Source organism: Leuconostoc sp. XM4 (genome assembly GCF_055698815.1).
In genome coordinates, this window is the sequence record NZ_CP134507.1 from 262,121 (window position 1) to 377,463 (window position 115,343).

Below are 115,343 nucleotides of genomic sequence, written 5' to 3' on the forward strand. Positions count from 1 at the left end.
GATGTAGCATTATTCTTGGCAGGTAATGATTATATTACCGGTCAAACAATCACAGTTGATGGTGGGTTATACATTTAACGCACAATTTATTGATGTGAGGCACTGAGAACATAAAGAAAGGAAATGCGTCCTCGGACATTTGATTTAAATTCATTAGTATAATGTCTTTTTAATCAGTGTCCGTCCACGCTCTTAATATTATGACACGCGTAGTAATTACAGGACTTGGCGCAGTAACGCCATTAGGAAACGATACACAGTCTTTCTTGGACGGTATTTTCAATGAAAAAATTGGTATTAAACCAATTACAAAATTTGATGCATCAGAGACGGGAATCACCGTGGCAGGACAGGTTGATGGTTTTGATCCCGCAGCTCGTGTTGGTAAGCGTGATGCACGCAAGATGGATTTGTTTTCACAGTATGCGGTTGATGCTGCAGATCAGGCTTTGACTAATGCTGGATTAAAGGCAGAAGAAGGTGCTGAAGCACCAACCACTGTTGCTGATCCTACTCGATTCGGTGTAATTTTAGGTAATGGTATTGGTGGCTTGACTACTATACAAGATCAAGTAATCAAGATGCATGATAAAGGACCACAACGTGTTAGCCCATTGTTTGTGCCTGAATCAATTCCCAACATGGTATCAGGAAATGTTTCGTTACGTTTTGGTGCAAAGGGTATTAATTCAACAATTGTTACGGCTTGTGCTTCAGCAACAAATGCGATTGGGGAAGCGTTCTGGCGTATTCAATCTGGTAAAGCCGATGTCATGTTAACTGGTGGTTCAGAAGCAACGGTTAACGAAATTGGTATTGCTGGTTTCGCAGCCTTGACTGCGTTATCAAAGGAAGAAGATCCAACACAAGCTTCAAAGCCTTTTGATAAGAATCGTCATGGATTTGTTTTGGGTGAAGGTTCAGGAATTTTGGTTATTGAAAGTCTAGAACATGCTCAAGCACGTGGTGCTCATATTCTTGCGGAATTAGTTGGTTATGGTGCATCATCTGATGCATATCACATGACGTCACCATCCCCAGATGGTGAAGGTGCTGCACGCGCAATTCGCGATGCATTAAATGACGCTAATTTGGAAGCCAATCAAATTTCATATATCAATGCTCACGGAACAGCAACAGGAGCAAATGATTCGGGTGAAGCACATGCTATTGCCACTGTGTTTGGAGAAAATACAGTACCTGTTTCTTCAACAAAGGGAATGACAGGTCATTTGCTTGGTGCTGCTGGTGCCATAGAAGCTTTGATTTCTGTAGGTTCTTTGACACGTGGTGAATTACCAGTAAACGTCGGTCTTGATGAACAGGACGAGGACACTAAGGTAGTTAATTTAGTTGATCAAGAAAACAAGCATCAAGCACCTGAGTATGTAATGAGTGCTAATTATGGTTTTGGTGGTCACAACGCTGTCATCGTATTTAAGAAATGGCATGAAGGAGTGTAATTGATGAGTTTAAATATTGCGGAAATTCGTGGATTAATTGCTGATTTAGAGAACAGTTCTTTACGCGAATTCAAAGTTGTTGATGGCGAATTCAGTTTGCATTTATCAAAGAACAAAAATGAAGCAGTCGTGAACGCGCCAGTTCAAACTCCAGTTGTTGCTCCTGCCGATGTTACATCAGAGCAAGCTCAAGTAGCTGCAGAACCTGAAACGCTTAAAACAGGAACTGAAATTGTTGCTCCTATGGTTGGAACAGTATATTTGCAACCAAAACCTGATGCACCAATGTTCAAACAAGTTGGTGATAAGGTCTCAGTGGGAGAAACAGTTGCTGTGATTGAAGCGATGAAATTAATGACAGAAATTCATAGTGAAGTCAGTGGAACAGTAGCCGAAATACTAGTTGCTAACGAAGAAGTAGTAGACTACAATAAGCCACTCTATAGAATAACAACAGATTAAATGTAATTTTAAGGTTTGTATCGGTATGAAATATAAATATCATACAAACGTACATAATACATACTACGAAGGAGCCAAAATGTCGATTCTAAACACACAACAAATTCAAGAAATATTACCTCACCGTTATCCAATGCTTATGCTAGATACAGTGGAAGAATTAGTACCAGGTGAGAGAGCAGTAGCAATTAAAAATATCAGTGTCAATGAAGAAATTTTCCAAGGCCATTTCCCTGGGAATCCAACTTTCCCGGGTGCTTTGACTGTCGAGGCATTAGCTCAAACTGGTGCGGTTGCACTGTTATCTATGCCTGAATTTAAGGGTAAAACTGCTTACTTCGGGGGCATTAAAAAGGCTCGTTATCGTAGAATGGTTCGTCCAGGAGATCAACTACGTTTAGAAGTTACTTTGGATCGTTTGCGCGGACCAATTGGTACTGGCAAAGGTATTGTTTGGGTTGGTGACAAAAAAGCGACAACAGCAGAATTGACGTTTATTATTGGAGACTAAAATGTTCAAAAAGGTTCTAGTGGCAAATCGCGGTGAAATCGCGGTGCGTATTATTCGGACATTGAGAGAAATGGGTATTGCATCAGTTGCTGTTTATTCAACAGCTGACAAAGATAGCTTGCACGTTCAAATTGCTGATGAAGCAATCGCAGTTGGTGGTGTTAAGCCAACAGATTCATATTTGAATATGAAAAACATTCTGAGTGCGGCACTATTAACAGGTTCTGAAGCTATTCACCCAGGATACGGCTTTCTGTCAGAAAATGCTCTATTTGCTGAAATGGTTGGCGAAGTAGGAATTAAATGGATTGGCCCACGTCCAGACACAATTGAATTAATGGGTAACAAAGCTAATGCTCGTGAAGAAATGCGTCAAGCAGGTGTTCCGGTTATTCCTGGATCTGACGGTTTCATCCGTGACTTTTCCGAAGCTAAAGTTGTTGCTGATCGTATCGGATATCCTTTGTTGCTAAAAGCTGCTGCTGGTGGTGGTGGAAAAGGCATGCGTTTTGTTTATAGCGAAGATGAATTGAGCGACAAATTTGATGATGCCCAAAATGAAGCGCGCCTGTCTGTTGGTGATGATCAAATGTACATTGAAAAAGTGATGGAACATGTCCGACACATTGAAATGCAGCTTTTGAGAGATGAAAATGGTCATGTTATCTATCTGCCAGAACGTGATTGCTCATTACAGCGTAAAAATCAAAAGGTGTTGGAAGAGTCACCTGCTGTAGGTGTAACGCCTGAGATGCGTGCTTATTTAGGTGGTATTGTAACAAAAGCTGCGCAAGCGATCAGGTATGAGAACACTGGAACAATTGAATTTTTGCAAGACCATGAGGGCAATTTTTACTTCATGGAAATGAATACTCGTATCCAGGTTGAACACCCAGTCACTGAGATGGTAACCAATTTAGATTTAATTAGATTACAAATAGAAGTCGCTGCAGGGCAAGATTTACCTATAACACAGGACGATATTCAAGTTAATGGTCATTCCATCGAAGTACGCTTGACGGCCGAAAGACCTGAAAGTAATTTTGCACCAAGTGCAGGCACAGTTGATCTTGTATTTTTACCTACCGGAGGACCTGGTGTTCGAATTGATTCCGCACTATTTGTGGGCGATAAAGTCCAACCATTTTACGATTCAATGATTGGTAAATTAGTGGCGAAGGCAGATACTCGTGAACAAGCGGTTCAAAAAATTCATCGCATTGTTGATGAAACTGTTGTGCATGGCATTTCTACAAGTTTGAATTTCCAAAAAGCTTTATTGGAAGATCCACACGTGCAGCGTGGCGAATTTGATACACGCTATTTAGAAACTGAATTCTTACCACGGTGGACTGAGAGCTTATCAGAAGATGAATAATACAATGCCGCATGCGTTTGACGTGTGCGGTATTCTAGTAAATGGAGACATTTAATATGGACTTATACAACAATAAAAATAGCGATACATCAAAAATTAAAAGAGATGCTTCGGTTAATGATCGCATTCCTGATGGTCTTTTTCTAGCGTGCCCATACTGTGGTGCACAAATGTACAATAAACAGCTTGGCAAATATCGTGTGTGTGCAAAGTGTAATTATGGTTTTCGTCTCCAAGCATGGGAACGTGTTGAATTATTGACTAAAAACTTTGAAGAAATGGATTCAGATATCCAAATGGATCATCCAGAGTTTCCAGGTTATGCAGAAAAACTAAAGCGGGCACAGTCACAAACTGAGTTGGCAGAATCTGTTTTGACTGGAACGGCTGACATTGAAGGGGAACAGGTGGCTTTAGGAATCATGGATTCCTACTTCATGATGGGGTCTTTGGGTTCAATGACAGGTGAAAAAATTACGCGCTTGTTTGAATACGCAACGGCTCATACGTTACCGGTTGTTTTGTTCACTGCATCAGGTGGCGCACGTATGCAAGAAGGAATTGATTCCTTAATGCAGATGGCCAAGGTTTCAGCAGCTGTTGCAGCCCACCAGGAAGCTAAGTTATTGTACCTAGTTGTGCTAACTGATCCTACAACTGGCGGAGTAACTGCAAGTTTTGCTATGCAAGGGGATGTTACTTTAGCTGAACCACACGCGCTTGTTGGTTTTGCTGGGGCAAGAGTGATTGAATCAACAATACATGAAAAACTACCAAAAGACTTTCAACGGGTAGAGACATTATTGGAAAATGGTTTTGTAGATCAAATTGTACCTCGATCAGAATTAGCTCAACTGATTGCCAAAATTGTTAGATTACATACAGCGGAGGCCGAATAAATGCCTGATATTTTAAGTGGATTGAAATTATTTAAACGTGAATTAACGCCAGCGCAAGTGGTTAAAAAATCCCGTGAAGACCGTTTTATGGCGCGGGAAATCATTGATGGCATTTTTACAGACTTTGTCGAATTGCATGGTGATCGTCTCGGTGGTGACGATATGTCTATCATTGGTGGCATTGCATTTTTAGCAGACCGGCCTGTTACGGTGATTGTTGTTGACAAGGGTACAGATATTCATGACAAGTTGAGCAAACGTAATGGTTCGCCAGAGCCATGGGGCTACCGTAAAGCTCAACGTCTAATGCAACAAGCTAATCGATTTAATCGTCCAATTATCATGTTTGTTAATACACCAGGAGCTTTTCCAGGCAAAGAGGCTGAGGCGCAAGGGCAGGGTGAGGCAATTGCCAAATCAATCCTAGACTCAATGAAGTTAACCGTTCCAATGATTTCTATCATATATGGTGAGGGAGGCTCTGGTGGTGCACTTGCATTGGCTACGGCTGATCAAGTTTGGATGTTCCAAAATGCAACCTATTCGATACTATCACCAGAAGGATTTGCATCCATTCTTTGGAAAGATAGCAAACGTAGTGAAGAAGCAGCGGCTGTTATGGGACTAACTGCTAAAGATCTCTTGGAGAAAAATGTTATTGAGTATATTATTCCAGAGTCTCGTAATCATCCTCGAGTTTTCAACTTAATTCGGAAGCGGTTAAATGACGAGATACATACATTGAATCAATTAACACCAGATGAACTATTAACGAAGCGACGTAACCGCTTTAGAGCATTCTAATCCGATAAATATGTTATAATAAAGTCTCCCAGATAATGGGTAGATTTTAGACGGGTCTGTTTTTGGAATTCGACAGGTCGTTTAGAGCATTGATTGCGTTTCGCCATCCGGGCGCAAAACGGGCAGAAATTTTAACTGCAAAAAACGAAAACTCTTTCGCTATCGCTGCCTAAAAACCAGTGATGCGTAGCTTAATCTTGGTTGCTGGCGTCTGAGGTTAGGCCATAAAAGGCCAGATCGTACTGCTTCTTACATCTGGAAAAGCAGTATTAAATCAATCAGGTTAGTTATATTGAAGAGCCTTGAGCTATGGCAGACAATATAATGAACTACAAATAATAGCCCTATAAACGTAGATATTGGTGTATCGGGCGATTTGGACAGGGGTTCGACTCCCCTCAGATCCATTTAGCATTTCATGGCGTTGCATAAGGTTTCAAAAACCTTGATGTAGCGCCTTTTCTTATGAAAAACGTTGATTGTGAGGAAAAGTAAAATGGAGTCACTCAACTTAATTGAAGGCGTTGTTGCACGTGTGTACCAATGTGACGTAACACGAGTATCAGAAGAATCACAAAATAACGAATATGAAGGGACAACTTTATTTGTTGGTAACAAAAGTCTTCGTACCCGTTTGGCGAAGAAAACACCTACTAAACAAGGATACTTTGTCGTGTTGTGGGAAAAAGACGACAGAGGTCAAAATAAACCATTTGATGCGTACAATAGTCCTGAGTTATTAGTGGTTTGTGTGATAGATAATCAGCAAAAGGGAGTCTTCATTTTTCCTAAAGTGTTACTGGTACAACAGAAAATATTGAGTTCGCAGCAAACCAAAGGAAAAATGGCTTTCAGAGTTTATCCAGATTGGGTAGTTGAATTAAATAAAACTGCTCAGCGAACACAAACCTGGCAGAAAAATTACTTTGTGGATTTGTCAACTGATCAAGTTGATGAAGATAGATTTAAAAGATTGCTTTCTAAATCTAACTGTTGATTAAGATACTATGAAATAAATACCAGTTATGCAGCGTCTTGAATATCTGCTTGACGAACTGTCTAATTTACGGTAACATTAAAATAATCTTAGAGGATTAAGCAAGCGCACGTCTAGAGAGTTGATGTTTAGTGGAAATCAATCGTGTTAATGCCCAAGGTTGCTGAGAATTATAATTAATCATATTAAATAAATAAGCGGTCGTTTAAAAACGACAAATTAGGTGGTACCACGGTAGAAAGATCGTCCTAATCTCTGTAATTTGAGATTAGGACGATCTTTTTTCGTGTTACGACTTAAAAGAAAGGAATTAACTATGCGTGATATTGATATGTCAACAAAGTATGATCCAACTTCTGTTGAAGCTGGTCGTTATGACAACTGGCAAAGTAAAAAGTTATTTGCACCCGAATCAAACAAAGAAATTCAAGGCAATGAGCCAGAACCTTATTCTATTGTCATTCCACCTCCTAACGTTACCGGAAAACTTCATTTAGGGCATGCATGGGATACGACATTACAAGACATGATCATTCGTCAAAAGCGGATGCAAGGATTTGATACCTTGTGGCTGCCCGGAATGGATCACGCTGGTATTGCAACGCAGGCAAAAGTTGAACAAAGATTACGTGGTGAAGGTGTTTCACGTTACGATTTGGGTCGTGAAAAATTTGTTGAACAAGTATGGGACTGGAAAAACGAGTATGCTACTACCATCAAGCAACAATGGGGTAAGATGGGGCTGTCACTTGACTTTGACCGCGAGCGCTTTACGCTTGATGAAGGTTTGAATAAGGCTGTTAACAAGGTATTTATTGATCTATACAATAAAGGATTAATTTACCGTGGGGAATATATCATTAACTGGGACCCACAGGCAAGAACTGCCTTATCTGACATTGAAGTTATTTATCAAGATGATGCTGGCGCATTTTATCACGTTAAGTATCCATTTACAGATGGGACAACATTCGACGGAAAAGATTACATTGAAATTGCAACAACTCGTCCAGAAACAATGTTTGGGGATGTTGCTGTTGCGGTTCATCCTAGCGATGAACGATACAAAGATTTAATTGGTAAAAAGGTTTTGGTGCCATTAGTTGGTCGTGAAATTCCAATTATTGCAGATGAGTATGTAGAAAAAGATTTTGGTACTGGTATGGTGAAAATAACACCAGCCCATGATCCTAATGATTTCCAAGTGGGTAATCGTCACGATTTGGAACGCATTAATACGATGACTGAAGACGGTCATTTAAATGAATTTGCTGGTAAATACAATGGCATGGATCGTTTCGATGCTCGTAAAGCAATTGCTGCTGACCTTGAAGCTGGCGATTACATGCTAAAAGTAGACCCAATTGTTCATTCTGTTGGTCATTCAGAGCGTACAGGTGTTCAGGTTGAATCACGTCTATCAACGCAATGGTTTGTTAAAATGGAACCATTGGCTAAACAAATTTTAGACATGCAAAAGAATGACGATGAAAAGGTTGAATTTGTACCAGCACGTTTTGAAGATACATTTTCACGCTGGATGGAAAATATTCGTGACTGGGTTATTTCACGTCAATTGTGGTGGGGTCATCAAATTCCTGCTTGGTACAAAAATAAAGGAACAGATAAAGAGGAATTATATGTTGGTACTGAAGCACCAGCAGGTGACGGCTGGGAGCGTGATCCGGATGTTTTGGACACATGGTTTTCATCTGCTCTATGGCCATTTTCAACCATGGGTTGGCCAGAAAAGCTAGACGGTGACTTCGCCCGTTATTATCCAACAAATACATTAGTAACTGGCTATGATATTATTTTCTTCTGGGTAGCACGGATGATGTTCCAGGGGAAAGAATTTACTGGACAACGACCTTTTAAAAATGTCTTGATTCATGGTTTAATTCGTGATGGTGAAGGGCGTAAAATGTCAAAATCATTGGGTAATGGCGTTGACCCGATGGATGTTATTGAAAAATATGGTGCTGATGCATTACGCTGGTTCCTAGTAACGGGGTCAACTCCGGGACAAGATTTACGATTTACTTACGAAAAGATGGATTCGGCTTGGAACTTCATTAACAAAATTTGGAATGCGTCACGTTATGTTATTATGAATTTGGATGAAGATACACCATCTACGTTACCAGATATGAGTCAATTAACATTAGCTGATCAATGGATTTTGTCACGTTTGAATACAGTGGTTACGAATGTAACACGTAATTTTGACAAATTCGAGTTTGGTGAAGCAGGACGTGAGTTGTACAACTTCATTTGGTCTGATTTTGCCGATTGGTATATCGAAATGACCAAGGAAACTTTGAATGGTGATCAAGATAAGGCACCAGTTCAGCAAACATTGGCCTACGTATTGGATCAGACATTACGTCTATTACAACCAATCATGCCATTTGTTACTGAAGCTATTTGGCAGGAAATGCCAGCTCAAAATGGCAGCGAAGCCGATTTTGCTATTGTAAAATATCCGGTCGTGCGCGAAGAGTTAAGCAATCCTGACGCAGAACAAGCCTTCAAATCGTTGCAGGATTTGATTGTAGCTGTTCGTAATATCCGAGCAGAAGCAAATGCACCAATGTCTACACCAATTGATTTAATGATTCAAACCACGGATGATAATTTGAAGCACATTTTTGAAGCGAATGCTGATTATATTAATCGTTTTGCTCACCCTAAAACGTTAACAATCAGTGATGATGTGCAAGCTCCTAATTTGGCAATGTCACAAGTAATTTCAGGTGCTGAAATTTATGTTCCACTGGCTGAGCTGATTGACATTGACGAAGAAATAACACGCTTACAAACTGAAGTGAAAAAATTTGCTGGGGAAGTAAAACGAGCTGAAGGAAAACTAGGAAATGATAAGTTCGTTTCTGGGGCCCCTGAAGCGGTTGTTGCTGCGGAAAAAGAAAAATTAGCTGATTGGCAAGCCAAACTTAACGCAACAGAAGAAAGATTACAGACATTAAAGGCAAATCAATAGAAATTATAAAATCACTCTTAACAGGGTGATTTTATTTATTATTTGACAAGGTAATGAGCAATAGTTTTGTATGGTAAAAAAATCAAGTAGTGGACTTTTTTCTTAAATTCGATACAATAGTTAGAGTATAAAATAGCGTGTAATATATGGCAGTATGCAATTTTTTAAGGAGAGTTACAATGTCCGGAAGTAAAATACTCGCAAGTGCACATTATGTACCTAGAGACATCGTGACTAATAATGATTTAGCAAAAATCATAGATACCAGTGACGAGTGGATTCAGGCTCATACTGGTATCAAAACGCGACATATATCATTGCAAGGTGAAAATACGAGTGATTTAGCGACACGTGCCGCGGAGTCAGTATTGAGCCAAACTGATATTAAACCAGAAGATATTGATTTAATTATTGTAACAACATTTACCCCAGATGGATTGGCACCGTCAACGGCAGCATTAGTACAGCGCAATTTACATGCTGAAAATGCTTGGGCCTACGATATTGTAACAGCTTGCTCAGGGTTTGTTTTTGGATTGAGCACAGCTGACAAGTTTATTAAATCTGGTCAATATAAGAATGCATTAGTCATTTCTGCGGAAGTCAACTCCAAAATGATGGATTTCAAGGATCGCACCAGTACTGTCTTTTTTGGAGACGGTGCAGGAGCAGTGCTGATGACAGCTGATGATGCCGGTGTTGTGGAAGCTGAAAAAATGCACACAATCGGGAATGCCGATGTTGTACATTCAGGGCGAATAGCACCACTGACAAGTCTATCTGTGGATAACTATCCAAAAATAGATGCTTTTTCACAACAAGGACGTAATGTATTTGATGAAGTAACAACTATTGTTCCAGATCATATCCGCAATTTTTTGAGCGAACATAATTTATCAACTAGTGATATTGATTACTTTATACCCCATCAAGCAAATTTACGTTTGATCGAGTATATTGCAAATGATCTCGGCGAACCAATGACAAAGTTTTCAACAAACGTTGTTACGAATGGTAATACATCATCTGCTGGGATCGCTATTGGACTAGATGAATTAAATAAGTCAGTTAGCTTAAATGGAAAACGGGTATTGCTAACTGGATTCGGTGCTGGCTTTACTTATGGCAGCATGCTTTTACAATTTTAAAGAAAACCTTAAGAGTTTTAGTTGGATTTAATAATATTGAAATGGTGAAAAATGCAAAATGAAGCGTACTTTTTCACCATTTTTATGTGGAATGAGTTCATTTTTAAATTATTAAAAGGTCTTAAAATGCCTATGTATCAACGTTTATTCGAGTATGACATATTTCAGTAATATTGTTACAATATTGATATAGTCGCACAATACACACGTTACAACAAACGGATATACTAATTAATGTTATTAAGATTTGCTTAACAGTAAATCTAAAATTTAATTATTACGAGTTAATACAATTCATTCAGGAGTTACATAAGAATATGGGTAAATTTTTTAAGAAGACTTTATTGACTACTGCAGCTGGTGCTGCGGCCTTTGTTGGTGGGCATGCAGCAGCTTCTGCTGATACAGTAGAAGTGCAATCAGGCGACACTTTGTCAAAAATTGCAGCAGCAAACAATACTACTGTTGATGCGTTAGCTAAGGCTAATGGAATTAGCAACAAAGATTTGATTTTAGCAGGTTCATCACTAGAAATTAACGCAACACAAGAAGTTTCTGGTTTATCAGAAGATGGCACATCATATACAGTGCAATCAGGTGATACATTATCAAAGATTGCTGAAAAAACTGGTGTGGATGTATCAGTATTGTCTTCATTGAATAGTTTGTCAAATGCTGACCTTGTTTTGACTGGACAAGAATTGTCATTGAAGGCTTCAACTACTCAAGCAACCAGTTCAGCTGCTACTACTGTGACTGCAGCTTCTGCACAATCTTCATCGGTTGACACAAGTAATTTGAAATATATTGCAGCAGCTGATACAGACAGCAATAACTTTATGACGCTTGATGAATATAATACATATGTTGCAAATGGTGGGTCAACATCATCAGCGGCGACAGAATCATCAGCAAGCGCATCATCAGCTGCAGAAGATATCACATATATTGCAGCAGCAGATTCAGATAATGATGGTTACATGACAATGGCCGAGTATAATGCATACAAAGCTAATGGTGGGTCAACATCATCATCAGCGCAGGTCACTACATCAGCGGCTTCGTCTTCAGCAAGCACATCAAGTGCTTCGTCAGCAACTAATGATAACATCACTTATGTTGCTGCGGCTGACACTAATAACGATGGCTACATGACAATGGCTGAGTACAATGCGTACAAGGCTAATGGCGGTTCAACGACTAGCACATCATCAGCTTCTTCGTCAACGACAACTACTAATACTACTACCACTGCCACAACAACTAACGTTTCAACTGGTAGCACAACGGCAGATGCAACAATCAACGCATGGAATGCAAAACGTGCAGAATTAGGATTATCACCTGTTACAATTTCTTCATCATTGACTGCACAAGCTCAAAGTCGCGCGCAATCAATTGGAACATCTTCAAACTGGTTTAGCACACATATGTCTTCCGGTACTGCCGAAGTTGTTGCAGATGGTTTCGGTGCTGGATCTTCTGTTATTAATGCTTGGTATTATGAAACAGGTATGGTCAACGGTGGGCATAAGGAATTTATTGTTAACCCTAACTTCACACAAGCAGGTGTGGGCTATTATAACGGTTGGATTGTTATTAACGCACAATAATATGCAAAATGATTATTTGAAATTAGCATTAGATAACTTAGGAAAAACATTCAACGACTACAATAGTGGTCGTTTTGTTGCTCAACAGCTTATGAAAGCGCAAGTACCATTACCCGAAGGATCACATTGGGATTCTTCACCAGCGCACCTCATTAAACAAATGCATCATTTACTGGGTGTTTTACAAGCAACACCAGGAGATTTGTTATTTTGGGGCACACAGAATGCACCATATGAAGTGGGTATTTATGTCGGTGGGAACCACTTTATCGCTGTAAATAACGGAGATCATGTGGCAAAAATTCAAACGTTATCAAGGAATTGGTATCCATGTATTGCCGGTTCTATATTTTGACACACAATTGTCATTTAGATGTTTTTTTTGTTACAAAAGAAACTCCTTTGATATATTGACAACAAAGTGCAAAGTACAGAAAATATCCATGACACAGCGGATTGCTATACTAGGAATTGTCGAGAAGACGGAAAAGAATTTAAATTAAAATATATTACTGAATATGAGTCCCTATTAGGAGTTTGACTATTATGAAAAAATCTACTATTGCTAAATCTGTCGTTACAGCTGCCGGTGCTTTTGCCGTTGCTGGTGCTGCTCAAGTTTCTGCTAATACTGTATCAGTTAAAGCTGGTGACACACTTTACAAGATTGCATCAGCAAACGGTACAACTGTTGACGCTTTGGTTAAAGCTAACAACATTTCAAATGCTAATTTGATTTTTGTTGGACAGCAACTACAAACTGCATCTTCATCATCAACTACTACACAAAGTTCATCATCAGAGAGCTCAACTACAACAACTTCATCATCTAATGGTTCATACACTGTTAAGTCAGGTGATACATTAAACAAGATTGCAGCAGCAAATGGTACAACGGTAGCAAATTTGGTAGCAGCTAATAACATTTCAAATGCTAACTTGATTACTGTTGGTCAAACATTGAAGTTATCAGCTTCATCAACTTCAAGCTCAACAACAACGCAATCATCAACTACGACAACTCAAACAACATCAAATAACACAGCAACTGCCTCAAATGGTTCATACACTGTTAAGTCAGGTGATACATTAAACAAGATTGCGGCAGCAAACGGTACAACAGTAGCTAACTTAGTAGCTGCTAATAACATTTCAAATGCTAATGTGATTACTGTTGGTCAAACTTTAAAGTTGTCAGCATCATCTGCTTCAACTTCAAGTTCATCAACTGCAACAACATCACAATCATCAAGTTCTACACAATCATCATCAACTTCTAATAATACTGCTTCAACATCAAATACGAGCAATACAAGCAACAGCTCATCAACTTCAACAACAGCTGATGCTACTATTAATGCTTGGAATGCAAAGCGTGCTACTCTTGGTTTGTCACCAATTAAGATTTCAGCTTCATTGACAGCACAAGCTCAAAGCCGTGCACAAGCTCTTGCAACATCATCTAACTGGTTTGGTTTACATGAATCATCATCAACTCCTGAAGTTGTTGCTAATGGTTTTGCTGCAGGTGCAACTGTGATCAACGCTTGGTTTAACGAAACTGGTATGGTTAACGGTGGTCACAGAGAATTTATTATTAATTCTAGCTTGACTGAAGCTGGTGTTGGTTATTATGATGGATGGATCGTCATTGACGCACATTAATAACACCAAAAAGTGGATAGTTGCTATCCACTTTTTTTGTGTTCTCATGTATAGTAGAGTGCAGAGGTATAAAAAATGTTGTACAAATTTACTGAATTAACAAAAGAAGAATATACAGAATTTGAAAAGCAAAGTTCTGTGGGTACCTTTTTACAATCAGGTGAACAAGCTGAATTATTACAAAAACGAGGCTATAAAATATGGTTGTTAGGTATCAAAGCTGACGACAAGGTAGTGGCTGCAGCGTTGGTCATGCGTGAAAAGGTACATATGGGATACATCTTTTCAATTGATCGTGGGCCATTATTGGATTTTGAAAATCATGAATTGTTGGCTTTTTTCATGTCTAATTTCGTAAAGTTTTCACGCGAGAATAAAGGGCTTTATATTGAAGTAAGGCCAAATGTGACTTTGAAAATGACGAATAACCATGGCGATCTTCTAGGTGAAGAGAATACGGTGTTTATCGAAGAGATGAAAAAGCTTGGATTTACTCATTTGCCATTTGTAGATGGTTTCACTACAGCTGGTTCTCCAGAATGGGAGTATATCAAAGATTTGTCAGAATTAACCGATGAGAAATCTGTTCGTGCCTCGTATAATAAGAAGGCTCAGTATTATTTAAAAAAGAATGCTCAGTTCGGTATTCGTTTACGTCAATTAACACGAGATGACTTGCCAGATTTTAAGGAATTAACACAAAAAACTGCCGATAGGTTACATTATAAAGATAAAAACTTGAATTTTTATCAAACAGTATATGATGTGTATGGCGATGATGCAACATTTGTCTTTGCTGAACTAAACTTTGACAACTATATTAAGGAAGAGAATGAAAAAATCTCTGAATTAGATGCCAAACTGGCCAAAATTAATCAGAAGATCGAAAAATATCCTACGAATGATAAATTTAAGCGTCAGTATGCTGAATTTGATGATCAAAAAAATCAACATAGCAAGCGCATATTAAAAGCGGAACAACAGAAAGAAGCTGCTGGTAAATCGACAGTCGTCGTCGCTGGTGCATTATTTATACAGCAACCTCAAGAAATGAATTATCTGTATTCAGGCACTTATGAAGAGTATATGGACTATTACGGCCCTTATCAAATACAAGACGTTATGATCAACAAGGCAGTTCAGGCAGGACTCAAGCGCTATAACTTCTACGGTATTGCTGGAAAGTTCGATGGTAGCGATGGTGTACTAGGATTCAAAACGACTTTTGAGGGACAAGCACGTCAACTGGTAGGAAACTTCATGATGCCTGTTAATCCCTTTAAATATGGCGTCTATCGATTACTCAAAAAAATGATGGGCCGTGCTTAAAATGAGCTTTTTTAGCGAGTAAAACCCGTTTTGTGGTATGGTATATAAGGTAATTATTAAATTGGCGGTACACAATACTTATGAAACACAATCCATATCTAGAAGAGCGAGATAATAAAAATGACGCACGTGCCAACTTACCAACACGTCTGCGAATTTTGTTGTTTATATCGTTTATACTAATGGTTGCCCTAGTTGTACAATTAGGGTTTTTAACGATTAAGCAGGGAGCCAATTATTTGGCTGAAGTCAACCGAAGTGAAGAGACCGTTGAAAAAGGAAATACACCACGAGGTTTAGTTTACGACTCAACCGGCCGTGTTCTAGCTGGAAACAAGGCGCAAACGGCGATTACATTTACGCGTGGTACTAATATTACTTCTAGTACAATGCGAAGCACTGCAATTAAACTTGGAAAATATTTGACAGTTGATACGACCCGCCTCAGTGATCGTTCTAAAGCTGACTTTTATTTGGCTGACGCAACTAACGCGGCTAAGGTGCAGAAACGCGTTGCTAAAGAACATAAGAATGGTAGTAGCCTGACGACATCAGAGATTAATAGTCTGTCGGTAAGTTATGTAGAAGAGCATAACTTGCTTTCAAAAGTTAGTGATAATGATGCAATGATATTTCAGCGGATGAGCGGTGCTTATTCATTGTCAACGACATTTATCAAAGAAGACGATGTGACAGAAACAGAATTAGCGGAGATTGGCGAGCGTTTAAGCCAATTCCCTGGTATTAAGATAGGTACAAGCTGGGCAAGACAATATCCTGAAGGAAACGATTTTAAGGCTTTGATTGGTACAGTAACTAGTGAAGATAATGGGTTGCCAGATGATAAGTTACACACACTCTTAGCCCAAGGATATTCACAAAATGAATCAGTTGGTAGTTCTAATTTGGAATCTAGCTATGAATCCTTATTGAAGGGATCAGCCTCACAGACTGTAGTTACAACTGCTTCTGACGGTACGGTAAAATCATCTTCTGTAAAATACAAAGGGCAGTCTGGAGATAGTCTTAAATTAACCATTAATGCTGACTTTCAGAAAGAAGTTCAGAAAATTTTGGAAGACAATTTACCAACTGGGGATGTTCAAGGTGCTTATGCTACAGTAATGAATCCCTATACTGGCGGTATCTATGCTATGGCAGGCGTAGACAGAGATTACTCAACCGGAACAAAAACAGCTGATCCGTTGGGAAATATTAATCATGCTATTGTCATGGGATCTGTGGTTAAGCCGGCGGTATTAGCTACAGCTTTCCAAAAAGGTGTGATTACTCCCTCAAATTCTACATTGTTGGATCAAGCTATTAAAATTGCGGGAACACCAACAATCACATCATATTGGAATAAAACAGGTACGCCTGTTTCAGTTGATGCACAAACAGCCTTAGAGCGTTCTTCGAACACTTATTTCGTTCAATTGGGTATGAAGATTGGTGGACAGACTTATAGCTCGGGATCGGCATTAGCATTGAATTCTGATGCCTTTCAGACATTACGTAATGGGTTAGGACAATTCGGATTAGGGACAAAAACAGGTATTGATGTCAGCGGAGAAACTGCTGGTTATCGCGGAGATACTACAGGGTCAAATATTGGTAAATATTTGTACGAATCATTTGGTCAATATGACACCTATACAACACTTCAACTTGCACGATACGTTTCTACAATTGCTAATGGTGGGTATTTGATTCAGCCTCATTTGGTAAGCTCAATATTACAAAGTTCAACTAATAGTTCAAAAAAGCGTACAGTGTGGACAGCCACACCGAATATACAAGGGCAAGTTCAGTTGGATTCTGACGAATGGAAAGTAATCCATGAAGGAATGAATCGTGTTGCAAATGGTACGGACACGTACAATACTGGTGGAACAGATATACATAAACTTGAACCACATGTTTATGCTAAAACAGGAACCGCCGAAACAACAACCAATGGACATACGACTTATACAGAATCCATTGTTGCTTATGTACCGGGACAACCGATGGTCATGGCCATGGCTATCCCAGGTATGAATAATTATTTAGATGGTACCAATGGTAAGATTGCGGCAAAAATAATTAATGCTTACTGGAAGTATGTTCAAAATAAACCATAACTTTATAAAAAAGACAGTAATCATGATTACTGTCTTTTTTATTCTTACCTATTTTGCTATATTTCTAAATAGATGTTATAATCTATTTAGAAATATAGCGAAATAGGTAAAGGAAAGAAATAATGAGTTTACAAAATACACTGAAAGCGATTTCGAATCCTGTCAGGCGTGATATTCTTACGCTACTGAAAGAAGGGCCTCAGTCAGCGGGAAGCATTGCGGATCATTTTGAATTGAGTAAAGCAACAATATCATCACATTTAGCCCAATTAAAACAAGCTGATTTGATAAGAGAAGATAAATATAAAAATTTTATTTATTATGAATTAAATTTATCTGTGTTTGAAGAAGCCACATTATGGTTGAAAGGATTTACTAATGAAAAATAAAAAAAGCTTTTTACCACTAATTATTACCTTGTTACCCATTTTTTATGGGCTAATATTGTGGACGAAGCTGCCAGTTGAGCTTCCAATCCATTTTAATATTAACGGAGAAGTGGATAGATATGCTAATAAAGTATGGCTTATCATTATTTGGCCAATAATAGCAACACTCTTGCACCTGCTTCTAATTATTTATCGTACGAAAATAGTTGCTCGTAGTCAAAATAATAAAATGCATACAATTATTAGTTGGTCTATTCCATTAGGCAATAACATTTTATTATCTTATATATTTGCTTATGGATTAGGTAATCACATCAATATAACTAGTATATTGTTGCCGACTATTGGCATTTTATTTATAGCATTAGGTAACTACATGCCCAAAACACAGCGAAATCGCTTTGTTGGGATACGAATACCAACCGCTCTGAATAATGATATAAATTGGTTTAAGACGCAACGTATTGGTGGTTTGATGTTTGTTGTTGGCGGGTTTATGATGATTGGTGGTGGTTTTTTAGGAATGATTTCTGAATTTTGGACTATAGCATTAATGATTCTGTCCTTAGTATTAATTACTGTCGTACCGATTATTTATTCGATTAGATCAAACCATAAAGCTTAACTTGAGTCGGCATAGTAGTGTTTTTCACATTTGATCAAACAGAAGAAATAAATAAGAAACTAAAATATTTAACGGAAAAGATTGAAAAAGAACATGACTATTGTATACTAGATTACAACTAGTCAAAAGTAGTGTACTAATTTAACTATTTTTAAAAGGGTTGCATATTAAACGACATAGTAAATTCAAAAGAGGGAGAAAAAGTATGTCATTTTTAGAATTAAAAGATATTCATAAATCCTATTTTTTAGGAAAAGATGAATTTCCAGTTTTGAAGGGGATCAACTTATCATTTGATAAAGGTGAATTTGTTTCCATTCTTGGTGAATCAGGTGGCGGTAAATCAACACTAATGAATATTATTGGTGGCCTTGATCGAAACTTTTCAGGTGATGTGTTGATCAACGGAAATCGATTAGATCATAAACAAGAAAAGAAGTTAGATGTTTATCGTCGTGAGACGATTGGCTATATTTTCCAAAGCTTTAACCTAATTAATTATCAAACGAACTTGGAAAACGTTGAAACCAGCTTAAACATGACTACTTTATCATCCGCGCAACGTAAACAACGTGCCATGGAATTATTGGAAAAAGTTGGTTTGAGCGAGCATGTTCATAAGTATCCATCACAACTTTCCGGTGGTCAAAAGCAGCGTGTCGCCATTGCGCGTGCGTTAGCAGCAGATCCTGATGTCATGATTGCTGATGAACCAACGGGCGCATTAGATTCTGTGAATACCACTGAAGTACTGGAGCTTCTTGAGCAAATCGCCCAAGAAGGTAAATTGGTTATTGTTGTTACGCATTCACAAGCGGTAGCTAATTACGGAACGCGTATTTTGCACATGGCTGATGGAAAAATTGATGAAGAAAAAAATTTGAAAGACAAGTTTGAGGCACCATCGGCACCTGATCGGTTAACATCGAGACCGTTGTCAACTAGATCAGTTTGGGACATGGCCTTTGATCATTTGAAGTATAAAAAATTACAAAACTTTTTGATTATTCTCGGATCGGCTATTGGTGTTTTCTCGGTAATACTATTCCTCGGATTGGGTAATGGTATTAAAGGGTATATTAATAATCAAGTTAGTTCGTTGGCTAACCCTAACTATCCAACTGTTGTTAAGAACACGTTAGATGATGATGATGCGTCAAGCAATGAACGTGTTCAAGCCAGAGCGCAAGCATCAACAACAAATTACTCGTCGATTGTTTTTTCTGATAATGTAATTAAAAAAGTTAGTAATGTAAAAAATGTTGCCAAGACTTATCAAGGATATGAGTTTAATGGTGCTGTATTCAAGTACGGGAAAGCACAATCACAGGCTGGTACGCAGGTACAAACATGGTCACCAATCTATGCCGACAAAGTCATCAAGGCGGGGCACAAGCCATCTGGTGACAATGAAATTGTGATTGACAAAACATTTGCTCAAAAAGCTAATAAAAATTGGAAATCTTTGATTGGTAAGAATATCACGTATACTTACGTAGCTTATAATCAAAATAATCAAGCAGTTCCTGTGACATCAACAATGAAAATTGTTGGAATCACTGACGGCGGACAAGCTGGTACAGTGTTTGCAACTACATTTGCTGCAATGAAAAAAGACTTAGCAAAGGCTAATGCCATGACCGAAGCTAACTATTTGACATTAAAGGTTAATGATACGGAAAACGTAAAGTCAACAGTGAGTGCGGTTAACAAAATCAAGGATAATGGTAAGCAAGCCGTCGTGGCAGTATCCATTGGTAGTGTGCTAGACACGATTAACACAATTACAAGTTTGGCTTCATATGTATTGGCTGCCATTGCCGGAATTTCATTGATCGTATCAGCGATTATGATTATTGTGACAACTTATATGTCTGTTTCTGAACGTACCAAAGAAATCGGTGTATTGCGCGCACTTGGTGCACGTTCAAAAGATATTCGTGGTTTATTTACAAATGAAGCGCTGTTAATGGGAATCATTTCAGCTGTTCTTGGTATTGTCACAGCTTATCTAGGACAATTTGCTATGAACGCAGCTTTGTATGGCTTAATTAAATTTGATATTGTACAGGTTTCTCTTGGTAATGTTATATTTGCGGTAGTGATTTCTCTTGTTATCGCTCTAGTTGCTTCATTTGTTCCTTCGCGTCGAGCGGCTAATTTGAATACGATTGATGCATTAGCAGCTGATTAATATGTTGAACAAAAAACATTCACTTCTTGTGAGTGTTTTTTTGTTATTGATTAGACATGTTATAAACAAAAATGTCAACAAAAGCTCTAAAATAAATCGGCTAACCTAATTAATATGGCGTTATTATTAACTTAATTGTATTAGCGCCATTCTTGGTTTTAATGGTATAATATTAAATCAGGATATCGCTGGGGGTACAAAACAATGGATAATAACATGAGTCGAATGGCACGTCAAAATCAAGCGCCAAGACCAGACGATAAGCAACCACGAAAACCTAAAAGACGACATAAAAAATGGCGTTGGATTGTTAGTATAATTGTTATTCTGTTGATTATTGGTGGCGTTGTGATATCGATGCTATTGAGTAATATCAAAGAATCGGTTGATACAATGCATCGTAGTGCGAATATTACAAAAGCTCGCGATGTTAACCAAGTCTTAAAAGATGGCAAACCATTTTCAATTTTAGTACTAGGTACAGACACAGGTGCTTTAGCACGTGATCGAACAGGGTTAACCGATTCTATGATGCTAATCACTGTTAATCCAAAATCTAAAACAACGACAATGTTGTCAATCCCTCGTGATATTATGGTTTCAATTGTCGGTCGAGAAGATACTTTTCCACAAAAACTTAATGCTGCATTTCCAATTGCTGGTGTTGGGGCAACGATGTCTACGTTGCAAAACTATTTGAACGTACCAATTGACTTTTACGCTCTGGTTAACATGGGCGGACTTGAAAAAGTTATTGATCAAGTAGGTGGCGTGAAAGTTAAGTCTCCACTAACATTCACTTATCAGCCTGAAAATGACAAGTCTGATGTTTATAAATTTTACACAAATCAAGAAAAATATGAATATGCCTCTGATGGTAAGAATTTTAAAACGTATACGACAATGGATGGCTACGCCGCGTTGTCATTTTCAAGAATGCGTTATGACGATCCAGAGGGAGACTACGGTCGACAAAAGCGTCAACGGCTAGTTTTGAAAGCTTTGGTTAAAAAATCAGCCAGCGCTAAAACTCTACTGAATGCAAAGTTTATGAAATCAATATCTAAAAATGCAGAAACAGACTTAACTTATAATAATGTGACAAAAATTGCTTTATCTTACATGGCAGCCACTAAAAATCAGAAATCTGATCATTTACAGGGCGTTGGTGATATGTATAATGGTGTGAGTTACCAAATGGTGAAAGCATCAGAAAAGCAACGTGTTACAAATCTACTACGCAAATCATTAAACTTGGGCAGTAAAACAACAGGAACACAGTTTGGTAGTTCGGTACCCGTACTATCTTATGGCGTTGCTGAATATAACTTAAATGTTATTGGTGAAACATTAGACGCGCAATAAAAAAATACTTCCCTCATATTTGTTTGAGGGAAGTATTTTTTTATTTGAATTACTCACGTGTTTTTGCTTTGGTAAAGGGAATGCCGTCGCGCCAAAGATAGCCACGATAGTAGCTTTCCATTGATATAATCTGTGTTAACGAGGTGAGTGGTAGTACCCATTTTAGCCAAACAATATCTGTCTTGAAAAATGGGATAGCCATCATGGCAGCAGTCACTAAATAAATTAAAGCCCGCCCCTTTAGTGATAGTTGCCGATCAAAAACAGCTTCGTCAACGTACTTTTGATAATATTTATTGTTGTGTAGCCAACTATCTAGCTTTTTAGAAGATTTAGACCACAAAATTGCGGTTAGAACATAAAATCCTGTTGTTGGCAAGCCGGGAATCCATATCGCGATGGTACCAATAGCAAAACTGAGCGCCCCAAGGGCAATTAATAGTATTTTCATATATATAGTGTACCATCACATGGTACAATTAAACTAATAAAATTGATTAGGATGTCTATATGAGCTATTTAGCAATCGTTGATCTTGGTAGTAATTCTGCCAGAATGGTAGTCGAAGAGCTGCATGATGATGGTACTCATACTGAGTTAATCCGCGAAAAAAGAGACACGCGTATTGCTCAAAATATGGGAGAAGAACTACTATTAAAAGAAACACCAATTTTGCGTACTATTGAGGCGCTAAAATATTTTCAATCTAAATATATCAATTTTCATCCGAAAGTCCGTGCGATTACAACGGCAGCAGTTCGTATGGCTAAAAATCAAACTGAGTTTTTAGATCGTGTCGCACGAGAAACGGGAATTCAGTTTCAAGTTTTGACGGGTGATCAAGAAGCATATTATGATTATTTGGGTGTGATCTCAACCTTAAATGTTACCGAGGGTGTGATTCTAGATACTGGTGGTGCTTCAGTTGAATTGATTGCTGTGGATAATCGACGCAGCAAGGAAGCTGTAAGCTTATCTTTTGGTGCAGTTACTTTATCAGAACAATATCACTTAGCTAATAATATCATGCCGAACAATCTGGCTTCCGCAAGTGATTATATATTAAGTCAGTATAACACGTTGCAGTGGTTGGAAACGCAATACCAAAAGCCAGTTATTTTATTAGGTGGGGCAAATCGTTCGCTCGCGCGTATGGCACGTACACGACTTGGTGAAACCGAAGTAAGTATGATTCATGGATTTGAGATGCCAGTTGACTTAGTTGAGCAGATTTTTGAAGAAATCCGACAGATGACACGAAAAGAACGTGAGAAAATTGCCGGATTAGAAACTTCTCGCGCTGATATTATCGTCAGTGGCTTACTACCATTATTGAATCTTATGAGAAAAATTAATTCACCTAAAGTTATATTTTCAGAAAGCGGGGTTCGCGAAGGTCTAATTGCTGAGACTTTAGCACAGCAGGATGAGTAAAAAATTTTATGAATTAACACCCGATGAGCGTTTACTCGCATTAAATTTAAAAGAAGATATACGATTATCATTTTCAAGTCGTCAAAGCCCAGTTAACGCTCAAATGGTTGAGAATTACATTAGTGATTTTCGCATGCCAATGGGCGTTGTTCATGATATTCTGATTGATGAACAACATTTTAGTGTGCCGATGGCTATTGAAGAGCCAAGTGTGATTGCAGCAGCTAATAATGGTGCCAAAATGTTATCTAATGGGGTTCATGTCATCATTGCGGATACTGCTATGATCGGCCAAATGTTGCTGGTTGATGCTGCTGGTGTGGATGAATTCATTAACTTACATCGCGATGAGATTTTTGCTAAGGCAAAGCAAGCCAAACCATCGATTTATAAACGCGGTGGTGGTTTGCGTGATGTTCGAGTAAGAAACATCTCGAAAACGGAAACGAGTGTTGACTTTATTATCGACACAAAAGACGCAATGGGCGCTAATATTGTTAATACAATTTTAGAAGCAGAATTACCGTTGTTTGAAAAGTTCATACCTTTAGGTGTGATTTTATCTAATTATGCCACAAATCAATTGGTCACAGTGACTGGTGATGTCGATTTTGAGCGCATAGGTGGTCGTGAAGTAGCTCAGAAAATAGTCGCATTAAACCATTTTTCCAAAAACGATCCTTACCGTGCAACTACGGAGAATAAAGGTCTTTTTAACGGCATTAGTGCTGTGGTTTTGGCGACGGGTAATGATTGGCGAGCTGTAGAAGCTAGTGGTCATGCCTATGCAAGTCGTGATGGTCAATACCGTGGTTTAGTAACTTGGACAATTTTAAACGGTAAACTTCATGGTGAGCTGACATTGCCTATATCTGTTGGCACGGTTGGCGGTGCAATTTCGGCTATGCCAGATGCTAAGCAGGCCTTGTCAATCATAGGTGATGTGAATGCTGACACACTTCGTGGTGTGATTTTATCTGTTGGGTTGGCGCAAAATTTAGCAGCCTTAAAATCAATTGCCTCAGGCGGTATTCAACGGGGACACATGCGAATGCAGTATCGCGCGTTAGCGATGCAAGTAGGCGCAAAAACTGATGAAATTGCCGCAGTAGTATCACGGCTAATATCCCTCAGTCATGTGGATGCAAGTGTTGCCAAAAAAATATTAATGGAGATAAGAAATGAACCCAAAAATTAAAGATTTATTGGATAACGTTAATGGTGTCTATCCAGGAACTGTGATGACACGTGTTAATGGAGGAGAGACTGGGGAATTACATATCGACCAAGTTTCACAAGAAATTTTAGGACAACGTTTGCTAATAGAAATTGCTAACAAAACTGAGAGTGATTTCTTGCTTGGTAATGAGTTATTAAAAATGCTATTAACATTAAATGGCATTGCCCCACAAGTATTTTTTGCGCTAACATTCAATGATGGAAAATTAGACGATCAGCTGATACAAATTGCAACGCGCATGCATCGTACAGTTGTTCATGCAATCACCTATCGTGAATTAGCTAAGCAAGGCATTACAACTTCTGCGACGGTAAAGGCTTATTTTTCTGGGCTTAACGCTGAGTTAACGCCTGAAAATGGTGAAGTGGATGATGAAAGTTTATGGCGTTTACTCATGATCTTGGATGCATTAGTATTTGCTAATACGATTTCTGACAGCAGTTTTGTTGCCGAGTTGCAACAAAAATATCCGCTAGCTTACACGGCCGCGAGTTCGCTTATTAAACCTGTAATGGCAGCTGATCTGAAGCAGGCACGTAATATTCGTCATCAAATGGTTTCTTTGTTTGAAGGCATTGACGAAGTATTGACAAGATGGGGCAAACCTACTGTAAACGCTAAAGAATATGTCACATTAACAAGTGTCTTGTCAAAACGTCAATTAGATTTACCAGTTAATCAAGTATTTACAATATATCATTCGGAAATGACCGATTTTCAGACGCAGAAGACAGCTTACGTTGGGCTAAGTAAAAATGATAATCAAAATAGTTTTGTAGTATCGCCACCGGATAATGAAGCTGATAAACCAACCTTTTTCAAAGAACTGTATGCTCTAAAAGTGTCGGAACTATTCCAAAAGTTAGCGCTACCTTACATTGAAAGAGACTAAATTAATTATTATCAGTTAACATTCATAAAGAAAGGATATTCATGTTAGTCACAGCAGAAATTCAAAAGCGCTTTGACAACGCCAAAAATATTGTATTCATGACCGGAGCGGGTGTTTCAACTTTATCAGGAATACCGGATTATCGTTCTAAAGGTGGTATTTATGATGGCATTAGTTTGCAACCTGAATACCTATTGAGTGCAACAGCTTTTCATAATGAGCCCGAAAAACAGTATCAATTTATGATTGATAATATGTACTTTCCCGAGGCTGTTCCAAATGTTATTCACAAAAAAATGGCAGCTTTAACTCGACAAGGTAAGGCCAAAATTATCACGCAAAATGTTGATGATTTGCATGTCAAAGCGGCATCGGATCCAGAAAAATTGATCCGTTTTCATGGCTCATTATATGATGTGTATGCGCCTGTTGATGGCCATAAATCTCCCTATCAGGATTACTTGCATGCAATGAGACGTGCAGACAATGCCTTATTACGTCCGCGAATTACATTTTACGAAGAAATGCCTTTTGACGTTAAAAAATCAGCCTTATGGGTACGAAATGCTGATTTAATTGTTATTGTAGGCACTAGCTTTAAAGTTTATCCTTTTGCTGGATTATTGCAATATGCTAGTCCGGCAGTTCCGGTGATGTCAATCAATTTTGAACGTATTGCTACGCCATTTGATGTGGATCAGATTGTTGGGGATGCAGGCGAATTCTTTTCAGAGTTAAAAGTTTAAATAAATATGAATACCTAAAAAGTAGCAGATTAATCTGCTACTTTTTTAAATATATGAATTATTTTTCAGATAAAGTGTTAAAATAGAATCGAGGTGAAAATATGAAGAAACCAATGGAGCAGTTAAAAATGAAACAAATGCCTTATTTAATAGGTATTTCTTTAAATATGATTTTTGTTTTATCTGAGTTAGTATTTGCTAAATTAGCACATTCAACCGCACTATTTGCTGATGCTTTCCACAACTTAAGTGATGTATTAGCATTAATGATCGCTTGGCTTGCAGTTGTAGTATTTGGTCTACAAGCCACTAAACGGCATACTTATGGATGGCATAATATGTCCATTCTAGCTAGTGTATTTAATACAATTTTGTTAATATTTGCGGTGATAACGATTTTTTACGAGAGTATTCGTAATTTGATTTTGCCAGAAAATACTGTTACTACAGGCTGGTTAGTGATGGTTGTTGCAGCGGTTGGTATCGTGATTAACTTTGCCACTGCTATGCTTTTTAAAGCATCAGGTGTTCCTGATGAACATGGGCATCACCATGAACAAGATTTGAATGCCAAAACAGCTTACATTCATCTTTTAGCTGATGCTGGTGTGTCGGTTGGCGTGATTATTGCTGGACTTTTAATCCAAGTTACTGGCTGGCACGTCATTGATCCTATCGTATCAATGATTATCGGTGTTATTATTGCCGTGACTTCATGGCCAGTTATGAAATCAACATTTAACTTAGCATTAAATGGGGTACCTGATAATGTGAATGAGTCAGACGTTTTGCGATACTTATCAACACATGAAGGTGTGGAACAACTTCACGATTTACACATTTGGCCTCTTTCTACGACTGAAGCTGCCATGACTGTTCATCTATCTGTTAAAAAGAATGTAGATGAACAAGAATTATTAGCAAATATCTCTAGTGACCTACGAGAAAAATATGATATTAGCCATGTCACCATTCAAATTGAAACAAACGAATTTGATCAGTCTTGTAATGTCATTTGATATAAAGATAAAATTATGTCACGTAACTAATTTGTAATATTTTAATAAAATAGCGTTTTACCCCTTTAATACAATGTTTTTCTATCATAAAATTGATAATACACAACTTTATTTTTTGTAAGTAAAAAATTTTTGTTGACGAATTTAGAATTGGGTGTATTATAAAGTATGTATTAGAGCGATTATAGCCGAGTTAGGTAATTTTCATAAGCTTTCAACAGCCAAGTTGAATGAAATTCTTTATGAAATTTATTTAGCACTTGATGTTTTATTTTGGTGTTTATCAATTGTCAAAAAGTGAATATTTCACGATATTTCAGTCAAGTCGAAATTCGTTTATTTAGCTCTGAGGAGAAATCTAAAGGAGAGATAGAATGCAAGATTCTACAAGTGTTAATCCGAAACATCACCTTGTTCAAAAAACTGAGGATGATTTAAGTTTATCGGATGTTAATGGTTCCATAGAAGTACCAGAAAATGGGTCATTTTGGCGTAAATTATTGGCCTTTTCTGGTCCCGGAGCCTTGGTGGCCGTTGGCTATATGGATCCGGGTAACTGGGTTACTTCGGTAGCCGGTGGTGCGCAATACCGTTATACATTGTTGTCTGTTGTTTTAATTTCTAGTTTGATTGCCATGATGCTACAGTACATGGCCGGTAAGTTAGGAATTGTTAAGCAAGAAGACTTAGCGCAAGCAACACGTGATCGTACAAATAAAGTTGGTGGATTCGTACTATGGATCATGACTGAATTAGCATTGATTGCTACAGATATTGCCGAAGTTATTGGAGGGGCTATAGCACTTCACTTATTGTTCGGTTGGTCAATGATTGCATCTGTTCTGACCACAGCTTTTGATGTTATTTTGTTGCTATTGTTGATGAAATTTGGCTTCCGTAAAATCGAAGCTATTGTCATGACATTGATCATTACTATTTTGGTTATTTTTGCTTATCTAGTTATTTTATCAACACCACAATTATCAGCACTGTTTGGCGGTTATTTGCCTCAATTGCAGACTTTAAGCTCACATACGCCAATTGGTGGTGGTGATTCTCAGTTAACATTAACATTGGGAATTATCGGTGCCACTGTTATGCCACATAATCTGTACTTGCATTCATCAATATCTCAGACACGTAAAGTAGATAGAAGTAACAAGTCAGAACTTAAAGAAGCTGTTCGCTTCATGACTTGGGATTCAAATATTCAGTTGTCATTGGCATTCGTTATTAACTCATTATTGTTGATTTTGGGTGCAGCATTATTCTTTGGACATGCTGATAAAGTTGGTACATTTGGTTCAATGTATAACGCTTTGAAGGATAACTCAATTGCTGGTGCTATTGCATCACCAATTCTATCAACATTGTTTGCTGTTGCTTTGCTTGCTTCAGGACAAAACTCAACAATCACTGGAACGCTTACTGGTGAAATTGTCATGGAAGGTTTCTTGCACTTGCGCATTCCAATGTGGCTACGTCGTGTTGTTACTCGTGGTTTGGCATTGATACCTGTTGTTGCCTTCACATTGATTTATGGTGGATCTGAAGGTAAGTTAGATGATTTGATGGTTCAATCACAAGTCTTCCTTTCAATTGCTTTGCCATTTACTATGGCACCATTAATCTATTTCACGTCTTCAAAGAAGATTATGGGAGAAGAATTTGCTAATCCAAAGTGGATTGCAGTCTTAGGATGGATTGCATTTGCTGTTCTGACATATTTAAATGTTCAACTTGTCGTACAACAATTAATGGGATCTTAATCAATATAGATACTAAGCGATACTAAAGGAGAGATAAAATGAGTGAATTAAACTTAAACATCGAACCAACACAATTTAAGAACATCTTAGTTGGTGTTGATGAATCAGAACAAGGTTACTTTGCTTTGGCAAATGCGATTCATCAGGCTAGCGAAGATGGTGCCACATTGACAATAGCAACAATTCTTGAAATGGGGGACCTATCAGCAATCGAAGCGCTACACCTTGACTTTATCAAGGAAAAGCGTGCTGAATTTGAAGCTAACCTTGTTCGTTACAAGGAATATGCGTTGTCAAAAGGGGCTACGAACGTTGAAACAGTTTTCGAAGATGGTTCTAAAGCTGGAGAAGTATTAGTCCAGAAAATTGCGCCACAAGTAGGTGCTGATTTAATTATTGTGGGTGCGCATTCTCGTGAAGGCTTCTGGGGATCATTAGGATCTCAAGCAGCTTACATTGCTCGCCATGCAAAAGTATCTTCAATGGTTGCACGTAAAGAGAATTAAACATCATTAATGAAAAGTCGCTAGATAGCGGCTTTTTTTGTTTTATTTAATACATTACGATATAGAGGCTGTTATAATTAAAATATGAAAAAAGAAGCTATCATAGAACTTGAAAAAATATTTAAACTATTAGGCAATAAACAACGTCTAATTATTTTAGAATTGCTTAGAGAGCGTTCTTACAGTGTTTCAGAGATTATTAATTCTTTAGGTATGGAGCAATCTGCTGTATCACACCAATTGAAACTATTGCGTGAGGCGCAACTTGTTGAAACAGAAAAACGTGGCCGCGAAGTATTGTATGGGTTAAGTGATTCACATATCTTAATTTTATTAGATAATGCGCTTAAACACGTGAGCCACACCATCACAGGGAATGTTAGTGATATAACACGTCAAGTCAAAAAAGAAAAGCCAAAAAAAGGTTGACGAACAAATATTTTACTGGTATTCTAATATAGTTGTTTAATATTTAACGCCGCTGTGGCGGAATTGGCAGACGCGCTGGACTCAAAATCCAGTGGTGGCAACACCGTGTGGGTTCGACTCCCACCGGCGGCATCAACGAAAGTAGTAAACATAAAGCATTACACAATTATTGTGTGGTGCTTTTTTTGATTGTTATTTTTAAAAATGATGTTTTGTATCGTAAATGTAATACATTTTGTGTGCAAATGTTTTTCATTGTGCTAGAATAAAAAAATAGAGTAAATTTATGATGAGAATTTAGCGAGGAAAATATAATGAAAAATTGGCAAAAACTCACACTTGTGGGAGTAGCCCTTGTAGCGGTAGTTGGTGGCACTCGTGCTGCTGGATTGTGGGGAAATAGTGGGAACAGCAATGATAAGACACTTCGCTTTTCATTACCAACACCACTAAACGGGTTAGATTCAGCGACAATTACTGATGAATATTCGATAACAGTTGTTGGTAACGCTGGTGAAGGCTTAATGCGAGCCGATAAAAATGGCAAGCCACAACCAGCATTAGCTAAGTCAGTTAAGTCATCTAGTGACGGTAAGACCTGGACAATCAAGCTGCGTAATGGGCTTAAGTGGTCCGATGGTAGCAAGTTAACTGCTAAAGATGTTGTGTATGCTTGGCAACGTGCCAATGATCAAAAAACGGCTTCGGAGTATGCCTATTTGTATAGCGGTATTAAAAATGCTGATGCTATTCAGGCAGGTAAAGTTGATAAGAAGGACCTCGGAATTAAAGCGAGTGGGAATACATTAACTGTTTCACTAGAAAAGCCAATGCCACAATTTAAGAGCTTGCTAACATTTCCAACATTTTTCCCACAAAAGCAAAGTTTTGTTGAGAAATATGGCAAAAAATATGGCACAACCGCAAGCAAGACATTATATAATGGTCCGTATACTTTTAAAGGATGGAATGGAACCAATAACAAGTTTAAACTTGTGAAAAACAAGTATTATTGGGATGCAAAAAATGTTAAAACACCTGAAATTGATTTGCAAGTTGTTCAAAAGCCAGAAGTGGCTGTACAAATGTATAAGACGGGTAAGTTAGATTCAGCACTGGTTAATACGCCACAATTGTCACAGGCCAATAAAACAAATAAGGGCTACCGAATAACACCACAAGCCACAACGGTATTCTTAGCATACAATCAATCAGGAAATGTTAAAGCTCTAAATAACAAAAAAATTAGACAAGCACTGAATATGGTTACGAATCGTTCTGAGTTGAATTCCCAAGTTCTATCGGGCACTTCAACACCAGCAACATCATTTACACCTAAAGGCTTAAGTACTGTGAATGGTACGGATTTTGCCACATATGCTAAGCAAGATTATACGTATAATAAATCAGAGGCACAGAAACTATTCAAAGAAGGACTAAGTGAACTAGGTGAAGAGTCGATTACGCTTGAAATTGAAGCTGATACAGACCGAGTAGCAAATGCCAAAGATGTAGTCAACTATCTTCAAGGACAATGGAGTAAAAACTTGCCAGGTCTAAAGGTTACCGAAAAATTTGTACCATTTAAGCAGCGTTTGCAAGATGGAACTGACGCTAATTTCCAAGTTATGCTGACACAATGGGGAGCTGATTATGCCGAACCAACAACATTCCTGGATCTGGCTTCAACTGGCAATGCAAACAATTATAATCATAATTCTAATGCCGATTACGATGCTTTATGGAATAAGGCTAAGGGAGCTGATGCGACGAATGATACAAAGCGAGCTGCTGATGAAAAGGGACTTGAGAAGATTATTCATCAAGAAGCAATTTTGAACCCACTATATTATCAGGCACAGCCAGAATTGGTTAACCCCAACATTACTGGTTTCTATCATCATGCGGTCGGTGTACCACTGGACTTTAAGTTAGCTGCTCGTAAATAATGATTAGATAAAAAAGCACGCTAGAAAGCGTGTTTTTTTATTAGGCAATATGGTAAAAAAGAAAATAAAAAACCACGAAGCAGAATCTAAATCAAACTTGCTTCGTGGTTGCTGCAATCGAATCGACCGCTTTTCCTATTAAGCGGCCAAAACGATTGAGCGTTTTCCGTTAGAATTACTCAAAAGTTATGACCCCCTTTCCTAGATTGCTTATATAATAAATCTACTAAGCAGAAAAGTCAAACCTTTTGTTCTGGTATAATTAATTGAATAATATATAGAGGTAAAATAATGACGATTCCACTTATTTTTGATACTGATCCCGGCATTGATGATGCAGCAGCAATCGCAATTTTGTTAACTAATGATGACTTTGAAGTACGTTTGATTACGTCTGTTGCCGGTAATGTTTCGGTTGATAAGACAACAAACAATGTTTTGAAATTAACACACTATTTTAATCGACCAGACGTTAAGGTGGCCCGTGGTGCTGAGAAACCACTAGTCAAACCATTTAAGGATGCATCAAATATTCATGGGAAGAGCGGAATGCCAGGTTATGAATTTGGCGAGCTTTCTACCAGAACTATAAGTAAAAAAGCTGTAGATGCTATTCATGAAACGCTGAATAGCTATGATGATCAAACGACATTAGTAGCCGTTGGTGCATTCACTAATATCGCAAACTTAATTCAAAAGTATCCACAAGATTTACAAAAAATAGAGCGATTAATCGTAATGGGTGGTTCGCTTACCGGTGGGAATTTAACATCGGTGGCAGAGTTTAACGTATTTACAGATCCGGACGCAGCGAAAATTGTTTTTGAAAGTGATTTGGATATCACAATGATTGGGCTTGATGTTACTGAAAAAGCGTTGTTAACCAAAAAATCTATGTCTGAATTACTTCAGATGAATGAGACCGGAAAAATGCTGATGGGACTGTTTGGACACTATCAAGATGGTTCTAATGCTGGTGGTAAACCAATGCACGATGTCAATACACTTTATTACTTACTGCACCCTGAAAAATACAAATTAGAAGATTTATGGGTTGATGTCGTGACAGATGGACCTGCGATTGGTGCCACGGTAGCTGACATTCTTCATAGTACGCATAGCCAAACGAATGTTCATGTTGCTAAGGATATCGATGTACCTGCATTCAATGCTTGGTATTTACTACAAATTTCTGGTATTTCTGATGGAAATATTAATGCTGGAAGGCTTGAAAATTAAGCGTTTTTTAGGTATTCTGGTATTAGCTGAAACTGGCGCTTTTTCGTGCTGAATTAACTGAAATCGGAGCAGAATATTGACAAACGAAGACTTCATCGAAGCATTAAGTAGTGCTGGTATAACTTTAACAACACAGCAGGTTCGGCAATTTGAACGTTATTACGAGTTGCTGGTCGCAACTAATGAACACGTTAACTTAACGGCTATTACTGAAAAAAAAGACGTGTACTTAAAACATTTTTATGATTCTTTAACTGTAGCAATGTATGAACAAAAGTTAAAAAGCTCTGAAAGCACTTTAATTGATATTGGCACAGGCGCAGGTTTTCCGTCATTACCCTTGAAAATAGCCTTTCCAGACTTAAAAATTACAATGGTTGATGCGTTAAAAAAACGAGTTAATTTTTTGCAAGAAGTGGTTGATACGCTCGACTTAACCGGCGTAGAAATCGTTCACGGGCGTGCAGAAGATATAGGACAAAATCCAAAGTACCGGGAAAATTTCGATTATGCAACGGCTCGAGCAGTTGCCCGTACTAGTGTTTTGGCTGAGTATACATTACCTTTTGTTAAGATTGGTGGCAGATTCTTAGTCATGAAGGGATCAGCTGCCCATCAAGAGCTCCTCGATGGTCAAAAAGCATTAGCTATGCTTGGCGGTCAGGTTAACGAAGAGTTTGTATTTACACTACCAAATGGTGATCAGCGTTATATACAGATAGTAGATAAAAAAACAAAAACACCTAAAAAATACCCTAGGCAAGCTGGAACACCAAGCAAAAAGCCAATCTCATAAATAAAGGAGGCACCTAAAATGGCGCAAATAATTGTATTAGCTAATCAAAAAGGTGGTGTGGGTAAAACAACAACCAGTATCAACTTGGGCGCAGCATTGGCACAAGCTGGACAACGTGTGTTACTGGTTGATATTGATGCACAAGGGAATGCTACAAGTGGGTCAGGTGTTGATAAATCTTTGTTAGAGCACGATAGTTATGATGTAATCGTTGAACAAACGCCACTTCACGAAGTAATCGTAGCGACTGATAATTATGACCTAGTCCCAGCTACCATTCAATTGTCCGGTGCTGAGATTGAACTCGCTAAGCAACCGCAACGTGAGTATCGTCTAAAAACGGCACTTGAAACAGTGCGTGATGATTATGACTTCATTTTAATTGATAATCCACCAGCTTTAGGACTAATGACGGTCAATGCATTTACAGCTGCTGATGCCATTCTTATCCCGGTACAGACCGAATTTTATGCTTTAGAAGGTCTAGGACAACTACTAAATACGATTGAACTTGTTCGGCAGCAGTTTAACCCAGATCTTGATGTTGCTGGTATTTTGTTAACAATGTATGATGGACGAACGAACCTCGCCAAGCAAGTGGCCCAAGAAGTGCGTAGTTATTTTGATGATAAGGTTTATGATACAATCATCCCACGTTCGGTACGCCTGAGTGAAGCGCCATCTTATGGACAAGCGATTATTGATTTTGATCCACGGAGCGTGGGTGCACAAATGTACAACAATCTCGCACAGGAGGTTTTGAAACAATATGGTAAGTAAAAAAGGCGGGCTTGGCAAAGGCATGAATTCACTTTTTGGCGCAAATAATGTGTCAAAAGAAGCCGTTGAACATACAAAGGTGGTTACAAAAGAACAAGAAGCAACGGAACAAGTCGTTAAGTTACCATTGAAAGATATCCAACCTAATCCGTTTCAACCGCGGCATCATTTTGATGAAAGCAAGCTAAAGGAATTATCAGCATCTATTACAGAAAATGGTGTTTTGACACCAATTATTGTACGTCAAATTGGTCAAAAATTTGAAATCATTGCTGGTGAACGTCGTGTTCGTGCTTCAAAATTATCTGGTTTGAAATCAATTTCAGCTATTGTACGCCATGTCGATGATGACACGATGGCAGCACTGGCGTTGATCGAAAATTTACAACGTGATGATTTGGACGCTATCGAAGAAGCACAAGCTTTTGACGCACTTATGACACGCTTGCAAATGACACAGGCAGAAGTAGCTGAAAAAGTTGGTAAAGATCGCGCTACCGTTGCTAACTTACTGCGCCTATTGAAATTGCCGGAATCAGTACAAGTACTGATTCAAGATGGTGAGTTATCAATGGGACAGGCGCGAGCATTACTAGGATTAAAAAAGAAGCCGCAAATCGAAAAAGTAGCAGAAACAGTTGTTTTCCGTGGATTGAATGTTCGTCAAGTGGAAAACTTGGTCAGGCAAATGAATGATGGTGTACCCGAACCCAATACGAAAGAAATTTCACCCTTTGCTGTTTCTTTGTCTAACCAATTAGAAGAAAAGTTTGGGACCAAGGTCAAAGTCAACGCGGGCCGTAAGGGAAATGGTAAAATTGAAATTAATTATGTTTCCAATGAGGACTTAAGTCGCATTTTGGCATTGTTAGATATTGAGGTGGACTAATGGCAATAGCACCGGACTATAAACTTCATGATATCGTTGAGATGAAAAAGCCGCACGCTTGTGGCGCCAATTCTTGGGAAATTACACGTGTTGGTGCTGATATTAAGCTGTCATGTACGAATTGCGGTAGAGGCATTATGATGTCGCGTTTTGATTTTAACAAACGAATAAAAAAGATTTTACAAGTAGCAAATCAGAAAGAAGAATAAAATGGCACTAACTGCTGGAATCGTCGGCTTACCAAACGTCGGCAAATCAACACTATTTAATGCAATTACTAAAGCTGGTGCTGAAATGGCAAACTATCCGTTTGCTACGATTGAACCAAATGTTGGCATGGTAGAAGTCCCAGATACTCGCTTGGCGCGTATCCAAGAAGTTGTACCTGCTGATAAAATTATTCCAACCACGTTTGAATTTACCGATATTGCTGGTATTGTCAAAGGCGCTTCTCAGGGAGAAGGTTTAGGGAATAAATTTTTAGAAAACATTCGTCAGGTAAATGCTATTGTGCATGTTGTACGAGCTTTTGATGGGGATGAAATTATTCACGTGAATGGGGTAGTTGACCCGTTAGATGACATTGAAACAATCAATACTGAATTAATTTTGGCTGACTTAGAAGCTGTTGACAAGCGTTATTCTAAAGTTGCACGTGCGGCAAAAGGGAATGATAAAAATGCCAAAGCTGAGTTTGTTGTACTAGAAAAAATCAAACCAGTTCTTGAAGCGGGCAAGTCTGCTCGCACCATTACATTTACTGAAGAAGAGCAAAAAATAGTTAAAGGTTTGTTCTTATTGACAACAAAACCTATTTTATACGTTGCCAATTTGGCTGAAGATGATATGGCAGATCCAATGGGATCAAAGTATTTCAATCAAATTAAAGAGTTTGCTGCCACTGAAGGAGCTGACGTAATTGGCTTGTCTGCTAGCGCAGAAGAAGAAATTGCTCAATTGCCAGAAGAAGAAAAAGCTGAATTCTTAGAAATGGCTGGAGTAGAGGAAGCTGGTTTAAATAAGTTAATTCGAGCAGCCTATCACTTATTAGACTTACGAACGTTTTTCACTGCAGGTGGTAAAGAAACTCGAGCATGGACATTCACTGCGGGATCAAAGGCACCCCAAGCTGCTGGTGTGATACACTCTGACTTTGAAAGAGGATTTATCCGTGCAGAAACAATTGCATTCTCGGATCTTGATGAGTTAGGGTCTGTTAAAGCAGTCAAAGAAGCCGGAAAATTACGTTCAGAAGGTAAGGAATACGTTGTACAGGACGGCGATATTATTGAATTCCGTTTCAACGTGTAAATGGCGCTGATCGCGCTGTACATAATATTTTAGGGAGACATTTTATGTCAGAACAAAAAAGAGAATTGACGAAAAAAAATCAGGATTTTATCTTTCAATTTAAAAAGCTGTTAGCTCAAAACAGTAAATTGACTGGTGAACAAATTGAAGGTATTGTGACTGAGGTTGAAAATAATCTTCTTGAAACCCAAGGGAAAGGGCAGACAGCAGCGCAAATTTATGGTACGCCAACAATGGCTGTTCAGCAGTATCTTGATCCTAAGCGAACGGCCAAGAAACTTTTTGATTATAAATTTAGTACTTTGGCACTCGATACATCTTTAGCCATCTTCATGTTATTTGCTGTGGTATTTGGTTTGACATTGTTCTTTTCCAAAAATGCTAGTAACCAAGGTGCGGGAATCGTTTCCTTGCTTCTTATCGCAGCATTGGGTGGCTCAATCTATACAGGTGTAGTCTTAAAGTTAACACCAAATCCTAAAGCAAAAGACAAACAAGAACCAACGAGTCGTCGATGGGTTTACCTGTTAATGGCTGTTGTGGCTTGGCTTGGAGGATTTTTGATATTAGGTATGTTACCACAGGTAATTAATCCAACCTTACCACCAGTTGTATATATTATTCTTGGTGCCGCAGCATTTGGTGTCTTCCGTTGGAACCGTAAGAAATACGGTTTAACAGGTGGGTTCTTCGCAATCAGTCAATTATCACAGCAAGCACGTTTAGAAGCATCTAAAAAATAGTTACTATTGTTGCAGACATTTAAGAGGATAATATAAATGAAAATTTTAGTAGTTGATGATGACATCGAAATTGCAGAATTACTTGAAATTTACCTAAAAAATGAAGGCTATGAGCCAATTATGGCTGACGATGGTAAAGAAGCACTTTCTAAGTTGAATACAAATCCAGACATTGCTTTAATGATTTTGGATGTTATGATGCCAAACATGAACGGTTTAGATGTTGTAAAAACTGTTCGTAAGGATAGTCGCATTCCTATTTTAATGTTGTCAGCAAAATCTGGTGATATGGACAAAATTCAGGGACTAATTACAGGTGCGGATGACTACGTTACCAAGCCATTTAATCCGCTTGAGGTCATGGCTCGTGTTCGTTCATTATTGCGACGCGCGGAGAATGCTGTTCAAGATCAGACACCAGATGTCTTGGACATTGGCTCGCTAATAATTAATAAAGACAGTCACGAAGTCAAGACTTCTACAGGTGATTTGGTCAACTTAACGGCTTTAGAGTTTGGTATTTTGTATTTATTAGCATCGCATCCTAATCGTGTTTTCTCGGCAGATGATATTTTCGAGCGTGTCTGGCAACAAGAATCTGTTGTTTCTGCAAAAACCGTTATGGTGCACGTTTCACATTTGCGAGATAAAATTGAAGAAGCCACAAATGGCGATCAAGTTATTCAAACAGTTTGGGGCGTTGGTTACAAAATTGAAGTGAATCAATGACAAAAGTAGCATTGATATTAAAGCACAATCGTACTAAAATATATTATTTGGTAGTGACGATATTGTTACTACTTCTTTTTAGTTGGACAATCATGACTGGCTTTGATGCACTAAGACACCGATTTTCCTTTATATCGTTTAATATTTGGAATGTTTTAGAGTTTGTGACTTTTGTTTCAGGAAATATTGGTATTGTGTTTTGGCAGTACTTGAAGTGGCGCCGTGATGAAAGTTTGTATCGTTTGATTAGAGAGATGCGTCAGGTCGCACGTGAAAATTCTGACATGACAATTTCGTGGCGTGCTCCTTATGCGCCAACAACTCAAGCGCTGATTGATGTATCTAATACAATTGCTGAAAACACTCGTCGTATTAGAGAAGAAGAACGTCAGAGTGAACGTTCTAAGGATGAGATGATTACCAATATATCTCATGACTTGCGAACACCACTAACCGCTATTATCGGTTATCTTGGCTTGGTTGAAATGGGACAAGCATTGAGTGAAAAGGATCGAAAAAAGTATATTCACACAGCGTATAGTAAGTCTAATCAAATGAAGGTTCTAGTTGAGGATTTGTTTGAGTACTCACAGACACAGGCACAAGACGCCGCCTTAAATATTACGTCACTCAGTCTAAATGATTTGTTTGGCCAATTACTTGCTGGTTATGAATTAGAAGCACAAGAGAAGAATATTGCATTGAATCAATTAACAAATCCTGAGATGATTGTTATTGAGGCTGACTCTGATAAATTGGCACGCGTCTTAATGAATTTGGTTTCTAATGCGTTTAAATACGGTGATGGAGCTACTTTCATAAAACTTACGGCACAAATTGATGATAAAAATGTTGTTATTCGTGTAACGAATGATGGTGTCAAGATACCAGATGAGGCAATCGGGGATATTTTTGATCGATTTTATCGTGTTGAAAGTTCGAGAAATAGTAAAACAGGTGGCACAGGATTGGGACTTGCCATCGTGAAGGGGATTGTTGTACAGCATCATGGTAGTGTAGCTGTTGAGTCTGATGATGATATGACTTCATTCATTATTACATTACCGTTGAAGCAGACATGAGGGGAATATGTTACAAAATAAAAAGCATCAAGTGAAAAGAATATGGTTTATTATTACTGCATTAGTGGTTGTATTATTGGCTATATTTTTTATGGTTCCTCGTCATGAGCAATCAACGCAATCAACAACCAAGGTGGCAACAGTCGATGATCAGCCGGTTCAATTAAACACCAGTGCAACCTCTGCTTTAGTGGTTGATTTGACTACGGGGCAAATTTTGGGCCAAAAAAATTCTTCAAAACAGGTAGCCATTGCTTCGCAAAGTAAAATGTTGACAGCGTATGGCGTGCTTAAAAGTATTAAGTCAGGAAAAATAAAATGGTCTACGATGGTCCCAATTACTAGTAAGGCAGATTTATCGAAAGAAGACAGCCATTTGTTTTCTCATATCGCGATCAAAGCTGGAGACAAAGTATCAGTTCGTGAACTTTACGATGTCATGTTTGCTAATTCTGCTAACGATGCGGCTTTTGCATTGGGTGAGTTTGTGACTCCTAAAGGGGAAACAACACAACAGGCACTAGAATCATGGGCTAAAGAACTTCATTTGAGCGGTTCACAATGGTACAATTCTGCTGGACAAGTTAATGAGAATGCTTTTGAAAATGAAATCTCTTCGGCCCCTAAAACAGCTTCTAATAAAGCCAGTAATCAGCAACTAGCTATGATTGCACGAGCTATCTTAGAATTGGATCCTTCCCTGCGTCAATTATCAAAAAAATTAACGATTTCTTATCATATGACGCCTAACTTTGTTGTGACAGATAAAACTGATTATTGGCAATTAATGACTGAAACAATGCCAAACCTTAGTAATCCCAACCAGTTAACCATAGAGGGGCTTAAGACGGGATCTTCGCCTGAATCTGGTGCTGGATTCACTGGTTTAATTAAAGACAAAAACGGTCACGAATTCATAACTGTAGTCAATGGTATTGCTAATTACATGGATGAAACAAAGCGTTATCAAGAATCTCTGCGTATTGTTGATCAGGTATTAGCACAAAAACAGCCAAACTATATTAAAGAAAATCAAACAGTTGGCCATTTAAAAACGTTGACGTTTCCAAATACGAAGCAAGAACATATAATTGTTAAGGCTGCACAAACAAGGCATTATTGGACAAACAAGGGTGTAAAATTGGCATTTACACAACCTACTTTTGACTCAAAGTTAGCCAATATAAAAAAGAACCAAACCGTGGGCTATACAACAGCAGCGTTGAATGCTCAATATCTGCCTTATGCTCAAAAAACAGAAAAAAAGATTTCATTAAAATCAACTTCCTCATCAAAACCAGTTAATTGGTTTGTTAAATTTTGGCGTGATAGAACAAAATAATTGTTAAATTGACCATAATTGGTCTTTTTTTATGTCATCAAATACTTCTCGAAAAACTTGCTACAAGACTAGAAAGGTGTTATTATATTGGTATAGACCAAAACGGTATAGACCAATTTGAAAGAGGTTGGATTATGAACATTATTAGAGTAAAAGATGTTGAACAAAGTGCAGAAAAAGCACTCGAAATTTATCAAAATGCTGTGCAACATGGTGCGAAGGTACTGGGTTTGGCAACTGGATCAACACCAATACCCTTATATCAAAAATTGGCAACTAGCCAAATCAATTTTTCTGAATTAGTGTCGATAAACTTGGATGAATATCTTGGCTTGGATGGCGAAGACGAGCAGAGCTATCGTTATTTTATGACTAAACACTTATTTCAATATAAACCATTTAAACATTCCTATGTTCCAGACGGTAAGTCTGAGGATCATGAAGCAGCAATTAAAGCTTATGACAGAATTATTGCTGAGCATCCAATCGATTTACAATTATTGGGCATTGGACGCAATGGACACATTGGTTTTAATGAACCAGGAACATCGTTTGATTCAACTACTCATATTGTGAATCTTACACAATCTACAGTTGCCGCCAACGCTCGTTTCTTTGAGAAGGAGTCGGATGTGCCCACGCAAGCAATTTCTATGGGAATTGCTTCAGTAATGTCTGCAAAGAAAATTTTGCTGATAGCCACTGGAGAAAGCAAAGCAGAAGCAGTGGCAGCTACTATCAATGGTCCAATAACCGAAGATGTACCAGCATCTATTCTTCAAAAACATTCAGACGTTACGATCATTATTGATGAGGCAGCAGCATCAAAGTTGTGATAGAATAAACTTGTAACCGATTTCATAATTTTTAATAGGAGTAAAAAAATGGCACACATTACATTTGACACAAAGAACATTGAGAATTTTGTTGCAGATCATGAACTTGATGAAATGCAACCGCTAATCAAAATGGCGGACGAGCAGCTTCGTAATCGAAGCGGTGCTGGGGCAGAATATTCTGATTGGATTACCTTACCAACAGATTATGATAAAGACGAATTTGCCCGCATTCAAACTGCTGCTCAGAAGATCCAATCTGATTCGAAAGTCTTGGTTGTTATTGGTATTGGTGGCTCATATCTTGGCGCAAAAATGGCTGTTGATTTCTTGAATCCAATGTTTAATAATGAATTGGCTGACAATCAACGTCAAGGTGTTAAAATTTATTTTGCTGGTAATTCAACATCTGCTTCGTATATCAACGATTTGGTACGAGTAATTGGTGATCAAGACTTTTCAGTTAATGTTATTTCAAAGTCTGGGACAACAACAGAACCATCAATTGCTTTCCGCGTGTTCAAACAATTATTGGAAAAGAAGTACGGTGCTGAGGCCGCTAAGCAACGTATTTATGCTACAACTGACGCGAACCGCGGTGCATTACATGATGAAGCAAAAATTTCAGGATACGAGACATTTACAATTCCTGATGGGGTTGGTGGTCGCTTTTCTGTCTTAACGGCGGTCGGTCTTCTACCAATTGCTGCTTCCGGCGCTGACATTGAAGCCTTGATGACAGGTGCTAGAGATGCTCAAGAAGAGTATTCTGATTCAGATATAAAAAATAACGAAGCTTACAAATATGCTGCTGTTCGTCGTATATTGTACGACAAGGGTTATACAACTGAACTATTGATCAACTGGGAACCAACGATGCAATACTTGTCTGAGTGGTGGAAACAGTTGATGGGCGAGTCAGAAGGTAAGAATCAAAAGGGCATTTATCCATCATCTGCAAACTTCTCAACAGATTTGCATTCTTTGGGCCAATATATTCAAGAAGGACGTCGTGATTTATTTGAAACAGTTGTTAAACTAGATAATCCAGTTTCAAATATTGATCTTCCTCATGAAGATGGCAATAATGACGGGTTGCAATACCTTGAGGGCGTTACAATTGATGAAGTAAACACAAAAGCTTCGCAAGGTGTTACATTGGCTCACGTTGATGGCGGGGTACCAAACTTGGCTGTCCACTTGCCAGCACAGGATGCCTATTCATTAGGATATTTGATTTACTTCTTTGAAATCGCTGTTGGTGCATCAGGATACACATTCGGTATTAACCCCTTCAACCAACCAGGTGTTGAAGCTTACAAAACAGCAATGTTTGCCTTATTGGGTAAGCCTGGTTATGAAGAACAAACGAAGGTTTACCGGGCTCGTCTAGGAAAATAAGTTAATTAATCATATTTTATAACAGTATGCTCTTATCTTAAGTTTAAGGTAAGAGTTTTTTATATGAGAAAATAAAAAAGGCCTAGTAGGCCATGATAATATGATGAAAAATTGATTAGTTATTGAAAAAAATTTTGGACAGCATGAAAGGCCATTTCGGTGCCAACAAAATAAAGCGTGTCACCACTTTCAATGACAGCATAAGGTCCAGGCGATACTACAAGTTCTTCATTATGTAAAATAGCGATTATTGTCGCGCCAGTATTTTGCCATATATTCAGATTGCCAATTGATTCGCCAAGTTGCTTAGAAGAATCTGATAAGCTAAATTCATAAGGCGTTAGTGGGTTATGACGCTGTACACGTTGCGTTTGGTCAAATAAAGCCGTTAGGGAGTCAGAAAGACTATTTAAAGACGTTCTTTGGGTCTCAATTAAATCGTTAATCTGATCATGAATTGTTTGAATATTAGTAGTTTCTTGGGCCTGATTTAAAAAATATTTTGCTCTTTCACGTGATAATACTTCAATACCACTACCGTGTATTGGTTTAACAATATCGAGGTCCGATAAAATATTAATAGCCTTTCGGGCAGTTTCGGCTGAAACACCAAATGTTACTGACAAGGTTGACCTAGCGTGAAGCTTGGAACCAACCTTGTACTCATTATTAACGATTTTTTCAGCTATTTGAAAGGCTATTTTTCGGTAACGCGGTTCTCTGATTTTTGACATTTTTATATCCTGCAAGTTCAAAATTTGACACAAGTGACAATCTATGTAAAAATTGAAGTTGTCAATTAAAGAGACAACTTGTTATAAAGTATAGGTTGTCACTATATTTTATACGGAAATTCGAAAAGAAGCAAGGAGGAGATGTGTGTGGTGTCATTAGAAATGATGTGCATGATGTAGTATTTTTATATTACGCGGCACCACCACTTTAGAACATGCCAAAAGTAGAAATTAAGCATCTCACCAAAATATTCGGTAAGCGTCCAAAAGCTGCGATGAAAATGGTGAAGCAAAACAAAAGTAAGAACGAGATCGTTGAGAAGACAGGGAGCACGGTTGGTGTCTATGATATCAACATGTCCATTGAAGAAGGCGAGATTTTTGTCATCATGGGTCTTTCTGGTTCAGGAAAATCAACTTTAATTCGCTTGCTAAACCGTCTGATTGAACCAACTGCGGGTCAATTGTTTATTGACGGTCAAGAAATTACTAAATTGAATAAAAAACAGATGATAGAAATTCGTCGTAAAAAAATGAGTATGGTTTTCCAGAACTTTGCTCTATTTCCACACCGTACTTTGTTAGAAAATACAGAGTATGGTTTAGAAATTCAAGGTGTAGGCAAAGAAGAACGCCGTAAACGAGCAGAACAAGCCTTAGAAAATGCCAAATTGCTATCGTTTAAGGACCAATATCCACACCAATTATCTGGTGGTATGCAACAACGAGTTGGTCTGGCTCGTGCACTAACCAATGATCCTGATATATTATTGATGGATGAAGCTTTTTCAGCATTAGATCCATTAGTACGTGGTGAAATGCAGGATGAGTTGCTAGATTTACAAGCTAACGTTGAAAAAACAATAATCTTTATTACTCATGATTTGAACGAAGCGCTTCGTATTGGTGACCATATTGCCATTATGAAAGATGGTCGTTTACAACAAATTGGTACTGGAGAAGAGATTCTTACGAACCCAGCCAATGATTATGTGAAAACATTCGTGGGTGATGTTGATCGTTCTAAGGTATTGACGGCTGATAGTATTATGATCCCAGCTTTAACATCGAACATTTATGTTGATGGGCCAACTGTTGCTTTGAGAAAAATGACAGCAGAAGAAGTTTCAGGCCTTGTTGCAGTCAATCGTCACCGTCAACTTGAAGGCTATTTGTCATCAGAAGAGGCGGTTCGCGCACGTCGTGAAAAGTTGCCACTTGCAGATGTTCTAACAGAAATGCCAAAGATTAAACCTGACACGCTTATCATGGATATTATGCCTATTATTTACGATGCTCAGACACCTGTGGCTGTTGTAGATGATGATAACCGTTTGAAGGGTGTTGTTATTCGTGGCGCGGTATTGAAGGCGCTTGCTGATACAGAAGGGGAAGATGACAATGAATAATTTAGTAAGTATTCCAAAAATTCCACTTGAAGATTGGGTCAGTTCAGCGGTTTCATGGTTAACTACTAATTTATCCGGATTTTTTGATGCCATTCAATCTGGCGGTCAATACATAATGGATGCTTTAACAAATGGTTTAACTGCTGTACCCATGCCACTAATGATTATTGGTATCACAGTAATTGCCATTGTTACGACACCGAAAAAGATTGGCTTTCCGTTATTCACACTTTTGGGACTTTTGTTAATTGCCAATCAAGGACTTTGGTCTGACTTAATGAATACCGTTACATTGGTAATCATGGCGTCTATTGTTTCGTTGATTATTGGTATACCCCTTGGAATTTTAACAGCAAAGTCACAAAAGACTGCGGTAGTTGTTCAACCAATCTTAGACTTTATGCAGACTATGCCAGGATTTGTTTATTTAATTCCTGCTGTTGCCTTCTTTGGAATCGGTGTGGTTCCTGGTGTGTTTGCTTCGATAATCTTTGCCCTACCGCCGATGGTTCGTATGACTAGTTTAGGTATTCGTCAAGTTCCAGTTGATTTAGTTGAAGCAGCTGATTCATTTGGATCAACTACTTGGCAAAAGTTGTTTAAATTAGAACTTCCTAGTGCAAAAAATACTATTTTAGCAGGCGCTAACCAAACAATCATGTTGGCATTGTCGATGGTTGTCACAGCTTCTATGATTGGTGCACCAGGTCTTGGGCGTGGCGTCTTGTCTGCGGTTCAACACGCTGATGTTGGTTCTGGATTTGTTAACGGGCTTGGATTGGTGATCTTAGCTATTGTTATTGATCGTTTTACACAAAAGTTTAACACCCAACCGGGACAAAAAGCGGTGACAAAGCCATGGCGTCGTTGGACAGTACTTGCGGCTTTGTTGGTTATGATTGGTGGAGGTGTTGTCAACACTTTGACTTCCGATAAAACAACAGGTCAAAAAGTTACTATTGGCTATGTTGAGTGGGATTCAGAAGTTGCCTCTTCGAATGTGCTGGCTGAATCATTACGTCAACATGGATACGATGTCACGTTAACGCCATTAGATAATGCTGTTTTGTGGCAGTCGCTATCTAATAATCAAATTGATATTTCAGTTTCAGCATGGTTGCCAGATACACACAAAGCTTTGTATGGTAAGTACAAAAATGATGTAACATTGCTTGGCCCTAACTTGAAAGGTGTTAAAACTGGTTTAGTTGTTCCTGATTATATGGATGTAAATTCCATTAGTGATTTAACAACCCAAGCAAATAAGACAATCACAGGTATTGAGCCGGGGGCCGGTGAAATGGCCACAGCTGCTAATGCTTTGAAGTCGTATTCAAACTTATCGGGTTGGAACTTATCATCCTCATCTTCTGGTGCTATGGTATCAGCATTGGATAAAGCTTACAAAAATAAGCAAGATGTTGTGGTGACCGGTTGGTCACCACACTGGATGTTTAGTAAGTACCACTTGAAGTTCTTGTCTGATCCAAAAAACGTGTTTGGATCTGGAGAAACCATTAATACGATTGTGAATAAGAAGTTTAAAACTTCTAACCCCAAGGCCTATAAGGTTGCTGATAAATTTAATTGGACGAAAGATGACATGGAATCAGTCATGCTCGATATTCAAAATGGTCAAACACCAAAGCAGGCTGCTGCTAAATGGATTAAGTCACATCAAAAGTTAGTTGATAGTTGGTATAAATAAAAAAATAACGCTAAGCTGAAAATCAGCCTAGCGTTATTTTATTTGTTATTCTGGATTGTCATCCTCTTATCTTGTTCAACGATAAAATGGCACAAGTCTCCGTCATCAATACGTGTAGGATGTTCTTTTAGAAACCGTTTGTATAGGAAAGCAGTACGTGGTTTAAAAATCAATGTATTGGGTGCTACTAAATCATCACTCAGTAATTGATAACTGCGAATCGCATACGTCATAAGTTCATGTTCTCGTTGCCATGATTCTTCGCTTAGTCCGTTTTTTTCGACAAACAAATGTTGACGTTCTGCATATCCCAAAGCTTGTTGAAATCGATTTAAATTGTTAGGATCAATAGAAGAGTCAGGTCCAATGGCAATCATTGTTTGTTTAAAACTAGCTATTGCTTCTGGTGTTGCGTGTTTCGTTAATTCAAAACGTTGAAAGGGAATGCCAGTGCTAGTCTGACGTTCTTCATATTTGTACCATTTGGGATTTGTTAAAAAGTATGGTGTATTGTTCAAATGTGATCCTCCGTTTACTTGTGGCGCAGTCTTGATGCTAGTTGTTTCATAATTGGTTCATCAGAGTAAGATAGAACGTTTCTGGCGTAAATACCTTGACCAAACCATAGTAGTAAGAATAATGTGATAACAGCAATGAGTAATGCACTTATGGCTGCAGGCCATCCCTCAGTATGCGTAACAAGACGTATTGGCATCATACTTTGAGAGGCAAATGGTATATAACTAAGAATGCGAATCAAGAGATTATTCGGCATTTGAGTCATGATAAAGCTAAATACATAGCCAACCATAGCAATCATGGAAATGGGTTGAATAGCCTGCTGAACTTGTGCATTATCATTAATTAGGGAGGCAATCATTGACGTTAGCACTAAGTACAGCGCAACAGAAACAAGAACAAAAATTACTGCATAGATTATAAATGATAATGTCACACCATTTAAGTTAGATGCTAATCCTTTTACAAAACTGTTTTCTTTAAAGAAATTGAAAGTTGTGAATCCGGCGATGACGTAGATTAGCAGATGTGTGGTTACCAGAGCAAAAATACCGATGATCTTTCCAAAATATTGTACGCGTGCAGACGTCGCTGCCAATAGAATTTCCATAATGCGAGATGATTTTTCATTGGCGATTGCATTTGCAATCATTGATGTATACCACATGACTATAATAATAGTGATGATACCAATTGCACTGGCTATTAATTGGTTAGCGCTTTCAGTATTGCCACTATTAGTTGATTGTTTTGCTTGTTTGACAACGCTTTTCAAGTTATAAGGTTGCACTAAATCAGCAGTTTGTTCAGCAGTTAGTCCATATTGAGTAGCTTTTTGGGAACGTGATAAGTTACCTAATATAGCAGTAATCTTTTCTTTTGGAATCTGTTCACTTTTAGGCTGTGTGGTAATTGTGGCTTCATTCTTGTTGACGGTTAACACACCATCTAACTTTTCGTTTTGCAGTGCTGTATTGGCTTTTTTCTCATTGGTTATGTTGGAAACATGGATGTCTAATTCCTTTTCCGATTGAACTAAAATACTGCGGACTTCTTGGTTGCCAACAACAGCAATATTGGGTGTTGTATTGCCTTGCATTTTGGTAATGCCAAATATAACTGCACCAGCTAAAGCAGCGAAAATCAAGGGAGAAATCACAAGCATCCAATAACCGCGTGATTTAAATTGGCTGAGAAAAGTGTCTTTAATAACAATAAAAAGTTGATTAGTCATGAATAGCGACCTCCTGGCGGAAAATGTCATCGAGTGTTGGTGGTTGTTGGCTGAAGGCTGGGATATAGCCATTTTTTGTAACGAGGTCAAACACACGGTGCCCAGCTTCCTCTTCTGACAAAATTAAGTCATAGCCAACACCATGTGGCGTAACTGAGGCGACACCATCAATAGCTTTTAATGCTGCACTTGAAGTGGAGGATTCCACATAGACACGTGTGCGACCAAATTGTTCACGGATATTTTGCACAGGACCTTGGAGAACGATTTTTCCACGTTTTAACATAGTTAGATCGTCAGAAATCTTGGTTACGTTGTTCATGTCGTGACTTGAAAAAATAATCATTGCACCATTATCACGTAAGCGTATGATTTCATCCATCATTAAGCTTGTATTGACAGGATCTAAACCAGAAAAAGGTTCGTCGAGTATGAGTAGACTGGGTTCAAAGATTAATGAAGCGATCATTTGAACTTTTTGTGCGTTTCCTTTGGAAAGTGATTGTACTTTATCACTTACTTTACCAACGACATCAAGGCGTTTCATCCAATCTTTCAATGCAACGCGGGCATCTGAACGTTTCATACCGTGTAATTCTGCAAAGTACAATATTTGTTCTTCAACGGTCCGTTTTTGGTATAAACCACGTTCTTCGGGTAAGAAACCAATACGCTGTTTATCATTTTGGGTAATTTGCTGGTCGTTCCAAGTGATTGTTCCTGATGTTGGTTTAATGAAGTTTAAAAGCATACGGAAGGTGGTCGTTTTACCAGCACCGTTTTGCCCAATGAGTCCCATTACTTTTCCTTCAGTAAGCGTCATATTCATATTAGAGACAGCAATGTTTTGTCCGAACGTCTTGTTAAGATTAGTCAGTTGAATCATATTTTTATTCCTTATAATATTTTATTTAGTATATATCGCACACCACTATTGAACAAATAAATTAAGACAATTAAGAGATATAGATATGCAGCTCTTCGGTCCCAATAAAAAGTTGCCCAGCAAATAGCAATATAACTTACAATTAGTAACATAATAAAAGTTATTGTATTTGCGCGGTGAGTAATTTCTTGCAGTCGTTCGTCTGTTGCCTTTATTTTGCTTTTGTGTAGATACTTGCGATTATGAAATAGTATTCTAGATGTAATTATGGTACCGATACCCCCGCCAAGTATACCGGATGAAAATCCACGTAGAAAACTTCGCGAAGCTGGTGACTTTTGCAAGCTTGCTAAAAGCATTGTAATAGCCACAGTCAATATGATAACGATTGTCAAAAAATTAACTTGATACTTGATTTTTGCACGATATTCGTCGTCAGTTATTCCTGGTTTTGTTGATGCGAATAGTTTATTAATCATTTTTTCCCCCTTCAAAAATAAAGACATCTTCAATCGGTAAGTCAAAGAACTCGGCAATTCGATGTGCCAAAAACAAAGAGGCATTATATTTACCTTTTTCGAGTGATATCACGGTCTGACGCGTTACCTCAAGTTCAGCAGCAAGCTCTGCTTGAGTTAATTTACGTGATTTTCTTAGTTCTTGAATACGATTTATCAAAGTATGCCTCCTATAGTTTGGCTATTCAACAAAAATAGTATAGCGTACTTTACATTAAATGTAAAGTTTTGATTACATTTTGAAAAGGTTGCATTTATAGGAAATAAGAACTATAACTAAGGTATAGAAAAGGGGGCCGAAACATGGCTGATGAAAAATTTGAAACATTGGATCTTCCAATGAGCGAAGTCTTTAGTTGGAGCGAGGACAAAACCCCACTACGCGATGCATTGTGGAACCATTATATGGACACAAGCAACAAAAACACTTTGGAAACTTTGAAACACTTGAAGGCTTATGAAAGCATGAGTTCTGATGAAGTTAAGCTTGAAGCTGAAAAAGTATTGCAAGAAGCATAATCGGATAAAAAGAGATTGATATTGTTTCAATCTTTTTTTGTTGCAAAAACCATTGACGCATGCTGGTTTTTTCGGTATACTTAATATTTGTTATGGCGCTATGGTCAAGTGGTTAAGACGTCGGCTTCTCAGGCCGAAATCGAGGGTTCGACTCCCTCTAGCGCTATTAGTATATTTCATGGCGTTGCATAAGGTTTCAAAAACCTTGATGTAGCGCCTTTTCTTATGAAAAACGTTGCATTGTATTTCGTAATAAATTGGAAACATTATAAATACGCAAGTAGGCAGTATAACGGCATATAAGCCGTTTTTTATTTGTAGAAAAGGAAGTGAGTAATAGTATGGAATTTTTAGGATTAGTTATTAGCTTAGCTGATGAACTATTTGATGTAGACGATAATAAGCCATTTGGCTTTAAATTTTGGCTGTCTATATTTGTATGGTTAATCATGCTTAGTGGGTTTATAGTTGTAGCTACAGTATTTATAATTTTATTTCCAGCTGTGTTTTTAAAAATCCTACATACTATTTGGCTTGCGGTGATGGGTATAGAAATATTGTTAGCATGGTTTTGTTATTATTCTGGTAAACGTGTAGTAATATGGGCATTTCAAATTAAAAATAATATACAAGCACACTGTAAGTAAGTGTTGCATCAATTTTTAATAAATGATCTACGAGCTTGGAAAGCTGGTCTATGTTTTAGCGTATATCTGTTATTTATTAATTTAATCAACCAATGTCAATTAATTACTTTTATTTACACTTAAAAACCTGTACACAAAAAAGCCCCTGATTAATTTTAGGAGTTTTTTACTATCGATAAATATACAGATGGCAGTATAGTTTTTGAGCAACAGATAGAATGATGAGTGGGCTAACTAATATGTATGCCTCACATAACATAGGTGTTCCCTATGTATCTAAAGCTCACTATGAAAACAATAATGGCGATAACCGCCACTGCTGCTCTCAATTGAAATGTTTTACTTTTGGTATCTATCCTGTTCATATTATGTTGCTTTCTAAAATGTTCATATTCTGATTCAGCATCAAAAACTTGTTTATTTTGGGGTACCTAAAACAGTCTTAAAAACCGATCATTCCATATGTTCTCATAAAATTGCACAGTTTGTTTTGCACTCATGTAGTAATTGTCTAATGTGGTGCTAAGTCCTTTTTTCATTTGCAATTCATAGCCCAAACCGTGTGCCATTTTGATTGTGGTGTCAACACAAAACTCTGTTTGAGCACCACAAATTTCAATGCTACGAACATCGTTTTCGTTGAGTAGTTTTCTTAGTTTAGTGTGATAGAAAGAATTGGCATGTGTTTTCTGAATGAAATAATCATTTGGTTGACTATCAATTTCGGGGATGATTTTCCAAAGAAAGCTTCCAAATATTAATTCTTCGTCGTTATGTTGGATAAAAATAATCGGTTTATGTGCATGACGATAAGCCGTAATGCGACTGTTTATACCAGTCACACATTCTTGAATGTTAAAAATGTCCTGCGGCTCTTTACAAACGCCATTTTGAAAATCAATAACTAGTAGTGTGTCTGATATTGGTAACATCATTTTTCCTTCTTTTAAGTTAAGTGTTCAAATTTAGGGAGCCACTAAACGAATAGAAAGACGTATTATAGTCCAATATTATTCGTTTTCTTTCACTTACTCTTATCATGAACTAATACATTAGTATCTTCGTAAATAAGCTATTTGAATTACAACGTTATATTAACACATTAAAAAAACATATGTTGATGCACGAATAAAGTAGCTGCGTATTTTAAAGGTTTGTTAAATACATAAGTTGCGGTGCCAGTGACATTAATTTTGTACAAGCACTGGTACGTCATAAAATTTTTTTTCTTATATATTATCAAAAAAAGGCCAATCAATATCGTTATTGATCGGTCTTTTTTATATCAAGTTGAGATGAATATACGAACAAATGGTGATAATTTTTAGAACTAGTAGATAGGAGGTATTGCTTTGCGTTGTGCAATGTGAACAAATTTAACATAATTATTGTTTAATTGATTTATAACGTGTATGATGTATTTTAACACCTAGTTAATTTTATGATTATAATAATGTTATTTAACCGGTTAATAACTTTATAAATTAATATATAAAATATTGTTCTTTATTAGGTTCTTATAATTTTAATTTCATCGATGAAGTAGGAGGCGTTTTATGAATAATTTTTTTCAACCACACCTTATATGGGAATATTTGCCTGATGTATTGTCAGCATTACCGACAACGCTGTTGCTTACTCTAGTATCAACAATCATTGGCGTAATCGTCGGCGCAGGCATTGCGTTTGTCAAAATGGAAGATACACCAATCTTTAAACAAATTGCAGTAGTCTTCACTTCTTTTATTAGAGGGACACCAATTTTGATACAAATGTTTTTAGTTTATTATGGACTGCCGATGTTTCTAGGATATGTGGGCATTAACACAGATGATGTCAGCCCATTGATCTATTTATTTATTACATATGGATTGAATATGGCGGCTTTTCTTTCAGAAATCATTCGTGCCGCATTGGAAAGCGTGCCAGCAAGTCAACGTGAAGCGGCTTTAACTTCAGGTTACACAAAGCGTCAGATGTATTTTAAAATTATTTTCCCTCAGGCAGTAATTATTGCGGTGCCCAGTTTTGCGACAATGGTCATTTCGTTGCTGCAAGATACATCATTGGCATTCACAATCGGTGTATTAGATGTTGTTGGTAAAGCCAAAGCATTGGGTACGGCGACCTTTCACACAGTTGAGGCTTACATTAGTGCGATGATCATATTTGTTATTTTAAGTTTCATCTTAGAAAGATTCTTCCGCTGGATTGAAAAGCGCAGTAACTTCACGTCACGCAAAACAGCAATTTTGGCTAATAATCCTGTAATACCAGTCATTGAGACGCCAAAAACAACTTAATACATACACAAGATGTTGATAAATGAGAAGAGAATTAGAGGAGTAATATTATGCAGAACAAAGCAAGTCGTAGCAAGGGCCTATGGATTGGCATTATTGTAGTCGTGGTAGCAGTTATTGCGGTCGCATTATTACACAATAACGGAAAAAGCAGTGGATCATCTTCTAAAGTACAGACAATTAAAGTTGGTTCCGGTAACGATGCTCAACCCTTTGCATATTTAGATAAAAGTGGAAAACCAGTTGGTATGGATATTGCTTTGATCCAAGCCATCGATAAAAAGTTACCACAATATAAATTCAAGCTAACACTATCTGATTTTCCTACGTTAATCACAAACTTGAAGAGTGGTAAGACAACGATGGCTATGGAACAGATCGAACAGAATACAGAACGAAAGCAAGACTTTAAGTTTGGAAGCGTTGGCTATACTGTCTGGGATACCTTGTTGGCTACAAAGAAATCAACCGGCGTTTTGAACTCATTTGCGGATGCAAAAGGAAAGAAGCTTTATGTTACTAATTCAACGAACCAAGCAACTCTAACAGATGCTTACCTAAAGAAAAATCCTAATGCATATTCAGTTGTACGTGGAACCTACACAATGGAGCAAGTTGCGCAAGGAATCAATTCTAACCAGTTTAACGTTTACCCAGCTCCTAAGTATTCAATTGATTTGTTGAATCGTCAATTCAAAACGAAATTAGTCTATGGAAAAGCTGTTAACCATTCTAACGCTTATCCAATGTTTAATAAAAAGGCTGATCCAAAATTGGTTAAGGCTGTTAACAAGGCAATGGAAGAATTGAAGAAGGATGGCACAATTAAGAAGTTGAGTAATAAGTGGTTAAAGGGCGATTATGTACCTAAGGATTAGTGGAGGATTTCAATGAACTTTGATATTGGATTTATATTTCAAGTGGTAGTTAAATTAATTCCATACATCCCCATCACGATTTACATGGCGTTTGTTAGTTTAATTCTTGGCGGATTATTAGGATTAGTCATCGCACTAGTACGACACTATAAAGTGCCGGTATTATCACAGTTGTTTACCATCATGATTACCATTCTTAAAGGCGTTCCCTTGATTTTAGTTTTTTTACTTATCTTCATGGTTACTTCCCAGAATTTTAATCGTGTGGCTAAAGCACTAGGATGGCATATGCACTATGGTGATTTACCAATGAGCCTTCTAGCAATCATTGGGTTATCCTTGATGGCAATGGTTGGTCTGAGTGAGGCATTCCGAGGTGCTTTTGAGTCAGTGAAAACTGTTCAGTTTGACGCTGCACGATCACTTGGTATGACCAACTTGCAGACAATTCGTCGTGTGTTAATACCCCAAGCATTTCCAGTCGCTTTACCAATGATTATTAATATGTTGATTAACTTAATCAAAGGTACAGCAATTGCATCATTAATTTCTGTGGTTGAAATTTTCTCAACGGCAACGCAAGCCGCTAGTTCTAACTATAAATATTTTGAAGCTTACATTGCTGCGGCAATCATTTACTGGTTAATGACAATTGTTATTGAACGAGCTGCTGTTCTATTAGAAGGACGTATGGATAAAAAGACAAGGAGGGCGTAATAATGATTGAAGTTAAGGATGTCCATAAAAGTTTCAATGATAATGAGGTCATTAAGGGCGTTAGCTTGTCTTTAAATGAGGGTGAGGTAGTGACCATTCTAGGGCCATCTGGGTCTGGAAAAACAACCTTCCTACGTTGTTTAAATTTTTTGGAAACAGCCGATTCAGGATCAATAACGGTAAATGATGAACAAGTTACATTTGGTCAAGCAAATGCGAATGATATTCTACAGTTGCGACGACAAATGGGGATGGTATTTCAAAACTATGCGTTGTTCTTAAACAAAACTGCAAAGCAAAACATCATGGAACCCATGGTTATTGTTCATGGATTTAGTGTTAAAGAGGCTGAAGTGCGTGCCGCTGAATTATTGGAAGCTGTCGGTTTACCAGATCATGGTGATTATTACCCAGCACAATTATCAGGTGGACAAAAACAACGTATCGGTATCGCACGAGCATTGGCAGTCCACCCAGCGGTATTACTGTTTGATGAACCAACAGCGGCATTAGACCCAGAACTTGTGGGCGAAGTGCTTAAAGTCATGAAAGGGGTTAAAGATGCCGGTGTAGCCATGATTGTAGTGACACATGAAATGCAATTTGCGTACGAAGTGAGTGACCGGGTTATTTTTATGGCCGATGGCGTGATTGTGGAGGAAGGAACGCCGCAACAGATATTTGAAACACCGAAAGAAGAACGAACAAAAGCATTCTTAAACCGTTTTACAGTACAATAAGCAATTAATAATTTTAAAGGAGACTGCGTAATATGTCAGAAAAGCGTTATGAATTTGCAACACGGGTAGCAGGATTGCTCCCAAATCCTTTGCGGGAACAAGCCAAACATGTTCAAGAGGCTGATGATTATATTAAACTAACTTATGGTTATCCTAGCAATCAGGCCTTTCCTGTTGAAAAGTTGGCCAAAATTTCTGAAAAAATTTACCGTGATCACGCATTTGACTTTATGCAGTATGGTGAAACCGAAGGGATTCCGAGATTAAGAGCACAAATTAAAGAAAGATTAGCAAAATACCAGTCTTTAGATGTTGAAAATAATGATGTTTTGATTACTTCTGGTTCGACGCAAGGAATGGATTTGGTTTTTAAAATATTTGTGAATGAAGGTGATATTGTTCTAACTGAAGAACAAACATTTGTTGGCGCAGTTAATGCGATTAAATCTTACGGGGGCACGGTGCAAGGGTTACCATTTGATTTCTCGGCTGGAAGTATTGATACATCAGCCTTGAAAGCCACACTTGAAGCGGACACGGAGCATAGGATTAAAGTGTTGTACTTAATCCCAACTTTTCAAAATCCGATTGGCACATCAATGCCACTTGAAAAACGTCAAGAAGTATATGATATATGTCAGGCACATGAAGTCATGATTTATGAGGATGATCCATACGGTGATTTGCTGTATGCAGAAAAAACAGCCATTCCAAAAATTAAATCATTTGATCAGACGGGTAATGTCATTTACGCAGGTTCTTTTTCAAAAATATTAGCGCCAGGATCACGTTTGGGATACTTATTAGCACCAAAAGACGTATTCGATAAATTAGTTTTGATGAAACAAGTTGCCGATTCGTTTGCCAATTTATATTGGCAATATTTGGCTAGTCAGTTGATAGACGATTACGACTTTAATGAACATATTGATTACTTACGCCAGCTTTATAAGGAAAAAATGGACACAATGGTTTCATCGCTAGCCCAAAAGTCTGATGATAATATGGCATTTGTTGTACCAGATGGTGGTTATTTCATATCAGTTAAACTAAATGACGATATAGAAACCGAAGCATTTTATGACGAATTGGAACAGCGCCATATCGGTGTCATTCCAGGCAATATTATGAGTGCAGCAGGTAGCGGTTATGAGCAATACTTTAGATTGAACTTTACGTTACCCACATTATCTGAAATCAAAATTGGCATTGAAAGAATTTCTGAGGCAGCAGCGGCGGCAAAACAAACTAAGTCCCCAGTAATTTGAGAGACGGGCATATGAAAATACTATTTTTTAACGTCTCAGCTGTAGAGAAAAATATTATCGATGAATGGGCTGACACACAACTGATTTCTGTTAAAACGTTACCTGTTTCGATTGACTACGATAACATTGATTTAACTCGCGATTTTGATGCTGTTATTTTTTATCCAGGAAAATCTTTTCAAACTGATGAAAAGTTATATGCTCGATTGGCAGAGAATGGTATGAAACAAATTTCTGTCAAATCAACAGGTTATGATAATATTAATTTCGAATTTGCTGAAAAATATCACCTGACAATAACTAATGTTCCTGATTATTCGCCAGAATCTGTATCGCATTTTACAGTGATGAGCGCGCTCATGTTGTTACGTAATTTACCGCGATATCTTGATAGCCCAGAAACGACACAGCGAAAAGAGTTTTTGGGAAGAGAATTGACAGAAGTAACCGTGGGCATATATGGTGCTGGTCGATTGGGCAGTCTTGTGGCTAAGACGCTGAAATTCATGGGTGCACGGGTAATGATGAATTCTCGTAGTCTGAAGCCAGAGTTAATTGGATCAGGCATAGAATTTGTTGATTTTAAACAGTTATTAGTTGAAAGCGATGTGTTGAGCATTCACGTGCCACTAAATAAACAAACTTTCCATAAATTTGACTTTGATAATCTTAGTTTAATGAAACAAAATGCCATATTAATTAACACAGCTCGAGGTGAGATAGTTGATACATCAGCACTGATAACGCACTTACAGCAAGGAAAATTTCAAGGTTTGGCACTTGATGCATTGGAAGATGAGGATACGAAAGGATTTGCAACAAATCCCTATTACCAGTCACTTAATAAATTTGAGAATGTATTGCTGACACCGCATATTGCGTATTTTACGAAGGCAGCTGTTCGTGATATTGCAATAACCGCATTAGAAAATGCACGTGATATTGTTATTGAAGGTAAATCAGAGAATACTGTTGTACAATAGGAGGTAAGCAATGAGTTTTATTGAAATTAAAGATGTACACAAGTCCTTTTACCAAAAAGAAATTTTAAAGGGTATTGATCTAACCTTGCATAAAGGTGAAGTTATTGTTATCTTGGGCCCATCAGGTTCTGGTAAAACAACTTTCTTACGCTGTTTGAATACACTTGAAAAAGCAGACAAAGGACAGATTAAGATCGATGATGTGACAAAAGATTTTACAGTAAAAGATCGTCAAAATACACGAGACCTAATTTTAAAGACAGCGATGGTTTTTCAAGGGCATGCTTTATTTGATAATATGACGGTATTGCAAAATGTTATTGAAGGTTTGATTCGTGTGAAAAAAATGGATCGCGAAGCGGCCACAAAAATTGGGTTGTCAACTTTAGACAGAGTTGGGCTATCTGACCGAGCAAATTATTATCCTGTTCAACTCTCTGGTGGGCAACAGCAGCGTGCAGGGATTGCTCGAGCAATGGCGATGCAGCCAGAACTATTATTGTTTGATGAACCAACGAGTGCTTTGGATCCTGAATTAGTAGGTGAAGTTTTATCCGCTATGAAAGAGTTGGCACAAGAAGGGCACACGATGATTGTCGTCACACATGAAATGCAATTTGCTTATGAAGTGGCAGATCGGGTATTATACATGGAAGGTGGCGTTGTGGTAGAGCAAGGTCCACCAGAAGAAATATTTAATGCACCAAAAGATAAGCGGACTCAACAATTTTTGGCACGACTATCGGGTAAAAATTTTGGAGAGCCAGAATTGGTAAATTCATGATGCAGAATAATCAACAAAGTTTGGACAAAGTAAAAGGCGCAGTCAGTACTCAAAGCAGAGATACTGATCAGCGTCTTTTTACCAAGGATTTTATCATTCTAATGATGATTAACTTTTTGGTTATGACAGCAGTCACTACTCAAATGGGTACGCTGCCACTTTATGTAACCCATTTAGGTGGTAATTCGATTATGTCGGGATTAGTTGTCGGTATTTGGGGATTGGCTGCTCTTTGTGCGAGAATTCCAGTTGGCAAGTTACTGGACACATACGGTCGAAAAAAATTAATTTTTATTGGTTTAGCAATTTTGATGGCTGATTTTTCTATGTTGATTTTTTATAGTACAATTGCTAGTTTAATTGTTTTAAGAGCGCTACAAGGGATTGGTAATGGTACCCAATCTACGTCGGTTGCAACTATGGTAGCTGATAAGTTACCGAAGCAAAAGTTATCAATTGGTTTGGGGTATTTTAGTATATCGCAAACTTTACCAGCCGCCATTGGTCCTGCAATAGGGTTAGTTGTTGTTGAAAATTTTGGATTTCAATCACTTTTCTATTTTAGTTTGTCACTGATTTGTCTAGCGTTTGTTTTATCATTTTTCGTTAAAGATAATTATACTCATGTTGAAAAATCTAAGCATGTAGCAGATGAGAATACAGGCTTTCTTGATTTAATTCGTCTAAAAAGTGTGTGGGTGCCAAGTCTAATTGTTTTTGTGGTTTGTTTCGCAAATGCTGCTGTTACAGCGTTTTTAGTCCAATTTGGTGAGCAAAAAAATTTATCAGCGACGATTGTTGGGTTTAGCTTTACTATGCAGGCGATTATTGGTGCTTTAGTTCGTGTTTGGTTTGCGAAGTTATATCTATACTTTAGATCTTATGTGTTAGTAATAGCCGGTATATTAATGATTGCCTCAGCCTATTTTATGATTGCTTTTGGTGCAACGGTGGAATGGTTAGTTTTAGCCGGTGCTTTGAATGGATTTGGATTTGCATTACTTATTCCGTTGATGAATGCAGTGGTTTTGAAGAATGTTTCCTCAGCACAACGTGGTCGGGCAACGGCAATTTTTTCCTCTGGTACGGATGTCGCCTATGGCTTAGGGGCTTTTATGTGGGGTGTAGTTGCCAATTTTATCGGTTTCTTTGGAATGTATTGTCTCACGGCTACAATGGTCATTGCAACTTTGTTGTTAGTAATCGCCCATAATCGTTTGTTAAATGAATAAAAAAGAGAAGAGGGCGGTACCATGCCCGAGGTGTTGATTAAGTTGACAGTGTTCGGATTTTTCACGTACAATAGTAAAGTATCAAATTACCATTTTCGTGGTAATTTCAACATGAAATGGTCGATACGTTGCTAGAAATGGAGAAGAAACATGGCAAATGAAAAACATCCTGCAGTATGGTATGAACACCTTCATACTGAAAAGTATACAGGTGCTCGACGAGGTCGTATTCACACGCCACATGGTACGTTTGAAACACCGATGTTTATGCCTGTTGGCACACAAGGTGCTGTGAAAGGCGTGGGCACGCGTGAATTAAAAGACATTGGTTCACAATTCATTTTAAGCAATACATATCATTTATGGGTACGTCCAGGAGATGAATTAATTGCTGAAGCAGGCGGTTTACATAAATATATGGGATGGGATCAGGCTATCTTGACTGATTCTGGTGGCTTTCAAGTTTTTTCATTGTCCGATGCACGTAAATTAAAAGAAGAAGGCGTAACTTTCCAGAATCATGTTAATGGTGACAGAATGTTCCTATCACCTGAAGTAGCCATGCGGATTCAAAACAACCTTGGATCTGATGTTATGATGCAGCTAGACGAAGCCATTCCTTATTTTGAAACATATGATTATATCAAGAATTCAATGCAACGCTCGCTGCGGTGGGCTGAGCGAGCCAAAGTAGCGCATAAGAAGACAGATACGCAAGCTTTATTTGGTATTGTTCAAGGAGCAGGTTTTAAAGCTTTACGAACTGAATCGGCCAATAACTTGGTGGATATGGATTTACCCGGATACGCAGTTGGTGGTCTATCAGTAGGTGAGTCTAAAGCTGAAATGAATCGGGTTCTGGACTTCACTATGCCCCTGTTACCAGAAGATAAGCCACGTTACTTGATGGGCGTGGCAGCACCAGATTCATTGATAGACGGTGTGATGCGCGGTGTTGATATGTTTGATTGTGTCTTACCAACTAGAATAGGACGCAAGGGAACGTTGATGACACGTTACGGTCGTGTTGTCATCCGAAATTCAAAATATAAGAATGATTTCACGCCATTAGATCCTGATTTGAGTTATTACTCACCAAATCCTATTCGTAAGGAACAATTTGGCAATTTAGCACAATACGATATACCAGGTTATAATCCTTTTAAAACATTAACTCGTTCTTATTTGCATCACCTATTTAATGCAAATGAATTATTAGGTGCGCAATTAGCTTCGGAACATAATTTGCGGTTCTTGTTACAATTCATGGAAGATATGCGTACTGCTATTGAAAACGATGAACTATTGGCTTTCCGTGAAACTGTTATGGAAGAATATGGATATAATAAGCCTAATGCACGATTATTCTAAGTTTGGTATAATAATAGTATTAGCAAAATGAGTAAAAGTTACCGTGAAATGGAACGCGTAGCTAAACTCGCTTAGGAAAGTAGGAGTTAGAATGTCGTTGAATTTGATTTTGCCATTAGTAATTATTGTGGCAATGTTCTGGTTTATGTCACGTCAGCAAAAGAAGCAACGTGAGCAACAACAAAATATGCAAAAAAGTTTGCAAAAAGGTAGCAAAGTTGTTACCATTGGTGGTTTGCACGCAGTTGTTGATAGCGTGGATAATGCTGCAAAGACTGTTGATTTAGATGCTGAAGGTGTTATTTTAACATATGAATTATCAGCTATTCGTTCTATCAGCAATCCAGTAGATACTGAAAAGCCAACTGTGGCTGATATTACACCTGCTGATAAGGTCGAAGAAACAAGTGAAAAAATTACTGACGATGCTGAAAAGCCAGCAGATGACAAGTAATATATAGTGGCAGTATAATAAAAGGAAGCGTAAGCTTCCTTTTATTATGGAGAAAATATGAAAACAGTCACAAAAGTTATGTCGGATGGTACAAAAATTGTATATGATGAATACGGTAATGATCAGTTGAAGACTGTTTTTTTATTACATGGTAATGGTAGCTCAGCCCACTATTTTAAACGTCAATTACCCAGTTATACAGCGTACTTTCACGTTATTGCAATAGATTCTCGAGGACACGGTCGTTCCACCAATACTAAAAAATCTATTGATATGGCAGATGTGATTCGTGATATCGATGAATTGAGACGAGAGCTGTCTATCGATAAAATAATCATAGTTGGTTATAGTGATGGCGCTAATATTGCATTGAAATATGCCGTTGAAAATCAGAATCATGTTTCTAGAATGGTTTTGAACGCACCTAATGTAACAGCAGATGGTGTTTATCGTATTTTATGGTGGGGGGATGCTATTGCACGATTTGGAACTGAATTATTTTCACCAATTAGTCAGAAAGCTCGTCGCCGTCATATGCAACTACATGTCATGAGTGAACCATTGAATATTACACGGGCACAATTAAAGGTGTTAACAATACCGATATTATTTGTTATTGGGCAATTTGATATCGTTAAACGGCAACACATTGAAAGTATTTCCAAAATTATGCCGGTTGCCAAAGTTATGATCCTGCGTGGGCATGGGCATTTCGTAACCTACACAAATCCGCGGAAGTTTGCACAGTTGATTACACCATTTTTACTTGGGGGAAAGCATGAAGGGCATTAATCACGTTTTATCAAAGTTAATTATATTAGTTATTACACTAGTGCTGATTACTCAGCTGTTCATTATGACACGAGAAATCACGTGGCATGCAATTTTGTCAACAATGAATGATATTGCTTGGTGGCAAATGGTGTTGCTACTTATAGCTGGATTTTTGGTGATCATGTCAATGTTATTCAATGATCTTATTTTGCGCGAATGGCAAGGCTACGGACTAACTACGAGTGAAGTGTTACAGCGTGCGTGGTTAGTTAATGTTTTTAACTTAAATGCTGGTTTTATTGGTATTTTAAGTGTATTTTTACGACGTATTTTTTATAATGATCAACCAAAACAAAAGCCGATTAAGCCGTATATACAAATGTACATACTCGGTCAAAGTGGTCTACTCTTCGCAACTGTCGTTGCTTTTGTCATTTTAATATTAGATGCCAATAAACAATTAACTGAACAATTAGTGTGGTTAGCCCTGTTTATTTTAGTGGCTATCATAGGGATAATTGTTTCCTTTAGTAAGCGGATAAATATTTGGCAAAGTTTAAACAGCACAGTTGTTGCACGTTTTATAATTAACTCAGTTATTACGCTGTTCGCTCAAGTGGGGTTGTTTATATTAATAGGTCGTATTATTGACATTGATATTGGTCCTTCAGAAATCATACTTAGTTTTATTATTTCTAGTGCAATTGCTCTGATTACCATGACACCCGGAACTTGGGGTTCGTTTGACATTGCGATTATTATTATGTTGTCGTTCTTTGATGTAGCTCGTGTGGATAGTTTTATTTGGCTCATATTATATCGTGTTAGTTATAATTTGTTTCCTTTATTGAGCGCTGTGGCTCTTTTGTTTTTACGTATTTCTAAACGAATTAATGCTAGTTTTCGAGGTGTACCGCATTATGTTGCCCAATCAGTTGTTCACCAATTTTTGATTATTATACTCTATTTATCTGGTATGTTGCTTGTCTTAGCAGGGACGATGCCCAAAGTTGCAGAACAAATATTTGTTTTTAATCACCTACGTTCTTGGCCGGTCACATATACTTTAATCAACCAATTACCCAATATTTTATTTGGTTTTTTGATCCTAATTAGTGCCCGTGGCATTGCTAATCGTGTACAACGCGCTTATGGGGCGACTATTGTTGTCTTATTGCTAGTAGCTACATACGTATTTTTCTTTTATCAGTATGTGGCACCGTTGTTTTTTATAGCCGTTATTTTGATAGCGGTGTTATTTAGTAAAAAGTCTCTGTATAGAAAGCAATTTATTCACTCTTGGGAAGAGCAGGCTGTGGATTTTCTGATTTGGGCGACGCTAATTATTAGTTATTTGGCTTTGGGCGTGGTTAATCTACCTCCAATTCATCGCCATTTTCGTCATGTTGGCAACATGCCATCCATGCATTGGTGGTACGTAGGTCTTATTATTATCAGTGTTGTCTCTGTTTCTGGTTTAGCTTTGTCTAAATTTTTGCATTCACAGCAGATCCCGCTTGGTGTGGGGTTAGATGAAGCAAGAGTGAACAAAGTTCTGACTATTGGTGATAATCACTACACTAATCTCGTTTTTTTGGGGGATAAAAGACTATATTTTTATCGAATTGATGATGAAGATGTTGTGGGTATTCAGTTTCGAATTATTAACAACAAGGCGATGGTTATGGGGGACCCTTTTGGGAACGAAAAGTACTTTGCTGCTGCGATGGAGCAATTTGTAAACGAAGCGGACGTACTTGGTTATATGCCAGTTTTTTATGAAATTAGCGAAAACATTGCCATGATGGCTCATGAATTTGGTTATGATTTTTTTAAACTTGGTGAGGAAGCATTAGTTATTCTTGATGATTTTTCGACTGCTGGTAAAAAAATGCAGAATATTCGTTCAGAAATGAATCAAGCAACGCGTGCTGGTTTCAAATTCAAGGTATTAGAACCACCATTTAAGCATGACGTGTTGCAGCAAATGCAACTAATTAGTGATGAATGGCTTGCTGGACGTGAAGAAAAAGGATATTCACTCGGATTCTTTGATGAAAATTATTTGCAGCGTGGTCCAATAGCTGTACTTGAAAAAGAAGGACAAATCGAAGCGTTTGCAACGTTAGTGACTTCATATACAGAACAACAAATGACGGTTGACTTAATGAGATTTACGCATGCTGCTCCGAATGGTGTCATGGATGTTTTATTCGTCAACGTATTTGATTATGCTAAACAGCGGCATTTTAAAATATTTAATTTAGGTATGTCACCTTTGGCTAATGTTGGCCAGCATCGTCAAAGTTTTGGACGTGAGCGCTTGGCTAATTTGGTCTATCAATTTGGTTCAAAGGTTTATTCCTTTGAAGGATTGCATCATTATAAAAATAAATTTACCAAAGTTTGGCAACCTATGTACATTGGCTACTCAAGAAAAAGTAGCATTATTGCCGTTATGTTTGGATTGCTGAAAATAGACAACAAAGGAGTGAAACATGCACCAAAAAGCGATATGAGATATACTAGAAGCAATTAAAATAGGAGGAAAAACATTTAGGATAGCGTTATAATTTGCTAAATGTTCTGATAGTTAATGGCAATGCATCAATATTTCATGGGAATGAGTCAGCTTGAACTCATTAACCGAGCTCCAGGTTTTTTTAAATATCAGCCCCATAGTGTAGCGGCACATTCATGGAAAGTAACTCAAATTGCTCAATTTTTAGCCGATGTCGAGGAACAAAATGGCGCTCAAATTAATTGGAAATCAGTTTATGAAAAAGCTTTAAATCACGATTATACAGAAAGATTTATCGGCGACATTAAAACACCAGTGAAATATGCGACGTCAACATTGCGTTCCATGTTAGCTGATGTTGAAGAATCAATGACTGAAAACTTTATTAAAACAGAAATTCCTGAACAATTTCAAGCCGCATACACACGACGCCTAGGCGAAGGGAAAGATGACACGATTGAGGGCAAAATTTTATCTATTTCTGATAAAATTGATCTTCTCTATGAAGCATACGGTGAATTAGAAAAGTTTAACCCTGAACCCGTTTTTGTGAATATTTTTCAAAGCAGCTTGGAAGCGCTCGCCGAATTTAAAGATATGGCCAGTGTGAAGTATTTGGCAAAAGAAATATTACCAGAAGTTTTTAAAGAAGATTTCATTCATAAGGATGTATTGTTTGACCTAGCTAAAAGTTTGTTACCTGATTTTGCCGAGGTGGTTAATAATTAATATGGAAAAAAATTACATTGCGCGCATGCGTGAAAAAGTTGGGCACGAAGGCATGATATTTGTCTCTGCATTTGGCGTATTGTGGAACGACGCACATGACGCAATATTACTAGAAAAACGTTGGGACTCCGATGAAGGCTGGGGCTTCCCTGGTGGTTATCTTGAGTATGGCGACTCACCAATGCAGGCTGTTACACGAGAATTTAAAGAAGAAACTAACCTTGATGTTAAAGTTACTCGTATGTTAGGGATCGCCACAAATGAGGTTAAAAAAAATTCTTGGGGTGATGCGCAAGAAACCATTGGAATTGGTTTTGAAGTTGAGCATGTTGGTGGTGAGATGTTGAAAGATGGTACTGAAACGCTTGATTTACAATTTGTGCCTGTTCATCCAGAACCTAAAATGTTCGTCCCACAAGCACAAAAAACAATGCATCTTATATTGACGCAAAACGAGATTAGTGAACAACCTTGGATGAGGGAGAAAAACGAATGAAACTTTATGTTGTACGTCATGGTCAGACCATATTTAATACATTAAACAAAGTGCAGGGATGGGCTGATACACCGCTAACCAAGAAAGGTGAAAAAGATGGCCAGGAAGCTGGGAAAAGATTAAAAAACGTAGCTTTTGACGTAGCTTTTTCTTCTGATACTTCACGTGCTATGCATACGGCAGAATATATCCTAGCTGAAAATATCCACGAGCATACTAAGCTACAAATTACACCAGAGTGGCGTGAATACTTTTTCGGTAGCTTTGAGGGTGGTAGTAATGATGTGATGTGGGGTGCTGTGGCTAAAGAATTTGGCGTAAATAAAGGCACACCAGATGCTATTGCTGCAGAAGTTCAAGACATGACAGCGATTATGAATAAAATTTACGAAGTGGATCCAGAGCATCTAGGTGAGAACGCCACACGTTTTTGGCAAAGAATAGACGCTGCATTGGAAAAACTCCTGATGACACAAAAAGCCAATGCTAATGTCTTGTTAGTTACGCACGGTCAGCTCATTGGTAATTTGGCACAGCACTATGGCCATTTTCTCGGGGCCGAAAGACCCAAAAATGGTGCTGTGGCAGTTTTCAATCTTGATGACGACGGTTTGCAAGTGGAACTTTTTAATGATGTTAACACCGTATTTTGATAAAATATGGTTAATATTTTATATTTTTTTAAGGATTAAATTTAGCCAAACAAATCGTTTAATGATAATGTTTTCATTGTTGTTTCAGAAAACATACTCGTTATTTTCTTCACAAAAATTGTATTAAACGATTGACATTTTATGGTGGAACCGGTTACAATATTATGGTAAGCGATTATCATAATTGAAGGAGATAATATGGTTAAACAAGATAGCCTGCTCACTAAAATTGCTTTTTTGGGCATTTCATTTGTCTTGACAAGTGCATACGCTATTAACGGCGCATTGCCACAAATGACAGAGGCGTTGCATATTTCATCCACCGAAGCGCAAGTGCTGGCCACTACACCTTCTATTACTGTGACTATTTTTGTTCTTTTGAGTAGCTTTATAGCTGCTAAATTAGGTGATAAAAATACAATCATTTTAGGTGTAACATTGGTCGGAATTGCTGGAATGATACCATTTTTTACCGATTCATATGTGATCATTTTAGCATCACGAACGGTGTTAGGTGCTGGATTTGGTATTTTCAACTCACTGGCAGTGTCCATGATTGCTGTGATGTACAACGGAAAAACACGTTCTTCGATGCTCGGATACCGTGCAGCTGCTGAACAAGTTGGACAAGCTGTATTAACATTGTTAGCAGGATTGATGTTAGCGTTTGGTTGGCACGCAACATTTTTGGTATACCTAATTGCATTTCCGATTTTGTTCTTGTTCATTAAGCGGGTTCCTGATACATCAGAAATGACACCGCTTAAGACAGAAACGACGGACAGTACACAGGTAGAAGAGGTAACTCGTATTAGTCCATTGGTATTGGTACTGACACTCTTTGCTGCTTTCCTTGTTATTGATTATATGGCCATTCAACTTAGCTTTCCATTTATGGCGGCTGACTTGAAGGGCGACGGATACAATACCTCACCAATATTGTCAGCTATGCTGATTGCAGCAACAATTGGTGGTGTAACATATGGTTGGTTTATGGCAAAGTTTGGTCGTTTCACACTACAAATTGGATTAGTATTAATGGCGATTTCAAATTTCTTGGTCGCATTTTCAAATGGTAACTTTGGTATGTTGATTTTAGGCGTTTTATTAATAGGATTCCCCCTACAATTAATTTCACCATTTATTTTTAATCAATTACCAAAGTTGGCACCACTTGCACGTCAGTCATTGGTAACGTCAATCATATTAATCGGATTTAACGTTGGTGTATTCATTGAACCGATTGTAGTTACAGCTTTTGCAAAGATGATTGGTCATGGTGGTGGTAGCGCTGCTTCTTCAGCATATGCTACTATTCCATATCTGGGTTCGGTACTTCTTATTATCGCAATTATTACAGTTATAACTAATAGAAAACAGGAGAAATAACTATGGAAATTCAAAATAAAGCAATGCTCATCACATACGCTGATTCATTGGGTAAAAACTTGAAGGATGTTCGCAAAGTCTTGAAAGAAGATATTGGTGATGCAATTGGTGGTGTTCACTTGTTGCCATTTTTCCCATCAACGGGAGACCGCGGTTTTGCACCTTCTGATTACACACGTGTTGATTCAGCATTTGGTGATTGGAGTGATGTAGAAGCATTAGGTGAAGAATATTACTTGATGTTTGATTTCATGATTAACCATATTTCACGTGAATCTGTTATGTATCAAGATTTCAAGAAGAATCATGATGAATCAAAATATAAGGATTTCTTCATTCGCTGGGAAAAGTTCTGGGCCAAGGCTGGTGAAAACCGTCCAACACAAGCCGATGTTGACTTGATTTACAAGCGTAAGGATAAGGCACCAACTCAAGAAATTACTTTTGATGATGGTACAACTGAAAACTTGTGGAACACATTTGGTGATGAACAAATTGATATCGATGTAAACTCAGCTATCGCTAAAGAATTTATCAAGACAACGCTTGAAGACATGGTGAAGCATGGAGCTAACTTGATTCGTTTGGATGCCTTTGCATACGCTGTTAAAAAAGTTGATACAAATGACTTCTTCGTTGAACCTGAAATCTGGGACACATTGAACGAGGTTCGTGAAATTTTGACACCTTTGAAGGCCGAAATTTTGCCAGAAATCCATGAACACTATTCAATTCCTAAGAAGATCAATGATCATGGTTACTTCACATATGATTTTGCTTTGCCAATGACTACACTTTATACATTGTATTCAGGTAAAACAAATCAATTGGCTAAATGGTTGAAGATGTCACCAATGAAGCAATTTACTACTTTGGATACGCACGACGGTATAGGTGTTGTTGATGCGCGTGACGTCTTGACTGATGAAGAAATTGATTATGCATCTGAAGAGTTATACAAAGTTGGTGCTAACGTGAAGAAGACTTACTCTTCTGCTTCATACAACAACTTGGATATCTACCAAATCAACTCAACATATTACTCAGCTTTGGGAAATGATGATGCTGCATACTTGCTAAGCCGTATCTTCCAAGTGTTCGCTCCTGGTATTCCACAAATCTACTATGTTGGTTTGTTGGCCGGTGAAAATGATATTGAATTACTTGAATCTTCAAAAGAAGGTCGTAACATCAACCGTCATTACTACTCAGTTGATGAAGTTAAGGAAGAAGTTAAGCGCCCAGTTGTTGCTAAGTTGTTGAAGCTTTTGTCATGGCGTAACAACTTTGCTGCATTTGATTTGGACGGATCAATTGACGTTGAAACACCATCTGATACAACTATCAAGATTACTCGTAAGGATAAGTCTGGTGAAAATGTTGCAGTCTTGGTTGCCAACGCTGCCGATAAGACATTCACAATCACTGCAAATGGTGAAGAAATCTTAGCCAACACAGAAGCTGATAAGCAACAATTGTAATTTTAAATATATGAATGATTAAAAAATCAGTACGAAGAGTACTGGTTTTTTATGTACTTAAAAATAGTGAATAATTGGTATATTTTACATTGACAGGCAAAGTAATCTTTCCTATACTAGTTGCGTGTTAAATAGTTGAAAAATAGTATTCGATAGCGTAATATTAGTTTTTAATGTCTTGAAAGAGGAAATGAAATGCAAATTTTAAAAGAACATGCAAAGCCTTATGCTCGTGATATTATGTTTTCAATTATTGCGGTGGTGATAATGGCTGTTGCATCATTGTGGCAACCACGATTGCTTCAGCAAGTTATGAAAGCAATTATCGCTGATGATCAAAATAAGGTTGTTGCTTACGGATTTCAACTGTTATTTTTAGCTTTAATCGGATTGGTTGCTGGTGTAATTAATACAATTTTTGCCTCCAAAGTTTCACAGGCGATTGCTGCAGATATTCGTGCACACGAGTATAAAAAAATACAATCATTTTCATTTGGTAATATTGAAAAATTTTCAGCGGGTAACTTGGTTGTCCGTATGACAAATGATGTCAATCAAGTGCAGCAATTAATCATGATGATTTTACAGTCTTTGACACGCATTCCAATATTGTTTGTTGGAGCCTTTATTTTGGCATTGATTACATTGCCACGTTTATGGTGGATTGTAATTTTAATGGTTGTACTGATTTTTGTATCTTCGCAAGTGATTTTTAAACAAATGGGGAAGTTTTTCTCCAAAATTCAAACATTAATTGATAAGACGAATACGTTGGCCAAGGAAAATCTTCAGGGTGTTCGTGTTGTCAAGTCTTTTAACCAAGAAAAAAATGAAACAAACCGTTTTACGGATAATTCCAATGAGTTGACGCATGTCAACACGACTGTTGGCTATTTATTTTCGACTATGATGCCGATGTTCATGTTGATATCTTATGTTGCTATCGGTACAGCTATTTTATTCGTAGGTCGCGATGTTGTCAAACATCCCAATGATTTAGTTGCGATTGCTTCTTTTACTTCATATTTAATGCAAATATTCTTTGCCATTATGATTGGTGGTATGATGGCTACCTTTGCATCTCGTGGTTTTGTCTCGCTAAGACGTATTAAAGAAATTTTAGATACGACCCCAGACTTAACGTACGCTCAAGATGCGCCTGATCGTGATTTGAATGGAAATATTTCATTCAAAAATGTTTCTTTCACCTATCCTGGAGATACTAAACCAGCTTTGAAAAACGTATCGTTTGATATCAAAGCAGGTGAGATGATCGGTATCGTTGGTGCAACTGGATCAGGTAAAACAACACTTGCCCAATTAATCCCAAGATTGTATGATCCTACTGAAGGTGTGGTAGCTGTTGGTGGTGTGGATCTCAAAGCAGTAAACGAAAAGTCGTTGCGAGCTGCGGTTTCGTTTGTTCTACAAAAGGCCATATTGTTTAGTGGTACGATTGCAGCAAATTTGCGTCAAGGTAAAAAAGACGCTAATGAAAAGGATTTCCAAAAAGCTGTTGAAATTGCACAGGCTGCGGAGTTTGTTAATCGTTATGAAGATAATTTTGACCACATTGTTGAAGAGCGTTCTGCCAATTTTTCCGGTGGTCAAAAACAACGTCTTTCTATAGCAAGAGGTGTTGTTGGTAGTCCTAAAATATTGATTTTAGATGATTCAACATCGGCTTTAGATGCTCGATCCGAAAAGCTGGTTCAAGAAGCACTTGACCAGGAATTAAAAGGAACGACAACAATTGTAATTGCTGAAAAAATCAGTTCAGTTATTCATGCCAACCGCATTTTAGTAATGGATGAGGGTAAGGTAGTAGGCATCGGTGCACATCATGAGTTGCTTGAAACTTCACCGGTCTATGCTGAAATTTATCAAACACAGAAAGCGAAAGGGGCAGAATAATGACAGATATTAAACACGCAATTAAATATTTTGCAAAGTATCTTAAGCGTTATTGGTTAGCATTGTCTTTCGTAGTTGTTGTGACAATAGCCTCAACTTATTTCCAAGTTAAAGCACCAGTTTATATGGGAAAGGCAATTACAGAATTATCGACTTATTTAGGTCAATACTTGAATCCTCAAACGCATGCTGTTGCTAGCAAAACACCTTTCTATCATGCGCTGGAAGCAATGATGATTTTCTTTACTTTAACTGCAGTAACAATGTTCATTTCTAGTTTTATATCTAGTCGTATTAGTTCAGAGGCATCAGGCCGGATGAGAATTGGTCTATTTGCTAAATTGCAACGGATGACGATTAAATATTTTGACACGCATCAAGATGGCGAAATTTTATCTTTGTTTACGTCTGATTTAGATAATATTTTTAACGCGATGAACCAGGCCATTTTCCAACTTTTATCACAATTCGCTTTGTTTGTTGGTATCATTATTATGATGTTTCAGCAGAACGTCAAATTAGCATGGGTAACTATGGCTTCAACACCAGTTGCTATTATTGTCGCCTGGTTTGTGATCAGTCGTGCTAGAAAATATATTGACACGCAGCAAGATGAAACTGGACGCATGAATGGTTATATTAATGAGCAAATCAATGGTGAGAAGATTATTATTACGCAAGGATTGCAACAAGAATCAATCGCTAATTTTGGTCCGTATAATGAACGAGTGAAGCAAGCTACTTTTAAAGGACAGATGTATTCTGGTATGCTGTTTCCTCTAATGCAAGGCTTGTCATTGTTGAACTTAGCTATTGTGATTTTCTTTGGGTCATGGTTAATTGTTCATGACGGTATGGATAAGTCGGTTGGTTTGGGATTAATTGTGGTGTTTGTTAACTATTCACAACAGTATTACCAACCAATCACACAAATTACATCTATTTATAATATGTTGCAGTTAGCTGTTACTGGTGCAAGACGCTTGAGCGATGTCCATGAACAAGCTGAAGAAGTTAACCCCGAAAGTGGTCAGAAATTAACTAATCTAAAGTCGGGTGTTACCCTAGAAAATATTCACTTTGGATACAATGATGACAAAGAAATTCTTCACGGTGTTTCAATTGACGTTAAAAAAGGGGAAATGATAGCCCTTGTTGGTCCGACCGGCTCAGGAAAGACAACGGTCATGAACTTATTGAATCGATTTTATGATGTGACTGAAGGATCCGTAAAGTTTGATGGCACCGACGTTCGTCAGTTAGACTTGAAGTCTTTACGTGATCATGTTGGCATTGTGTTACAGGAATCAGTATTATTTAGTGGTACTGTCGCAGATAATATTAAATTTGGTGAGCCAGATGCTACCGAAGAAGAAATGATTGATGCTGCCAAGCAGGCGAACATCCATGACTTTATTATGACACTTCCAGAAGGTTATCAGACCAAAGTAGATGACGAAAATTCGGTCTTTTCAACAGGTCAAAAACAATTATTATCAATCGCCCGCACAATTTTGACTAATCCGGATTTCTTAATATTAGATGAAGCAACATCTAATGTAGATACGGTGACAGAGGCAAAAATCCAAGCGGCGATGGATAATGTTATTGCTGGACGTACGAGTTTTGTTATTGCGCACCGATTGAAAACAATACTGGGTGCTGATAAAATTGTTGTTCTTAAAGATGGTCGAGTTATTGAAAAGGGTTCGCATCAAGAATTAGTTGCTGAAGGCGGATTCTATTCAGAATTGTACCATAATCAAATGGTATTTGATTAACATAGTAAAAATCAACAAATAGTTTGAAGTCCTGTGTTATAAAGGATGGAAAATGATTTGTTGTTTTTTTTACGTGAAGAACAATTGCATCAGTATTCGACCATTTTTACGTAAAATGTTATAATAGCAGTATTGCTTTTATAGAAAATTTGTATATTTTTGAACATTGGAGAAAACAATGAACATTGGTTTGTTTACGGACACGTACTTTCCACAAGTCAGTGGAGTTGCGACTTCGATTAAGACACTTAAAGAAGCACTTGAAAGTCAGGGGCACGAAGTTTATATTTTTACATCTACTGACCCCAAGGTACCTAAAAATAAATTTGAATCGCATATTTATCGTTTTTCAAGCCTCCCATATCTTGGATTTAAAGATCGTCGACTAGCATTTCGTGGCTTGATTCAAGCTGTTGAAATTGCCAAATCTGTACAACTCGACATTGTACATACCCAAACAGAATTCTCTTTAGGTTTAATGGGTAAATTTGTGGCGCGACAGTTAAAAATTCCTGCTGTCCACACCTATCATACGATGTATGAAGACTACACCCATTATTTTGCTAAGGGGATGTTGATTGGACCGCATGGTGTGGGGCGTATTATGAAGGGATATATGGCTAGTATGGCAGGTGTTATTGCGCCGTCAAATCTCGTTCAAGATACGCTTCGTCGTTACGGTGTGACCGTGCCTATGAGAGTTATTCCGACAGGTGTTTGTTTACCAGAGCATGGTACGAAACAAACTAACTTACGAGAAAAGTATCACTTTTCTGAATTGCAGCCTATTGTTCTGTCGCTGGGACGCTTAGCGTTTGAAAAGAATATTAGTGTGACAATTTCCGTATTTTCTGAAGTATTACAGACAATACCCGAAGCACGTTTAGTAATTGCTGGTGATGGTCCAGCACGTAAATCTTTAGAAGAGCAGGTCGAAGAACTAGCGCTTGAAGACAAAATAATATTCACAGGGATGGTCAATCATGATGACATCTTTGATTATTATAAGATGTCGAATGTGTTTGTAAGTTCTTCAGATACTGAAACTCAAGGATTAACATTTATTGAGGCGATGGCAGCAGATAGACCATTTGTGGCTATACATTCACCTTACTTAGATAATTTAGTTGATAATGAAGCTATTGGTACGTTGGTGAGCGATTATGATGAACTACTAGCAGGTATCACAAAATATCTTAAACGACCAAATACAGAAGAAGATATTGCCTATCGGCATAAAAAAATGAAAGACGTGGATGCAAACACCTTTGCAACACGTGTTTTAGCATTTTATGATGATATTTTGGCCAGTTATCATGCTAGCGACGTGGAAGATGAGTATCCCAATGATGAAGAGGTGGGATATATGAAACGTATCTTACGTAATCCATTCAGGAGAAATTAATTGAAAGTTTTACTTTATTTTGAAAATCAAAATTTAATAGCTAAGTCTGGTATTGGACGTGCGTTAAAGTTACAAAAAGAAGCCTTATCTTACACAGATGTTGAAGTCACTACTGATACCAAGTCCCTTGATTACGATGTACTGCATATTAATACATACGGTGTGAATAGCCATCATATGGTCAATAAGGCACATAAATTGGGTAAAAAAGTTGTTTACCACGGTCATTCAACTTATGAAGATTTTCGGAATTCCTTTACTGGTTCTAATACCATTGCCCCGTTATTTAAACGATACTTAGTATCGCTTTATAGTAAGTCTGATGCGATTATTACGCCAACACCTTATTCGAAGCAGTTACTACGTGGATACCGTTTAAATCAACCGATTATTCCTATTTCTAATGGTATTCCCCTAGAAAAATATCAGCATGATGATGATAAAATAAAAAAGTTTCGTGAATACTTTGACTTGGCAGATGATCAAAAAGTGATTATGAGCGTGGGGCTTTTCTTTGAGCGAAAAGGTATTTTAGACTTCGTTGAACTAGCAAAAAGGCATCCTGAGCATGTTTTTATTTGGTTTGGCTACACTGATTTACGATTAGTACCTAATAAGATAAGTCGTTTGATAAAAGGTAATCATCCACGAAATTTAATTTTTCCTGGATATATTACTGGGGATGTCATTCGTGGTGCTTTTCAAGGTGCAGATTTGTTTTTGTATCCTTCTTACGAAGAAACGGAAGGCATTGTGGTACTAGAAGCTTTAGCTTCCAAGCAAAAGGTTTTGGTTCGTGACATTCCAGTATATAAAAAATGGTTACAGGATGGGGTAAATAGCTATAAAGCCCGTGATTTAGATGAGTTTGAAATCAAAATGCAAAAAATTTTAACTGGGGAATCACCAAATTTAAGTGAATCAGGCTATAAATTAGCTCAAACACGTGACCTACCTGAAATTGGAAAACAATTACAGGCGGTATATAAAATGGTGTTAGAAGGGTGAGTAATCGCGATGTTCAAACGTGATAGAGTATCAATGATTATCGTTGTTGTTCTGACGGCTATTGTCGTTTATTTTTTGACAAAAGAATTAAGTGGTAAAGGACACCAACTGTCCGTGGCGTTGGAAAATCTGGATTGGCATTGGTTACTTTTTGGCCTGTTCACGATGATTATATCAATTTTCCTTGAGGCGGCTGCTACAAGGGCCTTATTGAGCAAAGAAGATCGGCGCCATACCTCGGTTTTGTCCTTATTAAGAGTTCCGCTACTAAACTTATTGGGAACAGGAGTCACGCCATTTGCTACTGGAGGCCAGCCGGCACAACTATATGGTTTATCGCGATCTGGAGTAGAAACTGGGCGGGCGATGTCTGTTATTCTCATGAAGTTTTTAGTCTATCAAATTGTTGTTGTGGTATTCTTTATAATAGGCTATGTCTCTGCCGAACACTTTATTTATCAACAGGTTAATCCCACTTTCGCAACATTCATCCCCTTTGCCATAGCGATTCATGCTGTAGTAATTATTGGTATTATATTGGTTATGTTTTGGCCATCGTTAACATTACGCTTGGTCGATTTAGTGGCAATAGTTGTAAAAAAAATGATGCGTCGCGAGCGTTTTGAGCGATTAATTGCGAATGTTAAGCAAAAGATTGATAATTTTCATACCGAATCACGTCGCGTAATTAGCAGTTGGCAATCATTGGTTGGCGCCACTTTTTTTACTTCATTACAACTGATTACGTTCTATATGATACCTTATTTTGTCATACGTGCTTTCGGCTATCAGTCTGTCAATCCGTGGCTGATTGTAACGATGAATATTATGATTGTTATGGTGATTTCCTTGTTCCCAATCCCAGGTGGTGTTGGTGGTGCAGAGCTTAGCTTTCAATTATTGTTCTCACCTTTTGTTAAAAATCCAGCAACATTGATTCTCGTTATCTTACTTTGGCGATTTATTACTTATTATTTTGGTATCTTTGCAGGGATAATTGCTTACCTTATTCCTGCTCACCATGATAGGAGGAGTGACAATGCTTGACAACAAATACAATACGAGTGATTTGAAACAAATTTTAAGTCGGTTACGTGCTATGATTGATTCAACAGATGGCAGCGTGCAAACGCGTCGATTTGATGCTTTTGGCATTGAAGCTTTACAGGTTACGTATGATCAATTGACAAGGATCTGGACAGTTCAGGAACATCGTGAAATTCGACAGTTTCAGTTTGATGATATTGATTTAGTTGCAATTGAAATTTATGATGTTTTACATGATTTCAAACTAATTTATTAGGAGGGTGCCCAACACATGCTATTAGGATGTTATCGGGCACGTTTATAACAAATGATAAGTTTATTAAAACGAATCTCAAATCCCAGAAACCTCTGGCACCAAGTTAAACGAACTATGGATACATCGGCGCCAATAGTTTGGTTTTTCATATTAAACGTCGTTCTTGTGTGGTTGAAGACGTATGCTGAATACCACATGAATTTTAATTTAGGTGTGGAAGGATCAACGCAGCAATTTTTGCTATTTTTGAATCCCATCCCGACGGCTATTATATTTTTAAGTATTTCCTTGTATTTTCGTGGCGTAACCAGTTATTGGTTGGCAATTATTTTTAATTTGATTCAGTCAATATGGTTATTTGCGAATATGCTATACTACAGAGAATTTTCAGATTTCTTATCCATGGGTATTTTGGGTTCGGGTAGTTCAACTGGAACAAATCTTGGTAAATCAATTGCGGCAATTATTCATTGGACGGATTATCTTGTCTTTATTGATATTGTGATCTTAATCTTGCTAGTGGTTTTCAAGCAATTAACGATTGATCATAAAGGCGTTCAAAAAAAGTTTGCTATTTTAACGACGCTTTTTGGTGTCATCTTGATGTTAGTAGATTACGGCATCGCATCAACGGATCGTTCAGGTTTGTTGACCCGTTCGTTTGATAATAATTACATTGTTAAATATTTAGGATTGAATGAATATGCTGTATTTAACGCTGTACAAACTTATAATCAAACTGAAAGCCGGAAGCGAGCAAAGCCATCCGATTTAGCTAAAGTAAAAAAGTTTGTTGCTACGCAAAAACTGCCTGCCAATATTCAGTATTATGGTACGCAAAAAGGTAAGAACGTCTTTATGATTCATTTGGAATCATTTCAGCAGTTCTTAATAGATTATAAAGTTGATGGGCAGGAAGTCACACCCAACCTGAACCAGTTCTATCATGACCAAAACACACTAAGTTTCGATAACTTCTATAACCAAGTTGGTCAAGGGAAGACATCTGATGCGGAGATGATGCAAGAAAACTCACTATATGGTTTGGCTACAGGTTCTGCTATGGTCAAGTATGGTACGAGTAATACGTTTGAGTCATTACCAGCTATCTTAGGACAAAGAGGCTATACAACTGCTGCCTTTCACGGGGATGTTGCAAGTTTTTGGAATCGTGATAATACCTATAAATCATTTGGCTATAATTACTTTTTCTCTAAAGCTTATTATGCTAATGCAAACAAAGCAAACTATAACATTGGTTATGGGATGAAAGATAAAATTTTTCTGCGAGATAGTGCGAAGTATATTGAACAGCTCCCACAACCATTTTATGCGAAGTTAATAACCGTAACAAATCATTATCCATATGATTTGGATAAACAAAATATCAGTTTCCCAGCAACAAAAACTGGAGACAAAACTGTTGATGGTTATGTTCAAACTGCTCACTATTTGGATCAGGCATTCGCTGAGCTGATGAGTTATCTCAAAAAAGCTGGGTTGTATGACAATTCTGTATTTGTGCTGTATGGTGATCACTATGGAATTTCTGAAAATCATCAGGATGCTATTGCACAGCTACTTGGTAAAGATAAAATTACTAACAATGATTTAGCTACTTTCCAAAAAGTACCATTCATGATTCATGCGACAGGGCTAAAAGGTGGTATTGACCATACATATGGTGGTGAAATTGATATGTTGCCAACTTTAATGGATGTGCTTGGCATCCCAGATAATAATATGACAATGTTTGGACAAGATATGCTATCCTCGAAGTACGATGGTAAAGTAGTTTTCCGTGATGGTGATTGGATAACGCCAACGTATACGAAATACAATAACCAGTATTTTAATACTAAAACTGGTGATCAAGTTACGCTCAAATCAGATAAAAAGTTGCAAAAAGTGGCAAAACAAATGTCCGCTTATGCAACCAAAGTTTTGGGTTACTCCGATGCAGTTATTACAGGCGACTTATTGCGCTTTGATACTTCAAATTCTGATTTTAATCTTATTAACAAAAAGAATTATAATTATAAAAAAACAGAGGGACTGGCTTCGCTTAAAAAAGCACTCAAGTCTAATCCTTCGAGTGTATTAGCCAAGAACAAAGGCAAATCAACACTTAGCGACTATGTCACAGATGCACCGGAATTAAAAACAGATTCTGATGACGATGACAAGTAGTCACAAAAAACGAACAAAACGCTCATGTAGAACGTTTGTTCGTTTTTTGTTATAATGGGATGATAGTGTATTAATTGTGAAATAATACTGAGCAGATTTATGAAAAGAGAACGTCAATGATAGAGCGACAGATAGAGCATGAATTTGAAATTAAGTCTAAATATGAACCAACCGGTGACCAGCCACAAGCCATTGAAAAACTAGTTGGTGGAATCAACAATCATGTTAAAGAACAGATATTACTCGGAGCTACGGGAACAGGTAAAACATTTACCATTTCAAATGTCATTAAGGAAGTAAAAAAGCCAACGTTGGTTTTAAGTCACAATAAGACTTTAGCTGGGCAGTTATATGGTGAGCTAAAAGAATTTTTTCCTAATAATGCAGTAGAATATTTTGTCTCTTACTATGATTATTATCAGCCTGAAGCTTATGTCCCAAGTTCTGATACGTTTATTGAAAAAGATTCAGCTGTGAATGATGAAATCGATAAACTACGAAACTCCGCGACTAGTTCGTTACTTGAACGTAATGATGTCATTGTAGTTGCTTCCGTCAGTTCTATTTTTGGTTTAGGAGATCCGCACCAATATAAGGATCATGTTATCAGTTTGCGTGTTGGATATGAATATGAGCGTGATCAATTAATGCGTGATTTGATTGATGTGCAGTTTACTCGTAATGACATTGATTTTCATCGTGGAACGTTTCGTGTTCGTGGTGACGTGATCGAAATTTTTCCTGCCTCCCAAGATGAAATGGCTTTGCGAATTGAATTTTTTGGTGATGAAATTGATCGTATCCGAGAAATTAATTCTTTGACAGGAGAAACAATAGCAGAACGTGACCATGTAGCTATTTTTCCAGCAAAACATTTTATGACCGATGACGACCAAATGCAAGTGGCATTGGACGGTATCCGTCAAGAAATGAACACTCAGGTTGAGCTATTCAAAAAAGAAGGTAAGTTATTAGAGGCGCAGCGTATTAAACAACGTACAGAGTATGATTTGGCGATGCTCGAAGAAATGGGATTTGTTGGCGGCATTGAAAACTACTCACGTTGGATGGATGGTCGTCAAGCGGGTGAACCACCATTTACATTGATTGACTTTTTTCCAGATGATTTTTTGATTGTTATTGATGAAAGTCATGTTACCATGCCACAAATTCGCGGTATGTTTAATGGGGATAAAGCTAGAAAAGAAACGTTGGTTAACTATGGCTTTCGTTTGCCAAGCGCATTAGACAATCGGCCATTAAAACTTCCTGAATTCGAAAAACACGTTAACCAGATTATTTATATGTCAGCGACACCTGGTGATTATGAAAATGAGCGTGTCGATTCAAAACACGTTATTCAACAAATTATTCGACCAACGGGGTTGCTTGATCCAGAAGTTGAAGTGCGACCTGTTATGGGACAAATTGATGACTTGGTCGGGGAAATAACGAAGCGATCGGAGCGTGATGAACGTGTGTTTATCACAACGTTAACCAAACGTATGGCTGAGGACCTAACTGATTATTTGAAGGATTTGGGAATAAAAGTAGCTTATTTGCACGCGGATATCAAAACACTTGAACGTACGGAAATTATCCGTGATTTACGCTTGGGTAAATATGATGTTTTAATTGGTATTAACTTATTGCGTGAGGGGATTGATGTTCCTGAAGTATCCTTAGTAGCTATATTGGATGCTGATAAAGAAGGATTTTTGCGTAATCCACGTTCATTAATCCAAACTATTGGCCGTGCCGCACGTAATGAAAATGGACACGTTATCATGTATGCGGATAAGATGACTAGATCCATGCTTGAAGCTATTGATGAAACAGCCCGCAGGCGAGAAATTCAGATGCAATATAATACGCAACATGGTATTACACCGAAAACAATTAAGAAAGATATTCGTGACCTGATATCTGTCACACATGCTGCTACTGAAGAAAAAGTTGTTGATTTGACAAAGGTGGCGTTTAACGACTTACCTAAAGATGAGCAACAGTCTATTGTGGATAATATGACGAGTCAAATGAAGGCGGCTGCTAAGGCACTTGACTTTGAAGAGGCAGCTCAATTACGCGATACGGTAATGGAATTAAAAACACGTGCTAATCTTTAATTGAACTGATATAAACGAAAAAGAGAAAATAATGGCAAAAGATCATATCGAAATACGCGGTGCTCGCGCTCATAATTTAAAAAATATTGATGTAAATATTCCTAAAAATCAACTCACAGTCGTTACTGGTCTATCTGGATCAGGTAAATCATCATTAGCTTTTGATACCCTATACGCAGAGGGGCAAAGGCGCTACGTGGAAAGTTTAAGTTCTTATGCACGCCAATTTTTAGGTCAAATGGACAAACCAGATGTCGATTCTATTGATGGTTTATCACCTGCTATTTCTATCGACCAAAAAACAACATCTAATAATCCACGCTCAACCGTTGGTACAGTGACTGAAATCAATGATTACTTCCGTTTACTATACGCACGTGTTGGGCGACCGGATGATCCAAAAGATGGTACAAAAATTATGTATACAATCGATCAAATGGTTGAATATACATTGAATAACTTGCCTGAGGGTACAAGATTACAAGTATTTGCACCAATCATTAGAGGAAAACGCGGATCGCATGAAACAGCATTTGACCATATGCGCAAACAGGGATATATTCGAGCTCGTGTAGATGGAGATATTATTGAGATTGATTCACAGCAGTTGAGTCTTAATAAAAACAAGCCTCACGACATTGACGTTATGATCGATCGAATTGTTTTACGTGGCAATTCTCGGTCACGTCTATTTGACTCGATTGAAGCAGCTGTTCGTTTGAATGACGGCCAAGTTGAACTTGATGTGGTAACTCGTGATGATGAAAATCCAGTTGCACCATTAAAGTTTTCTGACCACTATCTTGGAGAGTTGAAGGATTTTCGTGCAGGGCGATTAGAACCGCGCTTGTTCAGTTTCAATGCACCATTAGGAGCTTGTGAGTTTTGCCAAGGTTTGGGTGTTACGCGCGAAGTGGATATTGATTTAGTAATTCCGGACGATACGAAAACCTTGAATGAGGGAGCTATTCTGCCATGGAACCCAATATCATCCAATTATTATCCGGAAATGTTGCGTCAATTTGCTGAGCAATTTGCTATTGACATGGACACACCATTTAATAAACTTCCTAAAAAACAACAAGATTTAATTCTGAATGGTTCTGATGAAAAGGATTTTCACTTCCATTATAAAAATGATTTTGGCGGGGTTCGTGATGTTGATATCCCCTTTGAGGGAGTAATAAATAACATTGCTCGCCGTTTCACGGAAACAAATTCAGATTTCACGCGCGAGCAAATGACTCATTATATGACAGAATTAAAGTGTAAAGCCTGTGGCGGTTATCGCCTAAACAAGGCCGCACTTTCAGTCAAAATTAATGGCAAACATATTGGTGAGGTGTCGGAGTTACCGGTTGATCAAGAATTGGCATTTTTTAATAGTGTTTCCTTGGGACAACAGGATAGTGAGATTGCCTCGCCTATTATCAAAGAAATTAAGGATCGTCTTGGCTTCCTACAAAGCGTAGGTTTAAAGTATTTAACACTTTCTCGTTCAGCACGAACGCTTTCTGGCGGAGAATCTCAGCGAATTCGTTTGGCTACTCAGATTGGATCTAATTTATCAGGAGTTCTTTATGTTTTAGATGAACCTTCCATTGGTTTGCACCAGCGTGACAATGATATGTTGCTAGAGTCAATGCATCGTATGCGTGACTTAGGAAATACCTTAGTTGTTGTCGAGCACGATGAAGATACAATGCGTGCGGCTGATTATTTGATAGATGTCGGCCCTGGTGCTGGTGCTTTGGGCGGTACTATTGTGGCTAGTGGCACGCCCGCTGAAGTTGAAGCCAACAAAAGCTCATTAACTGGACAATATTTATCTGGGAAAAAATTTATTGCAGTACCTGCCAAGCGCCGAAAAGGGAATGGCAACTGGATTACGGTGAAAGGCGCCAAAGAAAATAACCTAAAAAACATTACTGCAAAGATACCTCTAGGAAAGTTTGTTGCGGTAACAGGTGTTTCAGGTTCTGGTAAATCAACATTAGTCAATACAGTGTTGAAGCGAGCTTTGAAGCAAAAACTAAATAATAACTCTGAAAAACCAGGTGCGTATCGATCAATTGAGGGCACTGAAAATATAGAACAAATAGTTGATATTGATCAATCACCAATTGGACGTACACCACGTTCTAATCCTGCGACCTATACAGGTGTATTCGATGATATTCGTGATTTGTTTTCACAAACAAATGAAGCTAAAATGCGTGGATACAACAAAGGACGCTTTTCATTTAACACAAAAGGTGGTCGTTGTGAGAATTGTCGTGGCGATGGTGTGATCAAAATAGAAATGAATTTCTTGCCTGATGTGTATGTAGCCTGTGAAGTTTGTGGTGGTACTCGTTATAATTCAGAAACGTTGGAAGTTACCTATAAAGGCAAAAATATATCACAAGTCTTAGACATGACTGCTTCAGAGGCACTTGAATTTTTCACGCCTATTCCAAAAATTGCTAAAAAGCTACAAACGATTAATGATGTGGGCTTGGGTTATGTAAAACTAGGGCAATCTGCAACGACTTTGTCAGGTGGTGAAGCCCAACGCATGAAATTAGCATCGGAACTTCATCGACGCACTAATGGTAAAACAATTTATATTCTGGATGAACCAACTACTGGTTTACATACTGACGACATTGCTCGCTTGCTAGAAGTGCTGGAACGGCTAGTAGATGTTGGCAATACTATTGTAGTTATTGAGCATAACTTGGATGTGATTAAGTCAGCTGATTGGATAATTGACATGGGTCCAGAAGGCGGCGCTGGTGGTGGAAAAGTTTTGGTCGCCGGCACACCTGAAAAGGTGATGAAAACGGCAGGATCTTATACCGGTAAGTACTTGAAAGAAGTAATTGAGCGCGATTTGTCACGAGCTTAAACAAGAAATCTCTCAAGTAACGACTAAAACCACCTAGCAATTTGTTGGGTGGTTTTGTGTTAAAATGAATGTAAGTATATGGAAGGTTAACTATTATATGAAACCCAAAATCGTCATTATTGGTGGTGGTTCGGGTCTACCTGTAATTATCAAGCCGCTTGTGAAACAAGAAGTTGATTTATCAGCAATTGTGACAGTGGCTGACGATGGTGGATCAAGTGGACTACTACGAAACTACATTAATATAGTACCTCCCGGAGATATTAGAAATATCCTCGTAGCAATGGCAGATACGGACGCGGAATTTTTAAAGGTTATGCAGTATCGTTTTGATGCAAAAGATGATTTTTTTGCCAAGCACGCTGTTGGAAATCTAATTATCGCTGCGATGACTGAAATGCATGGAAATATTTTTGATGCGGTGCAATATCTAGCTAATTTTATGCATGTTCAAGGGCATATTTATCCTGTTTCTAACGAGCCTCTAGTGCTACATGCTGAATTTAAGAATGGCAACACAGTTGCTGGAGAAGCTGAAATAACACATGCACATCAAACAATAGACCATGTTTGGGTAACAGGTGATGAACCAGGTGAAGAGCCTAAAGCTGCTCCAGAGGTTGTTGAAGCGATTTTGAGTGCGGACTTGATTGTCTATGGTCCCGGAAGTCTGTTTACATCAATTTTACCTAATGTAGTTGTGCCTGAAGTCCGTGAGGCATTACAGCTCACTAAAGCCAAGCAAGTTTACATTGCCAACATTATGACTCAAAAGGGCGAAACTGATGCTTATACAGATGCACAACATCTCCTTGCTTTAAATGCACATATTGGCATGCAAGCAATTGACTATGTCATTTCAAATAGTGAAAAGGTTCCTGATGATTTTGTCGACTTTCAAAAGTGGAATGAGGTTTCTAATCAGGTGAAGCTTGACGAGCAGGCAGTTGTGGTTCAAGGAGCAACTCAAATTTCAGGTGATTTTTTGCAGTTACGTGACGCTGGTGCATTTCATGATGGTCAAAAAATTACTGAAGAATTATTGAAAATTTTGGAGCAGTGCTAAATGTCATATGCAGCAGATGTAAAAAAAGAGCTGACTGGTTTGATTGTTCATGCCGGAAATGCAAAAGCTGAGTTGGCAGCTTTAATGAGAATGAACGGGGTTAGTACCCTTGGTTTTGATCAAACAATTCGGGTGCAAACTGAAAACGCTGCTATTGCCCGTCGAATTTATACACTCTTAAAAGAAACTTACGTTGAAGTTGAAGTTGAAGTCAGCGTAACAGATCACAATCATTTATCACAACACAAATCCTATGGGGTATTACTAAAAACTAAGATTGATGAGGTACTGGATGATTTAGGTATTGATCCATTTGGCTTACATCCAGAAGTACCTCCGCGTATGCTAAATCAAGTTGACAAACGGCGTTCTTTTTTACGCGGTGCTTTTTTGGCTGCTGGATCAGTTAATTCACCAGAACGAGCTAACTATCATTTGGAAATTTATACGACCCACGAAGAACTAGCTGAGCAATTGATGATAATGATGCAAGAATTTGATTTGCCATCAAAAATTTCTGAGCGAGGTAATGGTTTTATTGTCTATTTGAAACGCGCAGAAAAAATCGTGGACTTTTTGCAAACAATTGGTGCGACTCAATCTATGCTCAAGTTTGAGGATATTCGTATGATGCGTGATATGCGTAATTCAGTTAATCGCCTGGTCAATGCTGAAACAGCAAACATACAAAAAACAGCAATCGCAGCTAATAAACAAGTTAGTCAGATTAATTTAATTATTGATACATTGGGTAGTCTAGACATATTACCAAAAAAACTGCGTGACATCGCGAAGGCAAGATTAGAATATCCTGATGAAACGTTGGCAGAATTAGGTGAAGTACTAGATATTAGTAAATCAGGTGCTAACCATCGCATGCGTAAATTAACACAACTGGCAACAATGATTGAGCAAGGTATAGACTATGATTTAACAAAGTTGTAAAACTTTTTAGCACTCTCGTCTCTAATGTGCTAAAATATATATAAGTTAATTATTAAATTAACCACTCTAAGATATGAGGTAAAATATATGTGGCCAGGAGTTATTGAACAAACTGCCAATGGACGTGAAAATTATGATTTACCATCACGTTTGTTAAAAGATCGTATTATTTTGGTACAGGGCGAAATTGAAGATAGTATGGCAACATCAATCGTTGCGCAATTGCTATTCTTAGAAGCTCAAGATCCAACAAAAGAAATTTCTATGTATATCAATTCACCCGGAGGATCGGTGACAGCTGGATTATCAATCACTGATACAATGAATTTCATTAAGGCACCAGTAACAACTATTGTAATGGGCCTAGCGGCATCAATGGGAACAATCATTGCTGCATCCGGTGAAAAAGGGCATCGTTTTATGTTGCCAAATGCTGAATACCTCATCCACCAACCAATGGGCGGTGCTGCCGGTGGAACACAGCAAACTGACATGGCAATCATTGCAGAACAGTTGACGAAGACACGTGCCAAGTTGAACAAAATTTTAGCTGATGCTTCAGGTAAGGATTTGAAGACAATTGGTCGCGACACTGAACGTGATAATTGGATGAGTGCTGAGGAAACATTGGAATATGGTTTCATTGATGGTATTTTAACTAAATCAGGTGAAAAACCAGCAACAAAGTAATACGCAATACATGAAAAAAACACCATATCAAGGTTTTATTACCTTGGTGCGGTGTTTTTGTATACTACTTATTATCTAAAACGATTTAAATTTTCGACGCTTGAAACATGATAACCTTTCTTTTCTAAGCGTTTGATAAGTTTTTCCAATTGCTCGCTATCTTCTTGCAAGGGAAGCGTGAAGAGAACTGTTAAGGGTTTAAGCTCAGATTGAATGGTAAGTAGTGATTCAATATTTGAATAGCGTGTGATGATTTTAGAAATTTTGCTCAAATCCCCTTGAGTGTTATGTGTTGAAATAGCTATGGCAACACCTCCAGAACGGACTGACCAACTTTGTGACAATAAGTCCATTAAAGCATCGTGCGTAAAAATACCATAAAACTGATGATTTTCATCTAAGACAGCAATAAATGGTAAATCTCTAATCGCAAAAAAAACTTCATAAAATTTACTATTCGTGTAAATAAATTTTGTTGAGTTGCGCATAATGGCTGTTGCAGGTAAGTTCATATTCCCGTTTTTTGCAACGTGTTCAAAAACGTGTTGTTTATAGACATTACCACGAAAAAGCTTGCCTGATTCGTCAAGAATAGGCATGGTGCGTGTGTGTGCGTTTTCTGGGTCATTAAAAATATCGTATACTTCTTGAATTGTTGCATTTTCGGTTACGGTTGTTAACTCCGATTTAGGGATTACCAAAGATTTTTGAAACATTATCCTGTCCTAATCTAATTTTTTTATCATTAAATAGCCATACAATATGATAACACAAAATTGTAGTGTGTGCGTGGTATACTGGAGGTTAGATTATTTTAGAATGCTTTATGAGGAATAGAAACGTGAAATTTATATTTGGACTTGGAAATATTGGTGCAGAATACGACCAAACACGCCACAACATTGGCTTTATGGCTGTTGATGCTTTTGCGACAGCAAATCATATGTCATTTTCTCCAAGTAAGCAATTTGCTTTGGTTGCTAAGACAATCATAGGCGGAGAATCAGTCATGTTGGTTAAGCCAACAACATACATGAACGATTCTGGTAAAGCCGTTCGAGCCATTCTGGACTATTACGACGGAGATGTTGATGATGTATTAGTATTGGTTGATGATATGGATCTACCATTTGGTAAAATGCGTTTTCGTGCGAAAGGATCGGCGGGTGGTCATAATGGCTTAAAAAGCATCATGACGCATACTGGTTCCCAGACATTTCTGCGTTTGAAATTTGGACTAGGGCATCCTGTTCATGAGCAAAATGTAGTTGTTAATTATGTTTTAGGAAAATTTACTGCAGCAGAAAAACCAGACATAGACGCAATGTTGGACCGTAGTACGCAAGCGATAGCGGATTGGATTCAAGGTGCCACAGCACCTGAACTAAGTAATCGATATAATGGATAAATGACATTAATAGACTTTTTAAGTGACACAGTAACAATTAAAAAACTTAACGAACAGGCAACTGTGGGCTCAGCACAGTTGCTTTTAGGCGTGAATGGCACCGCTCGTGCGGCTAGTATTGCTGCCTTATACCGTAAAAATCCCCGACCAATGTTGATTATATCTGACACGCAAGTGCATGCTGATCAATTTTTCGATGATCTGTCATCTTTGCTTGAAGATTTGGTCTACAACTTTCCAGCAGAAGAGTCTATTGCCACAGAAATGGCAATTAGTTCTTCTGAATTACGACTACAACGCGTACAAACATTACTTGCCTTAAAAACAGAAAAACCTATTATTGTGGTTACAAGTTTGGCAGGTGCAGAACGTTTGGTACCTAAAAAGCAGTCACTGGAACAAGCACATTTACATGTTAAAGTTGGGGATGCTTACAATTTGAATGTCATTAAAAACACTTTAATGATGATGGGATATACGCCAACTAAATTAGTTCAAACACCAGGTGAATTCGCACATCGAGGATCAATTGTTGATGTTTATCCAATTACCTTTGATGATCCTATTCGACTTGACTTTTTTGATGATGAATTGGACCAATTAAAGAGCTTTGATGTTGCGACCCAAAAAAGTACCACTAGTTTTGACGAAATCAATATTGAACCGGCGACAGATTTTATCGTATCAGAGCATCAGTATGACCAGGCTAAGTTAGCGATTGAAAGCGCTTTTAGCGATTACCGCACCAATCTAAGCGGGGTTGATAAAAAGCATGCCACGGATGGCTTTGCTCCCACACAGTATATGTTGAACGAACGAGAACGAGGTAGTGTGTTAGTGCCATATGCTCCTTTTTTCTTTGATGGCCAGACAACCCTACTTGACTATTTTCCAACTGATTCGTTAATCATCATTGATGAATACACACGATTAATGGAAACGCGACTTCAGCAAATGACACGTGATCAGGAATGGATTGAGCAGCAAATTGAAGCGTATCAGTTATTACCAAAACAAACTTGGCGAACTGAAATCACCGATTTATTAGCAAGTAATCAACATGCGACAATCTACTTAGCTAATTTTCAGCGTGGACTCAACCGAATTAAGTTTACCAATGTTGAAGAAGTGACAACGCGCCCAGCAAATCAGTATTATGGACAAATTCCTGCCTTGAAAAATGATTTAATATATGCACAGGAATCTGGTATTACAATGGTGTTATTAATTCCTGACGCTAAACGACGGGCTAACTTTTCTCGTAGTTTATCTGAATTAGAAGTACCGGTCACTGAGACGCGAGATATAGTGAAAAACCAAGTACAAATTATGCCAGGTGAGCTATCAGCTGGATTTGAATGGCCAAAATTACATTTGACCGTACTAACTACACATGAACTATTTACACAAGCAAAGCATTCCGCACCGCGAACCCGCAAAATTGCTAACTCAGAGCGTTTGAAATCTTATAATGAATTGAATGTGGGCGATTACGTTGTTCATATTAATCATGGTATTGGTCGCTATGAAGGCTTGCAAACAATTGAAGCTGACGGTGGAAAACAGGATTATCTAACAATTGCTTATCAGCAAAATGCGAAAATATTTATTCCTGTCACACAACTTAATCTTATTCAAAAATATGTTGGTGCATCTGATGTTGCTAAGAAACCTAAGTTAAACAAATTGGGTGGTAGTGAGTGGGCTAAAACAAAAAGACAAGTTGCGGCAAAAATTGAAGATATTGCTGATGATTTATTAGAGTTATACGCTAAACGCGAAGCGCAGCAAGGGTACGTTTTTCCACCGGATGATCATGCCCAAATCAAGTTTGATGATTCTTTTGGTTACCCAGAAACACCTGATCAAATTCGCAGTATTGAAGAAATTAAAGTTGATATGCAAAAGCTGCGACCAATGGACCGGTTACTTGTGGGAGACGTTGGCTTTGGAAAAACTGAGGTTGCCTTGCGTGCTGTTTTTAAAGCTGCTCATTCTGGTAAACAAGTCGCCTTTCTAGCACCAACTACAATTTTGGTTCAACAACATTATGAAACAATGTTGGCTAGATTTAGTGATTTTCCAGAAATTAAAATTGGCGTATTAAGTCGTTTTCAAACGCCAACCCAGAACAAAATGATTATTGAGCAGCTTCAAAATCACGAAATCGATGTAGTTGTCGGTACGCACCGTTTGTTGAGCAAAGATGTGGACTTTTCAGATCTTGGTTTACTAATCATAGATGAAGAGCAGCGGTTTGGTGTTAAACATAAAGAAAGACTAAAACAGTTACGAACAAGTGTTGATGTCCTAACATTGACTGCAACACCAATTCCACGTACGCTTAATATGGCTATGGTGGGCGCCCGTGATTTATCTGTCATTGAAACACCGCCTGCAAACCGATATCCAATTCAAACTTATGTTTTGGCAATGGATTGGAAAATAGTTCGTGATGCGATTGAAAAAGAAATTGCACGTAACGGTCAAGTTTTTTATCTACACAATCGTGTTGCTGACCTAGACCGTATTGTTAGTCAAATAGAAGAATTAATTCCTTCGGCGCGTGTAGCTGCAATTCATGGGCAGATGTCAGAAACACAGCTTGAAAGTATCCTATATGACTTTTTGAATGGACAATATGATGTTCTAGTAACAACCACAATTATTGAAACAGGTGTCGACATCCCTAATGCAAATACTTTAATTGTCGAAAATGCTGATCATATGGGGTTGGCACAGCTTTATCAATTGCGTGGTCGTGTTGGGCGTTCGACACGCTTAGCATATGCATATTTTACTTATCCATTTACGCGTACACCCTCAGAAGAAGCCGAGAAAAGACTTGAGGCCATACGCGATTTCACGGAACTCGGTTCAGGTTTCAGAATAGCTATGCGTGATTTAAGTATTCGTGGTGCAGGTGATTTGCTCGGTAAACAACAACACGGATTTATTGATTCAGTGGGTTATGACATGTATACTCAAATGTTGAAAGATACTGTGGCACAAAAACAGGGAAAACAAGTTACGACAAGCCAACCAGAAACGGATGCAGAATTAATCTTAGGTGTGCTAGCTTATTTGCCAGATGAGTACGTTAGTGATAATGCACAAAAAATTGAATTATATTCTCGCATTCGTCAGGCTAGAACTGATGCAGAATTTGAAGACATTGAGTCTGATATGCTTGACCGCTTTGGTGAAATGCCAGATGAGGTGGCCCGATTATTGCTCGTAGGTCAAATTAAGCAGTTAGCTGATCAGTCACAAATTACGAATATACGACGCCAAAGAAAACAATTAATTATGACATTTAATGAAACAGCTACGAAAAACTTAGCTGGAGAAGCCATATTTGAGACAATGGTTGACGTGCCGTTAAAAGCAGCTGTACGAACAGAAGAAGGTAATTTACAAGTGATCTTCACTGTGAACGATGTCGCAGAAAGTAGTATCTGGCTCAATATTTTACGGAACTTTTTGTTAGTCATTATTAATAAATTATCAGCAAAAACATTAAATGAACTTCATCATTAAATATAGGAGAAGAATATGCGTTTAGATAAATATCTTAAAATTTCGCGGTTAATTAAGCGTCGGACGGTCGCCAAAGAGATTGCTGACCAAGGACGAATCTCAATTAACGGTAAAGTTGCTAAGTCATCATCAGATGTGTCCACAAATGATGAATTAGAAGTACGTTTTGGAAACAAAACGCTGACAGTTAAAGTACTCAAAATTGTTGAAACAACCAAAAAAGAAGAATCTGCTGACATGTATGAAGTTATTAGTGAGAAATTTCAGCAAGATTTTCGTAAAATTGGTGACGAATAATAGCCAAAATGTTTAAGTTAGTTTAAATATTATTGTAAAATGATAAAGAACGTGACAAAATTACATTAGGTAGAATTCACTATGGCGGGTAATTTTAAAAGAAGACAATCAAATATTACACCGTTAAACCCAGCGATAGCACGTGAAATTAAAAAATCAGAACGTGCTAACTCGGAAGCGGCAAAACATTATCGCAAGGCGCACGCGCGACGGGAGAAAAAAATTCTTCTTTTTGGCGGGTTGATAGCGATAATTTTTGTTGTGCAACTCTTGATAGGCCAAGTGAAGTTGCATGCGGCTAATCAAGAACTAACGAATACACAAGATCGTTTGGAAAAAGTCCAAAAAACCAATACTGATTTAACTGCTGATACAAAACGTTTAAAAGACGCAACGTACTTACAGCAACTACTACGAGACAAATATGGTTATTCAAAGCAAGGAGAACTTGTTTATAATTTACCATCCGATAATAATTAAGGAAGCGCCCTAGGGGTGCCTTTTTCGTATATGACAGAAAAAATTTTGCAAACTATACAACAGTATAATTGGCCAGAGACAGTTATCGTTGCAGTTTCTGGTGGTGTTGACTCCGTAGTTCTAGTTCATGCGTTGTCAAAAACTAAGGCCAACCTTGTTATTGCGCACGTGAATTACAGGTTACGTGAGGAAAGTGATGATGATGCTGACTTCGTTCGGCAGCTTGCGACTCAAACTGGTGCCATATTTGAAGAACAGGTTTGGCAACATATTCCTGACCATGCAGTGGAAAAAGCAGCTCGTCAATTTCGTTATGATTTTTTTGAGGAGTTAGCTCAAAAGTATCACACGAATACAATCGCTGTTGCCCATCACGCAGACGATCAAGCAGAAACAGTCCTTCTTAAGATGATACGAGGAGGGCAACTACAACAAATGGGTGGCATGCAAACAAAGAACCATAAAGTTATTAGGCCCTTTTTGTCGATAACTAAACAAGAACTAATTACTTATGCACAGGATAATCAGTTGGGGTGGCGTCAGGATAAAACGAACTTTGACGTTGATTATACGCCGAGAAATTTATTGCGTAACGATGTTTTACCAAAATTAACAACTATTAATCAACGAGCCGTCAGACATATTAATAATATGGCCGCACAAATTTTACAACAACAGCGGTTAATTGATAATCAGGCTAAAATATACGCTAATGATATTCAAGACTGGCAGAAGATTCCTACACTTTGGCAACTACCAACACTGAAATATTGGCTCCAAAAAAATAAGCTATTTAACATTAAAGAAAATCAACTGCAGCAAATGATTCAATTGTTGAGCAATACCCATAAACCGAATGGAAAAATTGCTCTGGCAGATAATTTTGAGTTCATAAAAAATTATCAAAAAATTAGTATACAAAAACAACAAAATATGGCGCAAGTTTTGACGCCAGTTATGTTAAAATTGAATCAATGGCATTCTTTTGCAAAAACAACGTTCATGTGGACTGATAATGTCCCTATGAACGGCCAATCATTTATCAAGTTTCAGCTTACGCGTTCATTACCATATCTAAGCTTGCGCCCAGCAAAAGCGAGTGATAAAATTGCTCTCATAAACGGCCATAAAAATTTACGACGTTTAGCAATTGATGAGAAACTGACGCCGCAAGAACGTACAATGATGTGGGTTCTTGCGACAGCCGATGATGAAGTAATTGCAGTGCATTTACGCAGTAATCAGTGGCGTGTAAATGCGGATTTTGCTGTTAAAGAAAATACACAGCCATATTGGCTCGTATGTCAAATTGAGGAAACCTAAGTGGATAACGATATACAAGAAGTGTTGTATGACCAAGAAAGTATTCAAAAAGCGGCAGAGCGTTTAGGAAAACAAATTACCCAAGATTATGCGGGTTCAACGCCTTTGTTTTTATCAGTGCTGAAAGGCGCCTACCTTTGGACAGCTGATTTACTGCGCGAAGTAGATTTATATGCTGAACTAGAATTTATAAAAATCTCTAGTTATCATGGCGGTGTCTCAAGTTCTGATGAAATAACGCTCGTAACAGACGTTCGCTCAGATGTTCGAGGACGAGATGTTATCATTTTAGAAGACATTGTCGATACTGGACAATCATTACTTTTTTTGAAAGAATTACTTGCGAAACGTGGTGCAAAATCAATTAAAGTAGCGACTTTACTTGATAAGATTGAAGGTCGAAAAGTCGAAGTTGATGCTGACTATGCAGGATTCAATGTCCGTAATGAATTCGTAGTTGGTTACGGACTTGACTATGAAGAGCACTACCGCAATTTACCTTATGTCGGTATTTTGAAAAAAGAAGTATACACTAAATAAACTTCGAACAAGAATTGAGGAAATACAATGAACAATAATAAAGGTGGCTTCTTACGAAGCAGTGTATTCTATATTTTCATATTTCTTGCTGTTGTAGGAATGGTTTACGGCTTGTTTGGTAACGATAAGACAACCACGAAAACGATTACATCAAGTGAATTTATTAAAGCACTGAATGATAAAGAATTGAAGTCAGTTACAGTACAGCCTGGTAACAGCATCTATAATGTTACTGGAACGTATAAGAAGGCACAAACAGCAACCAAGGATAAGGGACTTAGTTTATTCCAACCTACACAAAAGGTAACTAAGTTTACGTCAACTTTGCTACCCAATGATGCGTCGCTAAAGTCAGTGACAGACGCTGCTACAAAGACTAAAACAGAATTAGTGACTAAACAAGCTGAAAATTCTGGATTTTGGTTAAACTTGTTGGTATCCTTAGTACCCGTTTTGTTGATTGTTGCGGTATTTTACCTGATGATGAACCAAGCTGGTGGCGGAAAAGGTGGTCAAGGTGGCATGATGAGCTTTGGTAAATCCAAAGCCAAACCTTCAGATCCCAAGGATAACAAAGTACGTTTTGCTGATGTTGCTGGTGCCGAAGAAGAAAAACAAGAACTGGTTGAAGTTGTTGAATTTCTAAAAGCGCCAAAGAAGTTTGTGAACTTAGGGGCCCGCATACCAAAGGGTGTATTGCTAGAGGGACCTCCCGGAACAGGTAAAACGCTTTTGGCCAAAGCTGTTGCTGGTGAAGCTAGCGTACCATTTTTCTCAATGTCAGGATCAGATTTCGTAGAAATGTTCGTTGGTGTTGGTGCATCCCGCGTTCGTGACTTATTTGAAAATGCTAAGAAATCTGCGCCAGCCATTATCTTCATTGATGAAATTGATGCAGTTGGTCGTCGTCGAGGAACAGGCATGGGCGGTGGTAATGATGAGCGTGAGCAGACTTTGAACCAAATTTTGATAGAAATGGACGGTTTCGAAGGTTCTGAAGGTGTTATTATTTTAGCATCTACTAACCGTTCTGATGTCTTAGATCCAGCGTTGCTTCGTTCAGGTCGTTTCGATCGTAAGATTTTAGTTGGAGCGCCGGATGTTAAAGGACGTGAAGCAATCTTAAACGTCCATGCAAAGAACAAGCCATTGGCAGACAATGTTGATTTGAAAGCTATTGCTCAGCAAACTCCAGGGTATGTTGGAGCGGATTTGGAAAACTTGTTAAATGAAGCGGCATTACTTGCTGCCCGTCGAAACAAGTCCAAAGTTGATGCTGCAGATATTGATGAGGCTGAAGATCGTATTTTCCAAGGTCCAGCCAAGACAAACCATAACATGTCTGAATCAGAGCGTCGTACAACTGCCTATCATGAAGCTGGTCATGCGTTAGTAGGATTAGTTCGTTCAGAAGCTTCAGTCGTTCGAAAAGTTACTATTGTTCCGCGTGGTCGCATTGGTGGCTATGCCTTAATGACGCCTAAGAATGATCGATATAACTTAAAATATTCAGAGGCTAAGGAGCAACTGGCTGGTTTGATGGGTGGTCGTGCCTCAGAAATATTTATGTTTAACGAAGCTAGTTCAGGCGCGTCAAATGATTTCCAACAAGCAACTGGTTTGGCTCGTCAAATGGTTACGGCTTTCGGAATGTCTGATAAGTTAGGCATGGTTCAACTTGAAGGTAATGCTAGCGTTGGCTATGCTGATCAAGCTGGTAACCGTGCATACTCTGAAGAAACAGCCCGTTTGATTGACGAGGAAGTACGTCGTTTGGCACGTGAAGCGTTTGATGATGCTATTGCTATATTGCGCGACAATAAAGACAAATTGACAGCAATTGCTGAGGCTCTACTTGAAGTTGAAACATTAGATGAAAAGCAAATCAAGGATATTTATCTAACAGGAACCTTTACTCGTAAGGATATCCAAGATGATACAGAGCTTGCAAAAGCAAAGTCGTTTGAAGAAGCAAAAGCTGCTGCTGATGCTAAGGATTCACAAGCTGAACAACGCTTTGAAAAACAAGATGAAGAAAAGTCATCTGACGATCACTCAGAGTCCAAAAATGAGGATACTGATTCAACAGATAAGTCAGAAACAGATGACAATAATACAGAAAATAAGTAAAATAGAAGTTGACGGTGACGTCGACTTTTTATTTTGTCATGTGTTTAGCAAATACAAAAGTAATAAACTGTTAAATAAAAAAATATTAAATTAAACATAGGGAAAATTATGGCAGATCAATTTATCAAAGCAATTACTAAAAACAAGTATTTTCGTACGTTTGCCGTAAATGGGACCAATCTCGTCCATCAGGCAGCGCAAATCCACGAAACATCGCGTATTGCTGCTGTTGTTCTTGGACGTAGTTTGTTGGCCACGACCTTGGCAGCTCAGGCCGTCTTGAAAGGTGAAGAAACCTTATCAACAAAAATTAATGGACGCGGACCAATTGGCAATGTTGTAGTAGAATCTGATGCTAAAGGAAGTGTGCGTGGCTACGTAACCAACCCTAACCTTGAGACACTTATAAATGAAGCGGGACAGCTTGATGTGGCTAAAGCTGTTGGAAAAAATGGCTTTCTACAGGTTACAAAGTTTGCTCCCTATTCTGATCCTTACATAGGTCAGAGTCAATTGGTTAGCGGAGAAATTGGGGACGATTTTACATATTACTTAGCACAATCAGAGCAAACACCATCGGTTATAGGTGTTTCCGTTTATATGAACAGTGATGATACGGTTGCTGGAGCAGGTGGCTTTCTTGTTCAGGCGCTACCTGACGCTACTGATGAAGCAATTGATCAACTTGAGGTAGCTCTAAAAAATATGAAACCACTTTCTGAAATGATTCAAGAAAGATATACGCCATTAGAAGTACTTGAAGAGATTTTTGGGAAAGGTGAAGTTGAGATCCTTCAAACAGCTGGCATCGGTTTGGCCGCAGAGCCATCCAAAGACGCTTATGCTAAAATGTTGCTCACACTTCCAGCATCTGAAATTCAGGCAATGATCAAAGAAGACCATGGCGCTGAAATTGTGGGAAAGTTCTCCGGAAAGCGTTACTTTTTCACAGAGGAACAATTATCCGAAATTTTGAAGCAGATTGAAAAAAATAACGAGTGACTTTGAGATTATTGTTTTTTTTTGGTATGATATTTAGTTAGTAGGCGTGTATTTAAAAAACGCGCAATAGGGAAGGATTTTATACAAATGGCTGAAGAAAAAGCCCTTAATGATCAAATGCTAGCGCGTCGACAAAAGTTGGCAACAATCGTTAGTGATTTACACTTAGACCCATTCGGTAAGCGATTTGAACGTACAGCAAACGCGCAAGAACTGCATAATCTATATGATGCCAGCTCTTTAGAAGAGTTAGAGAATGCAAAACATGAAGTTGTTATTGCAGGTCGTATGGTTGCAAAGCGTGGCGCAGGTAAAGTTATTTTCGCTGATTTTCGTGATGTTTCTGGAAAAATTCAGGTTTATGCAAGACGTGATGATTTAGCAGATAATTATCCGATTATTAAAAGAGCAGATTTGGGTGATTTCCTTGGAATCAAGGGAATTATGATGAAGACTGAAGCTGGTGAATTAACAGTTTTGGCTACAGAATTAACACATTTATCTAAGGCTCTTCGTCCAATGCCTGATAAGTTCCATGGTATTTCTGATGTTGAAACACGGTATCGTAAGCGTTACTTGGATTTGATTGCCAATGAAGATTCTTTCAAAAAGTTCCAAGAACGCTCACATATCATTTCTGCTATTCGTGCATATATGGATAGAAATGATTTCCTTGAGGTTGAAACGCCAATTTTGCAAACTGAAGCCGGTGGGGCTGCAGCCCGTCCATTTATCACACATCATAATGCTTTGAATATTGATATGTACATGCGTATCGCAACAGAATTGTACTTAAAGCGTTTGGTTGTGGGTGGCATGGAACGTGTATATGAAATTGGCCGTATTTTCCGTAATGAGGGTATGGATCCAAAGCACAATCCTGAGTTTACAACAATGGAGTCATATGCAGCTTATATGGACTTTACAGATGTTATGGACGAAACTGAAGGTATTTTCAAAGCTGCCGCTTCTGTCGTCTCAGATGACTTGAAAATTACTTATCAGGGAACTGAAATTGATCTTGGCACAAAGTTTGCGCGCAAACATCTAGTCGACTTGATTAAAGAACAAACTGGTATTGATTTTTGGCAGGAAATGTCCGTTGAAGCAGCACAAAAGTTGGCCGATGATAACCATGTAAAGTACGAAAAATACTGGGGTGTGGGTCATATTATCAATGCATTCTTCGAAGAATTTGTAGAGGATACTTTGGTACAGCCAACATTTGTTTATGGACATCCAGTTGAAGTGTCACCACTCGCTAAGAAAAATACTGATGATCCTCGTTTTACTGATCGTTTTGAATTGTTTATTATGGGTAGCGAGTATGCGAATGCCTTTACTGAGTTAAACGATCCTATTGACCAACGTGCACGTTTTGAGGCTCAAGCGGCTGAACGTGAGAATGGTAATGACGAAGCTGAAGGTATTGATGAAGACTTCATAGAAGCTTTGGAATATGGTATGCCACCTACAGGTGGACTTGGTGTTGGTATTGATCGTTTGGTCATGTTATTGACTGATTCTGACACAATTCGTGACGTTGTGTTGTTCCCAACAATGCGTCCAGAATAATAAATCATTGACAAGTCGTTACACAATTAGTTATAATAATATAGTTGTGTTAGCGACATCATTCCGACTTAGCTCAGTTGGTAGAGCACCTGACTGTTAATCAGGTTGTCGCCGGTTCGAGCCCGGCAGTCGGAGTTTTATGAGAAGCAAATCATCTTGATTTGCTTCTTTTTTATGTGATAAACTGTTGACAGATTTTCTCACTCATGGCATAATAATATAGTTGTGTTAGCAACGTCATTCCGACTTAGCTCAGTTGGTAGAGCACCTGACTGTTAATCAGGTTGTCGCCGGTTCGAGCCCGGCAGTCGGAGTTTCGCCGACGTAGCTCAGTTGGTAGAGCACGGGTATCGTAAACCTGGGGTCGGAGGTTCGAATCCTCTCGTCGGCACTATTATGCATATCTTGCAAAGCAAATCATCTGAGGTTTGCTTATTTTTTTACAATGAAAAGGACGCAATTGAAAAACATGATTGTACTATTCAATAAACCGTACAATGTTTTAACTAAGTTTACTGATGCTGAAGGGCGACAAACTTTGGCTGACTACATTGATATTCCACGGGTTTATGCCGCTGGTCGTTTGGACATGGACAGTGAGGGCCTATTATTGCTGACTGATAGCGGTAAACTGAATCATGAATTGACTGATCCTGATAATAAAGCCTATAAAACTTATGTTGTTCAAGTAGAAGGGGTCCCAACAAAGTCACAACTAAAGCAACTTGAGCAAGGTGTGGCGTTAAAAGATGGGTTAACTTTACCAGCTAAAGTCAAACGTATTCCTTATCCAAAATGGTTATGGGAACGAGAGAAGCCAATCCGTATTCGTAAAAACCAGCCAACGAGTTTTATTCAATTAAAAATAAAAGAGGGCCGTAATCGGCAAGTACGCCGTATGACAGCAGCTGTTGGTATTCCAACGCTACGCTTGATACGGACACATATTGGTGAATATCATATTGCCGACTTAAAACCAGGACAATATCGAATTGTGAAGTAATGATTTTGTGGTGCAAAAGCATCATAAACGGTTATAATAGTAAAAGATGTAAATTAAAAGAGGTGACCTCATGGGACGTAAATGGGAAAACATTAAAATGAAGAAGGCGCAGACTGATGGTGCTGCCGCTAAAGTTAACAGTAAGTATGGCATTGAAATTTATGCTGCAGCGAAGCAAGGTGGCAGTTCAGACCCTGAGGCTAATTCAACATTAAAGTTTGTTATTGAACGTGCTAAGCAAGCACAAGTGCCAAAGCACGTTATTGAACGTGCCATTGAAAAGGCAAAGGGTTCAGGGGATGAAACCTTTATCGAGGGACGTTACGAGGGATTTGGACCAAACGGTTCATTGATTATTGTAGATACGTTGACATCAAACGTTAATCGTACAGCTACAAATGTGCGCACAGCTTTCAATAAAAATGGTGGAACTTACGGTGCTGCTGGCTCTGTTAGTTATTTATTCGATGAAACAGGCGTGATTGTTTTTGAGGGTGAAGATGCCGATGCTACGTTGGAAACACTGCTAGACGCTGAAGTTGATGTTCGTGACGCCGAACAACAAGATGATCATATTGTTGTTTATACAGAACCAACTGCTTTGCATCAAGCAATTGCTGCTCTGCGTGAAAGTGGTGTGAGCGATTTCTCAACTACGGAAATCAGCATGTTGCCACAATCAGAAATGACACTGGCAGGCGAAGACTTAGAAATTTTCGAAAAGTTAATTGATGTATTAGAATCTGACGATGATGTTCAAAAAGTTTATCATAACGTTGAATCATAATAATAAATAAAAAACGCAATGGCATTCATTGCGTTTTTTATTTGTGAATTAATTTTGTGCAAAATGCCGATTCGCAAGAGAAGCAATATATTTGGAAAAATCAATATGTTCATTAAAAGGTTGGACAACATCAAAGACTTCGCCACCTGCCTGTTTGAAAATATCATGATTTTCAACGTGAATTTCTTCGATGGTTTCCAAGCAGTCGGCTACAAATGCTGGAGTTGCTACTAGGACACGTTTGATACCTTGGCTGGGCAGTGACCTTAGTGTGTCACTTAAGTATGGTTTGACCCACTCAGTTGGCCCAAATCGTGATTGGAAAACCTGGTGAGTATTATCAGGTGTTAACGGCCCAACGCGCTCTAAAACGCCTTGTGTGGTTGCTGTACAGTGGTCAACATAAGGGTCACCACGACGAACATATGATTCGGGAACACCATGATAACTAATGATTAAACGATCATAATCGTTTTTAGCCCACGCCTCGCGAATGTCTCTAGCTAATAAATCCAAATAGGCTTCATCGTTGTAAAATGACTTAACAATGTTAATGTTTTTGTCGGCCTTACGGACTTGATCAATGACTGATTGTGTTGATGTAACAGAATATTGGGGAAACAGTGGCAATACAACAATGTCTTCAGCGCCCGCCAGACGCATTTCTTTCAGTGTTTCTGCAATGTTAGGCTTACGATAAGTCATTGCACAACGAACAATCCAGTTTGGTTGTAATTGCTGTACTTGCTCAACTTGTTTTTTCGCATAGACCATTAATGGCGAACCGTCTTTTCGCCAAATTTTTTGGTAAAGTTCAGCTGATTTAAACGATCTCTTAGGCAAAATTTTACCTCTTAAAATGGGTTGCCAGAGTAGTCTGGGCATTTGAATAACGTTGGTATCTGATAGAAACTCTTTTAAATATGCTTTCACATCATCTGGATGTGGGGAGTCAGGGGTGCCTAGGTTGACTAATAATAGACCTTTTTTATTCATATGGAAGCGATCCTTATCTAGTTTAATATTTAATACTATAACTCAATTTTTGACTAAAATGTATGTCGAAAAGCCCAAAATTGTGATAAGGATAACTATTGTCCTTTTATTTAGAAATTATTTTTGCTTACAAAAATAATTCGAATTTGTTAATAAATACTATATTTTTTTCTCGGATTGTTTGCTCTGACATTATAGTATGTCGAGACTATTTTTTTTAAGCCTTAAATCATCAGCACAGTTTATTTTGAAAATTGAAATAATTTCCATAACAATAGAATTAGGATTGAGTAATGTCAGCATATTCGTCGTGGAGAAAAAAGCCTGACAACGTCTAAAATAAAAGGAATTGTTGATTATTAAGAAGAGATAATAAAAAGCCGCAACCGGAGTTGCGACTTGATATAGCTCGTGAGAGAATCGAACTCTCGATTCCGCCGTGAAAGGGCAGCGTCTTAGCCACTTGACCAACGAGCCATGGTCAATAATGTCAATCTGTATCAGATGACTATAATATAATATCAAGTTTTTAAGTAGTCGTCAAGTTATTTATAAGTATTTTTTGACAAGTAATTATTATCATTTCAGTTTAAGCACTTGTCTTCTTTGAATATCAATGCTAGACTATTCTATGTGAAATTTAGCTGATATAGTATCGAATAATGGTCGATTGTTTCTAGCCAGCACCCATGCTGGAACTATCATAAACATGTTATTTAATTGATAGCCACTCGTGCGTCAATTTTTTATTTTCCATTGATGTATTCATACAAATAGGCTGATGAGTTACATAATTGTATAGGAGAGAATAATGGAAAAATTATTTCAATTGAAAGAAAATAAAACCACTGTCCGTCGTGAAATCATTGCTGGGATTACGACATTTGTATCAATGGCCTATATTTTCTTTTTGAACCCTCAAATTCTAGGGCAAGCTGGTGTGCCAACACAAGCCGTATTTTTAGCGGCTATTCTAGTAGCAGTTTTTGGTACATTGTTTATGGGCTTGTTTGCTAATGTACCGTTTGCTTTGGCACCAGGTATCGGCATGCAAGCATACTTCACGTATACTATCGTGTTTGGCTTCGGATTTACCTGGCAGCAAGCATTGGCTATCGTATTTTTAGTTGGTGTAGTGGATATTGTCATTACGTTGACACATGGTCGCCGTGCAATTGTTAAGGGTATTCCAACTGAATTAAAAGCGGCTATTGGTGGTGGAATTGGGTTGTTCGTTACTTATATAGGGTTGAAAAACGCCGGTTTTATCAATTTTATTGTTGATCCTAGCAATATTATGACGCTAAATGGCAAACCGTTCACTGGAGAAGTACATGGTGCGGTAAATAGCATCTTGGCCAATGGTGGTGTAACACCAGAATTGACTAAATTCAACAACGCTAGTACCTTATTAGCATTAATTGGTTTTGTTATTTTGGTTGTGTTGGTGATGCGAAAGGTGCCTGGCGCATTCCTTATATCATTGATAGTGACCACATTAATCGGTATTCCAATGGGTGTTACGAATACGCATATTGGGGCTGGAACCTCAGTTAGCCATGCCTTCGGTGAATTGGGGCAGGTGTTTGGTCAATCATTAGGTGCTCAAGGATTGGGCAGCTTATTTAATAACTGGCATCATGCGTCATTAGCGTTAGTTACGATTTTTGCTATGGGCCTAACCGGATTATTTGACGCTATTGGCACATTAATTGGTATCGGTAATCAAACGGGCATTTTTTCAAAGGAAGATCAGAAGTCATTTGAGTCTAGTAATGGCTTTAACTCTAAAATGGATCGTGCGCTAGTTGTTGATACATTTACAACAGCATTTGCTGGTATTGTTGGTACATCAAATACGACAACCTTCATTGAATCAGCATCAGGGGTTGCAGCCGGAGCAAGAACAGGCTTGGCCAATGTCGTAACAGCTGCAGGATTTGCCTTAATGATCTTATTTGCTCCTTTGGTTGGTGTTGTGCCAACAGCAGCTACATCTCCACTACTTATTTTGGTGGGTATTATGATGATGGGCGAATTTAAGAAAATTTCATGGGAATCATTAGAAGTTGCGTTACCTGCTTTCTTTACTTCTGTGTTTATGGCCTTTAGTTATTCAATTTCTTATGGTATCGCTGCTGGTTTCATTTTCTTTATTATCGTGAAATTTGCTTTAGGAAAGTTTAAGGAAGTCTCACCAGTGTTATTAATCGTATCTGCATTCTTCTTGCTTAACTTTGCTGTACTTGCATTTATGTAATGTCAGTGAATTATATTAACAGGTATTTTCATTACTTGTATTCAACCGCTTATCACAAAAGCGGTTTTTTTATGCCCTCAATTGCTACAATAAAGCCAATATTAGAAGGGTGATAATATATGTTAAACATAAAAAATTTAAGTGTGTCTTACGGAAGAAAAGTTGCCTTAACGGTGCCAAAACTATCCATCAATAAGGGTGAGATTATAGGAGTAATGGGTAAATCTGGCTCAGGGAAATCGACGTTAGTTAATAGCTGTCTCGGGTTGATTCCTTTTAAGGGTCAGGTGAGAATTGATACCGACGATGTTGGCATCTTAATGCAGGAACAGCACTACGTTGATACGATGACAAATCAAAAAATGATAGAAGGCATGCTGAACACGCGTATTAAGCGAGATAAAAAATTAACTGAGTTAATTAATTTTTTTGATTTTAGTGACCAACTATCACTTCATTTTAAAAATTTATCTGGTGGGCAAAAACAACGAATGAGCTTGATTATGGTACTTTATCAAGAACCAGAATTACTATTTTTGGATGAAATGACGACGGGACTTGATTTTGAAAGTCGGCAAGCACTAATTAGTCAATTGAAAATCTATTTTAAGCAACACCAGACGACTGTTCTGATGGTCACGCACTACGCACAAGAAATTGAAGCGTTAGCTGATAAACTTCTAGTTATTCATGATGGCCAAGTAAAAGCTTTTGATGAACCCAAAAATTTGTTTAAGCAGTATATAGGTTATTCTGCTTTTATAGTAGACAATCATACTGAAAAAAGCATCAAAGTCCAACAACCAGAAGATGAATACAAGGTCGCATGTCGACTGATTGATGATGGGGATGACTTTAGGCGGACACAAAGCGATATTGAATTAGTTTATACGGAAGTTATGAAGGGGCAGCGGGCATGATTAAAAAAAGGAAGTTAGTCTTTGAATTTCAAAATTTATTAGGTAATATCATTACATTATTTTTTGGGTTTGCGTTTGCACCAATGATGGCATTAGTGTTTGGCAATAGCTATGCTAACGTACCGCAAGCTTTGAACCAACTTTACCTGGGCTTTTTTTGTACGATACCGCTTTCGATGGTATTTGTTGGTTTTAGTTCATTATTTTCACAAGAAGTCGAGCAAGGTTTTACATTGCGTGCCGAACTTTTCGGTTATTCGCGCGTTTCACAAGCCTTACACAAATTTATGGCACTAACAGTGTTTGTTCTATTATCAAGCATCATCTACTCGTGGATTTTTCTATCACATTTTAATTTGCCTCTGCCAAATGCAGTAATCATCGGTCAAATGGCAATATTTCAAATATTAAATACAGCAGTATATTTCATCATTGTTTTTATCCTGACAACGATTTTGAAGAAATTTTCCCGTGTCTATGGTATTTCCATGATTAGCTATTTTGCTATCATGATTATTTCAGGAATTATGGGTAATATGGATGTCGGTAAGTTAGGAGATTATTTGCCAATCAAATTATTTGTCACCAATTATACCAATCATCTTAATGACACTGATTATATATCTGGTAAAATAGGTCTATATCTACTTATTTTATTAGGTATTCTGGGTGTGATTTTGAAAGTGATTGTGAGAAATAAAAATGGAAATAAACATCAATATTGATGATAAATTGAAAGATGTTCAAGTTGTTATTTCAGGTAGTGATATTGAGCAATTAGCAGATATTGCGCAGTATCTTAAATCTAGAAACACACCTTCACGACAGCTTGCTATCAAAACAGCTGACAATATTCGTGTTGTAGATAAAGAAGATATTATTTTAGTTGAAAGTTATGGAAATGATTTAACTTTTACACTCAAAAATAATCACAAAATCACAACTAGAAAAACGTTAAAAAGGTTTTTGGAAGAAAACCAAAAATCTGATTTCGTGCAAATTTCCAAATCAGAAGTAATGAACTTATCTTATTTGTCGAAGATGGAATCTGCGTTTTCCGGTAATTATTACGCTTTTTTGACCAACCAGGCTCGAGTAACCGTATCTAGACGGTTTATCAAAGGTATTCTAAAAAGATTAGAAGGGAGCGCAGAAGATGAAGCATTTTAAAGAGGCAATTGTATATCTATTAGTTGGCATTGGCGTTGGATCATTTATCTCTCTATTATCGTTTACCTTAAATCATGCAACACCATCGATGAAGCAATTTGGTCTGTTAATGACCATGAGCGCAATTATGGGCTTATTATCTCTCATATTTGAGTATGACAAGATAACGTTTATTACACAGCTCATTAGCCATTTCATTTTGGAGATGTTGACATATGGATTTTTCATTTGGTTAACGTTTGGAAGTGCAGTGATTACGTTTACTAATATACCAACATTTGTGATTACTTATGTCATTATTTTTATCTACTTCAGGAAACAAGGCAGAGATAATGCGCGCCGTATTAATGAGCAATTGCAAAAAAATAAGCCGAAAAAAAGTGATTCAACAAATTAATGAGATGTTGAATTGCTTTTTATATTGGCTATACATTCATGGTTTAATTTTCTAGTTGACCGTCTTCGCGGATTAACTTGTAATCTGTTAAAATAGAATAAATCAACTTTAAGAAAGATTAAAAATATTACTTATGCCAAACTACCTCATTTTAACTGAAAAGCCTTCAGCGGCAGCTAATTTTGTAAAAGCGCTTGGTGGAAAAACAGGAGTTTTTGGTGATTTTACATATAAAATTACAAATTTACGTGGTCATGTTATGACCTTAAAAGATCCTGAAGAGATGGTGGCTGAAGATTTAAAAAAGCAATATAAATCTTGGTTGGTGAAACATTTACCATGGAATTTAGAAGATTTTTCTTGGGCACGTACTTATATTCGCCAACGTAATATTCGTACAGGAAAGATTGAATCAACCAAAAAACTTATTGATGAATTGAAAAAGGAGTCCAAATCAGGGTACGATGCGATTGTAATCGCAACTGATACAGATCCTTCCGGAGAAGGGGAACTACTCGCTTGGGAAGCATTAGACGCAATTGGCTGGCGTGGACAGGTATTACGTGCTAATTTTATGGATGAGTCAGTGTCCGGCATTCAAAAAGCCATGCACCAATTACGAAATGTTTCCGATAAAATGGCGGATGGGGAGTATGTAAAGGGTGAAAGTCGTAACCGCTGGGATTTTGCGTCTATGCAACTTACGCGAATTGCAACTACCGCCGCTAAAAAAGAAGGATTTAAAGTGGTCGCGCGTGAAGGTCGGTTGAAATCTGTTATTGTTTGGCGTATTTATCAACAACTTGCAGCTATTAAAAATTATATTAAAACGCCATATTTTGAAGTGAAGTTTAAAGATCCAGCGGGGCATATTTTTGGACGAGTGACACCGCAGGGAGAGGTAATTCCTTGGCGTTTTGCAACAAAAGAACAAGCAAAAGTCGATTTTAATAATTATCATGAAACTGAAGTCATTAATGAAAAACACCAAACACGTACACAAGCACCCGGTAAGCTGTTAGATTTAGCAGGATTGGCTTCTATATTGGCACCTCGTGGGTTTTCTTCCAAAGAAGTATTAAGTACCTATCAAAAAATGTATGAAGCACAGATCGTGTCTTATCCGCGTACAGAGGATAAGACAGTGACGCCGGAACAATTTAATGAGTTATTGCCGTTGATTGATCAAATTGCAGGCGTCGTTGGTGTTGATAAGAATTTACTAACACACCGTTCACCACGAAAAACACATGTTAAGTCACAAGGGGCACACGGTGCCAATCGTCCTGGTGAGAATGTGCCACAAACTACGCAATCTTTAGCAAAATTTGGCTCTAGTGGACCAGCGATTTATGAAGTTTTGGCTAAAAACTACTTAGCGATGTTAGCAGAAGATTACGTTTATGACCATGTTACGGCTAATTTGAAAGATTATCCGGAATTCAAGACAGCCTTCAACATCCCAATTAAGCTAAACTTTAAGTTAGTCTATGACTCACAGAAAGCTATTAAGGTTGAAGAAGGTGAAGAAGAGGAGTCAATTAGTGGCCAATTAGGTCCGCAAGCAAGGCCATATTTACATGAAGGTGCGAATCCAAAGCCACAGGTACCGACGACCAAATGGATTATGGCGTTTTTAGAAAAGCATAACGTTGGAACTGGTGCGACGCGCGTATCAACACTATCTGAAATGTCTCGTGGCACCAAAGCCATGTTAACTGAAAAGCGTGGTAAATTAGGTTTGACGGAAACTGGAAATGTATCTGCAATCATGGTAAAAGATACTTGGATTGCTTCACCAAAAATCACAAAGCGTTTATTCGAAATGATGGACCAAGTCGGCCGATTTGAAATGACGATGGTTCAAGTACTGGATTCAGCGACAAAAGTAGTTGAACACGATATGCCGATTATGTTAGACAATGCGCAGACACTTGAAACATTGCTTGGTAAGCCCAAACCAAGTATAAAAAAGCCACGTAAAACATCTGAAAAAATGACCGGTATCTGGCAAGGACAGGAAATTACCTTTGCTCGCGAATGGAGTGGGCACGTTTTTACAGATGAAGAACTGCAAAAGCTACTGACTGGATCAGAAGTCAGCTTTCCAGCTAAGTCTAAACGTGGCAAATCATACACGGCTGTTGGAAAAATGGCGAAACAAACTTTTAAGGGGAATACTTTTTATGGTTTTAAGTTGAACCCAAAAACAAAAAAAGCATAGTCAACATAGGGTTGATTATGCTTTTTTGTTTATTAATGTGTTTTCTTTTGACGTTTATCTGACAACAAAGCGATAGGAGAGCAAAGTAGTAATAAGAAAGCACATATGACATAGGTTTTACTGAATGCATGGCTTAGGGATGTATTTTTTTCCTTTTTAATTTCTGATAAACTACTTTTCAATTCATCCCTTTGAGCCAGCAATTTAATGGCTTCTAACATGTTTTTTTGACCATTTAGTAAAGTTAAGGTACCATCAGATAGCGCAATAATACTGTTGTTTAGCACTTTATTTGTTGTGGTTGTGCCCGCTAATTTTTGTAAAGAATCATTGATTTTTTGATTTCCCTCACTAATTTTAAATGTTGCATCATATAGCTTTCGGTAGTCTGTGCCTTTTTTAGGTCGGGGCAGGCTACTTTTGTTTAAAGCAGCATGCTTTAATTGTTTAGTAAATTGTTTTTGTCGCGACGTATAGTTGACATTTTTTTGATCATTGCTTGAAAAAATCTGCCTGATTCCGGATTTTGCAGTATTTTTAATATTTGGAGATAAGGTTTTTCGATTGATTATGGCTATGGAATGATTTTGTATATGAGACTTGGCTGTTGATATATTAGTATTGAGGACAGTAATTAATACAGCGAGTCCCAGACAAGTACCAATTTGGCGGGAAGCATTCGTGATACCGGAGCCAATGCCAGTTTTTGATTTTGGTAAGTGCCTGACGGAAGAAACAAAAGAAACCGTAGAGAAACCGAATCCAGAACCGATAATAATCGAGAAAACAATCATTATTCTTTTGGGTGTTGTTGTAGTTATAAATGAGAATAATAGTAGGCTACCAGCTATAAGTAGCATACCAATCAAGTTTACAGGAATGGCGCTGATTCTATCAGATAGTCGTGTAGCAAGGGGCATTGTGACAGCGATAGCTAACGAAACGGGTATAATCATTAAAGCAGCATGCAAGGCATCATAATTGAGTACATTTTGTAGATAATAATTAAAAATAACAGCTGGGGCGACTAGCGCAAATCCAGTCGCAAAGTAAATAATACAAGATGAAGTGAATGTTTTGTCACGAAAAAGATTCAGTTCGACAATAGGTGAACTAACTTTTAGTTCTATCAGAATAAACGCGATTAACCCGATAATGCCAGCTAAAAAGCTTGACAAAATAAGCGTTGATGTCCAACCGTACTCACGGCCTTCAAGTAAACCAAAAGTAATTCCTGTTAATGATATGGTTAAAAAAAGCATGCCAGAAATATCGAAATGACCAACAAGTGTTTCATCAAAAGACTCTTTTGTAAAGAGCAGTACTAGTAGTAGAGATATTAGGCCAATCGGTACATTAAGGCCAAATATCCAGTGCCAAGACATATATTACAAAATAAAGCCACCAGCAGCAGGGCCACCAGCTGCCGCAAGGGCAGTAATGGCACCTACAATTGCCGCAATTTTTGACATGTGTTGTTTACCAAAGAGTTCAACACCCATGGGCAATACCAGTGGTGTAATTATTGCGCCACCCAATCCTTGAAAAGATCTAAAAACTAAAAGATACATGAGTGAGGGGGCAAACATGCAAGCTGCCGAAGATCCTGCGAAAAGAAGTAAACCAATAATCATGAGTTTTTTTCGACCAAACTTGTCGCCTAATTTTGTCGCTGTAATCATAAAAACGGCTAAGGCAAGCGTGTAGGTAGTAGCAACCCAACTAACTCCTGCCAAATTAGTATTGAATGTCGTCATTAGTTTTGGTAAAGCAATATTGACTATGGTGCTGTCTAATGTCCCCATAAACATGGCGATTGTCAGACCAATGAATCCCAAACGTTTTGTTGATTTAATCATCTTAAAATTCTCCTACTATTTTTATTCACCTTGTTTTCTCCTTTTTGTGCATCGTTATAAAAGTGTACAATTGTAGTGACGTTTGACACAGAAGTGTATTCATGTCACAATTGTGCCAACAACATATAGTATAGGCTTAAAAAAATGAAATAGAAGCGCTGAAATAAAATTATAACTAGTTACACAGATTAAAAGATTTGTGTCAAATATAGGAGGAACTTGATGAATAACCGAATGTCGTTGCAAACAAGAGAATGGGTGCGGAGTGCATTCTTGGAGTTATTGGATGAAGTAGAAGATATTAAATCAATTACCATTTCAGATATTAGTAAACGATCAGGAATATCAAGGAGAACATTTTACCGCTACTATGCCTCTAAAGAAGATATTTTGACGGAATACATTGATATCCTAATTGAGCAGTATGGTAATGACTTACGCTCAAAAAAATTAGCAAATTTCAAAGAGTTTATCGTTTATTTTTTTAATTATTGGGGTCAGTATGATCACGAGTTGTTTATATTACAAAAGAACGGTTTATTCACCTATGTGTTAAGTGAGTTTAACAAAATGATCCCTGAGTTGTACGCAACTATTTCTGCGCCTTGGCATATTCAAAAAGAGGTGAATAGTCGTGAAATAATCTATACAACAAGGTACGGGGTTGGCGGCTTATGGAACGTATACGGGGAATGGCTTGAATTTGATCGTGAAAAGATTGAAATAACGGAAGTTGCCAAAATACTAATCCAATCGTTTAATTCCTTATAAAAAATTAGGAAAGAATATACATCAACATACAGTTTTATAAAATTCTTGTGTTATTGTATAATTAAGAGAATTACATGAGAAATTATTTATAAAATGAAAGTGTGAAAATGAATGAACTATAATGCACCACATCGACATGCTGTAATTGAGTTGTCGCAATCAGCAGTTGTGCATAATTTAAAAGTGATTAAAGAGAACGCGCATGCCAAAGAGATTATGGCTGTTTTGAAAGCTAATGCTTTTTCGCATGGATTACCTGAGATGGCCGCTTTGAGTATTACAGCTGGGGCTACCCGCTTTGGCATGGCCATGCTCGATGAAGCTTTGACATTACGTGATTTGGGCTATATACAACCAATTGATGTACTCGGATTAACAGATCCACGCTATGCGCGATTGGCTGCTGAACGTAATATTACGCTAGCTTTTAGTACTAAGGAGTCAATAAAAGCAGCAGCTGAACAGTTAGCTGGTACAGGGTTGACATTAAAGGTATCGTTACCCGTTGACACGGGCTTAAACCGTATTGGTTTTAAAAGTCGTGAAGATTTAGTGGCAGCAATTCAAGAGGTATCAGCGCAAGATACACTCATTTTTCAAAGTATGTGGACGCATTTTGCTACTGCAGATACACCAAATGTTGACTATGTGGATTTTCAAATTTCTGAATGGCAGCGCTTGACACATGATTTACCAGTAGAACCAAATGAAAAGCATTTTGCGAATACGGGTATTGCTACTTGGTATCCAGAAAAAATTAATACGGATATTGTTCGTTTGGGTATTGGATTATTTGGCATTAACGGTTCTGTGCCAATAATGTCGATGCCATTCGAGTTGATACCAGCTTTATCATTGAAAGCTAAGGTTGTTAACAGCAAGCCACTGAAAAAAGGTGATGCGGTTGGCTATGGGGCAGAATATCATGCACCAAATGATGGGTATTTGATTACTATTCCAATTGGACATTCTGACGGTTATCCGTTCAATGGGAGTGGCATGCGTGCTCTGGTTGCGGATGGACAAATTGGTCATATTGTGGGGGGCGTAGCCATGGATCAATCAATGATCTTTGTTACTAATCCAGTTGCAGTTGGCACTACGGTGACCTTAATTGGTCGTGTTGGTGATCAAAGTATAACGATGCAGGATTTGGCTGAGCATACACAAAGTAGTATTGTGGCGTTAATGAATGATTTTGCACCGAGACTGCAACGAATAATTGTTTCATAAAAAGAAAAAGGTGAACGACATCAAGTCGTTCACCTTTTAAAATTATTGCCCCTGCTGGATTCGAACCAGCGCGTAGTGGCACCAGAAGCCACCGCCTTACCGCTTGGCCAAGGGGCAATTACTTTATATATTTTACAGAATTTGTTATCAATTTGCAAGTGGAAATTAGGAGATAAATTCGTTATACTGGTTAAAATACTTTAAGGGGGAATACTATGCAATATGCAACATATGAAAATACAGTCGCAAAGTTAGCTGCGCATCATATTACGATTTCAGATATCGCGCGAATAGCCTTTAACAATGAGCAATCGTATGTCGAAGGATTAACAATTGAACAAGTAGAAGATGCAGTTGAAAGTATCTTACATAAGCGGGTTGTTCAGCACCAGGTATGGGTTGGTTTAGAACTTGATCGTTTGGCCGAAGCTCATTTGCTAGAAGCACCATTGCAAGATTTGGTTGAAAATGATGATGGGCTTTTTGGTGTTGATGAAACTATCGGTACAGCAATTGCAATGTCCTTTGATACAATTGGTGTCACAAACTATGGTTACATTGATAAAACAAAAGTTGGCCTTGTTGGCGAATTAGATCGTAAAGGAAAAACTTCTGAAGCGGTAACAACGTTTGCAGATGATATTGTTGGCGCACTGGCCGCAGCTGCAGCATCTAAAGTTGCGCACAAGTATGCGACCGGTAGAGTTGATTCTGTTCTACCAAACCAAGATAACGCTTAGGCGTTATTTTTTTGTAGTTAAATTTGCATAATAGGTCTAGACCAATTATACTATAATTATAGACTTCATTATTATCGTTGTAGAGGCAAGATTGAGGAGGAATGTGCTGCGTGGTGACTTCACTTCGCGTACGAAATATTATGGCAAAACTAATTAAAAGCATTGATCTTTACACAGGGTATCAACATATGGAAGATGCCTTCATGCGTTTTACAGATACGGTTGAGGAAGTCGGTTACATGATTGACTTCAAGGAAAAAGCTGATGACGAATTGATTAATGAGGCCTCAGGGAAGATAATTGTTCCAGGGTTTATTGATGTTCATAAACATGGCGGTTATGGATTAGACACGATGGATGGTGATCCCGAAAAGTTAAACACCATGATTAATAAGATGATTACGGAAGGCATTACATCACTATTCCCAACAACAATTACACAGTCGCCAGAAAATATTGAACGTGCTTTAAAAACCATTGATCAAGTCGCCAAAACTAATCCGGTTATTCAGGGGATTCATTTGGAAGGACCTTTTATTAACAAAGTCTTCATGGGTGCACAGCCTGAAGAATATATTATTGATCCAAACACAGAACTTCTGAAAAAATGGTATGCACTTTCTGGCGAACGTATTCGATTAGTGACCTACGCGCCAGAAAATGGCGGTATTCCTGATTTTGAAGAATTTATGCTACAGCATAACATTATTCCATCAATTGGACATTCTAACGCGACACGAGCACAATTGGTACACTCGCGTGCAACACATATTACTCATTTGTATAATGCCCAAAGGCCATTACAACATCGTGAACCTGGTGTTACAGGACATGCTATGCTAGAGGACGCAATTACTGGTGAATTAATCGCTGATGGTTTTCATATTGTACCTGACATGTTACAATTAGCATTTAGAATCAAAGGCGCTCACAAATTAGAACTAGTAACAGATTCCATGCGAGCTGAAGGGTTAGGAAATGGTATATCTGAACTTGGCGGACAAAAAGTTACTGTTAAAGATAAGCAAGCGCGCTTAGATAATGGTCACTTAGCTGGTTCTGTACTGGCTTATGATGATGCGTTCACCAACATTCAAAAATTCACAAGTGCTGATATTAATGATGCAGTGCAAATGAGTTCAGTTAACCAAGCACGTGAGTTTGGACTAACCCAAAAAGGCAACTTATCCGAAGGGAAGGATGCTGACTTTAACATTTTTGACAAGGAATTGCATTTAGAGGCGACGTATTCACTTGGTCGCCGTTTTGCACGGTAAAACAATGGCTAAACCTCGATATATTGAAATTCACAATCAAATATTGTC

105 protein-coding genes, 7 tRNA genes, 1 other RNA gene and 1 pseudogene (2 of these 114 running past the window's edge) are annotated in these 115,343 nt (G+C 37.9%); 101 read left to right on the top strand and 13 right to left on the bottom strand.

The genetic code is table 11. The features are described from left to right. The 20 genes from fabG to RHP64_RS01625 form a co-directional block, all read left to right on the top strand. A protein-coding gene (gene fabG, locus RHP64_RS01530; protein ID WP_025267729.1) for a 3-oxoacyl-ACP reductase FabG crosses the window boundary here: on the top strand, positions 1-78 show its final stretch. 654 nt of this gene lie to the left of the window's left edge; 78 of the gene's 732 nt are visible here — the last part of the coding sequence; the start codon falls outside the window, past its left edge; the stop codon is at positions 76-78. Between the two features lie 122 nt (positions 79-200). Further along, complete coding sequence (gene fabF / locus RHP64_RS01535) at positions 201-1,463, top strand: beta-ketoacyl-ACP synthase II (protein WP_011679194.1); 1,263 nt, start codon at positions 201-203, stop codon at positions 1,461-1,463. A gap of 3 nt (positions 1,464-1,466) precedes the next feature. Next, entirely contained in the window at positions 1,467-1,925 is a 459-nt protein-coding gene (gene accB / locus RHP64_RS01540; protein WP_025267730.1) for an acetyl-CoA carboxylase biotin carboxyl carrier protein, read from the top strand. Positions 1,926-2,004: 79 nt separating this feature from the next. After that, positions 2,005-2,436: a 3-hydroxyacyl-ACP dehydratase FabZ gene (gene fabZ, locus RHP64_RS01545; RefSeq protein WP_014324251.1), complete on the top strand. Its 432-nt coding sequence runs from the start codon at positions 2,005-2,007 to the stop codon at positions 2,434-2,436. A 1-nt stretch (position 2,437) separates the two neighbouring features. Then, a complete protein-coding gene (gene accC, locus RHP64_RS01550; RefSeq protein ID WP_025267731.1) occupies positions 2,438-3,814 on the top strand; it encodes an acetyl-CoA carboxylase biotin carboxylase subunit in 1,377 nt (458 codons plus the stop codon). A 56-nt stretch (positions 3,815-3,870) separates the two neighbouring features. After that, positions 3,871-4,713, top strand: coding sequence for an acetyl-CoA carboxylase carboxyltransferase subunit beta (locus RHP64_RS01555; RefSeq protein WP_011679197.1), 843 nt, complete (start codon positions 3,871-3,873; stop codon positions 4,711-4,713). Continuing rightward, positions 4,714-5,517, top strand: a complete 804-nt coding sequence (accA, locus tag RHP64_RS01560; protein ID WP_014324253.1) for a carboxyltransferase subunit alpha — start codon at positions 4,714-4,716, stop codon at positions 5,515-5,517. It abuts the gene before it with no gap. A 52-nt stretch (positions 5,518-5,569) separates the two neighbouring features. After that, positions 5,570-5,927: a transfer-messenger RNA gene (gene ssrA / locus RHP64_RS01565) on the top strand. An 86-nt stretch (positions 5,928-6,013) separates the two neighbouring features. Next, a complete protein-coding gene (locus RHP64_RS01570) occupies positions 6,014-6,514 on the top strand; it encodes a MepB family protein (RefSeq protein ID WP_025267732.1) in 501 nt (166 codons plus the stop codon). A 316-nt stretch (positions 6,515-6,830) separates the two neighbouring features. After that, complete coding sequence (locus RHP64_RS01575) at positions 6,831-9,515, top strand: valine--tRNA ligase (protein ID WP_025267733.1); 2,685 nt, start codon at positions 6,831-6,833, stop codon at positions 9,513-9,515. Positions 9,516-9,694: 179 nt separating this feature from the next. After that, entirely contained in the window at positions 9,695-10,663 is a 969-nt protein-coding gene (locus RHP64_RS01580; RefSeq protein ID WP_025267734.1) for a beta-ketoacyl-ACP synthase III, read from the top strand. 317 nt (positions 10,664-10,980) lie between these two features. Beyond that, positions 10,981-12,276, top strand: a complete 1,296-nt coding sequence (locus RHP64_RS01585; RefSeq protein ID WP_025267735.1) for a LysM peptidoglycan-binding domain-containing protein — start codon at positions 10,981-10,983, stop codon at positions 12,274-12,276. A 1-nt stretch (position 12,277) separates the two neighbouring features. Next, positions 12,278-12,631: an NlpC/P60 family protein gene (locus tag RHP64_RS01590; protein ID WP_025267736.1), complete on the top strand. Its 354-nt coding sequence runs from the start codon at positions 12,278-12,280 to the stop codon at positions 12,629-12,631. Positions 12,632-12,822: 191 nt separating this feature from the next. Then, entirely contained in the window at positions 12,823-13,941 is a 1,119-nt protein-coding gene (locus RHP64_RS01595; protein ID WP_025267737.1) for a LysM peptidoglycan-binding domain-containing protein, read from the top strand. Between the two features lie 75 nt (positions 13,942-14,016). Beyond that, the gene (locus RHP64_RS01600) at positions 14,017-15,270 is read left to right on the top strand and encodes an aminoacyltransferase (protein ID WP_011679203.1); all 1,254 of its coding nucleotides are present in this window, start codon (positions 14,017-14,019) and stop codon (positions 15,268-15,270) included. Between the two features lie 80 nt (positions 15,271-15,350). Next, the gene (locus RHP64_RS01605; protein WP_011679204.1) at positions 15,351-17,393 is read left to right on the top strand and encodes a peptidoglycan D,D-transpeptidase FtsI family protein; all 2,043 of its coding nucleotides are present in this window, start codon (positions 15,351-15,353) and stop codon (positions 17,391-17,393) included. 122 nt (positions 17,394-17,515) lie between these two features. Continuing rightward, positions 17,516-17,782: an autorepressor SdpR family transcription factor gene (locus tag RHP64_RS01610; RefSeq protein ID WP_010290287.1), complete on the top strand. Its 267-nt coding sequence runs from the start codon at positions 17,516-17,518 to the stop codon at positions 17,780-17,782. Next, positions 17,772-18,407, top strand: coding sequence for an SdpI family protein (locus RHP64_RS01615; protein WP_025267738.1), 636 nt, complete (start codon positions 17,772-17,774; stop codon positions 18,405-18,407). Before RHP64_RS01610 ends, RHP64_RS01615 begins: the two co-directional genes overlap by 11 nt. 205 nt (positions 18,408-18,612) lie before the next feature. Continuing rightward, positions 18,613-20,601, top strand: coding sequence for an ABC transporter ATP-binding protein/permease (locus tag RHP64_RS01620; RefSeq protein WP_011679205.1), 1,989 nt, complete (start codon positions 18,613-18,615; stop codon positions 20,599-20,601). Between the two features lie 204 nt (positions 20,602-20,805). Continuing rightward, the gene (locus RHP64_RS01625) at positions 20,806-21,966 is read left to right on the top strand and encodes an LCP family protein (RefSeq protein ID WP_025267739.1); all 1,161 of its coding nucleotides are present in this window, start codon (positions 20,806-20,808) and stop codon (positions 21,964-21,966) included. A gap of 49 nt (positions 21,967-22,015) precedes the next feature. Here RHP64_RS01625 and RHP64_RS01630 read toward each other — a convergent pair whose 3' ends face one another. Continuing rightward, positions 22,016-22,417, bottom strand: coding sequence for a YbaN family protein (locus tag RHP64_RS01630; protein ID WP_025267740.1), 402 nt, complete (start codon positions 22,415-22,417; stop codon positions 22,016-22,018). 59 nt (positions 22,418-22,476) lie between these two features. Between RHP64_RS01630 and RHP64_RS01635 the strand changes: the two genes are divergently transcribed. The 22 genes from RHP64_RS01635 to RHP64_RS01740 all read left to right on the top strand — a co-directional run bounded on the left by RHP64_RS01635 (position 22,477) and on the right by RHP64_RS01740 (position 43,098). Further along, positions 22,477-23,400 (top strand): Ppx/GppA phosphatase family protein, encoded by a 924-nt coding sequence (locus RHP64_RS01635; protein WP_011679208.1) that lies wholly within the window; start codon positions 22,477-22,479, stop codon positions 23,398-23,400. Further along, complete coding sequence (locus RHP64_RS01640; protein ID WP_025267741.1) at positions 23,393-24,598, top strand: hydroxymethylglutaryl-CoA reductase, degradative; 1,206 nt, start codon at positions 23,393-23,395, stop codon at positions 24,596-24,598. Before RHP64_RS01635 ends, RHP64_RS01640 begins: the two co-directional genes overlap by 8 nt. Beyond that, entirely contained in the window at positions 24,582-25,532 is a 951-nt protein-coding gene (locus RHP64_RS01645; protein ID WP_011679210.1) for a hypothetical protein, read from the top strand. The genes RHP64_RS01640 and RHP64_RS01645 overlap by 17 nt, the downstream gene beginning before the upstream one ends. A 41-nt stretch (positions 25,533-25,573) precedes the next feature. After that, entirely contained in the window at positions 25,574-26,278 is a 705-nt protein-coding gene (locus tag RHP64_RS01650) for an NAD-dependent protein deacylase (RefSeq protein ID WP_025267742.1), read from the top strand. A 101-nt stretch (positions 26,279-26,379) separates the two neighbouring features. Beyond that, complete coding sequence (locus RHP64_RS01655) at positions 26,380-27,297, top strand: cation diffusion facilitator family transporter (RefSeq protein ID WP_011679211.1); 918 nt, start codon at positions 26,380-26,382, stop codon at positions 27,295-27,297. A gap of 374 nt (positions 27,298-27,671) precedes the next feature. Next, positions 27,672-29,066, top strand: coding sequence for an Nramp family divalent metal transporter (locus RHP64_RS01660; protein WP_014324264.1), 1,395 nt, complete (start codon positions 27,672-27,674; stop codon positions 29,064-29,066). A gap of 38 nt (positions 29,067-29,104) precedes the next feature. After that, complete coding sequence (locus tag RHP64_RS01665) at positions 29,105-29,572, top strand: universal stress protein (RefSeq protein ID WP_010290864.1); 468 nt, start codon at positions 29,105-29,107, stop codon at positions 29,570-29,572. 84 nt (positions 29,573-29,656) lie between these two features. Continuing rightward, positions 29,657-30,001 (top strand): ArsR/SmtB family transcription factor, encoded by a 345-nt coding sequence (locus RHP64_RS01670; protein WP_025267744.1) that lies wholly within the window; start codon positions 29,657-29,659, stop codon positions 29,999-30,001. A 48-nt stretch (positions 30,002-30,049) separates the two neighbouring features. Next, positions 30,050-30,133: transfer RNA gene (locus tag RHP64_RS01675), tRNA-Leu, on the top strand. 182 nt (positions 30,134-30,315) lie between these two features. Next, a complete protein-coding gene (locus RHP64_RS01680) occupies positions 30,316-31,950 on the top strand; it encodes a peptide ABC transporter substrate-binding protein (protein WP_025267745.1) in 1,635 nt (544 codons plus the stop codon). Positions 31,951-32,241: 291 nt separating this feature from the next. Beyond that, positions 32,242-33,189 carry a ribonucleoside hydrolase RihC gene (gene rihC / locus RHP64_RS01685; protein ID WP_014324267.1) on the top strand — a complete coding sequence of 316 codons (948 nt, stop codon included), beginning with the start codon at positions 32,242-32,244 and terminating at the stop codon, positions 33,187-33,189. Positions 33,190-33,265: 76 nt separating this feature from the next. Then, positions 33,266-33,985: a 16S rRNA (guanine(527)-N(7))-methyltransferase RsmG gene (gene rsmG, locus RHP64_RS01690; RefSeq protein WP_011679216.1), complete on the top strand. Its 720-nt coding sequence runs from the start codon at positions 33,266-33,268 to the stop codon at positions 33,983-33,985. An 18-nt stretch (positions 33,986-34,003) separates the two neighbouring features. Beyond that, the gene (locus RHP64_RS01695; protein ID WP_004164768.1) at positions 34,004-34,765 is read left to right on the top strand and encodes a ParA family protein; all 762 of its coding nucleotides are present in this window, start codon (positions 34,004-34,006) and stop codon (positions 34,763-34,765) included. Next, positions 34,755-35,654, top strand: a complete 900-nt coding sequence (locus RHP64_RS01700; protein WP_025267746.1) for a ParB/RepB/Spo0J family partition protein — start codon at positions 34,755-34,757, stop codon at positions 35,652-35,654. Before RHP64_RS01695 ends, RHP64_RS01700 begins: the two co-directional genes overlap by 11 nt. Continuing rightward, positions 35,654-35,863: a DUF951 domain-containing protein gene (locus RHP64_RS01705; protein WP_011679217.1), complete on the top strand. Its 210-nt coding sequence runs from the start codon at positions 35,654-35,656 to the stop codon at positions 35,861-35,863. Before RHP64_RS01700 ends, RHP64_RS01705 begins: the two co-directional genes overlap by 1 nt. Position 35,864: 1 nt before the next feature. Then, complete coding sequence (gene ychF / locus RHP64_RS01710; RefSeq protein ID WP_011679218.1) at positions 35,865-36,965, top strand: redox-regulated ATPase YchF; 1,101 nt, start codon at positions 35,865-35,867, stop codon at positions 36,963-36,965. Between the two features lie 44 nt (positions 36,966-37,009). After that, a complete protein-coding gene (locus RHP64_RS01715; protein WP_004164763.1) occupies positions 37,010-37,708 on the top strand; it encodes a DUF1129 domain-containing protein in 699 nt (232 codons plus the stop codon). A 36-nt stretch (positions 37,709-37,744) separates the two neighbouring features. Next, positions 37,745-38,437 carry a response regulator transcription factor gene (locus RHP64_RS01720; protein WP_004164761.1) on the top strand — a complete coding sequence of 231 codons (693 nt, stop codon included), beginning with the start codon at positions 37,745-37,747 and terminating at the stop codon, positions 38,435-38,437. Further along, entirely contained in the window at positions 38,434-39,519 is a 1,086-nt protein-coding gene (locus RHP64_RS01725; protein WP_011679219.1) for a sensor histidine kinase, read from the top strand. Before RHP64_RS01720 ends, RHP64_RS01725 begins: the two co-directional genes overlap by 4 nt. Positions 39,520-39,526: 7 nt before the next feature. Next, entirely contained in the window at positions 39,527-40,861 is a 1,335-nt protein-coding gene (locus RHP64_RS01730) for a D-alanyl-D-alanine carboxypeptidase family protein (RefSeq protein WP_025267747.1), read from the top strand. A 134-nt stretch (positions 40,862-40,995) separates the two neighbouring features. Beyond that, positions 40,996-41,697 (top strand): glucosamine-6-phosphate deaminase, encoded by a 702-nt coding sequence (gene nagB, locus RHP64_RS01735; protein WP_014324272.1) that lies wholly within the window; start codon positions 40,996-40,998, stop codon positions 41,695-41,697. Between the two features lie 48 nt (positions 41,698-41,745). Then, positions 41,746-43,098: a glucose-6-phosphate isomerase gene (locus tag RHP64_RS01740; protein WP_011679221.1), complete on the top strand. Its 1,353-nt coding sequence runs from the start codon at positions 41,746-41,748 to the stop codon at positions 43,096-43,098. Between the two features lie 119 nt (positions 43,099-43,217). Here the strand turns inward: RHP64_RS01740 and RHP64_RS01745 are convergent, their stop codons facing one another. Then, positions 43,218-43,832 carry a GntR family transcriptional regulator gene (locus tag RHP64_RS01745; RefSeq protein WP_011679222.1) on the bottom strand — a complete coding sequence of 205 codons (615 nt, stop codon included), beginning with the start codon at positions 43,830-43,832 and terminating at the stop codon, positions 43,218-43,220. Positions 43,833-44,047: 215 nt separating this feature from the next. On the opposite strand from RHP64_RS01745, the gene RHP64_RS01750 reads away from it, so the two are divergent. Both RHP64_RS01750 and RHP64_RS01755 read left to right on the top strand, forming a co-directional pair. Continuing rightward, a complete protein-coding gene (locus tag RHP64_RS01750; RefSeq protein WP_011679223.1) occupies positions 44,048-45,241 on the top strand; it encodes a quaternary amine ABC transporter ATP-binding protein in 1,194 nt (397 codons plus the stop codon). Then, positions 45,234-46,949, top strand: coding sequence for an ABC transporter permease/substrate binding protein (locus tag RHP64_RS01755; RefSeq protein WP_374708826.1), 1,716 nt, complete (start codon positions 45,234-45,236; stop codon positions 46,947-46,949). Before RHP64_RS01750 ends, RHP64_RS01755 begins: the two co-directional genes overlap by 8 nt. Before the next feature lie 38 nt (positions 46,950-46,987). Here RHP64_RS01755 and RHP64_RS01760 read toward each other — a convergent pair whose 3' ends face one another. From RHP64_RS01760 to RHP64_RS01780, 5 genes are read right to left on the bottom strand one after another with little or no spacing between them, the layout of a single operon-like run. Then, positions 46,988-47,467: a hypothetical protein gene (locus RHP64_RS01760; protein WP_061514759.1), complete on the bottom strand. Its 480-nt coding sequence runs from the start codon at positions 47,465-47,467 to the stop codon at positions 46,988-46,990. A 14-nt stretch (positions 47,468-47,481) separates the two neighbouring features. Then, positions 47,482-48,702 carry an ABC transporter permease gene (locus RHP64_RS01765; protein WP_025267751.1) on the bottom strand — a complete coding sequence of 407 codons (1,221 nt, stop codon included), beginning with the start codon at positions 48,700-48,702 and terminating at the stop codon, positions 47,482-47,484. Further along, positions 48,695-49,588, bottom strand: coding sequence for an ABC transporter ATP-binding protein (locus RHP64_RS01770; RefSeq protein ID WP_011679226.1), 894 nt, complete (start codon positions 49,586-49,588; stop codon positions 48,695-48,697). The genes RHP64_RS01765 and RHP64_RS01770 overlap by 8 nt, the downstream gene beginning before the upstream one ends. Before the next feature lie 11 nt (positions 49,589-49,599). Next, a complete protein-coding gene (locus RHP64_RS01775) occupies positions 49,600-50,067 on the bottom strand; it encodes a hypothetical protein (RefSeq protein WP_025267752.1) in 468 nt (155 codons plus the stop codon). Then, on the bottom strand, positions 50,060-50,266 hold the full coding sequence (locus RHP64_RS01780; RefSeq protein WP_011679228.1) for a helix-turn-helix transcriptional regulator: 207 nt from the start codon (positions 50,264-50,266) through the stop codon (positions 50,060-50,062). The genes RHP64_RS01775 and RHP64_RS01780 overlap by 8 nt, the downstream gene beginning before the upstream one ends. Positions 50,267-50,409: 143 nt before the next feature. Here RHP64_RS01780 and RHP64_RS01785 point away from each other — a divergent pair, with 143 nt between their 5' ends. The 3 genes from RHP64_RS01785 (at position 50,410) to RHP64_RS01795 (ending at position 51,272) form a co-directional block, all read left to right on the top strand. Further along, the gene (locus RHP64_RS01785) at positions 50,410-50,625 is read left to right on the top strand and encodes a P8 family protein (protein WP_011679229.1); all 216 of its coding nucleotides are present in this window, start codon (positions 50,410-50,412) and stop codon (positions 50,623-50,625) included. A 94-nt stretch (positions 50,626-50,719) separates the two neighbouring features. Continuing rightward, a tRNA-Glu gene (locus RHP64_RS01790) sits at positions 50,720-50,791 on the top strand. Positions 50,792-50,966: 175 nt separating this feature from the next. Continuing rightward, positions 50,967-51,272 carry a hypothetical protein gene (locus RHP64_RS01795; protein WP_014324278.1) on the top strand — a complete coding sequence of 102 codons (306 nt, stop codon included), beginning with the start codon at positions 50,967-50,969 and terminating at the stop codon, positions 51,270-51,272. Positions 51,273-51,703: 431 nt separating this feature from the next. Here RHP64_RS01795 and RHP64_RS01800 read toward each other — a convergent pair whose 3' ends face one another. Further along, positions 51,704-52,204, bottom strand: a complete 501-nt coding sequence (locus tag RHP64_RS01800) for a cysteine hydrolase family protein (RefSeq protein WP_014324279.1) — start codon at positions 52,202-52,204, stop codon at positions 51,704-51,706. Positions 52,205-52,828: 624 nt separating this feature from the next. On the opposite strand from RHP64_RS01800, the gene RHP64_RS01805 reads away from it, so the two are divergent. The 29 genes from RHP64_RS01805 to RHP64_RS01945 all read left to right on the top strand — a co-directional run bounded on the left by RHP64_RS01805 (position 52,829) and on the right by RHP64_RS01945 (position 87,363). After that, the gene (locus tag RHP64_RS01805) at positions 52,829-53,575 is read left to right on the top strand and encodes an amino acid ABC transporter permease (protein WP_061514760.1); all 747 of its coding nucleotides are present in this window, start codon (positions 52,829-52,831) and stop codon (positions 53,573-53,575) included. A 50-nt stretch (positions 53,576-53,625) separates the two neighbouring features. Further along, the gene (locus tag RHP64_RS01810; RefSeq protein ID WP_011679232.1) at positions 53,626-54,453 is read left to right on the top strand and encodes an amino acid ABC transporter substrate-binding protein; all 828 of its coding nucleotides are present in this window, start codon (positions 53,626-53,628) and stop codon (positions 54,451-54,453) included. Positions 54,454-54,465: 12 nt separating this feature from the next. Continuing rightward, positions 54,466-55,170: an amino acid ABC transporter permease gene (locus RHP64_RS01815; protein WP_011679233.1), complete on the top strand. Its 705-nt coding sequence runs from the start codon at positions 54,466-54,468 to the stop codon at positions 55,168-55,170. A gap of 2 nt (positions 55,171-55,172) precedes the next feature. Beyond that, a complete protein-coding gene (locus RHP64_RS01820) occupies positions 55,173-55,910 on the top strand; it encodes an amino acid ABC transporter ATP-binding protein (protein ID WP_011679234.1) in 738 nt (245 codons plus the stop codon). 32 nt (positions 55,911-55,942) lie between these two features. Beyond that, positions 55,943-57,178, top strand: coding sequence for an aminotransferase-like domain-containing protein (locus RHP64_RS01825; RefSeq protein WP_014324280.1), 1,236 nt, complete (start codon positions 55,943-55,945; stop codon positions 57,176-57,178). Positions 57,179-57,189: 11 nt separating this feature from the next. Further along, the gene (locus RHP64_RS01830) at positions 57,190-58,161 is read left to right on the top strand and encodes an NAD(P)-dependent oxidoreductase (protein WP_014324281.1); all 972 of its coding nucleotides are present in this window, start codon (positions 57,190-57,192) and stop codon (positions 58,159-58,161) included. A gap of 10 nt (positions 58,162-58,171) precedes the next feature. Continuing rightward, positions 58,172-58,945, top strand: a complete 774-nt coding sequence (locus RHP64_RS01835; protein ID WP_011679237.1) for an amino acid ABC transporter ATP-binding protein — start codon at positions 58,172-58,174, stop codon at positions 58,943-58,945. Further along, positions 58,942-60,177, top strand: coding sequence for an MFS transporter (locus tag RHP64_RS01840; protein ID WP_042250992.1), 1,236 nt, complete (start codon positions 58,942-58,944; stop codon positions 60,175-60,177). The genes RHP64_RS01835 and RHP64_RS01840 overlap by 4 nt, the downstream gene beginning before the upstream one ends. A 150-nt stretch (positions 60,178-60,327) precedes the next feature. Then, the gene (gene tgt / locus RHP64_RS01845; protein WP_011679239.1) at positions 60,328-61,548 is read left to right on the top strand and encodes a tRNA guanosine(34) transglycosylase Tgt; all 1,221 of its coding nucleotides are present in this window, start codon (positions 60,328-60,330) and stop codon (positions 61,546-61,548) included. 91 nt (positions 61,549-61,639) lie between these two features. Then, positions 61,640-62,002, top strand: coding sequence for a preprotein translocase subunit YajC (gene yajC / locus RHP64_RS01850; protein WP_011679240.1), 363 nt, complete (start codon positions 61,640-61,642; stop codon positions 62,000-62,002). A 57-nt stretch (positions 62,003-62,059) separates the two neighbouring features. Then, positions 62,060-62,794, top strand: coding sequence for an alpha/beta fold hydrolase (locus RHP64_RS01855; protein ID WP_014324284.1), 735 nt, complete (start codon positions 62,060-62,062; stop codon positions 62,792-62,794). Then, complete coding sequence (mprF, locus tag RHP64_RS01860; RefSeq protein WP_025267761.1) at positions 62,781-65,315, top strand: bifunctional lysylphosphatidylglycerol flippase/synthetase MprF; 2,535 nt, start codon at positions 62,781-62,783, stop codon at positions 65,313-65,315. The genes RHP64_RS01855 and mprF overlap by 14 nt, the downstream gene beginning before the upstream one ends. A 57-nt stretch (positions 65,316-65,372) precedes the next feature. Continuing rightward, positions 65,373-66,026: a YfbR-like 5'-deoxynucleotidase gene (locus RHP64_RS01865; RefSeq protein WP_025267762.1), complete on the top strand. Its 654-nt coding sequence runs from the start codon at positions 65,373-65,375 to the stop codon at positions 66,024-66,026. Position 66,027: 1 nt separating this feature from the next. Beyond that, complete coding sequence (locus RHP64_RS01870; RefSeq protein WP_004164738.1) at positions 66,028-66,522, top strand: NUDIX domain-containing protein; 495 nt, start codon at positions 66,028-66,030, stop codon at positions 66,520-66,522. Then, a complete protein-coding gene (locus RHP64_RS01875; protein WP_011679244.1) occupies positions 66,519-67,175 on the top strand; it encodes a histidine phosphatase family protein in 657 nt (218 codons plus the stop codon). The genes RHP64_RS01870 and RHP64_RS01875 overlap by 4 nt, the downstream gene beginning before the upstream one ends. 198 nt (positions 67,176-67,373) lie before the next feature. After that, complete coding sequence (locus tag RHP64_RS01880) at positions 67,374-68,564, top strand: MFS transporter (RefSeq protein WP_462785053.1); 1,191 nt, start codon at positions 67,374-67,376, stop codon at positions 68,562-68,564. Positions 68,565-68,566: 2 nt separating this feature from the next. Further along, positions 68,567-70,045, top strand: coding sequence for a sucrose phosphorylase (gtfA, locus tag RHP64_RS01885; RefSeq protein ID WP_011679246.1), 1,479 nt, complete (start codon positions 68,567-68,569; stop codon positions 70,043-70,045). 195 nt (positions 70,046-70,240) lie between these two features. Next, positions 70,241-71,959, top strand: coding sequence for an ABC transporter ATP-binding protein (locus RHP64_RS01890; protein ID WP_025267764.1), 1,719 nt, complete (start codon positions 70,241-70,243; stop codon positions 71,957-71,959). Continuing rightward, on the top strand, positions 71,959-73,740 hold the full coding sequence (locus RHP64_RS01895; RefSeq protein ID WP_025267765.1) for an ABC transporter ATP-binding protein: 1,782 nt from the start codon (positions 71,959-71,961) through the stop codon (positions 73,738-73,740). Before RHP64_RS01890 ends, RHP64_RS01895 begins: the two co-directional genes overlap by 1 nt. Before the next feature lie 178 nt (positions 73,741-73,918). Continuing rightward, a complete protein-coding gene (locus RHP64_RS01900; protein ID WP_014324291.1) occupies positions 73,919-75,145 on the top strand; it encodes a glycosyltransferase family 4 protein in 1,227 nt (408 codons plus the stop codon). Beyond that, a complete protein-coding gene (locus RHP64_RS01905; protein ID WP_014324292.1) occupies positions 75,146-76,153 on the top strand; it encodes an LTA glycolipid anchor biosynthesis glycosyltransferase, IagA/BgsA family in 1,008 nt (335 codons plus the stop codon). Between the two features lie 9 nt (positions 76,154-76,162). Then, a complete protein-coding gene (locus RHP64_RS01910; protein WP_011679251.1) occupies positions 76,163-77,200 on the top strand; it encodes a lysylphosphatidylglycerol synthase transmembrane domain-containing protein in 1,038 nt (345 codons plus the stop codon). Then, on the top strand, positions 77,193-77,456 hold the full coding sequence (locus RHP64_RS01915) for a YkuJ family protein (protein WP_004164725.1): 264 nt from the start codon (positions 77,193-77,195) through the stop codon (positions 77,454-77,456). Before RHP64_RS01910 ends, RHP64_RS01915 begins: the two co-directional genes overlap by 8 nt. Positions 77,457-77,507: 51 nt before the next feature. Beyond that, the gene (locus tag RHP64_RS01920) at positions 77,508-79,646 is read left to right on the top strand and encodes an LTA synthase family protein (RefSeq protein WP_025267766.1); all 2,139 of its coding nucleotides are present in this window, start codon (positions 77,508-77,510) and stop codon (positions 79,644-79,646) included. 116 nt (positions 79,647-79,762) lie between these two features. After that, positions 79,763-81,772, top strand: coding sequence for an excinuclease ABC subunit UvrB (gene uvrB, locus RHP64_RS01925; RefSeq protein WP_014324295.1), 2,010 nt, complete (start codon positions 79,763-79,765; stop codon positions 81,770-81,772). A gap of 31 nt (positions 81,773-81,803) precedes the next feature. Continuing rightward, positions 81,804-84,662, top strand: a complete 2,859-nt coding sequence (uvrA, locus tag RHP64_RS01930) for an excinuclease ABC subunit UvrA (protein ID WP_025267767.1) — start codon at positions 81,804-81,806, stop codon at positions 84,660-84,662. Between the two features lie 97 nt (positions 84,663-84,759). Further along, positions 84,760-85,728 carry a gluconeogenesis factor YvcK family protein gene (locus tag RHP64_RS01935; protein ID WP_011679256.1) on the top strand — a complete coding sequence of 323 codons (969 nt, stop codon included), beginning with the start codon at positions 84,760-84,762 and terminating at the stop codon, positions 85,726-85,728. Then, the gene (gene whiA, locus RHP64_RS01940; RefSeq protein ID WP_462785054.1) at positions 85,729-86,673 is read left to right on the top strand and encodes a DNA-binding protein WhiA; all 945 of its coding nucleotides are present in this window, start codon (positions 85,729-85,731) and stop codon (positions 86,671-86,673) included. Between the two features lie 87 nt (positions 86,674-86,760). Next, complete coding sequence (locus RHP64_RS01945; protein WP_014324297.1) at positions 86,761-87,363, top strand: ATP-dependent Clp protease proteolytic subunit; 603 nt, start codon at positions 86,761-86,763, stop codon at positions 87,361-87,363. 71 nt (positions 87,364-87,434) lie between these two features. On the opposite strand, the gene cbpA is transcribed toward RHP64_RS01945, so the two are convergent. Continuing rightward, complete coding sequence (cbpA, locus tag RHP64_RS01950) at positions 87,435-88,079, bottom strand: cyclic di-AMP binding protein CbpA (protein ID WP_011679258.1); 645 nt, start codon at positions 88,077-88,079, stop codon at positions 87,435-87,437. A 125-nt stretch (positions 88,080-88,204) separates the two neighbouring features. Between cbpA and pth the strand changes: the two genes are divergently transcribed. The 14 genes from pth to RHP64_RS02020 all read left to right on the top strand — a co-directional run bounded on the left by pth (position 88,205) and on the right by RHP64_RS02020 (position 101,448). Further along, positions 88,205-88,771, top strand: coding sequence for an aminoacyl-tRNA hydrolase (pth, locus tag RHP64_RS01955; RefSeq protein ID WP_010291225.1), 567 nt, complete (start codon positions 88,205-88,207; stop codon positions 88,769-88,771). Next, positions 88,772-92,311, top strand: coding sequence for a transcription-repair coupling factor (gene mfd / locus RHP64_RS01960; protein WP_025267768.1), 3,540 nt, complete (start codon positions 88,772-88,774; stop codon positions 92,309-92,311). 15 nt (positions 92,312-92,326) lie between these two features. Further along, complete coding sequence (locus RHP64_RS01965) at positions 92,327-92,608, top strand: RNA-binding S4 domain-containing protein (protein ID WP_004164715.1); 282 nt, start codon at positions 92,327-92,329, stop codon at positions 92,606-92,608. An 81-nt stretch (positions 92,609-92,689) separates the two neighbouring features. After that, the gene (locus RHP64_RS01970) at positions 92,690-93,088 is read left to right on the top strand and encodes an FtsB family cell division protein (protein WP_011679260.1); all 399 of its coding nucleotides are present in this window, start codon (positions 92,690-92,692) and stop codon (positions 93,086-93,088) included. 30 nt (positions 93,089-93,118) lie between these two features. Beyond that, positions 93,119-94,411: a tRNA lysidine(34) synthetase TilS gene (gene tilS / locus RHP64_RS01975; protein WP_025267769.1), complete on the top strand. Its 1,293-nt coding sequence runs from the start codon at positions 93,119-93,121 to the stop codon at positions 94,409-94,411. Beyond that, on the top strand, positions 94,412-94,951 hold the full coding sequence (hpt, locus tag RHP64_RS01980; RefSeq protein ID WP_010277907.1) for a hypoxanthine phosphoribosyltransferase: 540 nt from the start codon (positions 94,412-94,414) through the stop codon (positions 94,949-94,951). A gap of 27 nt (positions 94,952-94,978) precedes the next feature. Continuing rightward, positions 94,979-97,081, top strand: coding sequence for an ATP-dependent zinc metalloprotease FtsH (gene ftsH / locus RHP64_RS01985; RefSeq protein ID WP_011679262.1), 2,103 nt, complete (start codon positions 94,979-94,981; stop codon positions 97,079-97,081). 108 nt (positions 97,082-97,189) lie between these two features. Then, complete coding sequence (gene hslO / locus RHP64_RS01990; protein ID WP_061514762.1) at positions 97,190-98,083, top strand: Hsp33 family molecular chaperone HslO; 894 nt, start codon at positions 97,190-97,192, stop codon at positions 98,081-98,083. Positions 98,084-98,170: 87 nt separating this feature from the next. Continuing rightward, positions 98,171-99,658, top strand: coding sequence for a lysine--tRNA ligase (gene lysS, locus RHP64_RS01995; RefSeq protein WP_025267771.1), 1,488 nt, complete (start codon positions 98,171-98,173; stop codon positions 99,656-99,658). A 62-nt stretch (positions 99,659-99,720) separates the two neighbouring features. Then, a tRNA-Asn gene (locus RHP64_RS02000) sits at positions 99,721-99,793 on the top strand. Positions 99,794-99,899: 106 nt separating this feature from the next. After that, positions 99,900-99,972 (top strand) — tRNA-Asn (locus RHP64_RS02005). A gap of 4 nt (positions 99,973-99,976) precedes the next feature. Next, positions 99,977-100,049: transfer RNA gene (locus RHP64_RS02010), tRNA-Thr, on the top strand. 78 nt (positions 100,050-100,127) lie between these two features. Next, on the top strand, positions 100,128-100,661 hold the full coding sequence (locus tag RHP64_RS02015) for an rRNA large subunit pseudouridine synthase E (RefSeq protein WP_025267772.1): 534 nt from the start codon (positions 100,128-100,130) through the stop codon (positions 100,659-100,661). Positions 100,662-100,731: 70 nt separating this feature from the next. Then, positions 100,732-101,448, top strand: a complete 717-nt coding sequence (locus RHP64_RS02020; RefSeq protein ID WP_025267773.1) for a YebC/PmpR family DNA-binding transcriptional regulator — start codon at positions 100,732-100,734, stop codon at positions 101,446-101,448. Between the two features lie 48 nt (positions 101,449-101,496). Here RHP64_RS02020 and hemH read toward each other — a convergent pair whose 3' ends face one another. Together hemH and RHP64_RS02030 are read right to left on the bottom strand one after the other, a co-directional pair. Next, positions 101,497-102,444 carry a ferrochelatase gene (gene hemH / locus RHP64_RS02025; RefSeq protein WP_025267774.1) on the bottom strand — a complete coding sequence of 316 codons (948 nt, stop codon included), beginning with the start codon at positions 102,442-102,444 and terminating at the stop codon, positions 101,497-101,499. Positions 102,445-102,849: 405 nt separating this feature from the next. Continuing rightward, positions 102,850-102,921, bottom strand: a tRNA-Glu gene (locus tag RHP64_RS02030). Positions 102,922-103,255: 334 nt separating this feature from the next. Here RHP64_RS02030 and RHP64_RS02035 point away from each other — a divergent pair. From RHP64_RS02035 to RHP64_RS02060, 6 genes are all read left to right on the top strand, one after another. Further along, positions 103,256-104,704, top strand: a complete 1,449-nt coding sequence (locus RHP64_RS02035) for an NCS2 family permease (protein ID WP_011679267.1) — start codon at positions 103,256-103,258, stop codon at positions 104,702-104,704. Between the two features lie 119 nt (positions 104,705-104,823). Further along, positions 104,824-105,624 carry an ATP-binding cassette domain-containing protein gene (locus RHP64_RS02040; RefSeq protein WP_014324306.1) on the top strand — a complete coding sequence of 267 codons (801 nt, stop codon included), beginning with the start codon at positions 104,824-104,826 and terminating at the stop codon, positions 105,622-105,624. Beyond that, positions 105,621-106,349, top strand: coding sequence for a membrane protein (locus RHP64_RS02045; RefSeq protein WP_011679269.1), 729 nt, complete (start codon positions 105,621-105,623; stop codon positions 106,347-106,349). Before RHP64_RS02040 ends, RHP64_RS02045 begins: the two co-directional genes overlap by 4 nt. Next, positions 106,327-106,794 (top strand): LytTR family DNA-binding domain-containing protein, encoded by a 468-nt coding sequence (locus tag RHP64_RS02050; RefSeq protein ID WP_014324308.1) that lies wholly within the window; start codon positions 106,327-106,329, stop codon positions 106,792-106,794. The genes RHP64_RS02045 and RHP64_RS02050 overlap by 23 nt, the downstream gene beginning before the upstream one ends. Further along, positions 106,781-107,191: a DUF3021 domain-containing protein gene (locus tag RHP64_RS02055; protein ID WP_014324309.1), complete on the top strand. Its 411-nt coding sequence runs from the start codon at positions 106,781-106,783 to the stop codon at positions 107,189-107,191. Before RHP64_RS02050 ends, RHP64_RS02055 begins: the two co-directional genes overlap by 14 nt. 133 nt (positions 107,192-107,324) lie before the next feature. Continuing rightward, positions 107,325-109,415 (top strand): DNA topoisomerase, encoded by a 2,091-nt coding sequence (locus RHP64_RS02060; protein WP_025267775.1) that lies wholly within the window; start codon positions 107,325-107,327, stop codon positions 109,413-109,415. 32 nt (positions 109,416-109,447) lie between these two features. On the opposite strand, the pseudogene RHP64_RS02065 reads toward RHP64_RS02060, so the two are convergent. Continuing rightward, a pseudogene (locus RHP64_RS02065) lies at positions 109,448-111,274 on the bottom strand (MFS transporter). A 222-nt stretch (positions 111,275-111,496) separates the two neighbouring features. Between RHP64_RS02065 and RHP64_RS02070 the strand changes: the two are divergent. Beyond that, positions 111,497-112,045: a TetR/AcrR family transcriptional regulator gene (locus tag RHP64_RS02070; protein ID WP_011679274.1), complete on the top strand. Its 549-nt coding sequence runs from the start codon at positions 111,497-111,499 to the stop codon at positions 112,043-112,045. A gap of 111 nt (positions 112,046-112,156) precedes the next feature. Continuing rightward, positions 112,157-113,278, top strand: coding sequence for an alanine racemase (alr, locus tag RHP64_RS02075; protein WP_025267777.1), 1,122 nt, complete (start codon positions 112,157-112,159; stop codon positions 113,276-113,278). A 45-nt stretch (positions 113,279-113,323) separates the two neighbouring features. On the opposite strand, the gene RHP64_RS02080 is transcribed toward alr, so the two are convergent. Continuing rightward, positions 113,324-113,395: transfer RNA gene (locus RHP64_RS02080), tRNA-Gln, on the bottom strand. Between the two features lie 98 nt (positions 113,396-113,493). On the opposite strand from RHP64_RS02080, the gene RHP64_RS02085 reads away from it, so the two are divergent. From RHP64_RS02085 to RHP64_RS02095, 3 genes are all read left to right on the top strand, one after another. Continuing rightward, positions 113,494-114,018, top strand: a complete 525-nt coding sequence (locus RHP64_RS02085; RefSeq protein ID WP_004164692.1) for a phosphatidylglycerophosphatase A family protein — start codon at positions 113,494-113,496, stop codon at positions 114,016-114,018. A gap of 140 nt (positions 114,019-114,158) precedes the next feature. Further along, positions 114,159-115,295 carry an N-acetylglucosamine-6-phosphate deacetylase gene (nagA, locus tag RHP64_RS02090; RefSeq protein WP_025267779.1) on the top strand — a complete coding sequence of 379 codons (1,137 nt, stop codon included), beginning with the start codon at positions 114,159-114,161 and terminating at the stop codon, positions 115,293-115,295. 4 nt (positions 115,296-115,299) lie between these two features. Next, a protein-coding gene (locus tag RHP64_RS02095; RefSeq protein ID WP_011679277.1) for a GntR family transcriptional regulator crosses the window boundary here: on the top strand, positions 115,300-115,343 show its start. 655 nt of this gene lie beyond the right edge of the window; 44 of the gene's 699 nt are visible here — the first part of the coding sequence; it begins with the start codon at positions 115,300-115,302; the stop codon falls past the right edge of the window.

Excerpts from the sequence above, each read along its gene's own strand:
- RHP64_RS01880 (WP_462785053.1), top strand. The coding sequence starts at position 67,374 with ATGGTTAAACAAGATAGCCTGCTCACTAAAATTGCTTTTTTGGGCATT.
- RHP64_RS01725 (WP_011679219.1), top strand. The coding sequence starts at position 38,434 with ATGACAAAAGTAGCATTGATATTAAAGCACAATCGTACTAAAATATAT.
- mprF (WP_025267761.1), top strand. The coding sequence starts at position 62,781 with ATGAAGGGCATTAATCACGTTTTATCAAAGTTAATTATATTAGTTATT.
- uvrA (WP_025267767.1), top strand. The coding sequence starts at position 81,804 with ATGGCAAAAGATCATATCGAAATACGCGGTGCTCGCGCTCATAATTTA.
- RHP64_RS01745 (WP_011679222.1), bottom strand. The coding sequence starts at position 43,832 with ATGTCAAAAATCAGAGAACCGCGTTACCGAAAAATAGCCTTTCAAATA.
- ftsH (WP_011679262.1), top strand. The coding sequence starts at position 94,979 with ATGAACAATAATAAAGGTGGCTTCTTACGAAGCAGTGTATTCTATATT.
- RHP64_RS02015 (WP_025267772.1), top strand. The coding sequence starts at position 100,128 with ATGATTGTACTATTCAATAAACCGTACAATGTTTTAACTAAGTTTACT.
- hslO (WP_061514762.1), top strand. The coding sequence starts at position 97,190 with ATGGCAGATCAATTTATCAAAGCAATTACTAAAAACAAGTATTTTCGT.
- RHP64_RS01700 (WP_025267746.1), top strand. The coding sequence starts at position 34,755 with ATGGTAAGTAAAAAAGGCGGGCTTGGCAAAGGCATGAATTCACTTTTT.
- RHP64_RS01740 (WP_011679221.1), top strand. The coding sequence starts at position 41,746 with ATGGCACACATTACATTTGACACAAAGAACATTGAGAATTTTGTTGCA.
- tilS (WP_025267769.1), top strand. The coding sequence starts at position 93,119 with ATGACAGAAAAAATTTTGCAAACTATACAACAGTATAATTGGCCAGAG.
- yajC (WP_011679240.1), top strand. The coding sequence starts at position 61,640 with ATGTCGTTGAATTTGATTTTGCCATTAGTAATTATTGTGGCAATGTTC.
- RHP64_RS01575 (WP_025267733.1), top strand. The coding sequence starts at position 6,831 with ATGCGTGATATTGATATGTCAACAAAGTATGATCCAACTTCTGTTGAA.
- RHP64_RS01770 (WP_011679226.1), bottom strand. The coding sequence starts at position 49,588 with ATGATTCAACTGACTAATCTTAACAAGACGTTCGGACAAAACATTGCT.
- RHP64_RS02070 (WP_011679274.1), top strand. The coding sequence starts at position 111,497 with ATGAATAACCGAATGTCGTTGCAAACAAGAGAATGGGTGCGGAGTGCA.
- hemH (WP_025267774.1), bottom strand. The coding sequence starts at position 102,444 with ATGAATAAAAAAGGTCTATTATTAGTCAACCTAGGCACCCCTGACTCC.
- RHP64_RS01920 (WP_025267766.1), top strand. The coding sequence starts at position 77,508 with ATGATAAGTTTATTAAAACGAATCTCAAATCCCAGAAACCTCTGGCAC.
- RHP64_RS01665 (WP_010290864.1), top strand. The coding sequence starts at position 29,105 with ATGAGTGAATTAAACTTAAACATCGAACCAACACAATTTAAGAACATC.
- RHP64_RS01720 (WP_004164761.1), top strand. The coding sequence starts at position 37,745 with ATGAAAATTTTAGTAGTTGATGATGACATCGAAATTGCAGAATTACTT.
- accB (WP_025267730.1), top strand. The coding sequence starts at position 1,467 with ATGAGTTTAAATATTGCGGAAATTCGTGGATTAATTGCTGATTTAGAG.
- RHP64_RS01855 (WP_014324284.1), top strand. The coding sequence starts at position 62,060 with ATGAAAACAGTCACAAAAGTTATGTCGGATGGTACAAAAATTGTATAT.
- RHP64_RS01570 (WP_025267732.1), top strand. The coding sequence starts at position 6,014 with ATGGAGTCACTCAACTTAATTGAAGGCGTTGTTGCACGTGTGTACCAA.
- RHP64_RS01755 (WP_374708826.1), top strand. The coding sequence starts at position 45,234 with ATGAATAATTTAGTAAGTATTCCAAAAATTCCACTTGAAGATTGGGTC.
- accC (WP_025267731.1), top strand. The coding sequence starts at position 2,438 with ATGTTCAAAAAGGTTCTAGTGGCAAATCGCGGTGAAATCGCGGTGCGT.
- RHP64_RS01695 (WP_004164768.1), top strand. The coding sequence starts at position 34,004 with ATGGCGCAAATAATTGTATTAGCTAATCAAAAAGGTGGTGTGGGTAAA.
- RHP64_RS02035 (WP_011679267.1), top strand. The coding sequence starts at position 103,256 with ATGGAAAAATTATTTCAATTGAAAGAAAATAAAACCACTGTCCGTCGT.
- RHP64_RS02050 (WP_014324308.1), top strand. The coding sequence starts at position 106,327 with ATGGAAATAAACATCAATATTGATGATAAATTGAAAGATGTTCAAGTT.
- alr (WP_025267777.1), top strand. The coding sequence starts at position 112,157 with ATGAACTATAATGCACCACATCGACATGCTGTAATTGAGTTGTCGCAA.
- nagA (WP_025267779.1), top strand. The coding sequence starts at position 114,159 with ATGGCAAAACTAATTAAAAGCATTGATCTTTACACAGGGTATCAACAT.
- RHP64_RS01830 (WP_014324281.1), top strand. The coding sequence starts at position 57,190 with ATGAAAATACTATTTTTTAACGTCTCAGCTGTAGAGAAAAATATTATC.
- gtfA (WP_011679246.1), top strand. The coding sequence starts at position 68,567 with ATGGAAATTCAAAATAAAGCAATGCTCATCACATACGCTGATTCATTG.
- RHP64_RS02040 (WP_014324306.1), top strand. The coding sequence starts at position 104,824 with ATGTTAAACATAAAAAATTTAAGTGTGTCTTACGGAAGAAAAGTTGCC.
- RHP64_RS01900 (WP_014324291.1), top strand. The coding sequence starts at position 73,919 with ATGAACATTGGTTTGTTTACGGACACGTACTTTCCACAAGTCAGTGGA.
- tgt (WP_011679239.1), top strand. The coding sequence starts at position 60,328 with ATGGCAAATGAAAAACATCCTGCAGTATGGTATGAACACCTTCATACT.
- RHP64_RS02020 (WP_025267773.1), top strand. The coding sequence starts at position 100,732 with ATGGGACGTAAATGGGAAAACATTAAAATGAAGAAGGCGCAGACTGAT.
- fabZ (WP_014324251.1), top strand. The coding sequence starts at position 2,005 with ATGTCGATTCTAAACACACAACAAATTCAAGAAATATTACCTCACCGT.
- RHP64_RS01945 (WP_014324297.1), top strand. The coding sequence starts at position 86,761 with ATGTGGCCAGGAGTTATTGAACAAACTGCCAATGGACGTGAAAATTAT.
- RHP64_RS01670 (WP_025267744.1), top strand. The coding sequence starts at position 29,657 with ATGAAAAAAGAAGCTATCATAGAACTTGAAAAAATATTTAAACTATTA.
- RHP64_RS01585 (WP_025267735.1), top strand. The coding sequence starts at position 10,981 with ATGGGTAAATTTTTTAAGAAGACTTTATTGACTACTGCAGCTGGTGCT.
- RHP64_RS01815 (WP_011679233.1), top strand. The coding sequence starts at position 54,466 with ATGAACTTTGATATTGGATTTATATTTCAAGTGGTAGTTAAATTAATT.
- RHP64_RS01910 (WP_011679251.1), top strand. The coding sequence starts at position 76,163 with ATGTTCAAACGTGATAGAGTATCAATGATTATCGTTGTTGTTCTGACG.
- RHP64_RS01825 (WP_014324280.1), top strand. The coding sequence starts at position 55,943 with ATGTCAGAAAAGCGTTATGAATTTGCAACACGGGTAGCAGGATTGCTC.
- RHP64_RS01895 (WP_025267765.1), top strand. The coding sequence starts at position 71,959 with ATGACAGATATTAAACACGCAATTAAATATTTTGCAAAGTATCTTAAG.
- RHP64_RS01590 (WP_025267736.1), top strand. The coding sequence starts at position 12,278 with ATGCAAAATGATTATTTGAAATTAGCATTAGATAACTTAGGAAAAACA.
- RHP64_RS01935 (WP_011679256.1), top strand. The coding sequence starts at position 84,760 with ATGAAACCCAAAATCGTCATTATTGGTGGTGGTTCGGGTCTACCTGTA.
- RHP64_RS01620 (WP_011679205.1), top strand. The coding sequence starts at position 18,613 with ATGTCATTTTTAGAATTAAAAGATATTCATAAATCCTATTTTTTAGGA.
- RHP64_RS02055 (WP_014324309.1), top strand. The coding sequence starts at position 106,781 with ATGAAGCATTTTAAAGAGGCAATTGTATATCTATTAGTTGGCATTGGC.
- RHP64_RS01605 (WP_011679204.1), top strand. The coding sequence starts at position 15,351 with ATGAAACACAATCCATATCTAGAAGAGCGAGATAATAAAAATGACGCA.
- RHP64_RS01610 (WP_010290287.1), top strand. The coding sequence starts at position 17,516 with ATGAGTTTACAAAATACACTGAAAGCGATTTCGAATCCTGTCAGGCGT.
- RHP64_RS01595 (WP_025267737.1), top strand. The coding sequence starts at position 12,823 with ATGAAAAAATCTACTATTGCTAAATCTGTCGTTACAGCTGCCGGTGCT.
- RHP64_RS01600 (WP_011679203.1), top strand. The coding sequence starts at position 14,017 with ATGTTGTACAAATTTACTGAATTAACAAAAGAAGAATATACAGAATTT.
- RHP64_RS02045 (WP_011679269.1), top strand. The coding sequence starts at position 105,621 with ATGATTAAAAAAAGGAAGTTAGTCTTTGAATTTCAAAATTTATTAGGT.
- RHP64_RS02085 (WP_004164692.1), top strand. The coding sequence starts at position 113,494 with ATGCAATATGCAACATATGAAAATACAGTCGCAAAGTTAGCTGCGCAT.
- RHP64_RS01915 (WP_004164725.1), top strand. The coding sequence starts at position 77,193 with ATGCTTGACAACAAATACAATACGAGTGATTTGAAACAAATTTTAAGT.
- ychF (WP_011679218.1), top strand. The coding sequence starts at position 35,865 with ATGGCACTAACTGCTGGAATCGTCGGCTTACCAAACGTCGGCAAATCA.
- RHP64_RS01630 (WP_025267740.1), bottom strand. The coding sequence starts at position 22,417 with ATGAAAATACTATTAATTGCCCTTGGGGCGCTCAGTTTTGCTATTGGT.
- RHP64_RS01650 (WP_025267742.1), top strand. The coding sequence starts at position 25,574 with ATGTTAGTCACAGCAGAAATTCAAAAGCGCTTTGACAACGCCAAAAAT.
- RHP64_RS01775 (WP_025267752.1), bottom strand. The coding sequence starts at position 50,067 with ATGATTAATAAACTATTCGCATCAACAAAACCAGGAATAACTGACGAC.
- RHP64_RS01800 (WP_014324279.1), bottom strand. The coding sequence starts at position 52,204 with ATGTTACCAATATCAGACACACTACTAGTTATTGATTTTCAAAATGGC.
- rihC (WP_014324267.1), top strand. The coding sequence starts at position 32,242 with ATGACGATTCCACTTATTTTTGATACTGATCCCGGCATTGATGATGCA.
- RHP64_RS01870 (WP_004164738.1), top strand. The coding sequence starts at position 66,028 with ATGGAAAAAAATTACATTGCGCGCATGCGTGAAAAAGTTGGGCACGAA.
- RHP64_RS01655 (WP_011679211.1), top strand. The coding sequence starts at position 26,380 with ATGAAGAAACCAATGGAGCAGTTAAAAATGAAACAAATGCCTTATTTA.
- RHP64_RS01840 (WP_042250992.1), top strand. The coding sequence starts at position 58,942 with ATGATGCAGAATAATCAACAAAGTTTGGACAAAGTAAAAGGCGCAGTC.
- RHP64_RS01555 (WP_011679197.1), top strand. The coding sequence starts at position 3,871 with ATGGACTTATACAACAATAAAAATAGCGATACATCAAAAATTAAAAGA.
- RHP64_RS01645 (WP_011679210.1), top strand. The coding sequence starts at position 24,582 with ATGAACCCAAAAATTAAAGATTTATTGGATAACGTTAATGGTGTCTAT.
- RHP64_RS01625 (WP_025267739.1), top strand. The coding sequence starts at position 20,806 with ATGGATAATAACATGAGTCGAATGGCACGTCAAAATCAAGCGCCAAGA.
- RHP64_RS01715 (WP_004164763.1), top strand. The coding sequence starts at position 37,010 with ATGTCAGAACAAAAAAGAGAATTGACGAAAAAAAATCAGGATTTTATC.
- RHP64_RS02060 (WP_025267775.1), top strand. The coding sequence starts at position 107,325 with ATGCCAAACTACCTCATTTTAACTGAAAAGCCTTCAGCGGCAGCTAAT.
- uvrB (WP_014324295.1), top strand. The coding sequence starts at position 79,763 with ATGATAGAGCGACAGATAGAGCATGAATTTGAAATTAAGTCTAAATAT.
- whiA (WP_462785054.1), top strand. The coding sequence starts at position 85,729 with ATGTCATATGCAGCAGATGTAAAAAAAGAGCTGACTGGTTTGATTGTT.
- RHP64_RS01785 (WP_011679229.1), top strand. The coding sequence starts at position 50,410 with ATGGCTGATGAAAAATTTGAAACATTGGATCTTCCAATGAGCGAAGTC.
- RHP64_RS01765 (WP_025267751.1), bottom strand. The coding sequence starts at position 48,702 with ATGACTAATCAACTTTTTATTGTTATTAAAGACACTTTTCTCAGCCAA.
- RHP64_RS01890 (WP_025267764.1), top strand. The coding sequence starts at position 70,241 with ATGCAAATTTTAAAAGAACATGCAAAGCCTTATGCTCGTGATATTATG.
- RHP64_RS01805 (WP_061514760.1), top strand. The coding sequence starts at position 52,829 with ATGAATAATTTTTTTCAACCACACCTTATATGGGAATATTTGCCTGAT.
- RHP64_RS01705 (WP_011679217.1), top strand. The coding sequence starts at position 35,654 with ATGGCAATAGCACCGGACTATAAACTTCATGATATCGTTGAGATGAAA.
- RHP64_RS01660 (WP_014324264.1), top strand. The coding sequence starts at position 27,672 with ATGCAAGATTCTACAAGTGTTAATCCGAAACATCACCTTGTTCAAAAA.
- fabF (WP_011679194.1), top strand. The coding sequence starts at position 201 with ATGACACGCGTAGTAATTACAGGACTTGGCGCAGTAACGCCATTAGGA.
- nagB (WP_014324272.1), top strand. The coding sequence starts at position 40,996 with ATGAACATTATTAGAGTAAAAGATGTTGAACAAAGTGCAGAAAAAGCA.
- RHP64_RS01865 (WP_025267762.1), top strand. The coding sequence starts at position 65,373 with ATGGCAATGCATCAATATTTCATGGGAATGAGTCAGCTTGAACTCATT.
- mfd (WP_025267768.1), top strand. The coding sequence starts at position 88,772 with ATGACATTAATAGACTTTTTAAGTGACACAGTAACAATTAAAAAACTT.
- RHP64_RS01965 (WP_004164715.1), top strand. The coding sequence starts at position 92,327 with ATGCGTTTAGATAAATATCTTAAAATTTCGCGGTTAATTAAGCGTCGG.
- RHP64_RS01580 (WP_025267734.1), top strand. The coding sequence starts at position 9,695 with ATGTCCGGAAGTAAAATACTCGCAAGTGCACATTATGTACCTAGAGAC.
- RHP64_RS01750 (WP_011679223.1), top strand. The coding sequence starts at position 44,048 with ATGCCAAAAGTAGAAATTAAGCATCTCACCAAAATATTCGGTAAGCGT.
- RHP64_RS01835 (WP_011679237.1), top strand. The coding sequence starts at position 58,172 with ATGAGTTTTATTGAAATTAAAGATGTACACAAGTCCTTTTACCAAAAA.
- accA (WP_014324253.1), top strand. The coding sequence starts at position 4,714 with ATGCCTGATATTTTAAGTGGATTGAAATTATTTAAACGTGAATTAACG.
- RHP64_RS01875 (WP_011679244.1), top strand. The coding sequence starts at position 66,519 with ATGAAACTTTATGTTGTACGTCATGGTCAGACCATATTTAATACATTA.
- RHP64_RS01810 (WP_011679232.1), top strand. The coding sequence starts at position 53,626 with ATGCAGAACAAAGCAAGTCGTAGCAAGGGCCTATGGATTGGCATTATT.
- RHP64_RS01795 (WP_014324278.1), top strand. The coding sequence starts at position 50,967 with ATGGAATTTTTAGGATTAGTTATTAGCTTAGCTGATGAACTATTTGAT.
- RHP64_RS01615 (WP_025267738.1), top strand. The coding sequence starts at position 17,772 with ATGAAAAATAAAAAAAGCTTTTTACCACTAATTATTACCTTGTTACCC.
- lysS (WP_025267771.1), top strand. The coding sequence starts at position 98,171 with ATGGCTGAAGAAAAAGCCCTTAATGATCAAATGCTAGCGCGTCGACAA.
- RHP64_RS01635 (WP_011679208.1), top strand. The coding sequence starts at position 22,477 with ATGAGCTATTTAGCAATCGTTGATCTTGGTAGTAATTCTGCCAGAATG.
- RHP64_RS01970 (WP_011679260.1), top strand. The coding sequence starts at position 92,690 with ATGGCGGGTAATTTTAAAAGAAGACAATCAAATATTACACCGTTAAAC.
- RHP64_RS01680 (WP_025267745.1), top strand. The coding sequence starts at position 30,316 with ATGAAAAATTGGCAAAAACTCACACTTGTGGGAGTAGCCCTTGTAGCG.
- RHP64_RS01730 (WP_025267747.1), top strand. The coding sequence starts at position 39,527 with ATGTTACAAAATAAAAAGCATCAAGTGAAAAGAATATGGTTTATTATT.
- RHP64_RS01820 (WP_011679234.1), top strand. The coding sequence starts at position 55,173 with ATGATTGAAGTTAAGGATGTCCATAAAAGTTTCAATGATAATGAGGTC.
- cbpA (WP_011679258.1), bottom strand. The coding sequence starts at position 88,079 with ATGTTTCAAAAATCTTTGGTAATCCCTAAATCGGAGTTAACAACCGTA.
- RHP64_RS01640 (WP_025267741.1), top strand. The coding sequence starts at position 23,393 with ATGAGTAAAAAATTTTATGAATTAACACCCGATGAGCGTTTACTCGCA.